Origin of the sequence: Amycolatopsis sp. NPDC004169, from assembly GCF_040610315.1 — a bacterium.
Lineage (GTDB): Bacteria > Actinomycetota > Actinomycetes > Mycobacteriales > Pseudonocardiaceae > Amycolatopsis.
The window spans coordinates 1-110,967 of sequence record NZ_JBEXMD010000006.1 but is presented as its reverse complement, the minus strand read 5'-3'; the positions used below and the strand labels follow the sequence as shown (position 1 = coordinate 110,967).

General features: G+C 72.5%; 111 protein-coding genes, 2 pseudogenes and 1 riboswitch (1 of these 114 only partly in view). Of the genes and pseudogenes, 55 read left to right on the top strand and 58 right to left on the bottom strand.

The window, feature by feature from the left end:
* Positions 1–187 carry the final stretch of an ATP-dependent sacrificial sulfur transferase LarE gene (gene larE, locus ABZX11_RS10340; protein ID WP_354911712.1) on the top strand. Its footprint begins 617 nt before the window's first position, so only the last 187 of its 804 coding nucleotides appear in the window; the start codon falls outside the window, past its left edge; its stop codon occupies positions 185–187.
* Between the two features lie 43 nt (positions 188–230).
* On the opposite strand, the gene ABZX11_RS10335 is transcribed toward larE, so the two are convergent.
* Positions 231–1,211 carry a WYL domain-containing protein gene (locus ABZX11_RS10335; protein ID WP_354911710.1) on the bottom strand — a complete coding sequence of 327 codons (981 nt, stop codon included), beginning with the start codon at positions 1,209–1,211 and terminating at the stop codon, positions 231–233.
* Positions 1,212–1,320: 109 nt separating this feature from the next.
* Here ABZX11_RS10335 and ABZX11_RS10330 point away from each other — a divergent pair, with 109 nt between their 5' ends.
* Positions 1,321–1,782 (top strand): VOC family protein, encoded by a 462-nt coding sequence (locus ABZX11_RS10330; protein WP_354911707.1) that lies wholly within the window; start codon positions 1,321–1,323, stop codon positions 1,780–1,782.
* 68 nt (positions 1,783–1,850) lie between these two features.
* On the top strand, positions 1,851–2,873 hold the full coding sequence (locus ABZX11_RS10325; protein WP_354911705.1) for an aldo/keto reductase: 1,023 nt from the start codon (positions 1,851–1,853) through the stop codon (positions 2,871–2,873).
* A gap of 160 nt (positions 2,874–3,033) precedes the next feature.
* Here the strand turns inward: ABZX11_RS10325 and ABZX11_RS10320 are convergent, their stop codons facing one another.
* The gene (locus tag ABZX11_RS10320; protein WP_354911702.1) at positions 3,034–3,975 is read right to left on the bottom strand and encodes a helix-turn-helix domain-containing protein; all 942 of its coding nucleotides are present in this window, start codon (positions 3,973–3,975) and stop codon (positions 3,034–3,036) included.
* 40 nt (positions 3,976–4,015) lie between these two features.
* Positions 4,016–4,999 carry a YbhB/YbcL family Raf kinase inhibitor-like protein gene (locus tag ABZX11_RS10315; protein ID WP_354911700.1) on the bottom strand — a complete coding sequence of 328 codons (984 nt, stop codon included), beginning with the start codon at positions 4,997–4,999 and terminating at the stop codon, positions 4,016–4,018.
* 114 nt (positions 5,000–5,113) lie between these two features.
* On the opposite strand from ABZX11_RS10315, the gene ABZX11_RS10310 reads away from it, so the two are divergent.
* Positions 5,114–5,749, top strand: coding sequence for a GntR family transcriptional regulator (locus ABZX11_RS10310; protein ID WP_176178310.1), 636 nt, complete (start codon positions 5,114–5,116; stop codon positions 5,747–5,749).
* A 43-nt stretch (positions 5,750–5,792) separates the two neighbouring features.
* On the opposite strand, the gene ABZX11_RS10305 is transcribed toward ABZX11_RS10310, so the two are convergent.
* Positions 5,793–6,680, bottom strand: a complete 888-nt coding sequence (locus ABZX11_RS10305; protein ID WP_354911698.1) for an aldo/keto reductase — start codon at positions 6,678–6,680, stop codon at positions 5,793–5,795.
* A gap of 87 nt (positions 6,681–6,767) precedes the next feature.
* Between ABZX11_RS10305 and ABZX11_RS10300 the strand changes: the two genes are divergently transcribed.
* Entirely contained in the window at positions 6,768–7,352 is a 585-nt protein-coding gene (locus ABZX11_RS10300; protein WP_354911695.1) for a helix-turn-helix domain-containing protein, read from the top strand.
* A gap of 2 nt (positions 7,353–7,354) precedes the next feature.
* Here the strand turns inward: ABZX11_RS10300 and ABZX11_RS10295 are convergent, their stop codons facing one another.
* From ABZX11_RS10295 to ABZX11_RS10275, 5 genes are all read right to left on the bottom strand, one after another.
* Entirely contained in the window at positions 7,355–8,047 is a 693-nt protein-coding gene (locus ABZX11_RS10295; RefSeq protein ID WP_354911692.1) for a hypothetical protein, read from the bottom strand.
* Positions 8,048–8,195: 148 nt separating this feature from the next.
* Positions 8,196–9,944: a trehalase family glycosidase gene (locus ABZX11_RS10290; RefSeq protein ID WP_354911689.1), complete on the bottom strand. Its 1,749-nt coding sequence runs from the start codon at positions 9,942–9,944 to the stop codon at positions 8,196–8,198.
* A 27-nt stretch (positions 9,945–9,971) separates the two neighbouring features.
* Complete coding sequence (locus ABZX11_RS10285) at positions 9,972–10,781, bottom strand: carbohydrate ABC transporter permease (RefSeq protein WP_176176494.1); 810 nt, start codon at positions 10,779–10,781, stop codon at positions 9,972–9,974.
* Positions 10,778–11,725: a sugar ABC transporter permease gene (locus ABZX11_RS10280; protein WP_354911686.1), complete on the bottom strand. Its 948-nt coding sequence runs from the start codon at positions 11,723–11,725 to the stop codon at positions 10,778–10,780. Before ABZX11_RS10280 ends, ABZX11_RS10285 begins: the two co-directional genes overlap by 4 nt.
* A gap of 8 nt (positions 11,726–11,733) precedes the next feature.
* The gene (locus ABZX11_RS10275) at positions 11,734–12,963 is read right to left on the bottom strand and encodes an ABC transporter substrate-binding protein (protein WP_176176492.1); all 1,230 of its coding nucleotides are present in this window, start codon (positions 12,961–12,963) and stop codon (positions 11,734–11,736) included.
* Between the two features lie 128 nt (positions 12,964–13,091).
* On the opposite strand from ABZX11_RS10275, the gene ABZX11_RS10270 reads away from it, so the two are divergent.
* Positions 13,092–14,102: a LacI family DNA-binding transcriptional regulator gene (locus tag ABZX11_RS10270; protein ID WP_354911683.1), complete on the top strand. Its 1,011-nt coding sequence runs from the start codon at positions 13,092–13,094 to the stop codon at positions 14,100–14,102.
* A gap of 518 nt (positions 14,103–14,620) precedes the next feature.
* Here the strand turns inward: ABZX11_RS10270 and ABZX11_RS10265 are convergent.
* Together ABZX11_RS10265 and ABZX11_RS10260 are read right to left on the bottom strand one after the other, a co-directional pair.
* Positions 14,621–16,177 (bottom strand): alpha-L-arabinofuranosidase B, encoded by a 1,557-nt coding sequence (locus tag ABZX11_RS10265; RefSeq protein WP_354911681.1) that lies wholly within the window; start codon positions 16,175–16,177, stop codon positions 14,621–14,623.
* 225 nt (positions 16,178–16,402) lie between these two features.
* Positions 16,403–16,804, bottom strand: coding sequence for a helix-turn-helix domain-containing protein (locus ABZX11_RS10260; RefSeq protein WP_354911679.1), 402 nt, complete (start codon positions 16,802–16,804; stop codon positions 16,403–16,405).
* Between the two features lie 118 nt (positions 16,805–16,922).
* Between ABZX11_RS10260 and ABZX11_RS10255 the strand changes: the two genes are divergently transcribed.
* A complete protein-coding gene (locus ABZX11_RS10255; RefSeq protein WP_354911677.1) occupies positions 16,923–17,780 on the top strand; it encodes an SDR family oxidoreductase in 858 nt (285 codons plus the stop codon).
* Positions 17,781–17,825: 45 nt separating this feature from the next.
* Here the strand turns inward: ABZX11_RS10255 and ABZX11_RS10250 are convergent, their stop codons facing one another.
* Entirely contained in the window at positions 17,826–18,047 is a 222-nt protein-coding gene (locus tag ABZX11_RS10250) for a hypothetical protein (protein ID WP_254897270.1), read from the bottom strand.
* Positions 18,048–18,252: 205 nt separating this feature from the next.
* Here ABZX11_RS10250 and ABZX11_RS10245 point away from each other — a divergent pair, with 205 nt between their 5' ends.
* Positions 18,253–19,119 carry a manganese catalase family protein gene (locus tag ABZX11_RS10245; protein ID WP_354911674.1) on the top strand — a complete coding sequence of 289 codons (867 nt, stop codon included), beginning with the start codon at positions 18,253–18,255 and terminating at the stop codon, positions 19,117–19,119.
* Between the two features lie 137 nt (positions 19,120–19,256).
* On the top strand, positions 19,257–21,437 hold the full coding sequence (glgX, locus tag ABZX11_RS10240) for a glycogen debranching protein GlgX (protein WP_354911671.1): 2,181 nt from the start codon (positions 19,257–19,259) through the stop codon (positions 21,435–21,437).
* An 8-nt stretch (positions 21,438–21,445) separates the two neighbouring features.
* On the opposite strand, the gene ABZX11_RS10235 is transcribed toward glgX, so the two are convergent.
* A complete protein-coding gene (locus tag ABZX11_RS10235; RefSeq protein WP_354911668.1) occupies positions 21,446–21,925 on the bottom strand; it encodes a DUF4383 domain-containing protein in 480 nt (159 codons plus the stop codon).
* A 234-nt stretch (positions 21,926–22,159) separates the two neighbouring features.
* On the opposite strand from ABZX11_RS10235, the gene ctaD reads away from it, so the two are divergent.
* Entirely contained in the window at positions 22,160–23,932 is a 1,773-nt protein-coding gene (ctaD, locus tag ABZX11_RS10230; RefSeq protein ID WP_354911665.1) for a cytochrome c oxidase subunit I, read from the top strand.
* 49 nt (positions 23,933–23,981) lie between these two features.
* Here the strand turns inward: ctaD and ABZX11_RS10225 are convergent, their stop codons facing one another.
* Positions 23,982–24,824: an SDR family oxidoreductase gene (locus ABZX11_RS10225; RefSeq protein ID WP_176176483.1), complete on the bottom strand. Its 843-nt coding sequence runs from the start codon at positions 24,822–24,824 to the stop codon at positions 23,982–23,984.
* An 82-nt stretch (positions 24,825–24,906) separates the two neighbouring features.
* Positions 24,907–26,124, bottom strand: a complete 1,218-nt coding sequence (locus ABZX11_RS10220; protein WP_354911659.1) for a PP2C family protein-serine/threonine phosphatase — start codon at positions 26,122–26,124, stop codon at positions 24,907–24,909.
* 176 nt (positions 26,125–26,300) lie between these two features.
* On the opposite strand from ABZX11_RS10220, the gene ABZX11_RS10215 reads away from it, so the two are divergent.
* The 6 genes from ABZX11_RS10215 (at position 26,301) to ABZX11_RS10190 (ending at position 30,653) form a co-directional block, all read left to right on the top strand.
* Positions 26,301–26,726, top strand: coding sequence for a MarR family transcriptional regulator (locus tag ABZX11_RS10215; RefSeq protein WP_354912017.1), 426 nt, complete (start codon positions 26,301–26,303; stop codon positions 26,724–26,726).
* A gap of 74 nt (positions 26,727–26,800) precedes the next feature.
* Positions 26,801–27,664 carry an STAS domain-containing protein gene (locus tag ABZX11_RS10210; RefSeq protein ID WP_176176481.1) on the top strand — a complete coding sequence of 288 codons (864 nt, stop codon included), beginning with the start codon at positions 26,801–26,803 and terminating at the stop codon, positions 27,662–27,664.
* Positions 27,661–28,041 (top strand): STAS domain-containing protein, encoded by a 381-nt coding sequence (locus ABZX11_RS10205; protein ID WP_354911656.1) that lies wholly within the window; start codon positions 27,661–27,663, stop codon positions 28,039–28,041. The genes ABZX11_RS10210 and ABZX11_RS10205 overlap by 4 nt, the downstream gene beginning before the upstream one ends.
* Positions 28,031–28,453, top strand: a complete 423-nt coding sequence (locus tag ABZX11_RS10200; protein WP_176176479.1) for an anti-sigma regulatory factor — start codon at positions 28,031–28,033, stop codon at positions 28,451–28,453. The genes ABZX11_RS10205 and ABZX11_RS10200 overlap by 11 nt, the downstream gene beginning before the upstream one ends.
* Positions 28,450–29,442 carry a SpoIIE family protein phosphatase gene (locus tag ABZX11_RS10195; protein WP_354911654.1) on the top strand — a complete coding sequence of 331 codons (993 nt, stop codon included), beginning with the start codon at positions 28,450–28,452 and terminating at the stop codon, positions 29,440–29,442. Before ABZX11_RS10200 ends, ABZX11_RS10195 begins: the two co-directional genes overlap by 4 nt.
* Positions 29,442–30,653 (top strand): PP2C family protein-serine/threonine phosphatase, encoded by a 1,212-nt coding sequence (locus tag ABZX11_RS10190; RefSeq protein WP_354911652.1) that lies wholly within the window; start codon positions 29,442–29,444, stop codon positions 30,651–30,653. The genes ABZX11_RS10195 and ABZX11_RS10190 overlap by 1 nt, the downstream gene beginning before the upstream one ends.
* On the opposite strand, the gene ABZX11_RS10185 is transcribed toward ABZX11_RS10190, so the two are convergent.
* A complete protein-coding gene (locus ABZX11_RS10185) occupies positions 30,622–31,398 on the bottom strand; it encodes a GntR family transcriptional regulator (protein ID WP_176176476.1) in 777 nt (258 codons plus the stop codon). The genes ABZX11_RS10190 and ABZX11_RS10185 overlap by 32 nt on opposite strands.
* A 137-nt stretch (positions 31,399–31,535) precedes the next feature.
* Between ABZX11_RS10185 and ABZX11_RS10180 the strand changes: the two genes are divergently transcribed.
* The 3 genes from ABZX11_RS10180 (at position 31,536) to ABZX11_RS10170 (ending at position 35,506) form a co-directional block, all read left to right on the top strand.
* Positions 31,536–32,405: an aldolase gene (locus ABZX11_RS10180; RefSeq protein ID WP_176176475.1), complete on the top strand. Its 870-nt coding sequence runs from the start codon at positions 31,536–31,538 to the stop codon at positions 32,403–32,405.
* A gap of 32 nt (positions 32,406–32,437) precedes the next feature.
* Entirely contained in the window at positions 32,438–33,922 is a 1,485-nt protein-coding gene (locus tag ABZX11_RS10175) for a CoA-acylating methylmalonate-semialdehyde dehydrogenase (RefSeq protein ID WP_354911649.1), read from the top strand.
* Positions 33,923–35,146: 1,224 nt separating this feature from the next.
* Positions 35,147–35,506, top strand: coding sequence for a hypothetical protein (locus tag ABZX11_RS10170; RefSeq protein WP_354911647.1), 360 nt, complete (start codon positions 35,147–35,149; stop codon positions 35,504–35,506).
* Here ABZX11_RS10170 and ABZX11_RS10165 read toward each other — a convergent pair.
* Positions 35,503–36,078: a TetR/AcrR family transcriptional regulator gene (locus ABZX11_RS10165; protein ID WP_354911644.1), complete on the bottom strand. Its 576-nt coding sequence runs from the start codon at positions 36,076–36,078 to the stop codon at positions 35,503–35,505. The genes ABZX11_RS10170 and ABZX11_RS10165 overlap by 4 nt on opposite strands.
* Before the next feature lie 194 nt (positions 36,079–36,272).
* Here ABZX11_RS10165 and ABZX11_RS10160 point away from each other — a divergent pair, with 194 nt between their 5' ends.
* The 6 genes from ABZX11_RS10160 to ABZX11_RS10135 all read left to right on the top strand — a co-directional run bounded on the left by ABZX11_RS10160 (position 36,273) and on the right by ABZX11_RS10135 (position 43,644).
* Positions 36,273–36,725, top strand: coding sequence for a (2Fe-2S)-binding protein (locus tag ABZX11_RS10160; RefSeq protein ID WP_091309052.1), 453 nt, complete (start codon positions 36,273–36,275; stop codon positions 36,723–36,725).
* Positions 36,712–37,674 carry a xanthine dehydrogenase family protein subunit M gene (locus ABZX11_RS10155; RefSeq protein ID WP_354911642.1) on the top strand — a complete coding sequence of 321 codons (963 nt, stop codon included), beginning with the start codon at positions 36,712–36,714 and terminating at the stop codon, positions 37,672–37,674. The genes ABZX11_RS10160 and ABZX11_RS10155 overlap by 14 nt, the downstream gene beginning before the upstream one ends.
* On the top strand, positions 37,671–39,845 hold the full coding sequence (locus tag ABZX11_RS10150) for a xanthine dehydrogenase family protein molybdopterin-binding subunit (protein ID WP_354911640.1): 2,175 nt from the start codon (positions 37,671–37,673) through the stop codon (positions 39,843–39,845). The genes ABZX11_RS10155 and ABZX11_RS10150 overlap by 4 nt, the downstream gene beginning before the upstream one ends.
* 194 nt (positions 39,846–40,039) lie before the next feature.
* Entirely contained in the window at positions 40,040–41,470 is a 1,431-nt protein-coding gene (locus ABZX11_RS10145) for a carboxylesterase family protein (RefSeq protein WP_354911637.1), read from the top strand.
* A gap of 269 nt (positions 41,471–41,739) precedes the next feature.
* Positions 41,740–43,017 (top strand): ATP-binding protein, encoded by a 1,278-nt coding sequence (locus tag ABZX11_RS10140; RefSeq protein ID WP_176176468.1) that lies wholly within the window; start codon positions 41,740–41,742, stop codon positions 43,015–43,017.
* 201 nt (positions 43,018–43,218) lie between these two features.
* Positions 43,219–43,644, top strand: coding sequence for a DUF2269 family protein (locus ABZX11_RS10135; protein ID WP_176176467.1), 426 nt, complete (start codon positions 43,219–43,221; stop codon positions 43,642–43,644).
* Here the strand turns inward: ABZX11_RS10135 and ABZX11_RS10130 are convergent.
* A complete protein-coding gene (locus tag ABZX11_RS10130; RefSeq protein WP_354911634.1) occupies positions 43,641–44,330 on the bottom strand; it encodes a GNAT family N-acetyltransferase in 690 nt (229 codons plus the stop codon). The two genes, ABZX11_RS10135 and ABZX11_RS10130, sit on opposite strands and share 4 nt — an antisense overlap.
* A gap of 66 nt (positions 44,331–44,396) precedes the next feature.
* Here ABZX11_RS10130 and ABZX11_RS10125 point away from each other — a divergent pair, with 66 nt between their 5' ends.
* Complete coding sequence (locus ABZX11_RS10125) at positions 44,397–45,026, top strand: hypothetical protein (RefSeq protein WP_354911632.1); 630 nt, start codon at positions 44,397–44,399, stop codon at positions 45,024–45,026.
* Here ABZX11_RS10125 and ABZX11_RS10120 read toward each other — a convergent pair.
* The 4 genes from ABZX11_RS10120 to ABZX11_RS10105 all read right to left on the bottom strand — a co-directional run bounded on the left by ABZX11_RS10120 (position 44,945) and on the right by ABZX11_RS10105 (position 47,913).
* Positions 44,945–45,574 (bottom strand): hypothetical protein, encoded by a 630-nt coding sequence (locus ABZX11_RS10120; protein ID WP_354911629.1) that lies wholly within the window; start codon positions 45,572–45,574, stop codon positions 44,945–44,947. The two genes, ABZX11_RS10125 and ABZX11_RS10120, sit on opposite strands and share 82 nt — an antisense overlap.
* Positions 45,575–45,657: 83 nt before the next feature.
* Positions 45,658–46,065: a VOC family protein gene (locus ABZX11_RS10115; RefSeq protein WP_176176464.1), complete on the bottom strand. Its 408-nt coding sequence runs from the start codon at positions 46,063–46,065 to the stop codon at positions 45,658–45,660.
* 81 nt (positions 46,066–46,146) lie between these two features.
* Positions 46,147–46,701, bottom strand: coding sequence for a hypothetical protein (locus ABZX11_RS10110; RefSeq protein WP_176176463.1), 555 nt, complete (start codon positions 46,699–46,701; stop codon positions 46,147–46,149).
* Positions 46,702–46,923: 222 nt separating this feature from the next.
* Positions 46,924–47,913, bottom strand: coding sequence for an NAD(P)-dependent alcohol dehydrogenase (locus ABZX11_RS10105; protein WP_354911626.1), 990 nt, complete (start codon positions 47,911–47,913; stop codon positions 46,924–46,926).
* Between the two features lie 81 nt (positions 47,914–47,994).
* Here ABZX11_RS10105 and ABZX11_RS10100 point away from each other — a divergent pair, with 81 nt between their 5' ends.
* The 5 genes from ABZX11_RS10100 to ABZX11_RS10080 all read left to right on the top strand — a co-directional run bounded on the left by ABZX11_RS10100 (position 47,995) and on the right by ABZX11_RS10080 (position 52,565).
* Positions 47,995–48,318, top strand: coding sequence for a helix-turn-helix domain-containing protein (locus tag ABZX11_RS10100; protein ID WP_354911624.1), 324 nt, complete (start codon positions 47,995–47,997; stop codon positions 48,316–48,318).
* 71 nt (positions 48,319–48,389) lie between these two features.
* Positions 48,390–48,830 (top strand): MarR family transcriptional regulator, encoded by a 441-nt coding sequence (locus ABZX11_RS10095; RefSeq protein WP_354911621.1) that lies wholly within the window; start codon positions 48,390–48,392, stop codon positions 48,828–48,830.
* Positions 48,827–49,633 carry an ATP-binding cassette domain-containing protein gene (locus ABZX11_RS10090; RefSeq protein ID WP_354911619.1) on the top strand — a complete coding sequence of 269 codons (807 nt, stop codon included), beginning with the start codon at positions 48,827–48,829 and terminating at the stop codon, positions 49,631–49,633. The genes ABZX11_RS10095 and ABZX11_RS10090 overlap by 4 nt, the downstream gene beginning before the upstream one ends.
* Positions 49,593–50,414, top strand: a complete 822-nt coding sequence (locus ABZX11_RS10085; RefSeq protein WP_354911616.1) for an ABC transporter permease — start codon at positions 49,593–49,595, stop codon at positions 50,412–50,414. The genes ABZX11_RS10090 and ABZX11_RS10085 overlap by 41 nt, the downstream gene beginning before the upstream one ends.
* 36 nt (positions 50,415–50,450) lie before the next feature.
* On the top strand, positions 50,451–52,565 hold the full coding sequence (locus ABZX11_RS10080; RefSeq protein WP_354911613.1) for a transglycosylase domain-containing protein: 2,115 nt from the start codon (positions 50,451–50,453) through the stop codon (positions 52,563–52,565).
* 1 nt (position 52,566) lies between these two features.
* On the opposite strand, the pseudogene ABZX11_RS10075 reads toward ABZX11_RS10080, so the two are convergent.
* Positions 52,567–52,844 (bottom strand): annotated as a pseudogene (locus ABZX11_RS10075) (IS481 family transposase); the annotation flags it as partial.
* 46 nt (positions 52,845–52,890) lie between these two features.
* Positions 52,891–53,316, bottom strand: a complete 426-nt coding sequence (locus ABZX11_RS10070; RefSeq protein ID WP_176176456.1) for a nitroreductase/quinone reductase family protein — start codon at positions 53,314–53,316, stop codon at positions 52,891–52,893.
* A gap of 156 nt (positions 53,317–53,472) precedes the next feature.
* Between ABZX11_RS10070 and ABZX11_RS10065 the strand changes: the two genes are divergently transcribed.
* A complete protein-coding gene (locus ABZX11_RS10065; protein ID WP_354911610.1) occupies positions 53,473–53,898 on the top strand; it encodes a zinc-ribbon domain-containing protein in 426 nt (141 codons plus the stop codon).
* A gap of 310 nt (positions 53,899–54,208) precedes the next feature.
* Here the strand turns inward: ABZX11_RS10065 and ABZX11_RS10060 are convergent, their stop codons facing one another.
* Together ABZX11_RS10060 and ABZX11_RS10055 are read right to left on the bottom strand one after the other, a co-directional pair.
* Positions 54,209–54,499, bottom strand: coding sequence for a hypothetical protein (locus ABZX11_RS10060; RefSeq protein ID WP_176176454.1), 291 nt, complete (start codon positions 54,497–54,499; stop codon positions 54,209–54,211).
* A gap of 169 nt (positions 54,500–54,668) precedes the next feature.
* Positions 54,669–55,103: a single-stranded DNA-binding protein gene (locus ABZX11_RS10055; RefSeq protein WP_354911607.1), complete on the bottom strand. Its 435-nt coding sequence runs from the start codon at positions 55,101–55,103 to the stop codon at positions 54,669–54,671.
* Between the two features lie 124 nt (positions 55,104–55,227).
* Here ABZX11_RS10055 and ABZX11_RS10050 point away from each other — a divergent pair, with 124 nt between their 5' ends.
* Positions 55,228–55,842 (top strand): PhoU domain-containing protein, encoded by a 615-nt coding sequence (locus tag ABZX11_RS10050; protein ID WP_354911604.1) that lies wholly within the window; start codon positions 55,228–55,230, stop codon positions 55,840–55,842.
* A gap of 50 nt (positions 55,843–55,892) precedes the next feature.
* Complete coding sequence (locus tag ABZX11_RS10045) at positions 55,893–56,897, top strand: pirin family protein (RefSeq protein ID WP_176176451.1); 1,005 nt, start codon at positions 55,893–55,895, stop codon at positions 56,895–56,897.
* Here ABZX11_RS10045 and ABZX11_RS10040 read toward each other — a convergent pair.
* The 3 genes from ABZX11_RS10040 to ABZX11_RS10030 all read right to left on the bottom strand — a co-directional run bounded on the left by ABZX11_RS10040 (position 56,871) and on the right by ABZX11_RS10030 (position 60,339).
* A complete protein-coding gene (locus ABZX11_RS10040; protein WP_354911601.1) occupies positions 56,871–57,716 on the bottom strand; it encodes an alpha/beta hydrolase in 846 nt (281 codons plus the stop codon). The genes ABZX11_RS10045 and ABZX11_RS10040 overlap by 27 nt on opposite strands.
* Positions 57,717–57,768: 52 nt before the next feature.
* Positions 57,769–59,157 (bottom strand): pyridoxal-dependent decarboxylase, encoded by a 1,389-nt coding sequence (locus ABZX11_RS10035; RefSeq protein WP_354911598.1) that lies wholly within the window; start codon positions 59,155–59,157, stop codon positions 57,769–57,771.
* A 285-nt stretch (positions 59,158–59,442) separates the two neighbouring features.
* A complete protein-coding gene (locus ABZX11_RS10030; RefSeq protein WP_354911596.1) occupies positions 59,443–60,339 on the bottom strand; it encodes a phosphatase PAP2 family protein in 897 nt (298 codons plus the stop codon).
* Between the two features lie 110 nt (positions 60,340–60,449).
* Here ABZX11_RS10030 and ABZX11_RS10025 point away from each other — a divergent pair, with 110 nt between their 5' ends.
* The 3 genes from ABZX11_RS10025 to ABZX11_RS10015 are packed head-to-tail and all read left to right on the top strand — an operon-like array spanning position 60,450 to position 63,030.
* On the top strand, positions 60,450–61,142 hold the full coding sequence (locus ABZX11_RS10025; RefSeq protein ID WP_354911593.1) for a response regulator transcription factor: 693 nt from the start codon (positions 60,450–60,452) through the stop codon (positions 61,140–61,142).
* Entirely contained in the window at positions 61,139–62,548 is a 1,410-nt protein-coding gene (locus tag ABZX11_RS10020) for a HAMP domain-containing sensor histidine kinase (RefSeq protein WP_354911590.1), read from the top strand. Before ABZX11_RS10025 ends, ABZX11_RS10020 begins: the two co-directional genes overlap by 4 nt.
* On the top strand, positions 62,545–63,030 hold the full coding sequence (locus tag ABZX11_RS10015) for a hypothetical protein (protein ID WP_354911588.1): 486 nt from the start codon (positions 62,545–62,547) through the stop codon (positions 63,028–63,030). The genes ABZX11_RS10020 and ABZX11_RS10015 overlap by 4 nt, the downstream gene beginning before the upstream one ends.
* A 30-nt stretch (positions 63,031–63,060) precedes the next feature.
* Here ABZX11_RS10015 and ABZX11_RS10010 read toward each other — a convergent pair whose 3' ends face one another.
* Entirely contained in the window at positions 63,061–63,651 is a 591-nt protein-coding gene (locus ABZX11_RS10010; protein ID WP_354911585.1) for an NAD(P)H-dependent oxidoreductase, read from the bottom strand.
* Positions 63,652–63,749: 98 nt separating this feature from the next.
* Between ABZX11_RS10010 and soxR the strand changes: the two genes are divergently transcribed.
* Positions 63,750–64,232 (top strand): redox-sensitive transcriptional activator SoxR, encoded by a 483-nt coding sequence (soxR, locus tag ABZX11_RS10005; protein ID WP_176176443.1) that lies wholly within the window; start codon positions 63,750–63,752, stop codon positions 64,230–64,232.
* 1 nt (position 64,233) lies between these two features.
* On the opposite strand, the gene ABZX11_RS10000 is transcribed toward soxR, so the two are convergent.
* The 3 genes from ABZX11_RS10000 to ABZX11_RS09990 form a co-directional block, all read right to left on the bottom strand.
* The gene (locus ABZX11_RS10000; RefSeq protein ID WP_354911582.1) at positions 64,234–64,743 is read right to left on the bottom strand and encodes a DUF664 domain-containing protein; all 510 of its coding nucleotides are present in this window, start codon (positions 64,741–64,743) and stop codon (positions 64,234–64,236) included.
* A gap of 74 nt (positions 64,744–64,817) precedes the next feature.
* Entirely contained in the window at positions 64,818–65,438 is a 621-nt protein-coding gene (locus ABZX11_RS09995) for a hypothetical protein (RefSeq protein ID WP_354911580.1), read from the bottom strand.
* Positions 65,439–65,440: 2 nt separating this feature from the next.
* A complete protein-coding gene (locus ABZX11_RS09990) occupies positions 65,441–66,124 on the bottom strand; it encodes a hypothetical protein (RefSeq protein ID WP_354911578.1) in 684 nt (227 codons plus the stop codon).
* A 245-nt stretch (positions 66,125–66,369) separates the two neighbouring features.
* Between ABZX11_RS09990 and ABZX11_RS09985 the strand changes: the two genes are divergently transcribed.
* Entirely contained in the window at positions 66,370–67,113 is a 744-nt protein-coding gene (locus tag ABZX11_RS09985) for an SDR family oxidoreductase (protein WP_176176439.1), read from the top strand.
* On the opposite strand, the gene ABZX11_RS09980 is transcribed toward ABZX11_RS09985, so the two are convergent.
* The gene (locus ABZX11_RS09980; protein ID WP_354911574.1) at positions 67,110–67,538 is read right to left on the bottom strand and encodes a DUF6314 family protein; all 429 of its coding nucleotides are present in this window, start codon (positions 67,536–67,538) and stop codon (positions 67,110–67,112) included. The genes ABZX11_RS09985 and ABZX11_RS09980 overlap by 4 nt on opposite strands.
* Before the next feature lie 68 nt (positions 67,539–67,606).
* On the opposite strand from ABZX11_RS09980, the gene recQ reads away from it, so the two are divergent.
* The gene (gene recQ / locus ABZX11_RS09975; RefSeq protein ID WP_354911572.1) at positions 67,607–69,445 is read left to right on the top strand and encodes a DNA helicase RecQ; all 1,839 of its coding nucleotides are present in this window, start codon (positions 67,607–67,609) and stop codon (positions 69,443–69,445) included.
* A gap of 1 nt (position 69,446) precedes the next feature.
* Here the strand turns inward: recQ and ABZX11_RS09970 are convergent, their stop codons facing one another.
* Positions 69,447–69,671 (bottom strand): antitoxin, encoded by a 225-nt coding sequence (locus ABZX11_RS09970; RefSeq protein WP_176176436.1) that lies wholly within the window; start codon positions 69,669–69,671, stop codon positions 69,447–69,449.
* A gap of 153 nt (positions 69,672–69,824) precedes the next feature.
* Between ABZX11_RS09970 and add the strand changes: the two genes are divergently transcribed.
* Complete coding sequence (gene add / locus ABZX11_RS09965) at positions 69,825–70,799, top strand: adenosine deaminase (RefSeq protein WP_354911570.1); 975 nt, start codon at positions 69,825–69,827, stop codon at positions 70,797–70,799.
* Here the strand turns inward: add and ABZX11_RS09960 are convergent.
* Positions 70,777–72,144, bottom strand: coding sequence for a VWA domain-containing protein (locus ABZX11_RS09960; protein ID WP_354911567.1), 1,368 nt, complete (start codon positions 72,142–72,144; stop codon positions 70,777–70,779). The genes add and ABZX11_RS09960 overlap by 23 nt on opposite strands.
* Positions 72,141–73,022 (bottom strand): MoxR family ATPase, encoded by an 882-nt coding sequence (locus tag ABZX11_RS09955; protein WP_176176433.1) that lies wholly within the window; start codon positions 73,020–73,022, stop codon positions 72,141–72,143. The genes ABZX11_RS09960 and ABZX11_RS09955 overlap by 4 nt, the downstream gene beginning before the upstream one ends.
* A 63-nt stretch (positions 73,023–73,085) precedes the next feature.
* Here ABZX11_RS09955 and mgrA point away from each other — a divergent pair, with 63 nt between their 5' ends.
* The gene (mgrA, locus tag ABZX11_RS09950) at positions 73,086–74,114 is read left to right on the top strand and encodes an L-glyceraldehyde 3-phosphate reductase (protein WP_176176432.1); all 1,029 of its coding nucleotides are present in this window, start codon (positions 73,086–73,088) and stop codon (positions 74,112–74,114) included.
* Positions 74,115–74,249: 135 nt separating this feature from the next.
* Here the strand turns inward: mgrA and ABZX11_RS09945 are convergent, their stop codons facing one another.
* A complete protein-coding gene (locus ABZX11_RS09945; RefSeq protein WP_354911564.1) occupies positions 74,250–75,104 on the bottom strand; it encodes an SDR family NAD(P)-dependent oxidoreductase in 855 nt (284 codons plus the stop codon).
* 141 nt (positions 75,105–75,245) lie between these two features.
* Here ABZX11_RS09945 and ABZX11_RS09940 point away from each other — a divergent pair, with 141 nt between their 5' ends.
* Together ABZX11_RS09940 and ABZX11_RS09935 are read left to right on the top strand one after the other, a co-directional pair.
* Positions 75,246–75,911: a helix-turn-helix domain-containing protein gene (locus ABZX11_RS09940; RefSeq protein WP_354911562.1), complete on the top strand. Its 666-nt coding sequence runs from the start codon at positions 75,246–75,248 to the stop codon at positions 75,909–75,911.
* A 14-nt stretch (positions 75,912–75,925) separates the two neighbouring features.
* Positions 75,926–76,795: a TIGR03564 family F420-dependent LLM class oxidoreductase gene (locus tag ABZX11_RS09935; RefSeq protein ID WP_354911559.1), complete on the top strand. Its 870-nt coding sequence runs from the start codon at positions 75,926–75,928 to the stop codon at positions 76,793–76,795.
* Between the two features lie 18 nt (positions 76,796–76,813).
* Here ABZX11_RS09935 and ABZX11_RS09930 read toward each other — a convergent pair whose 3' ends face one another.
* The 4 genes from ABZX11_RS09930 to sigC all read right to left on the bottom strand — a co-directional run bounded on the left by ABZX11_RS09930 (position 76,814) and on the right by sigC (position 81,596).
* Positions 76,814–78,037 carry a helix-turn-helix domain-containing protein gene (locus ABZX11_RS09930; protein WP_354911555.1) on the bottom strand — a complete coding sequence of 408 codons (1,224 nt, stop codon included), beginning with the start codon at positions 78,035–78,037 and terminating at the stop codon, positions 76,814–76,816.
* A gap of 135 nt (positions 78,038–78,172) precedes the next feature.
* Positions 78,173–78,631, bottom strand: coding sequence for a (2Fe-2S)-binding protein (locus ABZX11_RS09925; RefSeq protein ID WP_176176427.1), 459 nt, complete (start codon positions 78,629–78,631; stop codon positions 78,173–78,175).
* Between the two features lie 11 nt (positions 78,632–78,642).
* Entirely contained in the window at positions 78,643–80,880 is a 2,238-nt protein-coding gene (locus tag ABZX11_RS09920; RefSeq protein WP_354911552.1) for a molybdopterin cofactor-binding domain-containing protein, read from the bottom strand.
* A gap of 164 nt (positions 80,881–81,044) precedes the next feature.
* Positions 81,045–81,596 carry an RNA polymerase sigma factor SigC gene (gene sigC, locus ABZX11_RS09915; RefSeq protein WP_354911550.1) on the bottom strand — a complete coding sequence of 184 codons (552 nt, stop codon included), beginning with the start codon at positions 81,594–81,596 and terminating at the stop codon, positions 81,045–81,047.
* 58 nt (positions 81,597–81,654) lie between these two features.
* On the opposite strand from sigC, the gene ABZX11_RS09910 reads away from it, so the two are divergent.
* The gene (locus tag ABZX11_RS09910) at positions 81,655–82,341 is read left to right on the top strand and encodes a zf-HC2 domain-containing protein (RefSeq protein ID WP_354911547.1); all 687 of its coding nucleotides are present in this window, start codon (positions 81,655–81,657) and stop codon (positions 82,339–82,341) included.
* Positions 82,342–82,363: 22 nt separating this feature from the next.
* On the opposite strand, the gene ABZX11_RS09905 is transcribed toward ABZX11_RS09910, so the two are convergent.
* On the bottom strand, positions 82,364–83,104 hold the full coding sequence (locus ABZX11_RS09905; protein ID WP_176176424.1) for a DUF427 domain-containing protein: 741 nt from the start codon (positions 83,102–83,104) through the stop codon (positions 82,364–82,366).
* A gap of 100 nt (positions 83,105–83,204) precedes the next feature.
* On the opposite strand from ABZX11_RS09905, the gene ABZX11_RS09900 reads away from it, so the two are divergent.
* The 3 genes from ABZX11_RS09900 to ABZX11_RS09890 all read left to right on the top strand — a co-directional run bounded on the left by ABZX11_RS09900 (position 83,205) and on the right by ABZX11_RS09890 (position 86,118).
* On the top strand, positions 83,205–84,401 hold the full coding sequence (locus tag ABZX11_RS09900) for an ROK family protein (RefSeq protein WP_176176423.1): 1,197 nt from the start codon (positions 83,205–83,207) through the stop codon (positions 84,399–84,401).
* Positions 84,402–84,496: 95 nt separating this feature from the next.
* Complete coding sequence (locus tag ABZX11_RS09895) at positions 84,497–84,937, top strand: MarR family transcriptional regulator (protein ID WP_176176422.1); 441 nt, start codon at positions 84,497–84,499, stop codon at positions 84,935–84,937.
* Entirely contained in the window at positions 84,934–86,118 is a 1,185-nt protein-coding gene (locus ABZX11_RS09890) for a cytochrome P450 (RefSeq protein ID WP_354911542.1), read from the top strand. The genes ABZX11_RS09895 and ABZX11_RS09890 overlap by 4 nt, the downstream gene beginning before the upstream one ends.
* A 4-nt stretch (positions 86,119–86,122) precedes the next feature.
* Here ABZX11_RS09890 and ABZX11_RS09885 read toward each other — a convergent pair whose 3' ends face one another.
* Complete coding sequence (locus tag ABZX11_RS09885; RefSeq protein WP_354911539.1) at positions 86,123–86,584, bottom strand: pyridoxamine 5'-phosphate oxidase; 462 nt, start codon at positions 86,582–86,584, stop codon at positions 86,123–86,125.
* Here ABZX11_RS09885 and ABZX11_RS09880 point away from each other — a divergent pair.
* Together ABZX11_RS09880 and ABZX11_RS09875 are read left to right on the top strand one after the other, a co-directional pair.
* Positions 86,583–87,059 carry a MarR family transcriptional regulator gene (locus tag ABZX11_RS09880; RefSeq protein WP_354911536.1) on the top strand — a complete coding sequence of 159 codons (477 nt, stop codon included), beginning with the start codon at positions 86,583–86,585 and terminating at the stop codon, positions 87,057–87,059. The two genes, ABZX11_RS09885 and ABZX11_RS09880, sit on opposite strands and share 2 nt — an antisense overlap.
* 51 nt (positions 87,060–87,110) lie before the next feature.
* Positions 87,111–87,440 (top strand): nuclear transport factor 2 family protein, encoded by a 330-nt coding sequence (locus tag ABZX11_RS09875; RefSeq protein WP_176176417.1) that lies wholly within the window; start codon positions 87,111–87,113, stop codon positions 87,438–87,440.
* Here the strand turns inward: ABZX11_RS09875 and ABZX11_RS09870 are convergent.
* Positions 87,430–87,930 (bottom strand): PaaI family thioesterase, encoded by a 501-nt coding sequence (locus ABZX11_RS09870; RefSeq protein ID WP_176176416.1) that lies wholly within the window; start codon positions 87,928–87,930, stop codon positions 87,430–87,432. The genes ABZX11_RS09875 and ABZX11_RS09870 overlap by 11 nt on opposite strands.
* 118 nt (positions 87,931–88,048) lie before the next feature.
* Here ABZX11_RS09870 and ABZX11_RS09865 point away from each other — a divergent pair, with 118 nt between their 5' ends.
* Genes ABZX11_RS09865 through ABZX11_RS09855 form a run of 3 tightly spaced genes read left to right on the top strand, consistent with a single transcriptional unit; the run spans position 88,049 to position 91,564 of the window.
* Positions 88,049–88,417, top strand: a complete 369-nt coding sequence (locus ABZX11_RS09865) for a metalloregulator ArsR/SmtB family transcription factor (RefSeq protein WP_176176415.1) — start codon at positions 88,049–88,051, stop codon at positions 88,415–88,417.
* A gap of 10 nt (positions 88,418–88,427) precedes the next feature.
* Positions 88,428–89,159: a beta-phosphoglucomutase family hydrolase gene (locus tag ABZX11_RS09860; RefSeq protein WP_354911532.1), complete on the top strand. Its 732-nt coding sequence runs from the start codon at positions 88,428–88,430 to the stop codon at positions 89,157–89,159.
* A complete protein-coding gene (locus ABZX11_RS09855) occupies positions 89,159–91,564 on the top strand; it encodes a glycosyl hydrolase family 65 protein (protein WP_354911529.1) in 2,406 nt (801 codons plus the stop codon). Before ABZX11_RS09860 ends, ABZX11_RS09855 begins: the two co-directional genes overlap by 1 nt.
* On the opposite strand, the gene ABZX11_RS09850 is transcribed toward ABZX11_RS09855, so the two are convergent.
* Together ABZX11_RS09850 and ABZX11_RS09845 are read right to left on the bottom strand one after the other, a co-directional pair.
* On the bottom strand, positions 91,545–91,727 hold the full coding sequence (locus ABZX11_RS09850) for a hypothetical protein (RefSeq protein ID WP_176176412.1): 183 nt from the start codon (positions 91,725–91,727) through the stop codon (positions 91,545–91,547). The two genes, ABZX11_RS09855 and ABZX11_RS09850, sit on opposite strands and share 20 nt — an antisense overlap.
* A 41-nt stretch (positions 91,728–91,768) precedes the next feature.
* Positions 91,769–92,710 (bottom strand): exopolyphosphatase, encoded by a 942-nt coding sequence (locus tag ABZX11_RS09845; protein WP_176176411.1) that lies wholly within the window; start codon positions 92,708–92,710, stop codon positions 91,769–91,771.
* Between the two features lie 238 nt (positions 92,711–92,948).
* Here ABZX11_RS09845 and ABZX11_RS09840 point away from each other — a divergent pair, with 238 nt between their 5' ends.
* Positions 92,949–93,557, top strand: coding sequence for a class F sortase (locus ABZX11_RS09840; RefSeq protein WP_176176410.1), 609 nt, complete (start codon positions 92,949–92,951; stop codon positions 93,555–93,557).
* A gap of 44 nt (positions 93,558–93,601) precedes the next feature.
* Here ABZX11_RS09840 and ABZX11_RS09835 read toward each other — a convergent pair whose 3' ends face one another.
* The 3 genes from ABZX11_RS09835 to ABZX11_RS09825 form a co-directional block, all read right to left on the bottom strand.
* The gene (locus ABZX11_RS09835) at positions 93,602–94,642 is read right to left on the bottom strand and encodes an LLM class F420-dependent oxidoreductase (RefSeq protein WP_176176409.1); all 1,041 of its coding nucleotides are present in this window, start codon (positions 94,640–94,642) and stop codon (positions 93,602–93,604) included.
* 82 nt (positions 94,643–94,724) lie between these two features.
* Positions 94,725–95,939, bottom strand: a complete 1,215-nt coding sequence (gene fahA, locus ABZX11_RS09830) for a fumarylacetoacetase (protein WP_354911524.1) — start codon at positions 95,937–95,939, stop codon at positions 94,725–94,727.
* Between the two features lie 409 nt (positions 95,940–96,348).
* Positions 96,349–102,972: a DUF885 domain-containing protein gene (locus ABZX11_RS09825; RefSeq protein ID WP_354911521.1), complete on the bottom strand. Its 6,624-nt coding sequence runs from the start codon at positions 102,970–102,972 to the stop codon at positions 96,349–96,351.
* Positions 102,973–103,105: 133 nt separating this feature from the next.
* Between ABZX11_RS09825 and ABZX11_RS09820 the strand changes: the two genes are divergently transcribed.
* Entirely contained in the window at positions 103,106–104,125 is a 1,020-nt protein-coding gene (locus ABZX11_RS09820) for an AsnC family protein (protein ID WP_176176407.1), read from the top strand.
* An 89-nt stretch (positions 104,126–104,214) separates the two neighbouring features.
* Here the strand turns inward: ABZX11_RS09820 and ABZX11_RS09815 are convergent, their stop codons facing one another.
* From ABZX11_RS09815 to ABZX11_RS09780, 8 genes and pseudogenes are all read right to left on the bottom strand, one after another.
* Positions 104,215–105,144, bottom strand: a complete 930-nt coding sequence (locus tag ABZX11_RS09815; protein ID WP_354911518.1) for an RluA family pseudouridine synthase — start codon at positions 105,142–105,144, stop codon at positions 104,215–104,217.
* Positions 105,141–105,689: a signal peptidase II gene (gene lspA, locus ABZX11_RS09810; protein WP_217709802.1), complete on the bottom strand. Its 549-nt coding sequence runs from the start codon at positions 105,687–105,689 to the stop codon at positions 105,141–105,143. The genes ABZX11_RS09815 and lspA overlap by 4 nt, the downstream gene beginning before the upstream one ends.
* A gap of 131 nt (positions 105,690–105,820) precedes the next feature.
* On the bottom strand, positions 105,821–105,949 hold the full coding sequence (locus ABZX11_RS09805; RefSeq protein WP_354911515.1) for a hypothetical protein: 129 nt from the start codon (positions 105,947–105,949) through the stop codon (positions 105,821–105,823).
* 185 nt (positions 105,950–106,134) lie between these two features.
* Positions 106,135–106,731 carry a hypothetical protein gene (locus tag ABZX11_RS09800; RefSeq protein WP_354911512.1) on the bottom strand — a complete coding sequence of 199 codons (597 nt, stop codon included), beginning with the start codon at positions 106,729–106,731 and terminating at the stop codon, positions 106,135–106,137.
* 16 nt (positions 106,732–106,747) lie between these two features.
* Complete coding sequence (locus ABZX11_RS09795; RefSeq protein ID WP_354911509.1) at positions 106,748–108,082, bottom strand: aminotransferase class V-fold PLP-dependent enzyme; 1,335 nt, start codon at positions 108,080–108,082, stop codon at positions 106,748–106,750.
* 39 nt (positions 108,083–108,121) lie between these two features.
* A riboswitch (SAM riboswitch) is annotated at positions 108,122–108,236 on the bottom strand.
* Positions 108,237–108,313: 77 nt separating this feature from the next.
* Entirely contained in the window at positions 108,314–109,792 is a 1,479-nt protein-coding gene (locus ABZX11_RS09790; RefSeq protein WP_354911506.1) for a potassium/proton antiporter, read from the bottom strand.
* 97 nt (positions 109,793–109,889) lie between these two features.
* Positions 109,890–110,582, bottom strand: coding sequence for a metalloregulator ArsR/SmtB family transcription factor (locus ABZX11_RS09785; RefSeq protein ID WP_354911504.1), 693 nt, complete (start codon positions 110,580–110,582; stop codon positions 109,890–109,892).
* A 289-nt stretch (positions 110,583–110,871) separates the two neighbouring features.
* Positions 110,872–110,967 (bottom strand): annotated as a pseudogene (locus tag ABZX11_RS09780) (family 1 glycosylhydrolase); the annotation flags it as partial.

Below are 110,967 nucleotides of genomic sequence, written 5' to 3'. Positions count from 1 at the left end.
CGGGGTGCACTCACGCAACGTCCGGGTCCGCGACCTCGGCGGCACGGCCCGGGTGGAACTCGACCCCGAGGCGGCCACGGCCCTCCACGACGACGAGGAGCTGCCGGCGGCCGTACGGGCGGCGGGTTTCGCCGAGGCCACGGTGTCGCCCTTCCGCTCCGGCGCCCTCAACCACGAACCGGGCTGAACCGCCCGGCCGGGGGATCCCGCCGCGCCGGTGGTGGTCGCCTTCACCCGCCGGGATTCGCCGCACGGGTCGCGCGGGCCGCCAGCTCGGCAAAGGCCTCCCGCAACTGCCGCGGCCCCACCACCTCCACCTCGCAATCGAAACGCAGCAACCCCGCAGCAAGAGCTGCCCACGACCAGGACCCGATACTCAGCCGCGTCTTCCCCGGGGCCGCTTCCTCGACAACAGCGTCGCCGGCGAACGGTGCCACGTCGGCGACCGGCCGGTCGAGGACCACCTCGCCCCGGCACGGCCAGCGGTCACCCCCGTCCGATCCCTTGAAGCGGGCGGCAAGGAAGGCCGCGACGTCGCCGCCCGGCACCTCCCGCGGGGTGAACCGCGGCCCGTTCGGGACGCGCAGCCGCATCCGGTCGGCTCGGTAGGTCCGCCAATCCCCGCGGACGGTGTCCCAGCCGACCAGGTACCACCGTCCACTTCGGACCACCAGGTGGTGCGGCTGCACCCGCCGCGGCCGGTCGTCGTCCGGTCGTGACGGGGACTCGTAGTCGAACCGGACCTCTTCGGTGGCCCGGATCGCCGCGCTCAGCGCGAGCAGGGTGTCCGGGGCGACCTGGCCCGCGGCGGTCCCGGCCGCGGCGATCTCCAGCACGTCGACGCGCTGCCGCAGCCGGGCGGGCAGCAGCTGCCGCACCGTGGCCAGCGCCCGCGCGGCGGCCTCTTCGATGCCCGCGCCGGTCCCGACGGCGATCCGCAGCGCCACCGCCAGCGCGACCGCCTGCTCTTCGTCGAACAGCAACGGCGGCAGCTGCCCGCCCGCTTCGAGCCGGTAGCCGCCGTCGGGGCCCTTGACCGCCTGAACGGGGTAGCCGAGCTCCCGCAGCCGGTCGACGTCCCGGCGCACGGTCCGTTCGCTGACGCCCAGCCGGCCGGCGAGCAGCGCGCCCGGCCAGTCCCGGCGGGCCTGCAGCAGGGACAGCAGGGCGAGCAGGCGACCCGAGGTCGCCGTCGAAGAGGCGATCGGCACGAAGCCATGGTGCCACGAAAAGCGGACGTTCCCTGACCGCTACTCCTGCGAACGTGGCTCTCGCCACCGGAACCCACCGGTGGCGGAAACCCTCCAGAAGGACCGGAACATGTCGCTCACCGCTGTCGCCCACCTCAACTTCACCGGCCAGGCCCGCGAGGCCCTCGAGTTCTACCGGTCGGTCTTCGGCGGCCAGGTCACCATCGCCACCTACGGCGACTTCGGGATGCCCGCCGAGCTGCCGGGCGCGGCCAAGGTGGTGTTCGGCCAGGTCACCGCGGACAACGGCTTCAGCGTGATGGCCTACGACGTCCCCGGCACCGACGCCCCGGCCCCCACCACACCCACCACCCGCCGCGAGAACGGCACCACGATCACGCAGGAGCGGTTCTTCCTGTCCGTCCGCGGCGCGACGGTCGACGAGGTCTCCCCGGTGTGGAAGGGCCTCGCCGAGGGCGCGACGGTCATCGAAAAGTTCGGCCCGGCCCCGTGGGCGCCGGCGTTCGGGATGCTGACCGACCGCTTCGGCGTCACCTGGATCGTCGACGTCGCGGCCGCGTACCAGGGCTGACCACTTCCCCCGCGTGGCGGCGGGGTGCCCGCACCCCGCCGCCACGCCCGGCCACGGAGAGACCTCCTGTGCAGACCCGCCCCCTCGGCCGCACCGGCCTCCAGGTCAGCGTGTTCACCCTGGGCACGATGATGTTCGGCCCGTACGGCAACCCCGACGCGGACGCGTGCGTCCGGATCGTCCACCGCGGGCTCGACCACGGCATCACCACCATCGACACCGCCGACGTCTACGGCGACGGCGAGAGCGAGCGGATCCTCGGCAAGGCCCTGCGCGGCCGCCGCGACGACGTCGTTCTCGCCACCAAGGGCAACGGCCCGATGGGACCCGGCCCGAACCGGCGCGGCAACTCCCGCGGCTGGATCGTCTCCGCCGTCGAAGGGTCGCTGCGCCGCCTCGGCGTCGACCACCTCGACCTCTACCAGCTGCACCACCCCGAGCCCGGCACCGACATCGAGGAGCCGCTGAGCGCGCTGACCGACCTGCAGCGCGCGGGCAAGGTGCGGGTCATCGGGCACTCCAACCTGCCGGCGTCCGAGATCGTCGAGGCCCAGTGGGTGGCGCAGCGCCGCGGCCTGGCCCGGTTCCGCACCGAGCAGCTGCACTACTCGATCCTCAACCGCGGGGTCGAGCGCGAAATCCTGCCGGTGTGCCGTCGCCACGACCTCGGCGTGCTGGTGTGGAGCCCGTTGTCGATGGGACTGCTCACCGGCCACTACCGTCCGGAAGCGGCCGCGGCCGGGCGCCTGCACTGGGCCCCGCGGCACATGACCGACGCACGCAAGCTCGCCGCCGTCGACGCGCTCGTCCCGGTCGCCGAGGAGGCCGGAATCCCGTTGCGGCACTTGGCGTTGGCGTTCGTCACCAGCCACCCCGCGGTCTCCTCGGCGATCATCGGCCCCCGCACCGAGGACCAGCTGGCGGACCTGCTCGCCGGAGCCGGCACCCGGATCGGGGACGACCTCCTCGACCGGATCGACGAAATCGTCCCGCCCGGCACCGATCTCGGGCCGGTGGACGTGGCCTACGAACCACCGCACCTCGCGCAACCGCACCTGCGGCGCCGCGGGACCGGCTGCGCCGAGCCGTGAGACCGGAGGCGCGGCACGTTCAGCTGTACTGATCGGCGAGGTTGGGACGCGGCTGGCGGGTGGGTGGCCTGCGAGTGCGGTGTGTCCGCGGTGGTGGTTGTAGGTGTGCAGCCAGAGGGGCAGGCGCGGTGTCGTTCGATCTTCTCCCCGGGCAGTACAGCTAGCGCGACCGGAACGTCTTCCGGTACGCGCTCGGGCTCACCCCCACCGTCTGCGCGAACTGCACCCGGAAGTTGCTCGGCGACGGGAACCCGACCTGCCCGGCGATCCGGTCGATCGTGTACTCGGTCAGCTCCAGCAACTCCTGGGCGTGCCGGATCCGCACGCCGGCCAGCCAGTGGACCGGGCTCTGGCCGGTTTCGGCCTGGAAGTGCCGGGTCAGTGTGCGGGTGCTCATGCCGGCCGCGGTGGCGATGTCGGCCAGGGTGAGCGGGCGGTGGGCGTTCTCCTCGATCCACGCCAGCGCCTTCTCCAGGGTCGCGGTCTGGTAGGTCGGGCGGTTGCGCAGGATGTACTGGCCCTGGCCGCCGGTGCGCTGCAGCGGCGCGACCGCCAGCCGCGCGGTGTCGGCGGCGACCGCCGCTCCGTAGTCGCGCTCCACGATGTGCAGGCACATGTCCAGGCCCGCCGAGGCACCCGCGGACGTCAGGATCTGCCCGTTGTCGACGTAGAGCGCGTCCGGGTCGACCTCGACGGCGGGGTACCGCCGGGCCAGCTCGTCGGTGGCGAGCCAGTGCGTGGTCGCCCGCTGCCCGTCGAGCAGGCCGGCCTCGGCGAGGGTGAACGCGCCGACGCAGATCGAGGCGACCCGGGTGCCACGCGCCACCGCGGCACGCAGGAACCCGGCGACGCCGTCCGGAGTGGGCCGGTCTGGGTCGTTCCGGCCCGGGACGACGACGAGGTCGGCGTGCACCACCGCGTCGAGCCCGGCGTCGACGTGCAGCCGCACCGGGCCGGCGCCGACCACCGGCTCCGGCCCGGCGACGACGATCCGGTAGCCCCCGCGCCCGTCCGGCAGCCGGACGCGGCCGAGCGTCTCGATCGGCGTGGCCAGATCGAAGGCGATGACGTCGTCGAGAGCCAGCACGGCCACCGTGTACATGCTGCCAACGTACGCCGGGTGGCGTGATCCAGGCGGCCGGCTACCCGTTGGCCAGCCGGCGGCGGACGGTGCGTTCCAGGATGCCGAGGGTGGCCTTGAGCGCGGACTCGGGCACCACCGGGAAGGTGAGGCGCCGCTTCCACTCCTCGCCGATCTCCGACCAGTCGTAGTAGGACGTGACGAGGGTGCCGCCCTCGGCGGGCTCCAGCCGGTAGCCGTAGAGGTGGCGGACGTGCGTCCCGGTCCGGCCTTCGACGGTCCAGGCGATCTCCGCACCCGGGACGAACGTGGTGATGACGACCTCGACGTCGTACTTCCCGAGCGGGACGTCCCCGAGGGCGTCCCGGTCCATGTGCACCAGGAACCGGTCGCCCGCCTGGCGCACCGGTTGCCCCTCCGCGCCCATGAGCATGCCGGAGGCGTCGATGTCCACGTGGCCCTGCGGGTCGGTCAGGACCGCGAAGACGGCGTCGGCGGGCGCCGGGACGAGCCGGGAGACCTCGAGGCGTTCGGCGCCCGGCGTCTCCGCGGTGGCGGTCAGCACCGCGCGGCCGAGGACGTGCCCGGCCATCGTGAAGCCGAGCACGGCCGGGGTGGCGTCGGCCGGGACGCCGATCGCGGGGACGTCGAGGGCGTGCACGACGAAGAAGTAGCGGTGCGGGCCGTGGCCGGCGGGCGGGACCGCGCCGAGGAAGCGGGCTTCGCGGGTGTCGCCCGGGAGCTGGACGGCGCCGTCCGGGAGTCCGGAGCCGGTGGCGTCGCCCGCGCCTTCGGGCAGCTCGGTGACGGTGGCGGGGATGTCGGCGACCGCCCAGTGCCAGAAGCCGGAGCCGGTGGGGGCGTCGGGGTCGTAGACGGTCACGGCGTAGCTCTTCGTGCCCGCCGGGGCACCGCTCCAGGACAGCTGCGGGGAGAGGTCGGTCCCGGACCGGTGCTGCGGTGGCAGCGCGGCGCCCTCGGTGATCGTGGCGCTGGTGACGGTGAAGGAGGGAACCTCGGGAAGGCGGGCGAACGGGTCGTTCATCGGATCACTCTTCTGCAGGGGCGGATCGGTCTCCATCGACCATAGCACCAATAATCGATTATTGCTGCGATCGTCTACACTTGTGCGGTGACAGCTTCTTCTCCGGGCCGGCCCATGTTGTCCGAGCAGGCCTACGCACGCCTGCGGGACGCGATCATGCGCGGACAGTACGCGCCCGGCGAGGCCCTCAAGCCGCAGGACCTGGCCGAGGCGCAGGGCGTGAGCCTGGCCGTGGTGCGCGAGGCGCTCGTCCGGCTGGTCGGTGACGGGCTGGCCGATCGGCTGCCGAACCGGGGCTTTGCGGTTCCGGTGTTCTCCGACCGCCGGTGGCAGGAGGTCGCGGAGGCCCGCCGGACGGTCGAACCCGTCGTCCTGCGGCTGTCGGTCGAGCGGGGGGACCTCGCCTGGGAAGGGCGGGTGCGGGCCACGCACCACCGGCTGGCCCGGACACCGGCGTTCGCTCCCGACGAGGGGCACCACTACACCGAGGAGTGGGCCGAGGCGCATCGGGTCTTCCACCGGACACTGCTGGAGGGGTGCGGCAACGCGGTGCTGCTGGAGACGTTCGACCGGATGTGGACGGCGAGCGAACTGGCCCGGCGGTGGTCGGCGCACCGGACGCCCGAGCGTGACTACCTGGCCGAGCACGCCCGGCTGGAGGAGGCGGCCTTGGCCCGGGACGCCGAGGCCGCGGCCGCAGCGCTGACCGAGCACCTCACGCTGACCGCGGCGGCACTGGCGGAGGAGTGAGCCGCGGCGCCCGTCCGCGCGAGACTCCCCCGCCTGCCCGCCCTCAGCGCAGGCTGAGGTCCATCGGCCGGGTCGGGATCGCGCCCAGCTCGGCCAGCGCCTCGTCGTCCAGCTCGATCTCCGCCACCGCGAGGTTGGCCTCCAGGTGCTCCGCGCTGGCCGTTCCGGGGATCAGGTGCACGTTCGGCGCGCGGTGCAGCAGCCACGCCAGGCCGACCTGCGCCGGCGTCCGGCCCAGCTCCTGCGCCGCCTTCTGCACCGGCGGCTCGTCCGTCACCTTCGGCAGGCCGGGGAAGGCGCCTCCCAGCGGGAAGAACGGGACCCAGGCGATGCCCTCCGCGAGGCACAGCTCCAGCATCTCCTCGTCGTCCCGGCTGACGAGGCTGTAGGCGTTCTGCACGCAGGCGATGCCCGCCGGGAGCGCCCGGCGCAGCGTCTCCGGGGTCACCGCGCTGAGGCCGATGGCGCCGATCTTGCCCTCGGCCCGCAGCTGGGTCATCACTTCCAGCTGGTCGTCGAGGTCCACCCGCTGGTCTCCCTCGGCGAGCACGCCCGGGAGGCGTTCGGCCCGGCGCAGGTTCACCAGGGGGATGCTGTCGACGCCCAGCGCCCGGAGGTTGTCCTCGACGCTGGCGCGCAGTTCCTCCGGCTTCTGCGCGAGGCGGAGCGGGGTCGGGGCTCCCGGGTCGGGGTCCGCTCCCACCTTCGTGGCGATCAGGGCGCCGGTCCGCACCTCGCGGATCACGTCGTTCACGAAGCCGTTGCCGTAGAACTGGGCTGTGTCCAGGTGGTCGACGCCCAGCTCGAGGGCGTGACGCAGGAGGGCAACCGCTGCCGGGCGGTCGCCGCTCAGGCGTTCCAGCTGCATGGCTCCGTAGCCGACGCGGAAGACGGTTCGGCCGGCGAGGGTGGCTTGTTCGGTCGGCGGCATGAGGGGGTCCTGTCCTTGTGCGATGATGGGCTAAGCGGAGGTGCCTCCGCTCTTGCCGACCGTAGCACAAACGGAGGTGCCTCCGCTTTGCCTTCCTCTCCGTCTTCGCCTTCACCTGCCCGGCCCGTGCGGTCGGATGCGCGGAGGAACCGGGACAAGCTCGTCGCCGTGGCCCGGTCCGCGTTCGCCGGTGCCGAGGGGCCCGTGGCCCTCGAAGCTGTCGCCCGCGAGGCCGGGGTGGGGATCGGCACGCTCTACCGGCACTTCCCGACCCGGGAGGCGCTCGTCGAAGCCGTCTACGCCGCGGAACTCGACGACGTGACCGGGAGCGCCGCGCTCCTCCTCGAGCGGCTGGCCCCCGAGGAGGCTCTTCGGGCCTGGATGGATCGGTATGCGGCCTTCGTGGCCACCAAGCGGGGAATGGCCGATGTCCTCCGGGCCAGTGTCGCCTCCGGGCGGATCGCCACGCCCGCCACCCGGGCTCGGATCACCGGGGCCATCGGGCTGATTCTCGAAGCCGGCGTGAAAGCCGGGACCCTGCGGGCCGGTGTTCAGGCCGAGGACGTGACGCTGCTCGTGCTGGGAGTTTTTCTTTCCACCGCCGACGAGCTCGATTCCGAGCGGACGCGCCGGATGCTCGATCTCGTCGCCGACGGGCTTCGCGCGGGTTAGGTTCAGGATGCGGTCACCGAATACGTGTTCGCCGCGAAGTTCATCCCGCCGGCCGATGACGTGATTTCGAATCCGAACTGCACTTCGCCGAGGGTGACGTCCCCGAACCAGCCCCGGGACCTTATCCAGTTCATCACCGCGAGGATGTCCACCGTTCCCGTGTTCGTGTCGGACGTACGGAGGAAGGAGAACACTTCGTTCGATCCGTTCGATCCCCGGTAGACGTCCCAGGTGTGACCGCCCACCGTGACCGTCGTCTGCTTGGTCCCCAGTGGACCCACGGGACCCTGCTTGTTGACCCACAGCATGATCTCGTACGCGTTGTTGTTCGCCCAGATGTCGTACGCCGTCTCGTACGCCCCGCTTCCCGGCCTGGTCACGGCGAACGTGCTCGACACCTGGTGCAGCGAACCGATCGTGCGGCCGACGTTCTTCGCCGAGTGGGGGTACGACTTGATCCCGCCCGTGTTCGGGTGGTCGGCCCACACTCCCCAGTTGCCGTAGGAATTCGCCCAGATGGTCTGCGGGCCCACTCCGCTCCCCCAGACGTCGTTGCGGACCGTGTAACCCCCGTCGGACCACGTTGCCCATTTGTCCGAGGATGACCAGGTCGCGGCTTCGGCCGCGCTCGCGGTGGCCGCCACCGCCGCGGCCGCCGTCAGGGAAACCAGCAGGGTACGCACGACGTTGTGCATGGCTTTCGTCCTTTCCCGGATATTCGAACGGGCGGCCGCCAAAGCGGGCCGTTCGGTCGAGGGGCTGGGACGAACTATTGCAGGGCCGTTGTGCACGGTCAAGATTCGGTGCGTGATTTTCGCACCGGAAACAATGGCATCGATGATTTCAATGGGGGGCCGTCGTCGATTCGGTCGAATACGCGGTGAGGCGCCGCCCTTCCGGCGTGCGGCGCTCGGCTTCGGCGGAAAGGAGCAGGTAGGCCGCCGCCGTCCACGTGTAGGCGCGGTCTCGCAGGCCGTCGCCGCTCAAGGCGTCGAAGTTCTCCGCGAACCCCGACTTTTCGCACACCGCACGGAAGCGGGCGCTGACGCGGTCCGCCAGGTCCGTCGCGCCCGCCCGGCGGAGGCCGTCCTCGATCAGGACCGTGGCCGGGGCCCACACCGGACCCCGCCAGTAGCCGTCCGGCTCGTAGTGCGGCGATTCCGGGCGCTCGGTGGCCAGGCCGATCGCCGTCAGGTGTGCTTCCAGTCCGGTCACGAGCCGGTCCCGGACCGCCGGGGGCAGGTGTTCTCCGAGCACGATCGGCATCAGTTCCAGGAGGCTCGCCCCGGATTGTGCCTCCCCGGTGGCCGCCACCCGGCTGACGAACTTCGTGCCGTCCCACAGCCCGTCCAGCAATGCCGCCAGCATGCGGTCCGCTTCGGCGGCCCACTTCGCCGCCGCCACGGAGCCTCCCTGAGCTGCGGCCATCGCCGCCAGTTCCTTCAGCTGCAGCACCAGGAACGCGGCGAGGTCGGGCGTCTGCACCAGCCGCCGGTGCGCGAACGGCGTCGCGTTGTCCCAGCCGCTGTCGTTGCCGTGCTCGTAGTGGGCGAACGGCGCTCCGGGCACCCGGCGGTGCTCGAGCCAGAACGTCGTCCACGCCGCCAGCTGCCGGTACGCCCGCCCGGGGTCCGGCAGGCCTCCGGGGAGGCGGTCGCGCAGGCGGCTCAGCGCCCAGCCGTGGATCGGCGGCTTGACGAAGTTGCGCAGCACCTCCGCGTGGGTGACCGAATCGGGCAGCGCGCCCCGGTCGTCCTGGTGGTCGAAGACGACCTGGATCTGGTGCCAGGCCAGCTCCGGCTGCCCGGCGGCCAGCGCGAGCGCGGTGAAACAGTGGTCCCAGCTCCACACCTTGTCCATCCAGTGCTTCGACATCAGCACCGCCGGACGGCCGACGAACCCGGCGGACGCCACGATGGCCGACCAGAGCACGTAACAGGCCAGCTCGGCCGCGGGCGTGCGCTCGCCGCGCCACGGCGCCACCGCGTCGGCGAAAGCGGTGAACTCCGTCCGGGCGGCGGCGACCACGTCGTCGAACGCCGATGCCGGCGCGTACGGCTCACGAGCGCCGGGGAGCTCCTCGATCGCCACCTCCCACGCGTCGCCGCTCACGACGACAGCGCGCTCGGCCGTCCCGAGCGCTTCGGCGCCGATGTACCGCACCTGTCCGGAAAGGACGGTGACGCGGTAGCGCTGACCCGTTTCGTACGACGTGAACACCGCCGCGCCGGTGACCGGGTCGGCGAAGAAGTAGGTGCCGGTGAACGGGGTCAGCGTGACCTCCGCCGCGCGGATCCGCAGGGCCAGGCCGCGCCCGGCGATCCGGAGCGTGTCCGGGCCCGCGAACGCCGCGGTGATCCGCCGGTCGCCGGTCCCCCAGGTCAGCGCGGCCGGGGTGGCCGCCACCGGGACGTCGGCCCGCTCGCCGCCGCTCTCCGGGACCAGCGCCAGGACGGCGTGCAGGCCGTGGCGGTGGGACACCAGGTGCAGGTCGTCGGCGTAGGTGGCCTCGGCCACCACCGGGGAGACGCCGAACCACGATCCCGGGTGGCTGAACGGGATCTCCCGCAGCGAGAATTCGCCCGTGGGCACAGGGGCCGTCCTTTCGAAAGAGGGGGCTCAGTCCTTGACGGCGCCCGCGGTGACGCCGGCGGCGACGAACCGCTGGGCCAGCACGAGCAGCACCGCGGCGGGCACGGAGGCGACCACCGCCGTCGCCATGATGGAGTTCCACTCCTGGTTGTTGTTGCCGATGTAGCGGTAGATCCCCAGGGTCAGCGGCCGCAGCGAGCCGCCGCCGTCGAGCGTGGCCGCGAAGACGAAGTCCGACCAGGCCCACAGGAACGAGAACAGCCCGGCGGTGACCACCCCGTTGCGGCTCGCCGGCAGCACCACCGACCAGAACACGCGCACCGCGCCCGCGCCGTCGATCGTGGCCGCCTGGACGAGCTCGTCCGGCACCGAAGCCATGAACGAGGTCAGGATGAGCACGGCGAACGGCACCGCGATCGTGGAATCCGCGAGCACAAGCCCCCAGGCGGTGTTGGTGATGCCGAGTGAGACGTAGATGCCGTAGAAGCCCAGCGCCATGATGATGCCGGGGATCATCTGCGCGACCAGCAGCACGAAACCCAGCGCCCGCCGCCCGCGCGGGCGGAGCTTGGCCAGCGCGTACGCCGACGGCGCGGCCAGCGCCAGTGTCAGCACCACGGTGCCCAGCGCGACGGCCAGGCTGGTGGCGAAGTACGGCAGCTGCTCGCGCAGGACCCGCTCGTAGCCTTCGAACGTCGGCGCGGCCGGGAACCAGTCGGGCGGCGACTTGCGCATCCGCCCGGCCGGCGTCAGCGACACGTTGACCATCCAGTAGACCGGGAACAGCATCACGGCGGTGAGGACCAGCCCCACCGCGGTGCGCCAGCGGCGGATCACGCTTCCTCCAGCCTGCGCTGCGTGCGGATGTAGAGCAGCCCGGCCGCCAGTGCCAGCAGGATGAGCACGTTGCCCACGGCCGCGCTGGGCCCGAACCGCGGCAGCAGGCTGCCGAACCCGAGCTGGTAGGACCAGGTGGCCAGGGTGGTCGAAGACCCGCCGGGCCCGCCCTTGGTCATGATCCAGATGACGTCGAACACCTTGAGCGTGTAGACCAGCCCCAGCAGCAGGGTGATCGCCGACACCGGCCGCAGCAGCGGGAAGGTGACGTGGCGGAACCGCTGCCATGCGCCGGCGCCGTCGAGCGACGCCGCCTCGTACACCTCGCCCGGGATGTTCTGCAGGCCGCTGTGCAGCACGACGAGGTTGAACGGCACGCCGATCCAGATGTTGGCGATGATCACCGAGGCCAGCGACCAGGTCGGCGACGTCAGCCAGTCGACCCGGCCGGCCCCGAACCAGCCCAGCACCGCGTTCACCACGCCGGATTCGCTGTTGAGCAGCCACGCCCAGGTCGACCCCGAGACGATCAGCGGCAGCAGCCACGGCACGAGGAACAGCGCGCGCAGGGTCGGGCCCAGCCGGAAGTGACGGGCGAAGAACACCGCCAGCGCCAGGCCGATGCCGTACTGGAACAGCAGCGACACGGCGGTGAAGACGAGCGTGTCGAGCAGCGCGGTGCGGAAGGTCGGGTCGGTGAACACGGCCGCGTAGTTGTCGAACCAGACCAGCGGGGCGCCGCCGTGCACGAAGGTGCGGACCGTGTAGTCACGCAGGCTCAGGTCGACGTTCGTCACCAGCGGGTAGCCGTAGCAGAGCACGAGGTAGGCCACGAGCGGCGTCAGGAACGCCCACGCGAGCAGCTGCGGCCGTCGGCGCCGGCCGGCCCGTCCGGGCGCCGGCGCGTCCGGGCGGGCGGTGACCGGACGGCGGGTGTCGAGCACGAGCCGGCCTACTTCGCGGACGCGGCGGTCGCCTGCGCGGCCGCGAGCGCGACGTCGGGGGCTTTCGCGCCGCTGAGCGCGGCCTGCACGCCACCCCAGAGCGGTTCGGAGATTCGCGGGTACCGGGTGCCGAGGTTGTCGCCGGTGCGGCCCTTGGCGACCTTCACCGCGTCGACCCACACCTTCAGCTCCGGCTGGGCGGCGACCTGCTTCTCCTGCACCGACGGCACGGCGGAGACGTAGGTGAGCGCGGTGTCGGAGTCGAGCACGTTGGCCGGGCTGGTCAGGCAGGAGGCGATCCTGCCCGCGGTCTTCTCGGCGTCCGGGCTGCTCTGGACCGGCACGGTGACGAACTCGCCGCCGGTGGGCGCCGGGGCCGCTCCCCCGGTGCGCGCGGGGATCGGCAGGACGCCGTAGTCGAAGCCGGCCTTCTTCGCGTTCTGCAGCTGCCAGGTGCCGTTCTCGGCGAAGGCGTAGTCACCCGTGGCGAACTCCTGCCAGCTGGTGGTCTGCGTGTTGCCGACCACCGAGTTCGGCGCGTACCCCTTGTCCAGCCAGGACTTCCACTGCGCGAGCGCGGCGACGGCGTCGGCCGAGGCCAGGTCGGTCAGGTTCGCGCCCGCGCCCCAGAACCACGGCAGGAACTGGAAACTGCCTTCTTCGGTGCCGATCGCGGAGAACGTGATGCCCTTCTTGCCCGCGGCGTGCACCTTGGCCAGGCCTGCGTCGAGACTCGCCCAGTCCTTCACCGAAGCCGGGTCGACGCCGGCCGCGGTCAGCACGGCCTTGTTGTAGTAGAGGGCGAGCGTGTTCGCCCCGATCGGGACGCCGTACACCTGGCCCTTGACGTCGGCGGCGGCGAGCAGGTTCGGAGCGACCTGCGAGGCGTCCAGCCCGGTGTCCGCATTGGACTTGAGCACCCCGCCCTCGGCCAGCGTGGAGACGACCGGGTTGTCGACGACCAGGACGTTCGGCGCGGTGTTCTGCTGGGCGGCGAGCAGCACCTTGTTGGTGAGGTCGGTCGTGTCGAACGCCTGCCGCGCGATCTTGACACCGGCGTCGGCACCGCACTTGTCGATCACCTTCGCCCACGCGGAGGTCGCGTCGAACTGCGGGTAGGGGTCCCAGACGGTGAAGGTGCCACCGGAAGACGAGGGGGCCGTCCCGGAGGAGCAGGCGGCCAGCGCGGTCGCGGCGACGGCCACCGACAGCAGCCGGATGAGGGGGTGACGCTTCATGGGAGGTCCTTCCCGTCGTCGAACCGGTTCGATGATCGAGGCCGCGTCACCGTAAACCTCGTGGACACTTCAGCGCAATACCGCATGCACTACGATCGAACCGGTTCTGGACAACGGTCGGGAGTGGCATGAACATCGGGGAGATCGCGCGGCGGGCCGGGGTTTCGCGCAGCACCGTGTCGTACGCGCTCAGCGGCAAGCGGCCGGTGTCCGCGGCCACCGTGCAGCGCATCAACGACGTCATCGCCGAGCTCGACTACCGGCCCAACGCCAGCGCCCGCGCACTCGCCGAAGGCCGCACGCGCACCCTCGGCCTGGTCGTCCCGCCGGCCAGCAGGCGGCTGACCGACGTCCAGCTGGGGTTCGTCGGCAGCGTCGTCGACGCCGCGGCGGCCCACGACCTCGACGTCCTGCTCTCCCCCAGCGGCGGTGACCACGACCGCTCGTTCGAGCGCATCGTGACCGGACGGCGCGTCGACGGCGTGATCCTGATGGAAATCCTCCTCGAAGACCCGCGGGTCGAGCGGCTGAGTCAGGCGAGCCTGCCGTTCGTCACGATCGGCCACGTCGAGCACCCCGGGGCGTCCTGGTGGGTCGACGTCGACTACGGCGGGCTGATCACGCGCTGCGTGCACCACCTCGCCGACCTCGGCCACGAGGAGGTCGTGCTGATCAACCGCTCGGCCGAGCTCGTCGCGGCGGGTTACGGCCCGGCCCTCCGCTCGGCGACGGGCTTCCTCGAGGCCACCGCGGCACGGGGCCTGACCGCGCGCACGGTGTGCTGCGCCGACGAAGCCGCGGCCGGGCTGGCCTGTTTCGAGCAGATCCGGACGCAGTGGCCGTCGGTGACCGCGGCGGTGACGATCAACGAGGCGGCCCTGCCGGGTGTGCAGCGCGCGCTCCACCGGGCCGGGCTCGAGGTCCCCCGCGACTTCTCGCTGACGGGCGTGATCGCCGAGCGCCTGGCCGAGGACTTCCACCCCCCGCTGACGGCGGCGAACGTCCCGGCCACCGAGCTGGGCCGGCTGGCCGTGGACCTGCTCCTGGCGCAGATCGCGGACACCGGCGCCCAGCCGCGCCACGCCTTGCTGCAGCCGCCGATCTCCCTGCGCTCCAGCACCGGCGCCCGCCTCCGCTGACCAGCGGGAACCGGAGTCGAACCGGTTCGACTGCGGTTCGGCGGGCGAACACCCCCAGGTCGATCGACTCGCCGAGCGAGCCGGGCCTGTTCCTTCTCACTGCCGGCCGCGTGGCACATCGGCAGGACGGTCGCGCCGACGATCCGGCGGCCCGCAGCGTGCACCCGCCCCGGGCCCGGCCGAGGTGAACGACCCCGGCGTGGAGGTCTCCGGCGGCGGGAAGGTGTGGTCGCCGACCGGTGCTCCCGGCGCGTACACGCTCACCGCCACGTGGTCGCCGCGCCGGACGAGCAGCGGCAGCGGCCCTGGAGCGCGGACTCCGTCAGCGTCACCCACCCCGGTCGCGCTCCGTCCGGCGGCGCGGCTTCCGCCGTCACCGGGCTCAGCAGGGAGGCGGAAACGGCCAGGACCACAGCGGTTCGACGCCAGACGCATCCGGGAATCCTTTCCGGTGCGCGGGCGGGGAAAGCGCTGTCACGCGCCCGGGCCGGGCGCGTGACAGCGGTTCGGACCGGGGATCAGGACGCCCAGGGCGAACTGACGAGCCAGCTCACGTCGTCGTTGTAGGAGCTGCTGCTGTCGAAGGTGTTCGGACCGCCGTTGGCCGCGATGTAGCCGACGTTGGCGTAGTGGCGGACGTACCGGTCCGGGAAGTTGAGCGATCTCAGCGAGACGCCCTGGCCGTTGCGGCCGGCCTCCGGGCAGAAGGTCGCGTCCTGGGCGAACAGCGAGCTGCCGTCGTTGGCCTGCAGGTACAGCCGGTAGTTCTGGTGCCGCAGGTACTGCCCGGCCACGTTCTTCGACTCGAACGACACGCACGAACCGCTGCCGAGCCCGGTTCGGACGGTCCAGGAGGCGTTGCCCTTCTCCGTGGCGGAGCTGCCGTTGCCGATCACCGCGGTGTCCACAGTGGACCCGGTGTGGTGGACGTACCGGTCGGTGCAGCACGCGGTGGTGGCCCGCAGCGACACGGACGTCCCCGGCGTCAGGCCGGTGCCGGCGGAGCTGGTGGTGTAACCGGCCGCGGTGATGTTGGCCTGCACCGCGTTCTCCGTCGCGTCCGAGGGATAGCCGGACGTCATCACGCCTTCGTAGAAGGTGCCGCGGGCGCCGATGCTGTTGTCACCGCCGATGCCCAGGATGATCGCCCCTTCCTTCTTCATCGGGTTGTAGCCTGACACGTTCGGGCGCACGCCGTCGTAGAACGTCGACACGCCACCGGACTGGGCGTTGCCGCCGCGGATCGCCCAGTGGTTGGGGCCACCCTTGACGATCGCGGTCAGGAAGCGGTGGCTGATGCTGGGGTCGTTGGCGTTGTAGTGCTGGTTGACGCCGGAGAACAGGCCGTTCTCCAGGTCGGCCATGATCCACGGCCCGTTCCCGGCGCCGTAGCCCCAGACCTTGATGTTGCCGAAGTAGATCGCTTCCATCGTGCCGTTGCCGTTGTCCCGGCTGTTGCGCTCGGCGTTGCCGTAGTCGAAGCAGCAACCACCGTTGTAGTGCGTGCCGTCGAAGATCGCGTACATACCCTCGGGCTGGTCGCCGGTCGCGGTCCCAGTGGCGTTGTTGTTGCGGTAGCCCGTTCCGGGTGCGACGTAGACGCCGTAGGCCTTGTGGCCGCCGATGGTGATCGGGGCGGCGGTGGCGTTGGCGAGGTTGTCGTAGCCGCCCGCGGCCGGGCCGGAGAACCCGCCCGGCGGGGCCTGGGTGAGCCGGTTGTTGCGGCCGGACTGGTCGTAGATGACCGTGATCAGGCAGGTGGTCCCGGCGCAGAACGCGTCCTGCGCGGCCGCGTCGGCCACGCCTCCGGCGGCCAAGGGGGCGATGTCGCGGGTGGCGCTGTCGGACGCGCGCCGGACCTGGTACAACGGCCCGGCGTAGGCGCCGTAGAGCGCGCGGGTGGTGGAATGTGCGGCCACACAAGGAGTTCCGCCGGACGCGTAGATGTCGCACGGGCCCTGGGTGGCCGCCTGGGACGTCCCGCCGGCGGCCAGCAGGCCGGCGACGAGCGCGCCGGCGGCGGCGAGGGCCCGGACGAGGGGGCGGGGACGGGCGTATCTCGGCTGTCGTGCCATGGGTGATCTCCCGCTGGGGTACGGAAATCGTCGATTCGACAGGGACGCGGGCCGGCGACGGTGCCAACCTCCTCCTCGATCACCGACACGCAGGAACGGCACAAGCGGAGCGATTGTGAGCGCTAACATAACTCCCGCGACACGTGAGCGCAATGGCCGGTCAACCGGCCATCGATTTCAACTGTTTCGAGACCGCCTTGTCCCGCAACGGGTTTCGGCGGGTCGTCAGGCGCTCGCGGTCTTCGCCTCGTCGTACCGCGCCTGGGCCGCCACCACGCCGGGCACGCTCGCCTCGATGACCTCGATGAGCGCCACCAGCCGCTGCGCGACTTCCCGCCCGCTGGGCGTGAGGCTGTACTCGACGTGCGGGGGGATCGTCGGCCGCGCTTCCCGGTGCACGAAGCCGTCGCGCTCGAGCGCCTGCAGCGTCTGGGCGAGCATCTTCTCGCTGACCCCCTGCACCCGGCGGCGCAGGGCGTTGAACCGGAACACCCCGTCGTTCAGCGCGGCGAGTGCCAGCACTCCCCACCGGCCGGTCACGTGTTCCAGCACGGCCCGGGAGGTGCACGCGGTGCTGAACACGTCGGCGACGAGGGCCTCGTGCTCGGCGTCAGCTTGTCGATCCACGGCTCGATGCTACCTGAGAGTTTGCACAATGGATGTGACAGCGCTAACAATGAGTTGGTACTTTCGAAAAGTTAGTACATCCTCCAGGGACAGATACTTGAACATTCAAGGAGTCCTCATGATCGTCGTCACCGGCGCCACCGGCCACCTCGGCAAGCTCGTCGTCGAAGGCCTGCTCGAGAAGCTGCCCTCCGACCAGGTCGTCGCCGCGGTCCGCACCCCGGAGAAGGCCGCGGACCTGGCCGAACGCGGCGTCGAGGTGCGGCGCGCGGACTACACCGACCCCGCCAGCCTGGACACCGCGCTCAAGGGGGCCGACAAGGTGCTGCTGGTGTCCGGCAGCGAAGTCGGTCAGCGCGTCGCGCAGCACCAGGCGGTCATCGAAGCGGCGAAGCAGGCCGGCGTCCGCCATTTCGTCTACACCAGCGCCTCGAAGGCGACGACGTCGAAGCTCGCGGTGGCCCCGGAGCACAAGGCGACCGAGGAACTGATCGAGGCGTCCGGCCTGACCGCCACGATCCTGCGCAACAACTGGTACAACGAAAACTACGTCGAAACGATCAAGCAGGCCGCCCGGACCGGCAGCTTCGTCGGCAGCGCCGGTGACGGCCGCGTCGCCAGCGCCACGCGGGCCGACTACGCCGCCGCCGCGGTCGCGGTGCTGACCGGCGAAGGCCACGAAGGCAAGATCTACGAGCTCGCCGGCGACGTCGCCTGGTCGAACGCGGAGCTCGCCGCCGAGATCGGCAAGGCCACCGGCCGCGAGATCAGCTACGTCGACCTGCCGGGCGACGAGCACGCCAAAGTCCTCACCCAGGCCGGCCTGCCGGAGCCGCTCATCGGCTTCCTCGTGGCGATCGACGGCGACATCAAGGACGGCCTGCTCGCCGAGACCACGCCCGACCTGCGCACCCTGATCGGCCGCCCGACCACGCCGATCGGCGTCACCGTGGCCGAGCTCACCGCCACCCGCTGAGCCACCGCACGGTGGGGAGTCCCCGGGCGGGGCTCCCCACCGGCGTCACAGCGCCCGGCCGGGCTTCCGCTGCGAAACGCTGGTCTCCCGCAACGGCGGCTGCCAGACCCGGGGTTCCGGGGACTCGCCGTCGTCGCCCGGCTGGTCCAGCGGGTCGGTCCCGTTCTGCCAGCGAGCCCAGTGAGCCGCGCACATCCTCCGCCAGAGGGCCGGCTCGTCGCACTGGTACCGCCGGCAGGACGGCACCCGCTCCTGGTGATCGCTCACGTATCGCTCCACTCGCCATAAGACATTCCGCGTTCAACTATCACAGCGACGCTGACGTTGTCGATGCTCACCCGCCGTGCGTTACCGCGCCGCGGCGCCGGAGCAGAGTCGCCGGGATTGCCGCGCTTAACCCTCCGCTAACCGGGAAAGCCCCCCGGACCGCCGACCTCGCGGCGGTACCACCCCGGACGACGGAGGAATTCTCGTGTTCCGTCACACGAAGCTGCTGCAGTTCGAAGCCAAACCCGAAAAGCCCGACGCCGTGTACGCCCGCAAGCTCCAAGAGCTCATCGGCGGCGCCTTCGGCGAGATGACCGTGACCATGCAATACCTCTTCCAAGGCTGGAACTGCCGCATCGAAGGCAAGTACAAAGACCTCATCATGGACACCGCCACCGAAGAAATCGGCCACGTCGAAATGCTCGCCACCATGGTCGCCCGCCTCCTCGAAGGCGCCCCCGCCACCGCCACCGCCGAAGCCGTCAAAGACCCCGTCATGGCCGCCACCCTCGGCGGCATGGACGTCCAGCAAGCCATCGTCGCCGGCGGCGGCGCCCTCCCCGCCGACAGCAACGGCTACCCCTGGAACGGCAGGTACATCATCGCCTCCGGCAACCTGCTCGCCGACTTCCGCGCCAACGCCGCCGCCGAAGCCCAAGGCCGCCTCCAAACCGCCCGGTTGTACAACATGACCGACGACCCCGGCGTCAAAGCCATGCTCCAGTTCAACCTCGCCCGCGACACCGTCCACCAGAAACAGTGGCTCGCCGCGATCGAAGAACTCCAAGCCGACGGCCTCGAAGGCGACATCGCCCCCGGCGCCCTGCTCGACGAAGAAGACCAAACCCACAACCACACCATCTGGCACCTCTCCGACGGCCCCGACGGCGCCAAAGGCACCAGCTGGACCACCGACGCCGGCATCGAATACCTCATGGACCCCGAACCCCTCGGCGGCCCCGGCACCGCACCCAAACCCGACCCCGCCCTCTTCGGCACCTACGCCCCGCTGCAGGACGCCAAGGGCACGGCGAAGGGCAAGGCCAAGGAAGTCAAGAACAAGCTGACCTGACCCGGCCCGGTGCGGGACCGCGTCCCCGGCGGTCCCGCACCGGCTGCTGCGTCCGGGTGAGGAGGCCGACGTCACGGTGTCCGAACTGCACCGGCTGGGTATCCCCGGCGGAGATCACTCGCACCCGTGGAGGCCCAGTGCAGCCTTGGCCCGGTTCCCCCTACCCGCTCGGGGCCGATTACGACGGCGTCGGCACCAACTTCGCCCTCTTCTCCGAGGTCGCCGACCGCGTCGACCTCTGCCTGTTCGCCCCGGACGGAACCGAGACCCGGGTCCGGCTGCCGGAGGTCGACGGCTTCGTCCACCACGGCTACCTGACCGGCGTCGGCCCCGGCCAGGAGTACGGCTTCCGCGTCCACGGACCGTACGACCCCGCCCGCGGGCTGCGCTGCAACCCCGCGAAGCTCCTGCTCGACCCGTACGCCAAGGCCGTCACCGGCAAGGTGGACTGGGACGAGTCGGTGTTCGGCTACCGGTTCGGCAACCCCGGAGAACGCAACGACGACGACTCGGCGGCGCACACCGTCCGCGCGGTCGTCGTCAACCCGTACTTCGACTGGGCCAACGACCGGCCGCCGAAGGTGCCGTACAACGAGACCGTCGTCTACGAAGCCCACGTCCGGGGGCTGACTAAGCTCCACCCGGACATCCCGGAGGAGTTGCGGGGCACCTACTCCGGCCTCGCGCACCCGGTGATGATCGAGTACCTCCAGACCCTCGGCGTCACGGCCGTCGAGCTGATGCCGGTCCACCAGTTCCTGCACGACCACGCCCTCACCGAGCGCGGCCTGGCGAACTACTGGGGCTACAACACCATCGCCTTCTTCGCGCCGCACAACGAGTACGCCGCGTCGATCATGTCCGCCACGCCGGGCAGCGAGGTGCACGAGTTCAAGGCGATGGTGCGGACGCTGCACGAGGCGGGCATCGAGGTCATCCTCGACGTCGTCTACAACCACACCGCCGAGGGCAACCACCTCGGGCCGACGCTGTCCATGCGCGGCATCGACAACCAGGCCTACTACCGGCTGGTCGAGAACGACCCGCAGTACTACATGGACTACACCGGCACCGGCAACTCGCTGAACGTGCGCCAGCCGCACACCCTGCAGCTCATCATGGACTCGCTGCGGTACTGGGTCACCGAGATGCACGTCGACGGCTTCCGGTTCGACCTCGCCGCCACCCTCGCCCGCGAGTTCTACGACGTCGACCGGCTGGCCACCTTCTTCGACCTGGTGCAGCAGGACCCGGTGGTGAGCCAGGTCAAGCTGATCGCCGAGCCGTGGGACGTCGGCCCCGGCGGCTACCAGGTCGGCAACTTCCCGCCGCTGTGGACCGAGTGGAACGGCGCCTACCGGGACACCGTCCGCGACTTCTGGCGCGGTGAGCCGGCGACGCTGGGCGAGTTCGCCTCGCGGATCACCGGCTCGTCGGACCTCTACCAGAGCGACGGCCGCCGCCCGTACGCGTCGATCAACTTCGTCACCGCCCACGACGGCTTCACGCTGAACGACCTGGTGTCGTACAACGAGAAACACAACGAGGCCAACGGTGAGGACGGCCGCGACGGCGCCGACGACAACCGGTCGTGGAACAGCGGCGCGGAGGGCCCGACCGAGGACGAAAAGGTCCTCGACCTGCGGGCCCGCCAGCGCCGGAACCTGATCGCCACCCTGCTGCTGTCCCAGGGCGTGCCGATGCTCCTGCACGGCGACGAGCTCGGCCGCACCCAGCAGGGCAACAACAACGCCTACTGCCAGGACAACGAACTGTCCTGGGTGGACTGGTCACTGCTGGAGCACAACCGCGAGCTGTTCGAGTTCACCTCGGCGGTGGTCGACCTGCGGCGACGGCACCCGGTGTTCCGCCGCCGCCGGTTCTTCGCCGGCCGCCCGATCCGCCGCGGCGACGAACTGCGCGACATCGCCTGGTTCACCCCGGCCGGCGAGGAGATGACCGACCAGGACTGGGAGGCCGGCTTCGGCCGCAGCATCATGGTCTTCCTCAACGGGACCGCGATCCCCGACCTCGACGCCCGCGGGGAGCGCGTCCTCGACGACTCGTTCCTGCTCTGCTTCAACGCCCACGACGACGACCTGACGATGACGATCCCCGACGGCTACGGCGAGGAGTGGGCGATCGTGCTGGACTCGGCGGCGGGCGAGGTGTTCCACCGGTCCGTCGGCGGCGTCCTGGTCGGCAGCGTGTCGGGCGACCGGCTCTCCACCCCGCGCACCGTCGAGGGGCACGGCGAGCTGGTGGTCGGCGGCCGGTCGCTGACGGTGCTGATGCGCACCAAGGAGCCGCACGCCTGACCCGGCGGTCAGCCGAGGCTCGGGCCCCGCGCCGCGTGCGGGCCCGGGCCGTCCGCGCGGCCGGCGCGGGCGGTCAGCAGGCCCAGGGCGATCATGCCGACGCCCAGGCCCAGGTGCAGCCAGTTGTCCGCGGTGTTGACCGGCACGAAGTTCGCGTCGCTGCCGTGGTCGATGAGCAGCCCGTACAGCCAGAGGACGAGGTAGACGGCACCACCGGCGACGAGGAACAGCCGGGCACCGCGCGGGGTGCGGGCCGAGGCGAGCCCGACGACGCCGAACAGCAGGTGGACCAGGTTGTGCAGGACCGAGACCATGAACAGGCCGAGCAGCATGGCCATCGAGTCGTGGCCGGCGAAGCTCAGCTGGTCGTGGTGGGTGGTGATCCCCGGGACGAAGCCGAGCACGCCGACCAGCAGGAAGACGACCGCGACGACCGCGGCGGCGACCTGGACGGGTGTCCGGCTGCGGGTGTTGGTGGCGGTGGACATGGCGGTTCCCTTCGACGGTCCGCGCCGTGGCCGGGCCCCGGTGGCCCGGCCGGTCACCGGCGCGACGCGGGAGGGCATACCCGGCCGGACCGCCACCAATCGCCCGCCGGCGTCACGCTCCGGTCGCGCACGGCGGTGGCCGGGCGGCTGATTCCCCCGGAAGACACGTGTAGCCGCGCCCCGGCGGGGTACGCGCGCCGGAACAGTTCGTTCCCGGCACCAGGTGGGAGTCCGATGACCGACACGGTGGCACGCCCGGCTCCGATCCCCCACCGGCCGGTGTGGCGGGGTCCGCGCGGCGCGACGCTCCTCAAGACCATCCGGACCACCGACCACAAGACGATCGGTGTGCTCTACCTGACGACGTCCTTCGGGTTCTTCCTGATCGGCGGCCTGACGGCGTTGCTGATGCGGGGCGAGCTGGCCCGGCCCGGCCTGCAGTTCCTGTCACCGGAGCAGTACAACCAGCTGTTCACCATGCACGGCACGATCATGCTGCTGCTCTACGCCACCCCGAACCTGTTCGGCTTCGCCAACTTCGTCCTGCCGCTGCAGATCGGCTCACCGGACGTGGCCTTCCCGCGGCTCAACGCGTTCTCCTACTGGCTGTACCTGTTCGGCGGCCTGGTCGTCCTCTCCGGGTACCTCACCCCCGGTGGCCCACCCGACTTCGGCTGGACCGCCTACACGCCGCTGTCCAACGCCATCCACTCCCCCGGCGTCGGCGGCGACCTGTGGATCGCGGGCCTGATCGTCACCGGCCTCGGCACCATCCTCGGCGCGGTCAACATGGTCACCACCATCGTGTGCCTGCGCTGCCCCGGGATGCTCATGTGGCGGATGCCGATCTTCACCTGGAACATCCTGTTCACGTCGGTGCTGATCCTGCTCGCGTTCCCGATCCTCACCGCGGTCCTCTTCGGACTCATGGCCGACCGGCACCTCGGCGCCCACGTGTTCGACCCCGAAAACGGCGGCGCGATCCTCTGGCAGCACCTGTTCTGGTTCTTCGGCCACCCCGAGGTCTACGTGGTCGCGCTGCCCTACTTCGGGATCGTCACCGAGATCATCCCGGTGTTCAGCCGCAAGCCCCTCTTCGGCTACAAGACGATGGTGTTCGCCACCATCGGCATCACCGCACTCTCGGTGGCCGTGTGGGCCCACCACATGTTCGCCACCGGGGCGGTGCTGCTGCCCTTCTTCTCCTTCATGACCTTCCTCATCGCCGTGCCGACCGGGATCAAGTTCTTCAACTGGATCGGCACCATGTGGAAGGGACAGCTGACCTTCGAATCACCGATGCTGTGGTCGGTCGGCTTCCTGGTCACCTTCCTCCTCGGCGGGCTGACCGGGATCATCCTCGCCTCGCCACCGCTGGACTTCCACGTCCACGACACCTACTTCGTGGTCGCCCACTTCCACTACGTCCTCTTCGGCACGATCGTCTTCGCCACCTTCGCCGGCATCTACTTCTGGTTCCCCAAGATCACCGGCCGGATGCTCGACGAACGGCTGGCCAAGTGGCACTTCTGGACGACGTTCATCGGCTTCCACACGACGTTCCTCATCCAGCACTGGCTCGGCGACGCCGGCATGCCCCGCCGCTACGCCGACTATCTCTCCAGCGACGGCTTCACCTGGATGCACACGGTGTCCACCATCGGCGCGTTCATCCTCGGGCTTTCGGTGCTGCCGTTCATCTGGAACGTGTTCAAGAGCTACCGCTACGGCGAGCCCGTCGGCGTCGACGATCCGTGGGGTTACGGCAATTCCCTCGAATGGGCCACCACGAGCCCGCCGCCCCGGCACAACTTCCTGGAGCTGCCGAGGATCCGGTCGGAGCGCCCGGCGTTCGAGCTGCACTACCCGCACATGATCGAACGGATGCGCGCGGAAGGCCACATCACCCGCGGGCACCCCGAGGGCAAGCCGTCCCCGTTCGAGGTGGCGGCCGGCGCCACCCAGCCCGACGAGCAGGGGGACAGCGACGACCCCCGCGGCCGCTGAGCACGCGAAAGCCGCCGGAGCCCCGGGCCCCGGCGGCTTTCCCGGCGGATCAGAGGATCGGCACGCCGCCCGTCACCGCGACCCGCGCGCCGGAGACGTAACTGCCGTCGTCGGAGGCCAGCAGCACATACACCGGCGCCAGCTCGGCCGGCTGCCCGGCCCGCCCCAGCGGCACCTGCTCACCGAAGGACTTCACCGCCTCCTCCGGCATGGTCGACGGGATCAACGGCGTCCAGATCGGCCCCGGCGCGACACTGTTCGCCCGGATCCCCCTCGACCCCAGCAGCTGAGCCAGTGCACCGGTCATGTTCGCGATACCGGCCTTCGTCACGTCATACGGCAGCAACTGCGGGGTCGGGTTGTCGGAGTTCACCGACGAACTCCCGATGATCGACGCCCCCGGCTTCAAATGCGGCAAGGCCGCCTTGACCAGGTAGAAGAACGCACTCAGGTTGATCGCCAGCGTCCGGTCCCACTCCTCGTCACTGATCTCCTCCAGCGTTTCGTGGCTCATCTGGAAGGCCGCGTTGTTCACCAGCACGTCGAGCCGGCCGAACTCCTCGACCGCACGGGCGACCAAGGCCCGGCAGTGCGCCGGGTCGGCGACGTCACCGGGCACGACGACGGCCTTGCGCCCGGCCTCCTCGACCCAGCGCCGCGTCTCCTCCGCGTCCTCGTGCTCGTCGAGGTAGGAGATCAGCACGTCGGCGCCCTCACGGGCGTAGGCGATCGCCACCGCACGGCCGATGCCGCTGTCGGCCCCGGTGATCAGCGCCGCCTTGCCGGTCAGCTTGCCCGACCCGCGGTAGCTGTGCTCGCCGTGATCGGGCCGCGGCGTCATCGCGGCGGTGGTCCCGGGCGGGGTCTGCTGCTGGGCGGGCTGCTCGGACACGGTGGCTCCTCGGGTGCGGGGGTGGTTCTCCCCGTCCGTGTTCCCGGCCGCCGCCGGTTCACACACCCACCGCCGGTCCGGGCTACGGCGCCTCGTCGATCCGCCGCACGGTCATCGCCGGTTCCTTCCCGGTCCCGGACAAGGGCGTCGAGCCGAACCAGTCCAGGCACACCACCATGGCGTCGTCCTCGGCCTGGCTGCCGTGGCGGCGGGTGGACAGCTCCCGCAGCATCGCGCCCGGCACGTGCGCCGCCGGCAGGTCCGCCGTCGCCGTCACCGCTTCGGCCAGCTCGCGGTCCCCGTAGCGCTCGCCGTGCGGGCCCATCGCGTTGTAGACGCCGTCGCTGACGAAGACGAACCGGTCGCCGTCGGCCGCGTGGAAGCCCTCGACCGTGTAGATCGTGCCGTCGAACGTGCCGAGCGGGAGCTGCTCGTCGAACAGGATCCGCTCGGCCTTGCCGTCACGCAGCCGCCACAGCCGCGGCGAACCGGCGTCGACCACCGCCACCTCGCCGGTGCCGAGGTCGAACTCCAGCAGCAGCGCGGCCACGTGCTCGGCGCCGCGGTAGTGCGCGTAGACCGCCTGGTCGGCGAGCTCGGCCTGGGCGTCGAGCGGGATCCCGGCGCGCCGGGCGTTGCGCAGGGCGTTGACCGCGAGGTTCGTCAGCAACGCCGCTTCGCTGCCCTCGCCCATGCCGTTGATCAGGGTGACGGCGAGCGTCCGCGCGGACGCCGACCAGTCGAAGCAGTCGCCGTAGATGGCGTAGGCGGGCTCCAGCTGCCCGCCGAGCGCGAACTCGGCGCGGGTGCAGGCGCGCCCGGGCAGCAGCTGCCACTGCATCTCCGCGGCGAGCGTCAGCCGCGAAGACCGGCGCGCCTGGATGTAGAGGTCGGTGTCCCGGTCGGCGACGAACAGCTCGTGCGCCACCGCTTCGGCGATCCGCTGCAGCTCGGCCCACACCGGCGGCTCGGGTTCGTCGGGCAAGGTGACGGCCAGCACGCCGAGCCGGTCGCCGCGGACGCTGACCGGCAGGTAGCCGGTGATGCGGTCGCCGTCGCGGGCGAACGTCGCCGCCTGCGCGACGAACGCCGCTCCCGGCGTCGTGCCCTCGACCGGGATCGGTTCCGTCGTGTACGGCCGGTCGCTCACCCGGCACAGCTCGGTCAGGGCGTAGTCGGCCATCAGCAGCTCGACCGCCTCGGCACCGAAGTGCTCACCCAGCCCGGACCGCAGCGCACCGGGCAGGTCGTGCGGTGGCACGTCCCGCAGGAGACGCTCCACCGCCAGGGATCTGTCCAACGCCTGCCTCCTGCTCACGCACCCGTGCCGGGATCGGTTCTGTCGAGTCTGCGCCGCTCCGGCGCGCCGGTCCACGGCGAGTCGCGCGAGCTGTGCTGCCGGTTCAGCATAGGGATGCCAGAGTGGACGCCGTGGATCCATCCCGCGAGCAGGCCGTCCCGGAGGGGACGGCTGCCGTGTCGGACCTCGCCCGCCTCTTCGAGTCGGTGGTCGAGGGCGAGCGGGACGTGTCGCCGCGGCCGCTGTCGGTTTCCCAGTTGCGCGCGGTCGTCGCACTGGACCGCCACGACGGGGTCAACCTGCGGCAGCTGGCCGAGCAGCTCGGCTCGACGCCGCCGCTGGTCAGCAGGCTGTGCGACCGGCTGGAGGCGGTCGGGTTCCTCGAGCGGCTGCCCAGTGCGCGCAGCCGGCGCGAGCTGACGCTGCGGCTGTCCGACCGCGGGCGCGCGTACCTGCAGGACCTGCGGGCCCGGCGCCGGGACCGCGTCCAGGCGCTGCTGGCGAAGATGACGCCGGCGGGCCGGGACGCGCTGGCCGCCGGGCTGCGGGAGTACCGGGCCCTTGCGGAGGCGGCCGGGGACCTCCCCGATTTGCGTTCGTGATACAACTGTTGTTGTATGACAATCACTCAGTCGGCGTACAGCAGAGCGCGCCTCGATGATCCGAGGAGGGGTCGGTGCTGGGCACGGACGACAGCCAGGTCCGCACGGTCCTGGCGCGCATGCTGGAAGAGGACCGGACCGCGCTGGCCCGCGACTGGGCGGGCCAGGAGCCGGGCGGCAGCGACCGGAACGGCCAGGACCTGCGGCGCGAAGCCGTCGAGCTGCTGGAGGCCCTCCGGACCGCGCTCGGCGGCACGCTCCCGGTGTCCCGGATCGTCGAGCAGGACCCCGCGGTCCGCGACGCGCTGACGTCGCTGTCGGAACGCCGGGCCCGCGCGGGCGCCCAGCCGTCGGCCACCGCGATGGCGATCCTCGCGCTCAAGCGCACGATGCTGAGCTCGATCGAGCGGCACACCGACGACTCCGCCCTCCGCTACCGGGCCGCACTGCTGGTCAACGAGCTGCTCGACAGCGCGGGCGTGCTGACCTTCGAGGTCTACTCGGCCGGCCGCGAGCAGATCATCCGCGAGCAGCACAGCCAGGTGCTCGAACTGTCCACGCCCGTCGTGCGGCTGTGGCGCCACGTCCTCGCCGTGCCGCTGATCGGCACGCTCGACAGCGCCCGCACCCAGGTCGTGATGAACAGCCTGCTGGAGTCGATCCAGGCCAACGAGGCGCGGGTGGCGATCATCGACATCACCGGCGTCCCGACCGTCGACACCGCGGTCGCGCACCACCTGCTGCAGACCGTCAGCGCCGTCCGGCTGATGGGCGCGGAGTGCGTGATCAGCGGCATCCGCCCCTCGATCGCGCAGACCATCACGCAGCTGGGCATCGACCTCTCGCACATCGTCACCCGCGGTTCGCTGGCCGACGCGCTGGCGACCGCGATGCAGCTGCTCGGCGACGGCGCCCACCCGGGCGCGGTGACCGGGTGAACGCCGGCCTGCCGATCCTGCGACTGGGCGACATCCTGCTCACCGGGCTGCTGAGCGACCTGGACGACAAGACAGCCCTCGCCTTCACCGAGGAGCTGACCACCCGGATCGCGAACGAGGGCATCCGCGGCGTCATCATCGACATCTCCCGGCTGGAGATCATCGACTCGTTCGTCGCCCGCGTGCTCATGCAGCTGGCCGGCACCGGGCGGCTGCTCGGCACCCGGATGGTCGTGGCGGGGATGCGCCCGGCCGTCGCGCTCACCCTGACCGAGCTCGGGCTCCAGCTCACCGGCGTCCGGACCGCGCTCAACGCGGAGCAGGCGATGGAGCTGCTGGGCTGGCGCCGTCCCGCCGAGGCGCCCCATGCTCCCTGACGAACGGACCGTCCCGTCCGGCGAGCACCCGGTCCGGGTGGAGGGCGACCTCCTCTCCGCCCGGCACGCCGTGCGGGCGGCCGCGGTCGCCGCGGGGTTCTCGATCGTCGACCAGACGAAGATCGTGACCGCGGCCAGCGAACTGGTCCGCAACGCCTACATCCACGGCGGGGGCGGCGCGATGACCGTCGAAGCGGTCCGCGATCCGGCCGGGCGGATCGGGATCCGGCTCCGGGTCCGCGACGAGGGCCCCGGGATCGCCGACGTCGAGCAGGCCATGACCGACGGCTTCAGCACCGGCGCCGGGCTCGGGCACGGCCTCGGCGGCACCCGGCGGCTGGTCGACGAGTTCGACCTCGACACCGCACCGGGCCGCGGCACCACCGTCACGGTCGTGCGCTGGAAGCCATGACCGCGACCGCCGCCGGCCTGACCCGCCGGATCCGCGTCGACCACCCCAGTGCCGGGTACGCCGCCGCCCGCGTCGCCCGCGAAACCGCCCACGAGGCCGGGCTCGCGGGCGTGCTGGCCGACCGCGCCGCGGTGGTGGCGGCCGAGCTCGCCGGCAACATCGACAAGCACACCGACGGCGGCTCGGTGTTCGTGCAGGCGTCGCTCACCGGGCGCGGCGTCGACGTGCTGGCCGCCGACGACGGTCCCGGCATGGCCGACCTCGACCACTGGCTGGTCGACGGCAACACGACCACCGCCACCCTGGGCACCGGCCTCGGCGCGGTGAAGCGGATGGCGGCCGAGTTCCGGATCACGTCCTCGCCCGCGGCCGGGACGCTCGCCGCCGCCCGCCTGCTCGACCCGGCCACGCCGGTGCCCCGCCGGGCGATCGGGCACTTCCGCCTGCCCCGCGACGGCGAGCAGTTCTGCGGTGACGCCGTCGCGCTGGCCGACGTCACCGGCAGCCGGACCGCCGTCGTCGCCGACGGGCTCGGGCACGGCCCGGACGCCGCCGAAGCCGCGGAGGCCGCGCTGCGCGTGTTCACCGAGAACCCCGACCGCCCGCTGCCCCACCAGCTGACGAACATGCACCGCGCGCTGCGCACGACCCGCGGCGCGGCGGTCGCGCTCGTGCGGATCGCGCCCCGGCGGCTCGAGTTCTGCGGCGTCGGCAACGTCAGCGGCGCGAGCCTCGGCGACGGGCCGTCCCGGCTGCTGCTCAGCACGCCCGGCGTCGTCGGGTTCACCCTGCCGTCGGCGCCGGTCCGGCACCTGGCGCTGGCCGACGACGACGTCGTCGTGCTGCACACCGACGGCGTCGGCACCGGCTGGCGCGTCCCCGGCCGGGCGCCGGACCTGCTGCTGCTCGCCGCGGACCTCGCGCACCGGCACCGGAACGCCCGCGACGACGCGGCAATGCTCGCACTGAGCGCGGAGAGGCCCGCCTGATGCGTCCCGACCTGGCCCGGATCCGGCGGCGCCTCCGCACGGCCTGCACCCGGGCCGGCGTGCCCGCCGACGACCGCGGGCGGCTGGTGCTCGCGGTCACGCTGCTCGCCGAACCGGCGCTCACCGCCGGCGAGAACGTGGACGTGGCGATGGCGGCCTCGGACCGGCGGCTCGCCGTCACGGTGCGGCTGGACCACCCCGTCAGCCAGGGCAGCCGCAACGCCCTGCCGCTGCTGCCCGAGCGCGGCGACGGCGACACGCTGACCTGGCACCTCACCGGCGGCAGGCCCACGGCCACCGCCGACCTCGACGACGACCGGGCGACCCGCGAGGAGATGCTCGCGCTGGTCGCCCGCGCCGACACCCTCGCCAACGAGCAGCGGGACCTCAAGCACGAGCTCGCCGAGACCAACAGCGGCGTGCTGGCGATGTACGTCGAGCTGGAGCAGCGGGACGAGCAGCTCCGCCGCGCGCACGCGGCGATCTTCCGCGAACTGGAGGACGCGCTGCGCCCGCGGCCGCCGCTGGTGCCGGGCCTGGAGCTGGCCGTCCACTATTCGCCGACCGACCAGGACTCCCCCACCGGCGGCGACCTCTACGACTGGTTCGTCCTGCCCGACGGCCAGGTCCACGTGACACTGGTCGACGCGGTCGGCCACGGGGTGACCTCGACCCGGCACGCGCTGACGACCACGCACGCGATCCGGACCCTCGCGCTGGAGGGGCACCCGTTCCCGGACCTGATCGCCCACGCGTCGCACACCCTCGCCGCGATCGAGCCGGGCCTGATGGCCACCGTCCTGCTGGCCCGGATCGACCCGTCGACCGGCCGGACCCGCTTCGCGCACGGCGGCCACCCGGAGCCGGTGCTGGTCACCGCGGGCGAGCCGGCCCGCCTGCTGCCGGCAACGGAGCCCGGCCGCGGGGTCGGCTTCCCCGATCCGGGCAGCCGCGAGCTGGTCGAGGTGGTCCTGGCCCCGGGCGACACGGTGCTGCTCTACACCGACGGCCTGGTGGAGAGCCGCAAGGACATCGACGAAGGCCAGGCCCGGCTGCTGGCGCTGGCGGCGGCCCACCGCACGTGGCCGACCGCGGACCTGCCGCGCGAGCTGGTGACCCGGATGCACGACGTGGTGCAGCACGCCGACGACACGGTGGTGCTGGCGGTGCGCCGGAGCCCTACTGCGGCCCGTTCGTCAGCGACAGGTTGAACGTGTACCGGGACGCCCGGTACACGTGCCACCCGTATTCGACGACCCGCCCGGCGTCGTCGTAGGTGGTGCGCTGCATGGTCAGCAGCGCGGCGCCCGGGGTCTCCCCGAGCAGTTCCGCGTCCTCTTCGGTGGCCAGCCGGGCGCCGATGTTCTGCTCGGCCGCGTGCAGCCGCACGCCGGCCGAGCGCAGGAGCTGGTAGAGCCCGCGCTCGCGCAGCTCGTCGTCGGCGGGGTCGACGAGCCCGTCCGGGAGGTAGTTGTTCATCAGCGCGAGCGGCTCGCCGTCGGTCGAGCGGAGCCGCTTCAGCCGCCGGACGTGCGTCAGCCCGGGCGCCTCCAGCAGCTCGGCCACCTCGGCCCCGGCCTCTTCGACCCGGTTGACCAGCACCGCCGACTCCGGCTTGCCGCCCAGGCCGGCGAGGTCGTCGAACAGGCTGCTCAGCCGCAGCGGCCGGCTCACCTTCGTGCGGACGACCTGCGTGCCGACCCCGCGCCGCCGCACGAGCAGGCCCTGGTTGACCAGCGTCTGGATCGCCTGCCGGATCGTCGGCCGCGAGAGGCGCAGGCTCGCGGCGAGGTCGACCTCGTTGTCCAGCCGCGCGCCCGCCGGCAGCCTGCCGTCCTCGATCGCGGCGTGCAGCTGCCGGGACACCTGGAAGTACAGCGGCTCGGGGCTGCCCGGGTCGAGGACGATCTCGCGCCCCGCGTCCCAGGCCGGGAAGGTGGCGTCCAGCTTGCTCATCGGGGCAGCGTACCGCCTCGACGCCACCTGTTGGGATGACGTGTTGTCCATATGTCTTGACAAAGTTCCGGGCCGCTGGAATCGTCGGCAGCGTCATCGACAGGCGCGAAGGGCGCGCCTCGGGCTGGGAGGGAACCGTGACCGACGTGCTGCGGCGCATCGTCGCCCAACGCGTGCACGATCCGGGCGCGATCGCCGAGGCGGCCGCGAACCGCACGCGGGCGGCGTCACCCTTCAACCACTCCGGCCGCATGATGATCATCGCGGCGGACCACCCGGCCCGCGGCGCGAACGCCGTGGGCGGCAACCCGACGGCGATGGCCGACCGCGGCGAGCTGCTGGAGCGGCTGTGCCTGGCGTTGGAGCGCCCCGGCGTCACCGGCGTCCTGGCCACCCCGGACGTCATCGACGACCTGCTGCTGCTCGGCGTGCTGGACGGCAAGACGGTGCTCGGCTCGATGAACCGCACCGGGCTGGCCGGGTCGAGCTTCGAGATCGACGACCGGTTCGCCTGCTACGACGCGGAAACGATCCAGCGGATGCGGTTCGACGGCGGCAAGACCCTGACCCGGATCTGCCTGGAGGACCCGGCCACGCCCGGCGTCCTGGAGAACACCGCGAAGGCGGTCAACGAGCTGGCCGACCGGAAGCTGATCGCGCTGGTCGAGCCGTTCCTGTCGCGCTGGGTCGAGGGGCGCGTGCAAAACGACCTCTCCCCCGACGCGGTGATCAAGTCGATCACCATCGCCGCCGCCCTCGGCCGGTCGTCGGCCTACACCTGGCTCAAGCTCCCGGTGGTCGAGGAGATGGAGCGCGTGCTGGCGTCCTCGACCCTGCCGGCCGTGCTGCTCGGCGGCGAAGTCAAGGACCCGGACGCGGCCTTCGCCGCCTGGCAGCGGGCCCTGGCCCAGCCGACGGTGCAGGGCCTGGTGGTCGGCCGCTCGCTGCTCTACCCCCACGACGGCGACGTCGCCAAGGCCGTCGACACCGCGGTCGGACTGCTGTGATTTCGCACCGGCGCCACTACCCGGAGGACACCGTGAACACCATCGAGCACTGGATCGACGGCACCGCCACCCCGGCGGGTTCGACCCGCACGGCGCCGGTCTACGACCCGGCCACCGGGCAGCGGCAGGCCCGGGTGCTGCTGGCCGAGCCGTCCGATGTGGACACCGCAGTCTCGGCCGCGGCCAAGGCGTTCGAGTCGTGGGGCAACTCGTCGCTGTCCCAGCGCACGAAGGTGATGTTCGCCTTCCGCGAGCTGCTGGTGCGCCACGAAGACGAGCTCGCCGGGATCATCTCGGCCGAGCACGGCAAGGTGATCGAGGACGCCCGCGGCGAGATCGTCCGCGGCCGCGAGGTCGTCGAGTACGCCTGCGGCATCGCCGACGCGCTCAAGGGCAGCTTCTCCGACCAGGTGTCGCGGGACGTCGACGTGCACGACTTCCGCCAGCCCCTGGGCGTGGTCGCCGGGATCACGCCGTTCAACTTCCCGATCATGGTGCCGCTGTGGATGCACCCGATCGCCATCGCCACCGGCAACACGTTCGTCCTCAAGCCCAGCGAGCGCGACCCGTCGGCCTCGAACTTCGTCGCCCGGCTGTATTCCGAAGCCGGCCTGCCCGACGGCGTCTTCAACGTCGTGCACGGAGACAAGGTGGCGGTCGACGCGATCCTGGACCACCCGCAGATCGCGGCGGTGTCGTTCGTGGGTTCGACGCCGATCGCCAAGTACGTCCACGAGCGCGGCACGGCGGCGGGCAAGCGCGTCCAGGCACTGGGAGGCGCGAAAAACCACGCGGTCGTCCTCCCCGACGCGGACCTCGAGTTCGCCGCGGACCACCTGACGGCGGCCGCATTCGGTTCGGCGGGCCAACGCTGCATGGCCATCTCGGTCGGCGTGGCAGTGGGTTCGGCGGGCGACAGGCTGGTGGAGATCCTGCAGCGCAAGGCCGCGGAGGTGAAGGTAGGCCCCGGCACGGACCCGGCAAGCGACATGGGCCCCCTGGTCACGGAGGCGGCCCGCGAGCGCGTGGAGCAATCGGTGGCCCGCGGCGCGGAACAGGGAGCAAAGGTCGTCGTGGACGGGCGAGGCTTGAAGGTGGAGGGCCACGAGGAGGGCTTCTTCGTCGGCCCGTCCCTGCTGGACGAGGTAACCCCGGAGATGGACGCCTACCGCGACGAGATCTTCGGCCCGGTGCTGTCGATCATCCGAGCGGCAACGCTGGACGAGGCAATAGAGGTGATCAACACCAACCCGTACGGCAACGGAACGGCGGTCTTCACAGCAAGCGGCGAGGCGGCCCGCAAGTTCCAGCGAGAGGTCAAGGTGGGCATGATCGGCGTGAACGTCCCGATCCCGGTCCCGATGTCGTACTACTCATTCGGAGGCTGGAAGGACTCCCTGATAGGAGAAAGCCCCATCCACGGCCCGGCGGGCACCCGTTTCTACACCCGCGCAAAGGTGGTAACAACCCGCTGGCCCCACACCGAAGCGGCGTTCAACTTCCCGACAGCCACCTGACCCGCTTCCACCGGCTCCCCGCCCCCGGCGAGGGGCAGGCCGCAGCCGCGGGAGGGGCAGTCCAAGGCAGTCGAAGCCGCACGAACCGGCAGCACCGCCTGAGCCACCCGAGCAGCCTGGGAGCCGGAGGGCCCGGGGGGCCGGGAGGCCGGAGGGCCCGGGGGTCGGGAGGCCCGGGGGCCCCGGAGGCCCGGGGGCCGGAGGGCCCGGGGGCCGGAGGGCCCGGGGGCCGGAGGGCCCGGGGGCCGGAGGGGCCGGAGGGCCCGGGGGCCGGAGGGGCCGGGGGGCCGGGGGGCCGGGGGGCCGGGGGGCCGGGGGGCGACGTAACCCGCCGGAACCACTCCGAGCCACACAACCGCCTCAGCCACCCGAGCCGCCGGGGAGCCGGGGCCGGGGAGCCACCCAACCCGCCGGAGCCACCCCGAGCCACACAACCGCCTCAGCCACCCGAGCCGCCGAGCCGCCGGGGAGCCGAGGCCAGGTCCGGGACCGGGGCCGGGGCCGGGGCCGGGGCCGGGGCCGGGGCCGGGGAGCCACGCAACCCGCCGGGACCACCCCGAGCCACATAACCGCCAAAGTCCCCAGAACTGCCCGAGCCACGAAGAGCCACGCGAACCGCCAGGGCTCCCCCACACCCGGCTGTATCAATCGCCCAAGCCGCCGAGCCACGGGAGCCGCGCAAATCTCCTGAGCTACCGGGCAACGAGGAGCCGCGCGGGCCGCCCGAGGCGCCCCGAGCCGCCAAAGGCGCCCGGGCCGGGCCGGCCCGGCGGGCCGCATCCGCCCCGGCGGGCCGGCCCGGCGGGCCGCATCCGCAAAAGACGAGTCACCCCAAGGCAAGCCGCGGATTCGGCGGGAGTCGCCGGAGCCAGCCGAGCCACGCAACCGACCGGGCCGCCCGCTCCCCAAGCCAGCAGCCCGTCCGCCCCCGCGAGCCGCAGCCGCAAAAGGGCGCGCCGGCAGCGGCCCGATTTTCACCTCGAGCCCCGTCGCCTGCGATACCTCGGTCGCCCGCCGGTCGGCCACCACAGAATCCGGGTCGCTCCGGGCCGCGCCGCCGCGGGCCGCCACCCGCGCCGGGCTCGCAAACCTTGCCGTCCCACGGCCCTCCCAGCAAGACCCCTCCCGGCGGCGGCCTCGAGCCCCCAGCCGCCCAGCCGGCAACCGGAACACCTCTCTCCGTTTTCCGGTACGGTGGCAACACCACCCCCGAAGGAGGCTCCCGTGGGATACCGAGGCCCGCTCCCGAAAACCGCGATCGCCCGGTACAACACCTGCGTAGCCGCGCTCCGGACGTCACCGCGGTGGGGGCCGCTCGTCCGGCGGCGCCTCACCCAGATCACCTACACCGGCCGCCGGTCGGGGCGGACCTTCAGCACTCCCGTCGGCTACCGGCGGGATGGCGAGGTCGTCACCATCGGCGTGATGATGCCCGATGCGAAGTCGTGGTGGCGCAACTTCACCGGCGACGGCGGCCCCATCACCCTCGACCTCGATGACACCGGCCGCACCGGTCACGCCGTTGCGCGGCGCGATGCACGCGGGCGGGTCACCGTCACCGTGCGGCTCGACGGCGAAGCCTAGTCCGGGTGCGCGGCCATCCCGTGCCACAACAAGTCCGCGAGCTCCGCCGCGTCGCGCTGCCAGTCGCCGTTCGGGTCCAGCCACAAGAGGCCGCCCAGACCGCGCATCACCAGGACCGGGGTCAGACCCGGGCGGACCGTTCCGGCCGCCGCGTTGGCTTCGAGCATCGCCGCCACCGCGCCGAGCATGTCCTCGAACGCGTCGCCCGGCAGCTCGCCGCGAGCCGCCGTTGCCGTGCGGAGGGCGTCGGCCAGGCCCTTCTTCGTCATCATGTAGTGGGCCACGTGGTCGGTCACCCACAGGCGCATCGCCTCGTCCGGGGGGTGCTTCTCCAGCAGCACCGGCACGATCTCCACGATGTGCCGGACCTCCCGCCGGTAGACCGCCAGGATCAGCGCCTCCGGGGTCGGGAAGTGCCGGTACACCGTGCCGACGCCGACGCCGGCCTGCTTGGCGATCGCGTTGAACGAGACCTCGCCCGCGTCGGCCAGGGACGCCGCCGCCGCGACGAGGATGCGCTCGTGGTTGCGCCGGGTATCCGCTCGGCGCGGGCTGACCGATCCGGTCGACATGGTTCCTCCCGGTGGTCGTGCCGTCCCGCTGAATCTAGCCCAGACCTGGAGCTGCTCCAGGACGACAGGCTCGTTGCCAAGCGGATTGTAATCCGCTAGCCTCGCGACCGAGTGAAGCGGATGACTATCCGCTCCCGCCTTCACCGCCCCACCACACCGTCGGGCAACCCGCCCGGCTCCGCGGAAAGAGACCAGTGGACATCTCACTCGAAGTCAACGGCACCACCGAACACCTGGACGTCGATCCCGGCGTCACGCTCCTGGACGCGCTGCGCGAGCGCCTCGCCGTCACGGGCCCGAAGAAGGGCTGCGACCGCGGGCAGTGCGGCGCCTGCACGGTGCACGTCGGCGGCAAGCCCGTGCTCTCGTGCCTCACCCTGGCCGCCACCGTCAAGCAGCCGGTGACGACCGTCGAAGGACTGTCCACAGAGGACGGGCTGCACCCGGTGCAGCAGGCGTTCGTCGACCAGGACGCCCTGCAGTGCGGGTTCTGCACCGCCGGGCAGATCATGTCGGCGGTCGCCGCCGTCGAGCAGGACGTCGAGGACGTGCGGGAGTTCATGTCCGGCAACCTCTGCCGGTGCGCGGCCTACCCGAACATCGTCAAGGCCGTCGAGCAGGCGAGGCGGGCCGATGCGTCCCTTTGAGCTGACCGCACCCACCACCGTCGAAGCGGCGGTCGCCACGCCCGGCACCTACCTGGCCGGCGGGACGACCCTGGTCGACCTGATGAAGCTCGACGTCCTGACGCCGGAGCACGTCCTCGACATCAACGCCGTGCCGTTGCGCGGCATCGACACCACCGACGGCCTGCGCTTCGGCGCGCTCGAGCGGATGGGCGCGATCGCCGCGCACCCCGGCGTCTACCCGGCGATCTCGCGCGCCCTGCTGCTGAGCGCGTCCCAGCAGCTGCGGAACATGGCCAGCATCGGCGGGAACCTGCTGCAGCGCACGCGCTGCTCGTACTTCCGCGACGTCGCCATGCCGTGCAACAAGCGCGTCCCCGGCAGCGGCTGCTCCGCGCTCACCGGCGCCAACCGGATGCACGCGATCCTCGGCACGAGCGAGGCGTGCGTGGCCACGCACGCCAGTGACGTCGCCGTCGCCCTGGTCGCGCTCGACGCCCGGCTGCGGCTGGCGGACGCGTCCGGCACCCGCGAGGTCGCGTTGGCCGACTTCTACGAGCTGCCCGGCGACACCCCCGCCGTCGAGAACGACCTGCGCCCCGGCGAACTGATCACCGAGGTGGTCGTGCCGCGGCTGGACTGGGCCGCGAACTCGACCTACGTCAAGGTGCGCGACCGGCAGTCCTACGAGTTCGCGCTGTGCTCGGCCGCCGTCGCGCTGGACGTCCGGGACGGGGTCGTCGCCGACGCCCGGGTCGCGGCCGGCGGCGTCGGGACGGTGCCGTGGCGGCTGCCGTCCGTCGAGGCGGCCCTGCGTGGCGCCCCGGCGACCGAGGCGAGCTTCGAAGCGGCCGCCGCGGCGGCCGTCGACGGCGCGCAACCGTTGTCCGACAACGCGTTCAAGGTGCCGCTGCTGCAGCGCACCATCGTCCGGGCGCTGCTCGAACTGACCGAGGGGAGCTCCCGATGATCACCCGGCTCGACGCGCCGCTGAAGGTCACCGGCGGCGCCAAGTACGGCGCCGACCACACCTTCCCCGGCATGGTCTACGGCTACACCGTGCTCAGCACGATCGCCAACGGCGAGATCGAAGCCGTGGACGCCACCGCGGCGAAGAGCGCGCCCGGCGTGCTCGAGGTGTACACCCCGTTCGACCCGCTGCCCCTGAACACCCCGAGCCTGCCGGTGTTCGGCGAGACGTGGGTTCCGTTGCAGGACAAGGAAGTCTCCTACTACGGCCAGCCGATCGGCTTCGTCGTCGCGGAGACGTTCGAGCAGGCCAGGGACGCCGCGGCCCTCGTCAAGGTCGCTTACCGCGAGCGGCCCGCCCGCACCTCGCTCACCGAGTTCCTCGACGAGGCCGAGATGGCGCCGCCGACGTTCAACGGCGCTCCCCCGGAAATCGAAGTGCTCGAAGACGGCGTCGAATCCATCGATGCCGCGCTGGCCGCGAGCCCGGTGGTCCTCGAGGCGACCTACTCGACCGCGACGCAGAACCACGCCGCGATGGAGCCGCACTCCGCGGTCGCGGTGTGGGACGACGGCGAGCTGACCGTCTACAGCGGCAACCAGGCTTCCGACATGCAGGCGACCGAACTGGCCGTCGCGCTCGGCGTGCCGCGGGAGGCCGTCCACGCGCTCAACCCGTTCGTCGGCGGCGCGTTCGGCGGCAAGGGACGGACGTCCACGCCGGCGTTCCTGGCCGCGGCGGCCGCCCGTGCACTGGGCCGCCCGGTGAAGGCCGCGCTGACCCGCGAACAGGTCTTCACCGCCACCGCCGGCCGGGCCTCGACGATCCAGAAGCTCGCGATCGGTGCCGAGCCGGACGGCACCCTGGTCGCCCTGCGGCACGATTCGTGGTGCCACACCGACACCGCGCGGTCGTTCGTCGAACCGACGTCGCACGGCACCTCGCGCGAGTGGTACGCCACGAAGAACCTGTCGATCACGCAGCGGATGGTGCCGCTGAACGTCCCGCCGACCACGTTCATGCGGGCCCCCGGCGAGGCACCCGGCTCGTTCGCGCTGGAGAGCGCGATCGACGAGCTCGCCGAAAAGCTCGGCATGGACCCGATCGAGCTGCGCGTGCGCAACAACTCGACCGCTCCGCCCGGCCACGACCTGCAGTGGTCGAGCAAGCACCTCGACGAGTGCTTCCGGATCGGCGCCGACCGGTTCGGCTGGGCGCACCGCCCGGCGGGCACGCGCACCGACGGCGACTGGCTCGTCGGCCAGGGTGTCGCCACCGCGGTGTTCCCGGCCCTGCGGTTCCCGGCCACCGTCGGGATCACGCTGCGGGCGGACGACACCGCCGACGTCGCCACGAGCGGCGCGGACCCGGGCACCGGCCTGCTGACCGTGCTCTCCCTGGTGGGCGCCGAATCGCTGGACATCCCGGCGGACCGGATCACCCCGCGCCTCGGCGACTCCGCCCTCCCGCCCGGCGGGATGTCCGGTGGTTCGACGGCGACGGCGAGCGCGGGCACGGCGATCATGCTCGCCGCCACCAAGGCGATCGACGAGCTGACGGCGCTCGCCGCCGAGCCCGGCGCGCCGTTCGCCGGGCGCCAGGTCACCTACGCCGACGGCCGCGTCTTCGCCGACGGCGAGTCGATGACGTTCGGTGAGCTGCTGCGCGCGGTGGGCCGCGAAACGCTCGAGGTGACCGGGACGTCGGCCCCCGGCGAGGAGATGACCAAGCACTCCTTCGCCTCGTGGGGCGCCCAGTTCTGCGAGGTCCGGGTGCACAAGTGGACGCGCGAAGCACGGGTGTCCCGGATGCTCGGGGTCTTCGACGCGGGCCGGATCATCAACGACAAGGCGGCCCGCAGCCAGATCATGGGCGGCATGATCTGGGGTGTCTCGGCCGCGCTGCACGAGGGCCTGGAGATCGAGGCGAACGGACGGCTCGCCAACGGCGACTTCGCGAGCTACCTGCTGCCGGTCAACGCCGACATCCCGGAGGTGGGCGTCCACTTCGTCGAATACCCGGACACCCTGCACAACGCGGTGGGCGCGCGGGGCCTCGGCGAAATCGGCACCGTCGGCATGGCGGCGGCGGTGGCCAACGCCGTCTACAACGCCACCGGCATCCGGGTGCGGCACATCCCGATCACCATCGAGGACCTCCTCGAAGGCTGACGGTGTGGGCAGGGCGTCCCCAGCGCCCTGCCCACACCGCACCGGGAATGCGCGGCGGCGTCCTTTCGGCCGAACGGACCCGCCGCCGTTATCCATCCGCGACAACCCCGGAGGCGGAACGCCCATGACGGCGGCCCGTCCGCGGTCCTAGGCTGACGGGCAATTCCCCCGACAGTCCACGAAGGGACCCGCGCATGACCGACCCCGTCGTCCCCACCACGTCCGGCGCGGTCCGCGGTCAGGTCACCCCCGCCGGCGTGGTGCTCTTCCGCGGCATCCCGTACGCGGCCGCGCCCGAAGGCGAGCTGCGCTTCGCCGAACCCGTCCCCGCACCACCGTGGGAGGGCGTCCGCGACACGCGGAGACCGGGGCCGACGGCGCCGCAACGCCGTCACGACGTACCCGGCCTCGACCTGACCCCGCTCACCGGCACCGGCTGGCGCCCGGGACCGGAGTACCTGACGGTCGACGTCTGGACCCCGCAGCCGGGCGCCGCTTCCCTGCCGGTGCTGGTGTTCGTGCACGGCGGCGCGTTCCTCGGCGGCGCCGCGTCGGCCGCGGTCCACGACGGCACGGCGTTCGCCCGCGCCGGCGCGGTCGTGGTGACCGTCCAGTACCGCCTCGGCATCGACGGCTTCCTCCCCGTGGACGGCGGGGCGACCAACCTCGGCCTGCGCGACCAGCTCGCGGCTCTGCACTGGGTGCGGGAGAACATCACGGCGTTCGGCGGCGACCCGGCCAACGTCACCCTCTTCGGCGCCGCGTCGGGCGCGGTCAGCGTCGCGTGCCTGCTCGGCTCGCCCCTCTCGACCGGGCTCTTCCGCCGCGCGATCGTCCAAAGCGGACACCCGGACATGGTCCGCGACGGCGTGCAGGCCCGGCGCCTGGCCAAGGTCGTCGCCGACGAGCTGAAGGTGGAGCCGACGGCGGAGGCGTTCCGCAAGGTGTCGACCGAGCAGCTGCTCGACGCCCAGGACGCGGTGCTGCGCCCGGGCGGCGCCCCCGACCTGCGCGACGCACTGGGCTACGACCGCGGCTACGGGCTCAGCCCCTTCCTCCCGGTCATCGGCGACGACGTCCTGCCGCACCACCCGGCCAAGGCGATCAAGGCGGGCGCGGGCCGCGATGTCGACCTGATCGTGGGCAGCTGCAGCGAAGAGATGCGGCTCTACCTGGTGCCGACGGGCGCGCTGGAGGCGGTCACGGACGACCAGGCGGTGGCCTCCCTGGCGGTGTCCCACCCGGACCCCGCGGGAGTGCTCTACGCGTACGGCCTGGGCTCGGGGCGCACGGCGGGCGAGATCCTGGTGGAGGCCCTGACGGACCTGGTCTTCCGCGACGGCGTGCGCGACCTGGCCGCCAACCACACCGGCCGGACGTTCCGCTACGAGTTCGAATGGGGCTCGCCGCTGCTCGAGGGCAGGCTGGGAGCGTGCCACGGGCTGGAGCTGCCGTTCGTGTTCGGAGCGCTGGACGCGCTCTCGGGGCCGAGGGGCCTGCTCGGCGAGAACCCGCCGATCGAGCTGGCGGCCGAGCTGAACGGCGCCTGGCACCGCTTCGCGACGACGGGCTCGCCGGGCTGGGCAGAGTACACGGGCGAGGACACGATGTTCCACGCGTACTGAGGCAGCTGCCCGCGCACCACACCCGCCGACCGGGACCGTCCACCTGCGCCACGCCGTTCGCCGTCGACGAGTCCGAGAGCGACGCTGCGTTCGGCGACGCGGCCACCGCACCCCTCGACGCCCATCGCTCCTCTCGCCCGCCGTCGGATCACGAATCGGTCGAGGCGCTTTGCTCCAGCGGGCTGGCTCCGGGCCGGGACGGTTGACTATTCCCCCGCCGCGCTGCCAGGCTCAGGCCGCCCGGACGGCCGGATGAATGGGGACCACCGATGCCCGAGGCGGGCTCTGCCGCACCGCCACGCGCCTTCGTCCGCGATCTGCTGCGCAGCGGCACACCCGCGGAACCCACCGAGCCCGTGCCCGACAGCAGTGACCTCACCGCCGTCGGGGACGCGACGCTGGCCCGTGCCTCCCGCTACTGGGTCGCCGTGCCGCTGGCCTACCGGGCCGCCGCGTTCGTCAAGGTCTTCATCGGGTTCACCGCCGCGAACGGTGTGCTCGGGCTCGGCCCGGTGCTCGGCGCCACCGTCTTCGCCGTCGCGGCCAACGTCGCCGCCGTCGTCTGGGTGCTACGGTCGGGTGGCCTGCGGGCCCGGTTCACCGGGCGCGCGCTCGGGCTGGACCTGTCCCTCGGCGTGGTCCTCAACCTCGTGGTCGCCATGACCGCGCCGGCCGCGATCCAGCCGTTCGCCGTCGACGTGTCCTGGACCTGGCTGGTCGGCTCGGTCGCCATGTGGGCGGGCACGTCCGGGCTGCCTGCCGCGCTGTGGCTGTTCGCCGCGGCCGTTCCGTTCCGGGCCCTGCTCACCGTGGCCGGTGGGCTGCCGCTGGACAACCAGCTCGCCGTGACGCGGTCGATCGGCTGCATGGTGGCGCTCGCGGTCGCGATCGTGCTCGCCGTCGCGATCCTCATCATGCTCGGCGTCGGCACGCGGTTCGCGGTGGACATCGGGCTGCGCCGCGGGCGCGAGGCCGAGCGCCGCCGGACCCGGCGCATCATGCACGACAGCGTCCTGCAGACCCTCGAAGCGCTGGCCATCTCCGCACCGGGCGACGACGCCGAGGCCGTCACGCGGCTGGCGGAGCTGCGTTCGGTCGCCAAGGCCGAGGCGGCCGAGCTGCGCCGCCGGATCACCGAGCCGGTGCCGACCGGGCCGACGCGCGGGTTCGCGGTCGAACTCGCCGACGTCGCCACCGAACTCGCCCGCGACGGCCTGCGCACCCAGCTCGTCGCCGCCGACTTCGCCGACGACCACAAGGTGTCGCAGGACCGGCGCACCGCGTTGTGCGAAGCGGTCCGGGAAGCGTTGCGCAACACGGTGAAGCACTCGGGGACGAAGCAGGTCGTGCTGCGCGTGGAGGAACGCGACGGCGGGATCGCCGTGGTGGCCCGCGACCAGGGCCAGGGTTTCGACGTCCGCGACCGGCCGCCGGGCTTCGGCATCAGCCAGTCCATCGTGGCCCGGCTGGCCGAGGTCGGCGGGCACGGCACGGTGGACTCGCAGCCGGGCCGCGGCACCCGCGTCACGATGTGGGTGCCGGGCTAGACCGCGCGGGCGGCGTGGCCGCAGCGCGGGCAGGGCATCGCCACGGCCGGGGCCGCTCGGTCCGGCGGGGCTGACGTACGCGGGCGAGGCGACGCACGGGCGGGTCCCCGGCCGAGTCAGGGCCACCCGGTGGCCGGATCCAGGCGATTCGTGGCGATCCAGCCACTCCTCCGGCCCGGCGAAGATCGCTAGCTTCGGTGCGTGTCGAAAATCCTGCTTTCGGTCCACGTCCTGGCGGCGATCCTCGCCGTGGGCCCGGTCGCGGTCGCGGCCAGCATGTTCCCCGCCGCGGTCCGCCGGGACGACGTCAAGGCGGCCACCCTGCTGCACCGGATCTGCCGCGTGTACGCCTACGCGGCCATCGCCGTCCCGGTGTTCGGGTTCGGCGTCGCGGGCACGATGCACGTCATGGGCGACCCGTGGCTGCTCGTCTCGATCGGCCTGACCGCGGTCGCGGCCGCGGTGCTCGCACTGCTGATCCTGCCGCGCCAGCGGCGGCTGCTGGCCGCGGAGTCCACAACGGACACCCTCGGCCGGCTGGCCATGCTGACCGGCGTGTTCAACCTGCTCTGGGCCGTGGTGACGGTGCTGATGATCGTCCGGCCCGGGTCGTCGACGGGTGCCTAGGCCGCGACCGCGAGCGGCACGCGCACCGCCACGAAGTCGGGCCGGTGCCGCAGCGCGAACCCCAGCGACAGGTAGAGGCGGATCGCCGAGGTGTTGCTCGCCGCCGCGTGCATCATCGGGATCTCGCCGCGCTCGCGGATGCCCGCCGCCACCGCGAGCACCAACCGGGTCGCGAGACCCTGCCCGCGGAACGCCGGGTCCGTGCAGACCGCGCTGATCTCGGTGTAGCCGGGCGGGTGCAGCCGCTCCCCGGCCATCGCGACGAGGGCGCCGCCGCGCCGGATGCCGAGGTAGGTGCCGAGCTCGACGGTCCGCGTGCGGAACGGTCCCGGCCGCGTCCGCTCGACGAGGTCCAGCATCTCCGGCACGTCCGCCGCGCCGAGCCGCACGGCCTCCGGGTCGGGCGCGGCCGCGACCCCTTCGTCGACCAGCTGCACGCCGGGGATCTCGTCGAGCACCTCCCAGCCGGACGGCGGCCGGGCCGCGGACGCGGCGAGCACGACGGTCGCGCCCGGCCCGGCGAGCCCGGCGACGTCCCGCCAGTCCTGCTCGTCCGGGTCGTCGGGCAGGGCCAGGAACGGCGCGACGTCCTCGGGGTAGCGCACCACGCGCCCCTGCCGTTCCGCGAAGCGGGCGTGCGGGCCGGTCAGCGACGCCCAGGTCGGGTTGTCCAGCGGAGAGACCATGGCTCCAGCATGCGGACGCGGGCCGGGTGGCCGCCGCCGCTCCCACATGCTGGGTAGGGTGCGCACGTGGGTTCCCAGGTCCCGGTGTGGATTCCGATCGTCGTCGCACTCCTCGGCCTCGCCGGGGTGATCCTGACCCAGGTCCTTTCGGGCCGGCGGGAGACCCGCCGGATGACCGAGGAGGCCGCTCGCGAGGAGCGCCGGTGGCAGCGCGAACGCGAGGCCCGGACCCACGAGACCCGTGCCGAGGCCTACGCCCGGCTGATGGGTGCGCTGGAGGCGTTCGACGGCGTGCTGTTCCAGGCCCGCGCCCTCCGCGAAGCGGGCAAGCAGCTCGACGAACACCAGCTCGCCGAGGTGCGCGAGGTGCGCAGCGAGGCCCAGCACGCGCTCGGGCCCGTCGTGCTGCACGCACCGGAGGCGGTCCGGCAGCTGGTCAGCGCCGCCACGCTGCCCCGGATGCGGCTGGCCGCGATGCTGCTGGACCCGGACGACGAGGGCACCAGGATGCGGCCGGCCTGGGACGCCGGCCAGCGCGGCTACCGCGTCATGCGCGCCCGGATGCGGGCCGACCTCGGGTTCGACGCGGAGCCGGTCGAGGAGCTGTCCGGCGGTCAGCCGACCGTGGTCAGCTCCTCGTCGGAGAGCACGTCGGACCCGGCGGACACGACCAGCCTGCCGCCGTCGACCTTGTAGCTGTACTCGCCGTTCACCGCGACGAAGCCGTCACCCTGGGCCTGGGCCGGCAGCATGATGTGGGTCTGGTCGGAGGCCGCCTGGCCGCGGGCCTGGCCGTCGTAGAAGATCCGGCCGTCGGGGGTCCGGCAGATCGTGACGAGCGACTTCGCGGTCTGCCCCACGAGCAGCGCCGTCCCGGTGCCGCCGGGCAGGTACCGCGCCGCGTCGGCCGGGCACGGCTTGCCGTCCGAGGTCGACGTGGTGGTGGCCGGGGTGGCGGGCGGGGTGACGCCGTTCGCGGTGGTGACCACGGTCTTGGTGGTCGGCAGTGCGGGTGTCGTGTACTCCGGGAACGGCCCCGACGCGGCCGGCGAGGGCCGCGAGCGCCCGGCGTACAGCAGGACCCCGCCCACCGCGACGGCAGCGACCACCATCAGGGTCAGCAGCACCCACAGCGCCCGCGCGCGAGCCCGGCCCGGCGCCAGGCCCGCGCAGGTGCGGCAGCGCCGGGCGGCGGGGTCGTTGACCGCGCCGCACTGCGCACACGTCCAGGGAAAACCCGCCATCGGGCCTCCTTCGGCCCGGCGCGTCACGCCACGCCGGCTCCCCCATCGTCACCGACGAGGCCACCGGCTGCAACGGCTCGGGGCTAGCCCTGCACGACGTTGACCATCCACGGGATGCCGAACCGGTCGACGCAGGCACCGAATTCGTCGCCCCACATCTGCTTTTCGAACGGAACCGTCACGGTGCCGCCTTCGCTCAGCTTGTCCCAGTAGCCGCGGAGGTCGTCGGCGTCGTCCCCGCTGAGGCTCACCGAAATGTTCGTGCCCGGGTTGTGCTCCATGCCGGCCGGGGTGTCCGACGCCATCAGCGTGAAGCCGTTTTCGGCCTCGAGCTGCGCGTGCATGACCTTGTTCGCGTCCGCTCCTTCGGGTGATCCGAATTCCCCGAACGTGTTCAGGGTGAGCGTGCCGCCGAAGACACCCTTGTAGAACTCCATGGCCTGCCGCGCGTCGTCGCGGAAGCTCAGGTACGGGTTGAGGCGAGAAGCCACGGCCATCTCCTTCGATCGGACGAGAGCAGCATCCTCGCAGAACGGTCCGCCTGCGCCAATCGAAGGATTTTCAGGGCCGCGTCAGAGCACGAACCGCCGCTGCGCGACCGGTTCCAGCGGCAACGCGCCGTGCAACGCGGCCCGGGCCCGCAGCTCCAGCGCCCTGTCCAGCTGCCGCGCCCCGGGTGCCGCGGGGTGGAAGGTGCCGCGGTCGAACAGGTACACCAGCGCCAGCTTGCCCTCGCGGCGCCCGCCCGGCTCGCCGAACTCGACGGTCGCGAACCGCAGCGAGCCGCCGTACCCCGCCCTGGCCAGCCGGTCCGCGACGTCCACCAGGTCGCCGGTCAGCACGCGCAGGTCGCGGTTGCGCCGCCAGCACCGGACCGTGGAACGGCCGTGCAGGTCCTGCGTCACCAGCGGGTGCACCGGTAGCCGTGCCGACGTCGCGGCGATCAGCTCCGCTTCGGTGCGGGCCAGCGCGTCCCCGGTCACCTTGAAGTCGACGGTGCCGCCGCCGGTGGGCGCCAGGCCGAGCGCGGCGCGCACCCGCGGGGCGGCCGCGGCGAGGGAGTAGAGGGACTGCAGGTGCGGGCGGGAGGTCCAGCACCGGACGAGCTTGCTGTCCAGCAGGGTCACGACGAACGTTCCTATCCTCATTTCGGAGGCCGCCGGACCGGGCGCACTGGCAATGTCCACTGTGGACGTCAGGCGCGGGGACGCGGGGCCGGAGAGGACAGCATGCTCCCGCGGCGCGGGTTCCGGACCGCAACTCCCGCCGCGGCGCGGCGAACGGCAGCGGCCCGCCGCCGAACGGTCACACCCGGTCAGGTTGCGCCGATCAGCGGTATTCCTCTCGCCTCAGCCGACAGCGATCACGACCTTGCCGAAGTTCTCCCGGCTCTCGAAGCGCCGGAAGGCCGCCTCGGCGTCCTCGAAGGAGTGAACGCCGTCGATGACCGGCTCGATCGGCCACACGTCGAGCCACCGGAGCAGGTCTTCGGTGTCCTCGCGGCTGCCGACCCAGATCTTCCGCAGGGTCGCGCCGCTGCGGAACAGGTCCATGAAGTCGACCGCGGGCCCGCTCCGGCCGACGAACCCGACGAGCGCGATCTCGGCGTGGTGCGTCCCGGCGGCGACCACCGACTGCGCGAACGTGCCGGGCCCGCCCACCTCGACGATCCGGTCCGCACCCCGCCCACCCGTGGTGTCGAGCACCGCCTGGCCCCAGTCCGGCACCGCGGCGTAGTCGATCACCGTGTCCGCGCCGAGTCCGGTCAGCTTCGCCGCCTTGTCCGCGCTCGACGTCGTCGAGACGACCCGGGCTCCCCGCGCCTTCGCCAGCTGCACGGCGAACAGCGAGACACCGCCGGTGCCGAGGGTCAGCACGACGTCACCCGGGCGCACGCCGTCGAGCGACGTCCACGCGGTGACGGCAGCACACGGCAGCGTGGCACCCTGCTCGAAGCTCAGCGAATCCGGCAGTGCGACGAGCGCGTGCTCCGGGACGGCCCGGTACTCGGCGAGCCAGCCGTCCCGGCCGTTGCCGTAGCCCACCGCGGTGTCGGGCATCCGGCCGGCGATCCAGTCCGGGTGGAAGGTGTTGATCACCCGGTCCCCCGCGCCGAAGCGCGTGACGCCCTCGCCGACGGCCGCGACCTCACCCGCGGCGTCCGAGACCGGGATCAGGGCCCCGCTTCCGGGGGCGAAGTGGTCGCCGTTCAGGATCAGCAGATCGCGGTAGTTCAGCGACACCGCCCGCACCCGGACGAGCACCTCGCCGGGCCGCGGCTCGGGCATCGGCTCTTCCTGCTGGACCAGGCGGCCGGATCGAGGACGGTAAGCGCGCACCACAGCTCCTCATGTTAACGAGATGACTAACATCGACCATGACACAGCGGCGTACGCCCGGGCAACCGGGATACTCGGGACATGGCCAGCCGCACCGCGACCCCCTTGGAGCACCCGGCGCTCGAAGACGTCTCCTTCGCCGCAGCCCTGGAGGCCCTGCGCGACCCGTACCGGCTGGCCATGGTCGCCGCGCTCGCCAGGAAACCCGGCCAGTCCTGCGGCGCGCTCATGCCACCGGTCAGCAAACCCGCCGCCTCCCGGCACTTCAAGATCCTCCGCGCCGCCGGCCTGCTCCGGCAGTGGGACAGCGGCACGCAACGGCTGAACGCCCTGCGCCGCGAAGAGTTCGACGCCCGCTTCCCCGGCCTGCTCGACCTGGCCCTCGCCGAAGCGGCTCGCGGCTGATTCTTCACTTTCGTCATCAACCGGACATTTAGCGTTGCTAATAGTTCTGGGTCAGAGCTACCTTCGGAAGCATGACCGAACTCGCCGACCGGCTGCTGGGTGCCGTCCTGGGGGTACGCCGGGTGGTGCGCCGCCGGATCCGGGCCGACGTACCGGGCGCCCCGCTGCCCGGCGCCCAGGTCGAGCTGCTGCGGGTCGTGGCCGATCACCCCGGCATCGGGGTCGCCGCCGCCGCTCGTGAGCTGCACCTGGCGAACAACTCCGTCAGCACGCTGGTCAACCAGCTCGCCGAAGCGGGCTTGGTGCGCCGCGAAGCCGATCCCGCCGACCGGCGCGCGGTCCGGCTGGAGATCACCGCCGCGGCCGCCGACCGGATGACGGCCTGGCGCCGCGCCCGCACCGGGCTCGTCGCCGACGCCCTCACCCGGCTGTCCGAAGAGGACACCGCAGCGATCGAGCAGGCGTTGCCCGCCCTCGAAAAACTCATGGGCATCCTGAAGGAGCAGCCATGACCGAACCCGCGGCGGTGCGCTGCACCGGCCTGAGCCACTCGTTCGGCGCGACCCGCGCGGTGGACGGCGTAGACCTGGAAATCCACCCCGGCGAGGTGTTCGGCCTGCTCGGCCCGAACGGCGCCGGCAAGACCACGACGTTGCGGATGATCACCACCCTGCTGCCGGCCGGCCCCGACCGCATCGCCGTCTTCGGCGTCGACGTCGCCCGCCGCCGGATGGCCGTGCGGCGGCTCATCGGGTACGTCCCGCAGCAGCTGTCCGCCGACGGCGCGCTGACCGGCCGCGAGAACGTCGCGCTGTTCGCGCGGCTGTTCGACGTGCCCCGCCGCGGCCGGGCCGAGCAGGTGCGGCTGGCCCTGGAACTCGTCGGGCTGGCCGACGACGCCGATCGCACGGCCAAGACCTACTCCGGGGGCATGATCCGCCGGCTCGAGCTCGCCCAGGCGTTGGTCAGCTCGCCCCGGCTGCTCATCCTCGACGAGCCGACGATCGGGCTCGACCCGGTCGCGCGGTCGTCGGTGTGGGACCGGATCGGCTCGATCCGCGAAGCGACCGGCATGACCGTGCTCGTCACCACCCACTACATGGACGAGGCCGAGCAGTACTGCGACCGCGTCGCCCTGATGCACAGCGGCCGCATCCGCGCGCTCGGCACGCCGGCCGAACTGGAGGCCGGCCTCGGCCCCGAGTCCACTTTGGACGACGTGTTCCGGTCGGTCACCGGGAACCGCCTCGACCACGAAGAAGGAGGGATCCGCGGTGTCCGTGCCACTCGCCGTACCGCCCGCCGCCTCGGCTGATCCGGGCCCGCTGGGCCGGCTGCGCGTACTGGGCGCCCGCGTCGGCGCGATGTGCCTGGTGGAGCTGCAGAAACTGCGCCGCGACCAGACCGAGCTGCTCACCCGGGCGATCCAGCCCGCGCTGTGGCTGCTGATCTTCGGCGAGACGTTCACCCGGCTGCGCGCGATCCCGACCGGCTCGACGCCGTACCTCGACTTCCTGGCGCCGGGCATCCTCGCCCAGTCGGCCCTGTTCATCGCGATCTTCTACGGCATCCAGATCATCTGGGAGCGCGACGCGGGCGTGCTCGCCAAGCTCCTGGTCACCCCCACCCCGCGCGCCGCGCTCGTCGCCGGAAAGGCCTTCGCGGCCGGGGTCCGCGCGCTCGTCCAGGCGCTGATGGTGCTGGTACTGGCCGCGGTCCTCGGCGTCGGGCTGACCGTGAACCCGCTGAAGCTGCTCGCGATGGCCGCCGTCCTCGTGCTCGGTTCGGCGTTCTTCTGCTGCCTGTCCATCGTGATCGCCGGGATCGTGCTGTCGCGGGAACGGCTGATGGGGATCGGGCAGGCGATCACCATGCCGCTGTTCTTCGGCTCGAACGCGCTGTACCCGGTGGACCTGATGCCGTCGTGGCTGAAGGTGCTCAGCCACGTCAACCCGCTGAGCTACCAGGTCGACGCGCTGCGCGGCCTGCTCATCGGGACACCCGCCCACCTCGGGACCGACTTCGCCGTGCTGGTGGTGGCGACGGCGGTGGCCGTTGCGGTCGCTTCGGCCCTGCTCGGCAGGTTGGCCCGGTGAGGCACATGTCTCACCGAACGGAACCTTTATCGCGCGATGCCTAATCTCGAATTCGTGAAACGTCGCCGGGGCGTGGTCCCTTTTACCGGTTTGTGTCTGCTCGCCGGGATTCTGGTGGCCGGGACGGTCGCGCCCGCCGCCATCGGGGCCGGCCTGTTGTCGAATCAGGTGAGCGATTCGGTGGACGCCATTTCCGCCCAGCTCGCCGCCGCCGATCCGCCGCTGGTGACCACGGTCACCGACCGCGACGGCACGCCGATCGCGACGCTCTACGCGCAGTACCGCCTGCCCGTCACCGCGGCCGGGATCGCGACCACGATGAAGGCCGCCATCATCGCCGTCGAGGATCGCCGGTTCTACACCGAAGGCGGCGTCGACATGCAGGGAATGCTGCGCGCGGCGGTCAACGACAGCACCGGCGGGGCACTGCAGGGCGCCTCGACGATCACGCAGCAGGAGGTCAAGAACTACCTGATCAACGTGGTCGACCGGAACGACCCGGCGGCCCAGCAGGCCGATCGCGAGGACTCGCTCGCCCGCAAGCTGCGCGAGGCGAAAATGGCCGTGCAGCTCAACGCGACCATGAGCAAGGACGACATTCTGGCGAACTACCTCAACGTGGTCGAATTCAGCGGAACCGTGTACGGGGTCGGCGCGGCCGCGAAGGCGTATTTCGGGACGACGCCGGACAAATTGACCGTTCCGCAGGCCGCGCTGCTCGCCGGAATGGTGAACAACCCCAGCGTCTACAACCCGTACACCCACCCGGACAAGGCGCTGCAGCGCCGCAACCTCGTCATCGACGACATGGTCACCAACGGCTCCATCCCGGCCTCCTACGCGGCGACGGCGAAGGCGACCCCGCTCGGGGTCCTGCCGAACGGCCCGGTCACGCCGTCCGGGACCTGCATGGGTGCGACCCCCGACGCGGGCTTCTTCTGCGCCTACGCCGAAAGCTACCTGGTGCACGCCGGGTTCACCGCCGACCGGCTGGCCACCGGCGGGTACACGATCAAGACCACCCTCGACCCGCGCGTCTCGCAGGTGACCAAGGACGCCGTCGACGCGAACGTGCCGACCACCCAGGACGGCGTGGCCAACACCTTCGCCGTCGTCCAGCCGGGCCAGGACGGGCACCAGGTGCTCGCCATGGTCGCGAACCGCAACTACGGCACCGATCCGGCGCGGGGCGAGACGTCGACCGACATCGTCGCCGACGCGAGCAACGAGTTCGGCGCGGGCTCGTCGTTCAAGATCTTCACCTCGGCCGCGGCGCTCGTCACCGGCAAGGCCGGCCTCGACACCCCGCTGCCCAACCCGGACAGCCAGTGCTTCCCGGCGCCGGACGCGCACGGATCGTGCTACACCGTCCACAACGACGGCCACTACGCCGACCCGATCACCCTCGCCGACGGGCTGGCGACGTCGCCGAACGTCGCGTTCGTCGGGCTGGAGAGCCAGGTCGGGATGCCCGCCGTGCTCGACATGGCGGCCAAGCTCGGGCTGCGCACCACCCTCGCGACCAACGACGCCGGCCGCACGCCGGATCCGAAGTCGGGCAACCCGCAGTTCAGCCAGCCGCAGTCGCAGTACTTCCGGAACCTGCTGTCGTTCACCCTCGGCAACAGCCCGGTCAGCCCGCTGGAGATGGCCAACGTGTCGGCGACGCTGATGAGCGGCGGCGTGTGGTGCCCGCCGAACCCGATCCTGTCGGTGACCGACCGGAACGGCAACGCCGTGCCGGTCGCGCAGCAGGCGTGCGAACGGGTGCTCCCCCAGGGCGTGGCGGACACCCTGGAAGCGGGGCTGAGCAAGGACACCACGAGCGGCACGTCCGCCGAGGCGGCCCGCGCGGCCGGCTGGAGCAGGCCCGACATCGGCAAGACGGGCACGACCCAGCTCAGCGAATCCGTGGCCTTCGTCGGTGGTGTCGACGACTACGCGGTGTCGTCCATGGTGTTCGCCGACGGGCCGCACCCGCGCGAGATCTGCCCGGGCACCCCGGTGCACCTCGGCGACTGCGGCCACGGCGCGTTCGGCGGCACGGTCGCCGCGCCGCCGTACTTCCACGCCATGAGCCAGCTGCTTGCGGGGGTGCCCGACAAGCCGATCCCCGCCGCCGACCCGGCCTACCTGACGGCGCGGTCGTGACCTAGCTGTGGTGTCCAGGGAGGTTGGTCAGTCGGGTGACTGGCGGTTTGCCGCCGGTTGAGCTGTGGGGTCGGTGATGGTTGGAGAAGTGGAGCCAGCCGGTAGCGCGGCCCGCCGCGAGGTTTCCGATGGGTAGAGGGCGCGTTCGATGGTGACGCCGCGGGCGGCGAACCAGGCCACGGCCCGGCGCAGCACGGCGGCGGCGGTTTCGTCGGTGTGGATTTCGGCGTAGGCGATGCGGGAGTGGTCGTCGATGACGGTGTGGACGAACGCGGTGCCCGCCACCGGTCACCTCACCTCGGGACAACGTCCCCGGACATCACACCTAGCGCGGTTCGAGGAAGACGAGCGGGATCTCGCGCTCGGTCTTCGTCTGGTACTGCGCGTAGTTCTTGAAGTCGGCGGTGATCTTCGGCCACAGCCGCGCCCGCTCTTCGGCGTCGGCGATCCGGGCCCGCATCGGCTGCTTCGGCCCGCCCTTGAGCGAGACCTCGACCTCGGGGTTGTCACGCAGGTTGAGGAACCACGCCGGGTGCGTGTCGTCGCCGCCGCGCGAGGCCACGACGACCCATGTGTCGCCCTCCTGGTGGGGCGAGGTCAGCAGCACCGACCGTGGCTGCCCGCTCTTGCGGCCGGTGGTGGTGAGCTCCAGGACGGGCATGGCGACCTGCCAGCCCACCCGCCCGCCGGTCAGCTTGATCAGGCCGCGGTGGACGGCGTTCATCGTCTTCAGGGCGAAGTCGCTCGGCATGATCCCAATCTAGTCCCGTGACCACCGGTGGCGCGGTACGGGCCGGATGTCCGGTTCGCCGGGTATTGGCCGGACAGGATCGCCGAAACCGCCCCGCCGGGCGGCGGCCGTGTGCGAGGCTGCGCGGCGAACGAAGAACCGGAAGAGAGAAGACCGATGCTGATCTGGGGCTGGCGTACCCGCATCTACGTGCTGGCGATGACGACGTTCCTGTGCGGCCGGTGCGGCAATCCTGCGTCGCACGCGGTGCGCAAGGCCGTCACGAAGTTCACGCTGTTCTTCATCCCGCTGTTCCCGATCAGCGTCAAGTACACGGCGCAGTGCACGTTCTGCGGGATCGAGAACCGCATCCCGAAGGAGGACGCGCTGCGGCTGCAAGCCCAGGAGGAGCAGGGTCAGGCGCAGGCCGCGACGGGGTACCCGCCGCACCCTTCGCAGCCGCAGGGGTTTCCGCAGCAGGGGTATCCGGTGCACCCGTCCCAGGCGCAGGGGATGCCGCAGCAGGGCAGTTCCCGGCGCCGGGCCAGCAGGGGCAGTTCCCGCAGCAGGGGCAGTAGGCAGACCGCCGCTGGCTCGTTTTAAGGCCGGGTCGGCCTTCCGGCCGAGCCGGACTGCGGCGGCCTTCGGGCACTGTGTGGCGGCCTCGCCGGACCAGGCACCGCCCGGCCGCCGCATCGCTCGCGCCGCCGCCAAGCCGGACCGGCTTTCGGCCACGACATCTTTCGCGGGTGCGCGGGCCAAAGCAAGCGCCCCTGAGCCGCCGCGCCTCTCATGCCGCCCGGCAGGATGGGCTTTCGGTCACCCGGCCGGCCGGAAGGCAGCCGAGTGGCGACCCCGGTTCCTTTTCTCTCAAGGCTTCTCTGTGGAGTTGTCAAACATCCCGGTCGCCGGGTCAGGCGGCCGATTTGTGCTCGGGGGTGATGAGCGCCCAGCCTTCGGGGGTCAGGATCGCCGGGACCAGCTCGCCCGGGCGGCCGGGGCGGGTCGCGCGGACCAGGCCCTGGTGGGCCAGTGCGTGGGCCGCGAACTGGTCGCCGCAGGAGAGGCCGTCGATGAACAGGTCCGGCTCGCTGCTGCACGACACCCGGGCGCGGCCCGCGCCGACCGCTCGGAGCATCGCCCGCATCCGGTGGTTGACCACGGGGTGCGCCGCCGGTGAGCCGGTCTTCTCGTTCCCGTTCATGTCGGTCCCTCCCGCTCGTGGTTCGGCCTCTGTCCCTGCGTCGAATCGAACGGTGCGATTTCGACAGCAGGTCCGGCCGGAGCGTCACCCTCATCGTCGCCGCAGGCGATCCAGCACGGGTCGAGGCCCCGTCGACCGGCGTTCGGAGGCCGGCCGCGAACGGATGGGCTCAGAAGGGCGGGTCGCCCACCGCCACCGGTTCCGGGGTCCAGGAACTGCTCCCCTCGACGCCCGTCGCGCGGCTGGCCTTGGTCACCTTGGCCGTCGCGTACCGCAGGGCCGGCCCGATCTCCTCGACCCCCAGCTCCACCACAGTGCGGCGCTCGCCCTCCTTCGTGTCGTACGACCGCTGTCTCAGCCGGCCCTGGACGATCACGCGGCTGCCGCGCACCAGCGACTCGGCGACGTTTTCCGCGTACTCCCGCCACAGGCTGCAGCGCAGGAACAGCGGGTCGCCGTCGCGCCAGGCGCCGGACTCGCGGTCGAACAGGCGTGGCGTGCTCGCGACCGTGAAGTTCGCGACCGCCGAGCCGGCCGGGGTGAAGCGCAGCTCGGGGTCGCCGGTGAGGTTGCCGACCACCGTGACCGTCGTTTCGCCTGCCATCGGTCTCTCCTTGTCCTCCGGGTGCGGGGTGCACCGCTCTTGCCGACGAGGAGAGCACGGGGGTCCGACAATTCCGGGGCGGTGACGAGATGCCGACACCCGTCCGGGCTGGTTTCCTGCCGCCATGCCGACCGCCTTCCAGAAGGAGCTCGTGACGCTCGCCCACCGGCTGGCGGACCTGAGCGACCTCGTCGCGAGTGCGCTCGAGGAAGCCACGCGCTCGATCCTGGAAAGTGACCACACGCTGGGCGGACGTGCGCGGGAGCAAGCCGGTGCGGCGGCCGCGCTCGGGGTCGCGTGCGAGGACCAGGCGTGCGCGCTGCTGGCCCTGCACGCACCGCCGGAGGCGGACGTGAAGACGGTCGTGGCGGCCGTGCACATCGCCGCGGATCTCACTCGGATGGGTGGACTTGCGGAAGAGGTCGCCGAGGCGCCCGTGCCGCTGGAGGTGCGACCCGCGCTGGAACGCCTCGGCAGGCACGCGGTCGCGGCCGCGCGGGCGCTGCGGGACGTCCTGCTCGGCCGGGACGGGACGGCGCTCGGTGCCGCGGTCGCGGCCGCCGGCGCGGCCGAGCGGGAGGTGCGGCAGTGGGTGGACGGCCGTGCGTGGCCGTCCGGGGCCGGTGTGGCCGTCGATCTCGGGCTGCTCGCCGCGAGCTACGGCCGGTTCGCCGCGACGGCGGCCTGGGCCGGGCGCCAGGCCACCGGGTTCGTCCCGGCGGGTCCGCAGTACGCCTGAGTGACCGCGCCCACCCACGGTTCCCCTCCACCACGACTACCGTGGCGGACATGAGCAACACCGAGGCCGCCCCGGCCGAACTCGCCTGCGGCGACCGGCCGGCGGCCGCCGATCCCGAGCGGCCCGCCGTCGAGATCCTCACCCCGCGGGACGTCCCGCTCGGCGGTCCGCGCGCGATGCGCGTCCGGCGGACCCTGCCCCAGCGGTCGCGGTCGCTGATCGGCGCGTGGTGCTTTGCCGACCACTACGGCCCGGACGAAGTCGCCGGGGCCGGCGCGATGGACGTCGCGCCGCATCCGCACACCGGGCTGCAGACCGTCAGCTGGCTGTTCGCCGGCGAGATCGAGCACCGCGACAGCCTCGGCACGCACGCGATGGTGCGCCCCGGCGAGCTGAACCTGATGACCGGCGGGAACGGCATCTGCCACTCCGAGGTCTCGACCGCCGCCACGAAGACGCTGCACGGCGTCCAGCTCTGGGTGGCCCTGCCCGAACGGCACCGGCACACGGCACGCGCGTTCGACCACTACGTCCCTTCGGTGAACCGGATCGAAGGCGCGGAGATCCGCGTGTTCCTCGGCTCGCTGGCCGGCCGGACGTCGCCGATCCCGACGTTCACCCCGCTGCTCGGCGCGGAAATCGTGCTCGGGCCGGACGCGCACATGTCCCTCGGCGTCGACCCCGGCTTCGAACACGGTGTCCTGGTCGACAGCGGGGACGTCGAGGTGGCCGGCACCCGCGTCCGGGCCGCCGAGCTGGGTTACGTCGGCACCGGCGTGCGCTCGCTGACCCTCAGCAACCGCGGCACCGGGCCGGCCCGGTTCCTGCTGCTGGGCGGGACGCCGTTCGACGAAGAGATCCTGATGTGGTGGAACTTCGTCGGCCGCACCCACGAGGAGATCGCCGCGTTCCGCGCAGCGTGGGAAGCCGAGTCGGACCAGTTCGGTGCGGTGACGGGCTATGCGGGCGACCGCCTGCCGGCTCCCGCGCTGCCGGCCGTGCGCATCAAACCCCGCCGCAATCCGGCCTCAGGCCAGGAATCCGCCCACGGCTGACCCGAAAGCCGCCGGGTCGTCCAGCCACGGGTAGTGCGCGGTGCCGGGCAGCACGACCGCCCGGCCTTCGGGGAACAGCCCGGCGAACCGGTCCGCGATCGCCGGGCTGGCGATCCAGTCAAGCTCGCCGGCCAGCACCAGCACGGGCGCGGTGACCGCGCCGAGCGCGGCCCGGGTCGTCTCGGGCTCGAAGGCGCCCGGAGCGTTGTAGACCCGGGCGGCCGCGCCGTTGCGTTGGCCGGCTTCCCCGGACTGGTGCCGGCGGGCCGCCGCGTCCCAGTTCCCGTAGTAGAACGGGGCGAACGCGGCCCAGTCGGCGCGGGTCGCCGTCTTCGCGGCGATCGACTCGTAGGCGGCGGCCGCGGTGGCGTACCACGGCTCGCCGGTGCGGCGGGCCATGATCCGGCGGCGTTCGGCGGGCGGCACGTCGAAGCCGACGGCGCGCGGGCTGGGCGTGATCAGGGCGAGCCGGCTCAGGCGGTGGGGGTACCGCGCCGCGTACCGGACGGCCAGGCTCGCCCCGGCCGAGTGCCCGAGGAGGGCGAAGCGGTCGAGACCGAGGTGCTTGCGCAACGCCTCGACGTCCTCGATCTGGCGGTCGCACCGGTAGGTGGCGGGGTCGGCGGGTTCCGCCGAATCGCCGGTGCCGCGCAGGTCCAGCACGGCGACGCGGCGCCGGGCGGTCAGGCCGCCGAGGTCGCCGAGGTAGCTGCCGGCGCGCATCGGACCGCCGGGCAGGCAGACCACCGGCGGCTCGGCTCCGGAACCGGCGAGGTGGACGGCGAGCGCGGTTCCGTCCGGCGCGGAAAAGATCGGCACGCCGTGACCTTGGCATTCCCGGGCCGGTGGGACAAGCGAGCCGGCCGTGCACTCACGACCGGGACGCCAGGCGCTCCAGCACGGCGAACACCCGCTCGACGTCGGCCGCGGTCGTGCGCCAGTTGCTGAAGGCGGCGCGCAACGCGGGCCTGCCGTCGTACACCGTCGGCGTCAGGAAGGTGGTGCCGTCTTCGGCGATGGCGCGGACCAGGGCGTCGATGCGGTCCTGCGTGACGTCCCCGGCCGGGGTGAAGCAGACGACGTTGAGCCGCACCGGCGCCAGCAGGTGCCAGTGCGGCGAGCCGTCGAGGCGCGCGCCCAGGTCGCGGGCCAGTGCGACGCAGCGCTCGACGATCTCGCGGTGGCCGGCGCGGCCGTACGCCACGAGCGAGAACCACGCCGGGAGCGCGCGCAGCCGCCGGGAGTTCTCCGGCGTGAGGTGCAGGAAGTCCGGCGTCTCCCCGATTTCGCCGAGGTAGGCCGCGTTGTTGCTGAAGACGCGCAGCTGCAGGTCGCGGCGGCGGGTGAACTGGACGGCCGAGTCGTACGGCACGTTGAGCCACTTGTGCAGGTCGACGACCACCGAATCGGCCTGGTCGAGGCCGGCCGTGAGGGCCGCGTGCTCCGGGGACAGCGCGGCGAACCCGCCGAACGCGGCGTCGACGTGCAGCCAGAAGCGGTGGCGCTGCTTGAGCTCGGCGATCGCTCGCAGGTCGTCGAAGTCGACGGTGTTCACGGTCCCGGCGTTCGCGACGACGACGGCGGGGCCGTCGAGCGTCTCGAGTGCTTCGGCCAGTTTCGCGACGTCCACGGCTTCGCGGCCCGGGAGCACCGGCACCTTCCGCAGTGCGGACCGGCCCATCCCGAGGAACGACAACGCCTTCAGGACGCTCGAGTGCGGCGAGCCGGACAGCACGGTGACGGGACCGAGCGCGGCGGCACCTTCGGTGGAGACGGTCACGCCGGCCTGTTCCCCGAGCCACTCGCGCGCGATGGCGAGTCCGGTGACCGTGGACATCGTGGCACCGGTGACGAAGGCGCCGGAGAACTCCGGGCCCAGGCCGAACAGCTCCGCGAGCCAGCCGACGGTTTCGCGTTCCAGGTCCTGCGCCGAGGAGTCCATGCCGCTGGCGGGATTCTGGTCGTAGGCGGCGGTGAGCCAGTCGCCGGCCAGCGCGGCCGGGGTCGCGCCGCCGGTGACGAAGCCGAGGTAGCGCGGGCCGGCGCTGGCGGCGAAACCGGGCTCCCAGCGTCGCGCGAACTCGTCCAGGGCACCGCGGGCGCCGGTGCCTTCGCGCGGCAAAGGCGCCGGTGCGGCGGTCACGGGCGGGACGGCGGCCGCCCGCTCGCCGAGCCCGGCGAGGGCCTCGGCCGCGAGTTTGCCGGCGGCGTCGAGGAGATCGGGCAGGGCGGTCAGGTCATCGGCGAGCCTCGGGTCCATCTCACCGACGCTAGGCGCGGTGACGTCCCGGTGTCGCGGGCCAATCCCGCGAAACTGGCCCGCTCCGGCTCGGTCGCACGGGGTGCCGGAAGGGTCGGTTCGCGTACCCGGACGGTCGGATCGCGTACCGGGACGGTCGGATCGCGTATCTGGAGGGTCGGTTCGCGTGATTGGGGACGGGACTCGCGTGATTGGGGACGGGACTCGCGTGATTGGGACGGGACTCGTGTGATTGGCGGGGGTTCTCGCGTGATTGGGGAGGCATCACGTGTGATTGGCGGGGCATCACGGTCGGCGGAGGAGGCGGCGGACCCGGGTTTCGGCCGGGTCGAACGCGACCCGGCGCAGCGGGCCGGTGAGCAGCAGCACCACGGCTACCGACGACAGGGCCGCCAGGACCAGCGCTGCCACGAACTGGGCCGCGCCCGAAGTGGCCGTCGAGAGGACCGCGTAGCCGGTCAGGACCAAAGCGAGTGGGGCCAGGAAGCCGGTGAGGGCCGGGAGCAGGGGGATGCGGTCACCGTCGGGGCGGCGGGCGGACACCACCGCCGCCCCGGCGCAGGTGACCGCGGCGACCAGCAGGCAGCCGCCGACGGTGTCGCTCAACCGGTGCCAGCCCAGCGCCACCGCCGCCGCCGAGACCCAGGCGACGCCGAAGCCGCCGAGCACCAGTGCCGGCCGCCGGAACCGGCGGGGCAGGACGATCGCGAGCGCCACCAGCACGGCCATCGCCGCGCTGACGTGCCCGCTCGGGAAGCTGTTGTGGCTCGCCACGCCGAACCGGTCGCCGGTGCTCGGGCGGTCCAGGACGTAGAGCTTGAGCAGCTGGGCCACCACCAGCGGCGCGGCCAGCAGGACCAGCGCCGGCACCGCGAGGGCCACCCGCCGTCGCACCACGGAGAGCACCACGATCAGCACCGCGACGCCGCCGAGCACCACCACCAGGTCGACCTCGCGCAGCGGGGCCGCCCAGTCCACTGTGGTCCCCGCGGACTGGGCACTGCGGACGACGCCGTTCTCGACGCCGCGGCCGGCCTCCGTGCGGACGAAGAGCAGGTAGGCCGCGACGAACGCGAGGGCGAACCCGGCCGCGCTCGCCGCCAGTACCGCGGTGCGGGACGCGGCCCGCGAAACAGGTGCGGGCCGGGCTGCGGAAGGGGCGTCGGTGAGGATCACTGCCATGTCCCCGAGTCTGGAACGCGCTTTTCGGGATCCCGTCAGGGCGATGTCATGGTTTTGCAACAAGATCCGCCCGGGTCGCCATGACGTGCGCTTTTCCGAATAATGGCGCCGTGGCCGAGGTACTGGTGGTAGAGGACGACGCGGCGGTGCGGGAGGGCCTGCAGCTGGCCCTGCGCAGGCAGGGGCACGTGGTGCGGACCGCGGAATCCGGCGAGCTCGGCATCGAGGTGCTCGTGCACCACCGGCCCGACATCGTCGTGCTCGACCTGATGCTGCCCGGCATGGACGGCTTCGAGACCTGCCGCCGGATGCGGGCGGCCGGTCCGGTCCCGATCATCATGCTCACCGCGCGCAGCGACGACTTCGACATCGTCGCCGGGCTCGAGGCGGGCGCGGACGACTACGTCGCCAAGCCGGTCGAGCCGCGGGTGCTGGACGCGCGGATCCGGGCGGTCCTGCGCCGCTCGGCCGCCGACCGGCCGGGCGGGACGGCGACGGCGGCCGAGGAACGGCACGGCGACCTGGTCATCGACCGGGCCGGGCTCGAGGTGACCAAGCGCGGCGCGCCGGTGTCGCTGACCCCGACCGAGCTCAAGCTGCTGCTGGAGCTCTCGCGCACGCCCGGGCAGGTGTACAGCCGCCAGCAGATCCTGTCCGCCGTGTGGGACCACGACTACCTCGGGGACTCCCGGCTCGTCGACGCCTGCGTGCAGCGGCTGCGCTCGAAGATCGAGGACGTCCCGGCCAAGCCCGAGTACGTGCAGACGGTCCGGGGGTTCGGCTACCGGTTCGGCCGCTCGTGACGGCACCGCGGATCCGGTCCTGGCTCGCCGGGCTGCGGCCCCGGCTGGTCGCCGCCTTCGCGGTCATCATGATCCTCGGCGCCACGACCGCGGCGGGCACGAGCTACGTCTACGCGCGCCGGGCCATCCTGGAGGGCATCCAGGACCAGACCATGCTGAAGCTGCGCGACCAGATCGTGGCGTACCTGCCCACCCTGTCGCTGCCGCCGTCCCAGGCCACGCTCGACGCCTTCGCGACGGCGCTCAAGTCCAGCAACGCCCTCGTCGTCTACCGCGACCTGCACTCGACGTCCAGCCTTTCGCTCGACGACGTGCCCGCCGACCTGCGGCAGGCGGTGGGCGCCAGCACGAACATCCAGTTCCAGCGCGTCGACGTCCAGGGCTTCGCGCTCTTCTTCGTCGGCATCCCGGTGCAGACCCCCGGCGGCAAGCCGAGCGGCCTCGAGGTCTACGCGATGGCGCGGCTGACCGACCAGCAGGAGGCGATCGACGACCTGGCCCGCTACGCCTGGCTGTTCTCCGCGCTCGCCCTGCCGATCGCGGTCGGGGTCGCGCTGCTCGCGGCCCGGCAGGTGCTGCGGCCGGTGCGCGCGCTGAACACCGCGGCCAGCCAGCTCGGCCGCGGCCGGCTGGACGTGCGCCTGCGCGCGAAGGGTTCCGACGAGCTCGCCCAGCTGGTCACGACGTTCAACCACACGGCAGCGGAGCTGGAGCGCACGGTCGGCACCCTGCGCGCGATGGAGGCCGACGCGCGGCGGTTCGTCGCCGACGTCTCCCACGAGCTGCGCACGCCGCTGGCGGCGATGAACGCGGTCACCGACGTCCTCGACGAGGACGCCGAGCAGCTGCCGCCGGACACCGCGGTGGCGGCCCGGCTGGTGTCGGCCGAGACGCGGCGGCTGACCCGGCTGGTGCAGGACCTGATCGAGATCTCCCGGTTCGACGCCGGCCGGGCCGAGCTGCGCCGGGAGAGCCTCGACGTCGCCGCGGCGGTCACCGACAGCCTCGCCGCGCGCGGCTGGGAGCCGGGGACCGAACTGGCCGCCGACCTGCCGCCGGGGATCACCGCGCAGCTCGACCGGCGGCGGCTCGACATCGTCGTGGCGAACCTGGTCGGCAACGCGCTGCGGCACGGCGCGCCGCCGGTCGAGGTGGTGCTGCGGCAGGAGGCCGGTGCCGTCGTGCTGACCGTCACCGACCACGGGCCGGGGATCCCCGCCGACGTGCTGCCGCGGGTCTTCGACCGCTTCACCAAGGCCGACACCGCACGGGCCCGGTCCGAGGGCAGCGGCCTCGGGCTGTCGATCGCGCGGGAGAACGCGCGCCTGCACGGCGGCGACATCGTCGCGGTCAGCACCGGGACCGGCGCCCGGTTCGAGCTGCGCCTGCCCCGGGAGCCGTGGTGAAGAAACTCCTCGTCCTCGCGGTGCTGCTGCTGGTGAGCGCGTGCGGCGTCAAGCCGACGCCGGTGGTCGCGGCCGGCCCGGCGCCCACGCTGCGCAACCCGGCGGACGACGGCAGCGGCACCGACGTGGTCCTCTACTACGTCCTGAACGGCAGGCTGACCCCCGTGACGCGGCCGCGCAGCCTGCCGGTCAGCGTCGAGTCCACCCTGGCGATGCTGATGGACGGCCCGTCCGCCGACGAGCGGGCGAGCGGCTACACGACCGAGCTGCCCCGCCGGACCGGCGCGATCACCCTGACGCACGGCGCGCCGCCGACGATCACCGTGCCGTTCCCGGTGCAGCCGCTCAGCGGCACCGGGATCAACCAGCTGGTCTGCACCGCCTTCGCGGCGCTGGTCGCCACGGGCGGGTACACGACCGACGGCACCCTCGCCGTCGTCGCCCCGGACGTCCGGCTGCCGTACCAGACGTGCCAGGCGTGAGCACCGTGTCGACTTGACGACCTCGGCGCCTCAGCCGGGGTACGGCCGCGCCGCCCGCGCCTCGGTGAGCGACCGCGCCCACCAGGCCAGCTGGTCGAGCAGCGCCTTCGCGGCGACTTCCGCGCCGGCGTCGTCCGGCCGTCCGTCGGCGCCGAAGCGGGTGTGGGCGCCGTGGAAGCTGACCGTCTCGCGGATGGTCACCGCGTGCAGCTCCGCGAAGACCGCGCGCAGGTGCTCCACCGCGCGCAACCCGCCCGAAATCCCGCCGTAGGACACGAAAGCGACCGGCTTGGCCCGCCATTCGGGTCCGTGCCAGTCGATCGCGTTCTTGAGGGAAGCCGGGTAGCTGTGGTTGTACTCCGGCGTGACGACGATGAAGGCGTCGGCGGCTTCCAGCCGCGGAGCCACCTTCGCGACTTCGGCGACGACCGTCGCGGACGGCGTGGCGCCGAAGGCAGGCATCGCGAGCGGGAGGTCGGGCTCGGCGAGGTCGACGAGGTCGACCGCGAACCCGCCGTGCGCCTCCGCGACGTCCGCGAGCCAGTCCGCCACCACCGGCCCGAACCGTCCTTCCCGGACACTTCCGACGATCACCGCGACGCGGATCGGCGCTTCCGACACACTTCCTCCTTGACACGCAGGCGTTCTCGCTCTCGTGCCCAGGATGGGACTTCAAGTTCACTTGAAGTCAAGGGTGCCGCTGTGGTTGGGTGTGCACCATGGTGAACGCCCCGGCCCGGCCGCTGCCCGACCTGACGGTCGGCGAACTCTCCCGGCGCAGCGGAGTCCCCGCCTCGGCCCTGCGCTTCTACGAGGACGAAGGTCTCATCCGCAGCCGCCGCACCGCGGGCAACCAGCGGCGCTACTGCCGGGACACGCTGCGGCGGGTGACGTTCGTCCGGATGTCCCAGCGGGTCGGGATGCCGCTGTCGAAGATCCGCGAGGTGCTGGCGCTGCTGCCGGACGACCGCACGCCGACCCGCACCGACTGGGCGCGCATCTCCCGCTGCTGGCAGGACGACCTCAACGCGCGGATCCGGCAGCTGGAACAGCTGCGGGACCAACTGGACGACTGCATCGGCTGCGGCTGCATGTCGATGGCCAAGTGCCGGCTCGCCAACCCCGGCGACCGGCTCGGCGCCGGCGGCCCGGGGCCGCAGCGCCTCGCCGACCACCGCGAGGACGGCTGGGAAAACTGCTGAGCTAGCCGCGTTCCAGCAGGCCGCGGACGTACATCGCCTGCCCGGCGTGCTGGGTGTCGTCGTCGAGGACGCTGATCAGGCGCACGCCCAGTGACACCGGCGGGTCCCACGCCTCGTCGACGATCCGGTCGAGGTCCTTCTCGCCGAGGCCGGCCACGAACCGGACGGTCTGCTCGTGCACGGCGTCGTAGTAGCCGGTGAGCAGGTCCGGGTCGTCGACGCGGACCGCTTCCACGTCGGCCGGGCGGTGGCCGTAGCCGGTGTCGCCCGCCGGGAACGGGAGGCCGAACCGGGACAGCCAGTCCTGGCCGGTCCACACCTGTTCCGCGCCGGCGACGTCGGCGACGTGGTCGTCCTGCACCCGGGTCAGGTGCCACACCAGCCAGGCGATCGAGTTGGCCTCGTCGTCCGGCCGGGTCCCGAGCTGCTTCGCGGTCAGTCCCCCGACCGCCGCGTGCACCGTGCCCTGGACCCGGCTGAACCCCTCGATGAGCAGATCGGCCACGTTCATCCGGCTGCCTTTCCTTCGCCGACTCCGTTTCCCGGCCGGACTACCCGATCATGCCCGCCGGGAAACGGCGTCCGCTACCGCGGCAGCAGCTGGTCGAAGAACGAGCGGTAGCGGCGCAGCGCGATGCGCAGCTCCTCGGTGGCCGGTTCACCCTGCCGCCACTGGGCTTCCAGCTCGCTCTTGTGCTCGGCGAAGGTGGTGGCCAGCGCGCTGATCACGGCGGCGACGAGCTCGTCGGCCTGCTGGACCGCCTGCTTCGGGTCGTCGACGAAGCCGGTCTGGACGTTCTGCCAGCGGTCGCGGAACCCGGTGACCTTCTCCTGGTCGATCAGCTCCGGCGTCTCCACGTCGTCGTGCGAGGCGGCGGGCCTCTCGACGTCCCCACCCGAGGCGGCGGGCGTCTCCACGTCCCCGCCCGACGCGGCGGGCGTCTCCACGTCGCCACCCGATTCCGCGGGCGTTTCGACGTCTCCACCGGATTCGGCGGGCGCGTCGCCGGCGTCGTGCCGCCCGGCCGAGGCCAGGTCGGCGGTGCTCAGGTTCTGGTCGTCGCCGGAGCCCGGCTCGCGGAAGCCGGCGTGGTCGTGCCCGGGTACTTCGGTGGCGCTGTCACCGGTGTAGGCCTCGCGGTCGTCCTCACGCCCGGTCAGGTCCCGGTCGTCCTCGGTGTCGTGGCGCGTCAGGTGATCGGTCATGGTCAGCGTCCTCCGTTCGACTCGGTCCGCGGGGTCGCGGACGCCTGGCGCTCGGTCACGTGCCGGTCGGGCTCGTGCCGGTCGGTGTCCCGCCGTCCGTCGCGGTCGTGGTCGTGGCCGTTCCGGCGGTCGTGGTGGTCGTGGTGCTGCTCGTCGTCGGCACCGTCGGTCAGCAGGTCCTCGAACACGGTGCGGTAGCGCACCATCGCGTCGCGCAGGTCCTCAGTGGACGCTTCGTCGCGCTTCTGCCGGGTGGTGTGCGCGGCCCGGTAGTGCTCGAGGGTCTTGGCGTGCCGCACGGAAAGGTCGGCCACCTGCTGCTCGTAGCCCTCGGTCGGGTAGCCGCGTTCGGCCATCAGCGCGTTCAGCAGCTGCTCGGCCTCGGCGACCGCCGCGGGCGGCTGGTCGACGAACTTTTCCTGCACCTGGGCCCATTCCCGGGCGTAGCGCTCGCGCGCCGACGCCGAAAGCGGCCGGATGTCGAGCTCCTTGTGCCGGCGTTCCCGCTCGGCCAGTTCGCGTTGCGCGGCACGAGGGCTGTCCTTCTCCGCGACCGTCCGGTCGTACTCCGGACCGAACCGCTGCTGCAGCCGTTTTCGCTGCATTTCCTGTGTCACCAGCCAGATCACGGCGCCGAGCACCGCGACGGCCACGACGACGATCAAGACGATCAGCCATGTGGGCATCGCTCAAACTCCTTCAAGGATGTCAAGCCCCCGATGCGAGCGGTGTTCCCGGATTACCGGCGCGGAAAACGGGCAGAGGCCGCCCTACCCTGCGGATTCGGCCGTCCGGCGGCGTCGGTACGGCCGGATGCCCTGCCCCGTCGCGGGGAGGGTGACGCCGGTGACAGTGCGCGGCTAGCAGCGTTACCAGGATAGTAGTATCGTCGATAACAGACCGAGCAGAACGGAACCGGAAGAAGGCACCGATGAGCACCCCCACCGAACCCCGCGTCGCGATCGTCACCGGCGGCTCCCGCGGCATCGGCCGCCAGGTCGCCGAGCGCCTGGCGGCCGACGGCATGGCGGTCGTCGTCAACTACGCGGGCAACGAGAAGGAGGCCGAGGCGGCCGTCGACGCCATCACCACGCGTGGCGGCCGGGCGATCGCAGTCCGCGCCGACGTCGCCGACCCGGCCGCGGTCGCGGCGCTGTTCGACACCGCGGAACGCACGTACGGCGGCGTCGACGTCGTCGCCCACCTAGCCGGCGTGATGAACCCGCCGACCCCGATCGCCGACATCGACTTCGACGTCCTCGACCGCGTGCACCGCACCAACATCCGCGGCACGTTCGCGGTGGCCCAGCAGGCCGCGCGGCGAGTGCGCGACGGCGGCGCGGTGATCACCACCTCGACGTCGGTGCTCGGGCTGAACCTGCCCGGCTACGGCGTCTACAACGCGACGAAGGGCGCGGTCGAAGCCATCACCATGATCCTCGCGCGCGAGCTGCGCGGCCGCGACATCACCGTGAACACCGTCGCGCCCGGGCCGACCGCGACCGCGCTGTTCCTCGACGGCAAGGACGAGGAGACGATCACCCGGATGGCCAAGCAGCCGCCGCTGGAGCGGCTCGGGCAGCCGGAGGACATCGCCGAGGTCGTCGCGTTCCTCGCCGGCCCGGCGCGCTGGGTGAACGGCCAGGTGCTGCGCGCCAACGGCGGCATCGTCTAGCGGGTGAACCGGCTGACGATGACGTGGTCCTTCGACGGCCCGCGCACGGCCCACTCCTGCCGCCAGCGCGCGGCGCCGGTCACCCGGTACTCGCCGCGGTAGAGGTCGGCGCGGCAGGGGTGGTCCGCCGTCCAGTGGCCGTCGCGCAGGTCGAGGTCGTGGAAGAAGCCGCCGTGGTCGAAGTGGACCGCCGCGCGGCCGGGGCCTGCCGGGCGGTAGTGCAGGGTCCGCGTGACCGGCCCGACGTGGCCGCCGAGGCGCAGCTCGCCCTCTTCGTGGTAGACGAGGACGCCGGCGGTTTCGGTGAACGTGGCCGTGCCGGTGACCTCGCCCGCCGGCTCGCCGTCGGCGGTGCGGATTTCCCGGTCGAGGCGCCAGGCGCCGCCGAAATACGCGGTGAGATCGGGAACCGGCCAGTACTGCACCCGCCCCATTCTGCCACCCGCGGCGGGGCGGGCCGGAACTGTCGGACCCCCGCTCTATAGTCGGGCGGGTGGCAGAGACCGACCTCGCACCCGCGTCCGACGCGCTGGAGACCCTCCGGCGCGTGTTCGGCTACGACAGCTTCCGCGGCGACCAGGCGGCGATCGTCGAGCACGTGATCGCCGGCGGCGACGCGCTCGTGCTGATGCCCACCGGCGGCGGGAAATCGCTGTGCTACCAGATTCCCGCGCTCGTGCGGCCCGGCGTCGGCGTCGTCGTCTCGCCCCTGATCGCGCTGATGCAGGACCAGGTCGACGCGCTGCGCAACGCCGGTGTCCGCGCCGGTTTCCTCAACTCCACCCAGGACTACACGGCGCGGCAGGAGGTGGAGTCGGCGTTCCTGAACGGCGACCTCGACCTGCTGTACCTGGCGCCGGAACGGCTTTCGGTGGAATCCACCGTGCGGCTGCTCGACCGCGGCAAGATCTCCCTGTTCGCGATCGACGAGGCGCACTGCGTCGCCCAGTGGGGCCACGACTTCCGGCCCGACTACCTCCAGCTCTCCGCCCTGCACGAGCGGTGGCCGGAGGTGCCGCGGATCGCGCTGACGGCGACGGCGACCGAGGCCACGCACAAGGAGATCTCCGCCCGGCTGCAGCTGGACGAGGCCCGGCACTTCGTCGCGAGCTTCGACCGGCCGAACATCCAGTACCGGATCGTCGGCAAGAACTCGCCGCAGCGGCAGCTGCTGGAGCTGCTGCAGACCGAGCACAAGGGTGACGCGGGGATCGTCTACTGCCTGTCGCGGAACTCGGTGGAGAAGACCGCGGAGTTCCTGGTGCAGAACGGGATTCCGGCGGTGCCCTACCACGCGGGACTCGACGCGCGCACCCGCGCGAAGCACCAGTCGCGGTTCCTGCGCGAAGACGGGCTGATCGTCGTCGCGACGATCGCGTTCGGCATGGGCATCGACAAACCGGACGTCCGGTTCGTCGCGCACCTCGACCTGCCGAAGTCGGTCGAGGGCTACTACCAGGAAACCGGACGGGCGGGCCGCGACGGCCTGCCCTCGACCGCCTGGCTCGCGTACGGGCTGCAGGACGTCGTCCAGCAGCGCAAGATGATCGACACGTCCGAAGGCGACGATGCCCACCGGCGGCGGCTGGGCGCGCACCTGAACGCGATGCTCGCGCTGTGCGAGACGGTCGAGTGCCGCCGGGTGCAGATCCTCAACTACTTCGGGCAGGCGGCCGGGCCCTGCGGCAACTGCGACACGTGCCTGAACCCGCCGGAGAAGTGGGACGGCACGATCCCGGCGCAGAAGCTGCTCTCGACCGTGGTGCGGCTGCGCAACGAGCGGCGCCAGAAGTTCGGCGCCGGCCAGATCATCGACATCCTGCTGGGCAAGTCCACACCCAAGGTCACGCAGTTCCAGCACGACACGCTCAAGACGTTCGGCATCGGCACCGAGCTGCGCGAGCCCGAATGGCGGGCGGTCGTCCGCCAGCTGCTCGCCCAAGGTCTGCTCGCCGTCGAAGGCGACTACGGCTCGCTCGTGCTCACCGAAGCCAGTGCCGAGGTGCTGGGCGGCGATCGCCAGGTGCTGCTGCGCCGCGAACCCGAGCGGGCGGCCGCCGCCGCGAAGGTCCGCAGCACGCGGAAGGCCGCCGCGGCGGTGGAGATGCCCGCGGAGGCGGCGCCGCTGTTCGAACGCCTGCGGGCCTGGCGGGCCGGCGTCGCGAAGGAACAGGGCGTGCCCGCCTACGTCGTCTTCCACGACGCGACCCTGCGCCAGATCGCCACGCAACGGCCGGCGTCGCTGGCGGATCTGGGCACGGTCAGCGGCGTGGGCGAGAACAAGCTCGCCAAGTACGGCGAGGGATTGCTGGAGGTCCTGACCGCCGGGTGACCTACCGGCCGGTGGCCGTCCCCGGGTGGCCCGGCTGCCCGGTCACCGAGTTGACCTTGCGCACCGCGCCGGCGATCTGGTGGTGGTACTTGCCCTTGGTCTTGTCGTCGACGAACTTCGCCGCCTTGCCGACGACCTGGTTCACCTTTTCGGGGTTCTTCTTCGCGTAGGCACGAGCCGCGCCGGCAGCGCCGGCCAGCATGGTCAGCTTCTTCATCAAAGGCACGGTGGCCCTCCCTTGTCGGTTGCGGTCATCCTGACAACGCGGACGAACCACCCGGAGGTTCCCCGTGTGACGGGGCCCAAAACCTGAGCCCGCCGCGGCCGGCCCCGGAAATTGCCGCGCGGATCGCCTCCGGAGGGCCCTAGGCTCGCGCTCATGCGCGACCTGGCCGCCCTGCCCAAGGCCCACCTGCACGTCCACCTGGAAAGCACGATCCGCCCGGACACGCTCCGTGAGCTCGGCGAGGCGAACGGCGTCGCCGTACCGGGTGAACCTCCGGTGTTCGACGGCTTCCGCGCCTTCGCCGACCACAACGCGCTGATCCGGTCGTGCCTCCGGCGTCCCGAAGACTTCGAACGCATCGCGCGCGAGTACTGCGAGGACGAAGCCGCCCAGGGCACGCGCTACGCCGAGGTCACCTTCACCGCGGCCTCGCACGGGGAACGCCTGGGAGACCTCGAAATGCCGCTGCAGTCCGTCCTCAAAGGACTGGCAGACAGCGGGGACCTCGAGTGGCGGCTGCTGCTCGACCACTCCCGGCGGCGATCGGTCGAACGCGCCGAGCGCACCCTCGACCTCGCCCTGAAGTACGACGAAGTCTTCGCGATCGGCATGGCGGGCGAGGAAAACCACTCACTGCGTCCGTTCGCGACGCTCTTCGAGAAGGCCCGCGCGGCGGGGATCCACCTCCTGCACCACACGGGCGAGGACGCCGGGCCGGACAGCATCCGCGAAGCCCTCGAAGTGGGCCGCACCGAACGGCTCGGGCACGGCATCCGCGTCCTGGACGACCCTTCGCTGGTCGCCGAGGTGCGCGAGCGGGGCCTGGCCCTGGAGGTGTGCCCGTCGTCGAACGTGACGCTGGGGCTGGTGCCGTCCCTGCCCGAGCACCCGCTCCCCCGCCTGCTCGACGCGGGCCTGACGGTCACGCTCAACACCGACGTCCCGTCGGTCACCGGCGCCGCGCTGGCCGAGGAGTACGCCAGGGTGCGGGAAGCCTTCGGCTACGACGACGCGGCGATGGCGGACTTCGCCCGCGCGAGCGTCACGGCGTCCTTCGCGCCCGAAGCGACCAAAAAAGCCATCCAGCGCGACATCGACGCCTGGCTCACACCGGCAGCAGGCGGGTGACCAGCGTGCCGAGCTGGTGCACCGTGCGGCACTCGTGCATCTCGACGACCTCGGCGTACTCCAGCGCCGCCGAGTCCCCCGTGGACCACAGCGACCGCCGCTCGGGGTTCAGCCAGTAGACGTGCCGGGCGCGGGCCTTGATCTCGCGGACGGCGGCGAGGTTCGGGTCGCCGCCGTTGGTGCGGGCGTCGCCGAGGATCAGCACCGACGTCCGCGGGCCGATCGCCTCCAGCCAGTTCTCGGTGAACTGGCGCAGGGAGCCGCCGTAGTCGCTGTGGCCGTCCCAGCGCACCAGCGCGGCTTCGGACAGCATGCGCGCGCCCAGCTGCTCGGGGTCGGCCGCGCCGGTGGTGACCAGGTGGGTGACCTCGTCGGCGCTGTCGACGAAGGCGAACACCCGGATCTTGCTGAACTGGTCGCGCAGCGCCTGCACCAGCAGCATGGTGAAGTTCGCGAACCCGGCCACCGAGCCGGAAAGATCGCACAGCAGCACGATTTCCGGCCGTCCGGGCCGCCGGTGGCGGTAGGCCGGGCGCAGCGGGACGCCGCCGGTCGAAAGCGACCGCCGGAGCGTGCGCCGCAGGTCGATCCGGCCGCGCGTCCGGCGGCGGCGCCGCGCGGCCAGGCGCGTCGCCAGCTTGCGGGACAACGGCTGGATCGCGCGGCGCAGCTCGGCGAGCTGGGCGCGGCTGGCGATGAGGAAGTCGACGCGGTCGGCCGCGGGGGCGATGGCGTGCTTGGCGACGCGTTCGCGGCCGCGGACCTCGGCCGCGCGGCGGCGCGCCTCCGTGCGGACCTGCCCGCGGAAGCCCTCGACGCGGCGGCGGATCTCGTCGCGGTCGAGCCGGTCGGTGAACTCGCCGCGCGCGCCGCCGCCGCGGACCGCGGCCAGCACCCGCGCGATCAGCGTCTGCGGCTGGAGCCGCTCCAGGGTCTGGTGGGCGGAGAAGCCGCCGCCGGGTCCGGACGCCGAGCCGTACTGGCCCAGCATGTCGACCGCGAGCCCGGCCAGCTGCGACAACGCCTGCTGGTCGCCGTCGGCGAGCGCGGCGGCGAGCTCTTCGCGCAGCTCCTCCAGCGTTGTCGGCTGGTCTTCGCGGGCCCGTTCGGGCGCGCCGACACCCGCCGGGAAGTAGAGGTCGAACGCGGCATCGAAGACCGCGCGCTGCCCGCCGCGGCGGACCAGTGCCGCGGCCAGGCCCTCGCGGACCAGTTCCCGGTCGTCGAGGCCGAGCACCTCCAGCGCGGCGGCGGCGTCGACCGTCTCGCTCGGCCCCGCCGGGATGCCCTGGGCGCGCAGCGCCTTGACGAACGCGGCGAGCCGCTCCGGCACGCCGCCGGTCACGACGCGTCCAGGACCTGTTCGAGCTGCAGGCCGGCGCTCGCCTTCGCGATGTCGTCCTGGTGCTTGAGCACGACGCCGAGGCTCTCCCGCACGACCCGCTCGTCCAGCGTGGCCGCCCCGAGCGCGAGCAGGGTGCGCGCCCAGTCGATCGTCTCCGCGACCGACGGCAGCTTGCGCAGGTCCATCGCCCGCAGCGCGGCGACCACCCGGACGACGGAATCGGCGAGGGCGGCGTCGATCCCGGGCACCTTGAGCCGCACGATGTCGCGCTCGAGGTCCTCGTCGGGGAAGTCGATGTGCAGGAACAGGCACCGGCGGCGCAGCGCCTCGGACAGCTCGCGCGTGGCGTTGGACGTCAGCACGGCGAACGGCGCGCGGGTGGCGGTGATCGTGCCGAGCTCGGGCACGGTGACCTGGAAGTCGCCGAGCACCTCCAGCAGGAGACCCTCGACCTCCATGTCGGCTTTGTCGGTCTCGTCGATCAGCAGCACGGTCGGCTCGTCGGAGGAGATCGCGGTGAGCAGCGGGCGGCGGAGCAGGAACTCCTCACCGAAGATGTCGGTACGGGCCTGCTCCCACGTCTCGTCGCGGCCGGCGGTGATGCGCAGCAGCTGCTTCGCGTGGTTCCACTCGTACAGCGCGCGGGCCTCGTCGATGCCCTCGTAGCACTGCAGGCGCACCAGCCGCGAGCCGCTGACCTGGGCGACGGCCTTGGCGAGCTCGGTCTTGCCGACGCCGGCCGGGCCTTCGACCAGCAGCGGCTTGCCGAGCCGGTCGGCCAGGAACACGGTGGTCGCCACCGCCGTCGAGGCGAGGTAGCCGGCCTCGGCCAGCTTCGCCGACACGTCGTCGACGGAAGTGAAGAATCCGGTGCCCACCACTGACCTCCTAAGCGGTCGCTCACCAGGAGCGTACCCGACCGGCGGGTTAGCATCGGCCGCGTGACCTACGTTGCCGCTGACGGCCGATACGACTCGATCCCCTACCGGCGCTGCGGGCGCTCCGGACTGAAACTGCCCGCGATCTCGCTCGGGCTGTGGCACAACTTCGGCCACGACAAGCCACTGGAGACCCAGCGCGCGATCACCCGCCGCGCGTTCGACCTGGGCATCACCCACTTCGACCTGGCCAACAACTACGGCCCGCCGTACGGCTCGGCCGAGGAGAACTTCGGGCGGCTGCTGGCCACCGACTTCAAGCCCTACCGCGACGAGCTGGTGATCTCCACGAAGGCCGGTTACGACATGTGGCCCGGCCCGTACGGCGAGTGGGGCTCCCGCAAGTACCTGCTGTCCTCCCTGGACCAGTCGCTGGGCCGGCTGGGCCTGGACTACGTCGACATCTTCTATTCGCACCGCTTCGACCCCGAGACGCCGCTGGAGGAGACGGTCGGGGCGCTGGACGCGGCGGTCCGCGCCGGGAAGGCGCTGTACGTCGGGATCTCGTCCTACAGCTCGGAGCGGACGGCCGAGGCCGCGCGGCTCCTGCGCGAACTCGGCACGCCGCTGCTGATCCACCAGCCGTCGTACTCGATGCTCAACCGCTGGATCGAAGAGGACGGCCTGCTCGACACGCTAGAACAGGTGGGTGCGGGCTGCATCGCGTTCTCGCCGCTCGCGCAGGGCCTGCTGACGGACCGGTACCTGAAGGGCGTCCCGTCGGACTCGCGCGCGGCGCAGGGCAAGTCACTCGACCCGGACACGCTCGACGAGAACCGGCTGGGCCGCGTCCGCGCGCTCAACGAGGTCGCCGGGCGGCGCGGGCAGACGCTGGCGCAGCTCGCGCTGGCCTGGGCGCTGCGCGACCACCGGGTGACGTCGGTGCTGATCGGGGCGAGCAGCGTCGAGCAGCTGGAGGACAACGTCGGTGCGCTTGGCAACCTGGAGTTCTCGTCGGAGGAGCTGACCGAGATCGACGGCCACGCGACGGACGCGGACATCAACCTCTGGAAGCGTTCGTCGGACTCCTGAACCCGGCCCGCGCTCTTGCTGTGGTCCTGACTCCGATGCCCGGCATCGGAGTCAGGACCGCAGCCCGATCCTGCTCGCGGTGGGCGACGGCGCCCGATTCGCCTGGCCCCGCGGGGGCGCCCCCCGTTTTCCACGCTACCGGACAGCACCGACATTTTCGGCGCCCTGAGCCTCCGCCGACAGGTCCTGCCACTGCTCCCAGGTCGCGAGGCGGTCCTTGTAGGCCTGCTTGATCATCGGGTGGAAGCCCTGGCCGAAAAGGACGCGCAGAGGCGGGTTGGGCAGGTCGACGACCTTGAGGAGGGCCTGGGCGGCGGCGGCCGGGTCGCCGGCGGGCTGCCGCCCCGCCATCTCCGCGAGGCGGCGGCGGAGCCCGTCGTAGACCGGGCTGGTCTCGCTGACGTGGCCGTTGGCGAGGGGGTCCGGGTTCTTGCCCTCGCGGGTGGCGAAGCCGCCCGGCTCGACGATCGTGACCTTGACGCCGAAGTCGGCGACCTCCTTGGCCAGGGTTTCGCCCAGGGCTTCGATCGCCCACCGGGACGCCTGGTACGCCCCGCCGAGCGGCATCGCGATGAGCCCCGCGGCCGAGGACAGCTGGATGATGTGACCCGAGCGCTGGTCGCGCAGGAAGGGCAGCACGGCCTGGACGACCCACAACGGGCCGAACAGGTTGGTCTCCAGCTGGGCGCGCAGTTCGGCCTCGGTCAGCTCCTCGATGGCGCCGATCTGCGCGTAGCCGGCGTTGTTCACGACGACGTCCAGCCGTCCGAAGTGCTCGGCCGCCCGCTTCACGGTCTCGAAGACGGCCGCCTTGTCGGTCACGTCCAGTTCCAGCGGGAGCACCGCGTCGCCGTAGGTGGCGACCAGCGCGTCGAGGCTCGCCGTGGACCGCGCCGTGGCCGCCACCCGGTCGCCCCGGCCGAGGGCGGCCTCGACGAAACGGCGGCCCAGGCCGCGCGACGAACCCGTGACGAACCAGACCTTGCTCATGGGGTTTTCCCTTCTCCGCATCGGCATCCGATCGCCAACAGGACACCGGCAGCCCGGTACCCGTGACAGCACGGCGAGGTGACGCCAGTCACCCCGTCTCGACGTTTGACCAAATTAGAAAATTGGTCATACGATGGCCGCATGCCTCCTGCCGAAGACCGCGCCGAACGGGCCGAGCGGATCCTCGACGCGGCCGCCGAGCTCCTCCTCCGCGCCGGGTACCGGCGGACCACGATCGAGGACGTCGCCGACCGGGCCGCGGTCGGCAAGGGGACCGTCTACCTGCACTGGAAGAACCGCGAGGAGCTGTTCCTCGCGGTTCTGCTCCGGGAGTCCGTCCGGGCGCTCGAAGACCTCGTCGCCGCCCTCGCGGCCGATCCGCTCGTCACGCGGCTCTCGCGGCTGACCGAAATCCAGTACGCCAACACCCTGCGGCGCCCGTTGCTGCGGGCCGGCTACGCCGACGACACCGAAACGCTCGGCAAGCTGCTGCCGAAACTGCACACCAAGCTCGACCCGCGGCACGCGGAAGCCTTCGTCGAATACCTGGAACTGCTGGCGGCGCACGACCTGCTGCGCACCGACCGGCCGGTCCGCGAACTCGTCGTCGCCTTCCAGGCCGTCCTCCACGGCTTCCTCGGCCGCACTCCCCCGCCCGAACCCGCTTTGATCGCCGACACCGTCGCGCACGCTTTCGAGCCGCTGGCCGTGTCGACGAGGCAGCTGCGCGCGGTGGCCCCGCGGGCGCTGGAGCTGTTCACCGAAGCCGTTGCCCTCGACCGCAAGCAGCTCGAACGCGCTTACTGACCCCGGGAGGTCCCATGCGCACCGGAATCCTGATCGACGAACTCGGCGTCGGCTTCGACGCCATGACGACCCAAGCCCGCGAAGCCGCGAAGCTCGGCTACGAAACGCTTTGGGTGGCCCAGCGCGGCGGCTGGGACGCGCTCACGGCCCTGCCCGCGCTCGCCGCGGCCGCGCCCGGCGCCGGGCTGGGCACCTGTGTCGTGCCGACCTACTCGCGGCACCCGATCACCATGGCCGCGCAGGCGCTGACGGTCCAGGCGGCGGCCGGGGTGCCCGTCCACCTCGGCCTCGGGCTGAGCCACCGGCACGTCGTCGAAGGCGAGTTCGGGTACTCGTACGACCGCCCGCTCCGGCACCTGCGCGAGTACCTCCAGGCGCTGGAACCGTTGCTGCGCGGGGAAAAGGCGGACGTCCACGGCGAGTCGCTGACCGCGGCGGCCGGGCTGGCCACCCCCGGCGCGCAGCGGCCCGCGGTGCTGCTCGGCTCGGTGAGCCCGCAGACGACGCGGCTGGCGGGCGAGCTGGCCGACGGCGTGATCACGACGTTCGCCGGCCCGCGGGCGATCGGCGAGTTCGTGGTGCCGACGCTCGGCGAGGAGTCCCGTGTGGTCTCCGGCCAGCTGATCTGCGTGACGTCCGAAGCGGACGAACGCCGGGCGGCGCTCGAGGAGCTGTACGGCGGGGCGGCGAACATCCCGGCCTACCGCGCGGTCCTGGACCGCGACGGCTTCGAGCGGGTCTCCGACAGCGCCATCGTCGGTGACGAGGAAACCGTGCGCCGCCAGGTGCAATCCCTCGAAGACGCGGGCGCGACCGAGCTGCTGGTGATGCCGTTCGGCTCGCCCGGGGAGCAGGCTCGTACGCGGGAGCTGCTGGCTTCCTGAGCCGGCTCCGGACCGCCCCTAGCGCGGTGCCGGCAAGTGGGTCGCCTCCGGGAACAGGTTCAACGCCCGCAGCGCCGCCCCCAGCTCGGCGATGTCCGCCGGGTTCGTCAGCGAGCGGCCCAGCTCCTCCGTGATCCGCTTCAGGCGGTGGCGGATCGTGTTGGGGTGGCAGAACATCCGCTCCGACGTCAGCTTCGTCGACCCCTGGCAGTCGAACCACGCGCGCAGCGTCAGCAGCAGCACGTTGCGGTCGTCGCCCGGGAGGTCCAGGAGGGGCTGGAGCACGTGGTGGGCCAGCTGGACCGAGGCCTCCGGCGCACTCGCCACCAGCCCGGCCAGCGGGGACTCGGTGAACTGCACCAGCCCCGGCGTCCCCGGCGCCATGCTCGACAACGCCACCCGCGCCAGGTGCAGCGCGCGGGCGGTGTTGCCGAGGCCGGTGAACACCGGGCTCATCCCGACCCGGCCCACCGGGTGCTCGCGGACCAGGCCGACGATCGCCGAAGCCGCAGCCGGGTCGCGCAGGGACACTACGCCCACCTGGAGATCCGGGGTGAGCCGCCACGCCGACGCGTGCTGGGCCGCGCGCAGGCGGGCCTCGATCTGCGGGAGCGGCTCGTCGCCCAGGCGCGGGGTTTCCGCCGCGACGACCACGAACGTGCCGTCCAGGGACAGGTCGAGCACGCGGGCGATGTCCCAGAGCGTCCCCTCGGTCGCGGCACCGCCCGCGAACAGGGCCTCCACCAGCGCCGAACGCCGGTTCTGGTGCGCCACCATCACTTCCGCCGTCGTGTCGCGGTAGGCCGTGGTGAGGGCTTCCGCGAGGTCGTCGATCAGCGCCCAGATCGCCGTGGTCGCCGCGACCAGGCCGGCCAGGTCCTGCGTGCCTGCGGTCAGCTCGACGAACAGGTGCCAGACCTCGGTGAGCCCGATCCGGTAGGCCCGCAGCAGCTCCGGCAGCGGCGCGCCCTGCAGCGCACGGGCCCGGCCGGTCGCGCGGGCCTGGGACAGGTCCGGCACGTCGGAGCCGCGCAGCGTGCGCATCACGTGCTCGAGGTTGGCGCGCACCGAGTTCCGCAGCTCGGCGTGCGTGACGAACCGGGCGTCGGCGTAGACCGGCATCTCGGCGCGGATCTGCCGCACCGTGCTCTCGACGAGGTCCGGCAGCTTCCGCTCGACCTCGGCGGCGAGCACGGCCACGCGAGGGGCGAGCCCGTCGGACAGAAGCGCCTGGTAGTGCATGGTGGCCTCCGGTCCCCGGCCTCTTCGTTGAGGTCCGAGACCGACATCTAACCCGAACGAGGCCACCACGTTCGGGTGAACTTTCTACAAGAACCGCGGATGCGGAGGTTCTTTTGTGGAACCTCCGCATCCGCGTCAGGCCATCTTCGCGGCCGCGCTCTTGATCGCCTCCCGGATCCGGAAGTAGGTGCCGCAGCGGCAGACGTTCTCGATCGCGTCGATCTCGGCGTCCGTCGGGTTCTTCGTCTTCTTCAGCAGCGCGACGGCCGCCATGATCTGCCCCGGCTGGCAGTAGCCGCACTGCGCGACGTCCTGCTCGAGCCAGGCCTCCTGGACCGGGTGCAGCTCGTCGCCGTCGGCCAGGCCCTCGATCGTCGTGACCTCGCGCCCCGCGCACGCCGAGACCGGCGTGACGCAGGGGTTGAACGCCTCGCCGTCGAGGTGGCTGGTGCAGGCCTTGCAGACGTTGATGCCGCAGCCGTACTTCGGCCCGCGGACCTTGAGCTTGTCGCGCAGCGCCCACAGCATCGGCAGGTCGGCGGGCGCGTCGACGGTGACGGTCTTCCCGTTCACCACGAAGGTGTAGTTCGGCACGGTGGCTCTCCTCAGCGCGGGAACGGGTCGAAGTCGACCGGGAAGGTGATCGGGAAGCTGCGGGGCTTGATCCCGGTCGCCCGGGCGTAGGCGTTGGCGATCGCGCCGACCGGGGCAGGCAGGCCGAGCTCGCCCGCGCCGCCGATGTCGTCGCCGGTCGCCGGCATGACGTGCACGGTGACGTCCTTCGGCGAGTTCTTCTGCCGCGCGTAGTGGAACTGCGAGTAGCTGCCCTCCAGCGGCAGGCCCCGGTCGATGTGCAGGCCGGCGGTGAGCGTCGTGGAGATCGCGTCGGTCAGGCCGCCGAGCATCTGCGCCTGGATCCCGCGCGGGTTCACCGGCTTGCCGACGTCGACCGCGATGGTCGCCTTCGTGACGCGCGGGTGCTTCGGGTCGCGCGCGTCCAGTTCGACCAGGCAGGCGGTGTAGGACTTGTACTCGCCGTGCACCGCGATGCCCTGCGCGAACCCGGCGGGCATCTTCTTGCCCCACTCGCCGAGCTCGGCGACCTTGTCGAGCACCGCGCGCTGCCGCTCCTCCTTGATGAATTCGCGGCGGAAGGCCACCGGGTCCTTCCCCAGCTTGGCCGCGATCTCGTCGACCATGATCTCTTCGGCGCCCCGGGTGTTCGCCGAGTAGACCGACCGCCACGCCGAGGTGTGGAACTTCAGCGGCACCTCGTTGAGCAGCTGCGTGGTGACGCCGAAGTTGTACGGCGACTTGACGGTCAGCAGGAACACCGTCTGCGCGAAGCTGAGGTTGCCGCCGACGGGCAGCTTCGCCGCGAACGCGGTGAGGATCTCGCCGAGGCCGTGGCTCCAGTCGGTTTCGACGCTCGCGACGCGGTGTTCGAACGTCAGCACCTGCCCGAGCGCGAAGGTCGCGCGGATCCGGTGGTAGCTCGCCGCGCGCGCCCGGCCGTGGCGCATGTCGTCGATCCGGCTCCACATCAGCCGGACGGGCTTCTTCATCGCCTTCGAGATGTGCGCGGCTTCCAGTGCCGCGTCGAAGAACAGCCGCCGCCCGAAGGACCCGCCGCCCTGCTGGACGTGCACGGTGACCTTGTTCTCCGGCAGCCCCAGCTCCTGCGCGATGGTCTGCTTCGCCACGATCGGCGACTTCAGCCCGGCCCAGATGGTCGCGCTGTCCTCGCGGACGTCGGCCACCGCGGAGTTCGACTCCATCGGCGCGTGGCTGGCGAAGGCGAAGTCGAACTCGCCGTCGACGTACTGGGTCAGCAGCGGCGGCACCACGAACGGCAGCGCGGCGGCCCGCAGCTTCTTCTTGACGCTCTCGTTGTCCTCGGCGTCGACCGTGCCCGGCCCCCAGCTGACGTCGAGGGCGTTCTTGCCGTCGAGGGCCTGGCCGAACGTCTCGGCCATCACCGCGACCCCGGTCGGCACGACGGCGATGTCGATGATCCCCGGCATGGCGCGGACGGCGGCCTCGTTGTTGACCTTCCGCACCGTGCCGTTGATCGTCGGCGGCCGGCGCACCATCACCGGGTTGGCGCCGGGGATGTCGAGGTCGAGCGTGTAGACCTGCTTGCCGGTGACCATCGCGCGGGCGTCCTTGCGCGAGGTCGGGGTCCCGACGAGCGTGTGTGCCGACTCGGCTTTCGGCGCGATGGCGCCGGTGGTCAGGTCCGTGCGGGAAGCCGGGCCGGCGAGGGTGCCGTAGGAGGCGCTGCGGCCATCGGGCGCCCACACCGCACCGTCGCGTGTGGACAGCCGGGAGGTGCCGGTCCCCCACTGCGCCGCCGCCGCGGCGATCATCCGGGCGCGCGCGGTCGCCGCGGTGGCGCGGACCGGGTCGTAGAGCGAGCGCATCGTGTTGGACCCGCCGGTGAGCTGGTTGAACAGCAGCTCGGTGCGGGCGTCGGAGAGCACGACGTCGACCCGGTCGAGCGGCAGGTCCAGCTCTTCGGCGACGAGCATCGCGGTCGCGGTCGTGATGCCCTGGCCGACCTCGGCGCGCGGCAGCTGCAGCCGCACGCGGCCGTCGGACGTCATCTCGAGCACGAGCATCCCGGCGGTCGGCGCGCACGAGAGCGTCAGCACGTCGCCGAGGTCGAGGATCTCCGCCGGCTGCGGCAGGGTCGGGACGACGGCCTCGGCGCGGGCCGGGGCGAGGCCGTCGGCGGTGAACCCGGTGGCGACGGTGAGCGTGGGTGCGGCGACGAGGTAGGTCAGGAAGCGGCGGCGGCCGACCTGCCCCGGCTCGGGCTGTTCGGTGGTGGGACTGGCCATCGGGAATCCCTTGCTGGGTGGTGGCGGGGTGCGCGCCACGCTAAGGACCCCTTGACACGGCGTCAACGCGGAGTAGTCGAGTTCGCCCATCTCTGTGACGAGATGACAGCGGAAGCCCCCGAATGTGTGCGCCGCCACAGCGCCGGACGGCGCAGCGGGCTGGTTCAGCCGGCCCCGCGGGCGCGCCGGGCCTCGATCAGGTCCTCCCGGGCGCGGGCCACGCGGGAGCGGACGGTGCCGACCGGGCAGCCGCAGACGTCGGCCGCCTCGGCGTAGGACAGCCCGAGCACCTGGGTCAGGACGAGCACCTCGCGCCGGTCCGGGTCCAGCCCGTCGAGCAGGAGGCGCAGTTCGACGAGGTCTTCGAAGCCGGCGCTCGCGTCGCGGGTGCGCTCGGCGGCTGCTTCCCAGTCGGTGTCGGCGATCTTGGGCCGCGACCCGGCCGCCCGGATCTGGTCGACGACGACCCGGCGGGCGATCGAGAGCAGCCACGTCCGCGAAGACGAGCGCCCGGCGAAGCGGCGAAGGCTGCCGAAGGCGCGGAGGTAGGTCTCCTGGGTGAGGTCGTCGGCCGCGCCGACGTCGGTGAGGTGGGCGAGGAAGCGCCAGACGTCGGCCTGGGTGGCGCGGACCCAGGCCTCCAGCGCCCGCCGGTCGCCGCGGCCGGCGGACAGGGCCAGGTCCGTGACGCGGTCGTCGTCCTCACGGTGGGTCATGGTCCGGAACTTAGCAGTGACCGGGAACTTTCCGGATCCGCCGTCCGACTAGTGGACCATGAGGTGCGAGGACTGCCGCGAAGCTCTGTCGGCGCGACTGGACGGCGAGGCCGAGCCGGTCTCGCCCGACGCGCACCTGGCGTCCTGCGCGGACTGCCAGGCGTGGTTCGCGGGCGCGGAACGGCTGCGGCGCGCGATGCTGCTGCGCCCGGCGCCGCCGGTCCCGGACCTGACGGCGGCGATCCTCGAACGCACGCCGGCCCCCTCGGGCGAGCGCTGGGGACGGCGGATCGCCTTGGCGGTGGTGGCGATCGCGCAGCTCGGGCTGGCGTTCGCCGAGCTGCTCGGGACGGGCCACGGCGGCGTCCACCTCGGGCACGAAAGCAGCGCGTGGAACCTGGCGGTGGGCATCGGCCTGCTGACGGCGGCCCTGCTCCCCAAGACCGCGGGCGGCCAGCTGCCGCTGCTGACGGGGTTCGTCGGGGTGCTGCTGGCGCTCTCGGCGGGCGACCTCGCGGCGGGCCAGGTGACGCTGTCACGGCTGTCGACGCACCTGCTCGTGGTGCTCGGGCTGGCGCTGCTGTTCGCGGTGCACCGGGAGCACCGGAACACCGGCACTCCGCTCCCGGCGGCCACGGCCGACGGCGGAACGTCGGCTCCGGGGTCCACTGTGGATGCTCCGGCGCCGGGACGGCCGCGGCCCCGCCCGTTCCGGCGGCAGGCGCACGGCCGCCACGCGGCCTGACGTGTAGAGCGTTATACGCGCGTCAGGCGAATTTCGTCTTCGGGCGGTCCTGCCGCACCCCGTCGACGTACACGTCCACCTTCTCGTCGAGGAACGCCACCAGCCCCGCGGCCCGGATGCTCTCGGGCAGCGGTGTCGGGTAGCTCCAGGCGAGGTCCTCGTGGCCGGCGACGTCGAAGTGCTCGGCCGCGCCCTTGTACGGGCAGTGCGTCACCGTGTCGATCCGGGTCAGCAGGTCCATCCGGACGTCCACGCGGGGGAGGTAGTAGCGGGTCGGCAGGCCGGTCTCGAACAGCAGGTGCGGGCGCACCGAGTCCGCCACCGTGACGCCGTCGACCTCGATCCGCACGTGCCGCGAGCTCGGGAGGACGTCGACGCGGACGCCGGGGTCGCGCGGGTGGGTGAAGATCTGCTCGTCCTCTTCGAACCAGTCGAACGCGCCGAACTCGAACCGGACGTGTCCCCGGAGCTCCTCGATGGGCGAATCCGGGTACTCCAGCGCGCCGTCCACCGCCTCGGCTGCGGCACCCTTTATCGTCGACAGAACAGCTTCTCCGCGGCTCGGCGAGTGCGCCGTCCGGCCGGAGGGGGTGAGAACACCGCTCACGACGTCCGCGCGCGGGATGTAGTACGTGGGGTAGTACGGAACTTCCCACACCAGGAGGGGGTGCACCGTGTCCGCGACGACCTGCCCGCCGAGGAACACCCGTACCCGCTTCGCGCCCTGTGCCACGCGGACCCGGCCGCGTCCCGGAGTGCTCATGCTCCGCTCAACGGGCCGTGAAGTGCGGGTATTCCGGCGCGCCCGCGAGCGGGACGGCTAGCGTGGCAGGGAGCACGAGGACGACAGGAGGCGGGCACGGGTGGCCGGCGTAGAAATCCCCACGGTCGGTACCCCCGCCGGGATGCGCAAGATCAACCAGCGGGCGGTGCTGGACCTGCTGCGCCGCGGCGGGCCGGCGACCCGGCCGCAGGTCGCGAAGGACACCGGGCTGTCGAAGCCGACGGTCAGCCAGGCGCTGCTGGCGCTCGAGGCCGCCGGGCTGGCCCGCCCGACCGGGCAGACGTCCACCGGCACCGGACGCTCGGCCGTGCTGTACGAGGCCGACCCGACCGCGGGGTACGTGCTCGGCGTCGACATCGGCCGCGAGCACCTGCGGGTCGCGGTGTCCGACCTCGGCCGCACCCTGGTGGCGCGCCGCGACGAGCGCAACACGGCCCGGTCCGGGGCCGCGCTGGTGACGGCGGTCGGGAAGATCGCGGCCGCGGCGGTCGCGGAGGCCGGTCTTTCGGCGGACGACATCGTTGTCCGCGTGGTCGGCTCCCCCGGTGTCGCCGATCCGGAGAAGCGGTGCTTCCGGCACGCGCCGAACCTGCCGGGCTGGGGCCGCGCGGGGCTGATCGACGACCTCGAAGCGGCACTGGGCCCGGACCTGATGGTGGAGAACGACGCGAACCTCACCGCGGTCGGCGAGGGCGAAAGCGGTGCCGCGCGCGGAGCTTCGGTGTTCGGCTGCATCACGATCGGCACCGGCGTCGGCATGGGCCTGATGGTCGACGGCCGGGTCTTCCGCGGCGCGACCGGCGCGGCGGGCGAGATCGGCTACCTCCCCTACGGCCGCACGCGCGCGGCCGACGAGCCGGGCACCCCGCCGGCCCGCGGCCACCTCGAAGAGGCGACGGCGGCCCAGTCGGTGGTCCAGGGCGCCCGCGAACTCGGCTTGGGCACGGCGAAATCGGCCCGCGAGGTGTTCCGGATGGCCCGCGAAGGCGACGAGCTGGCCCGCCAGGCCCTGGCGGCGGAGGCCGACCGCCTGGCGTACACGGTGGCCTCGGTGGCGGCGGTGATCGACCCGGAGCTGATCGTCCTGGGCGGCGGCATCGGCACGGCGGCGGACCTGCTGCTGGAACCGATCGACCGGGCCCTGCGCGCGTTCACGCCGCTGGTGCCGAAGGTGGTCCAGGGCGAGCTGGGCGAGGACGCGGTGCTGACCGGGGCGATCAGCGTGGGTCTGCGGGCGGCGGAGGGTCTGGTCTTCGACCGCCGCGTCGGCGCCTGAGCCGCCGTGCCACCACAGAAGTAATAACAAGCTGACTATATTTCGCTGGATAGTCGTTTGCGTCCACGAGTTAGTACTGAATATAGTACTAACTCGTGGACGATGAAGAAACCGTGCAGGCGGTGCGCCGGAGCGTGCTCCGGCTCGCGCGGCGCTTGCGCGGCAGCCGCTCCGCGGGAGCGTTGAGCCCCGCCAAGGTGGGCGTGCTGGGTTACCTCTCCCGGCACGGTGCCAGCAGCCCGGGCGAGATCGCCGCCGCCGACGCGCAGCGGCCGCAGGCGCTGACGAAGGTGTTCACCGAACTGGAAGCCGAAGGGCTGATCAGCCGGTCACCCAACGAAGACGACGGGCGCAGCGTCGTCCTCGACCTCACCGGGCCGGGAGCGGCCGCCCTGGAAGCCGACATGCGCGAGCGCGACGCGTGGCTGGCCGCCGCGTTCGGCGCGCTCGGCGAAACCGAGCGCGGGGTGCTCCGGCTGGCCGCTCCCCTGCTCGAGCGCCTCGCGGACCAGCCCGCCGCGAAGGAGAAGGCATGACCGACGCTTTCCCGCTGCCCCGCACGTGCCCGTACACGCCGCCGCCCCGGCTGGCCGAGCTGCAACGCGACGCCCCGATCACCCGCGTCCGGATCTGGGACGGCAGCACGCCGTGGCTGCTCACCCGGTACGCGGACGTCCGCGCGGTGCTCGCCGATCGCCGGTTCAGCGTCGACCCCACCCGGCCCGGCTACCCCGCGCGCGGCCCGGCGAGCCGGGGACGGCGGAGCGGCCGCGGCTCGTTCATCTCCATGGACGGCCCCGAGCACACCCGGCTGCGGCGGATGCTCATCGGCGAATTCACCGTGCGCCGCGTCGAGGCGCTGCGGCCGGCGATCGAGCGCACCGCCGCCATCCTGCTGGACGAGCTGGCCGCCGGACCCCGGCCCGCCGACCTCGTCGGCCGGTTCGCGCTGCCGCTGCCGTCCATCGTCATCAGCGAACTGCTCGGCGTGCCCTACGAAGACCACACCTTCTTCGAAGACCGCGCCCGCGCGATGCTGGACGACTCGGCCGGCGGCGAGGCCAACCGGGCCGCGACCGCGGAACTCGCCCGCTACCTCGGCACCCTGCTGCACCGGCGAAGCACGCACCCCGCCGACGACCTACTGGGCAGGCTGAGCGCCGAGCAGATCGCCACCGGCGCCCTCTCTCGGTCCGACGCGGTGGCCACGGCGATCCTGCTGCTGGTCGCCGGCCACGAAACGACGGCGAACCAGATCGCCCTCGCCACCGCGTTCCTGCTCGACAACCCCGAGCACGCCGAGGTCTTCCGCAGCGGCGCCCCGGCAGCCGCGGTCGACGAACTGCTGCGGCTGCTCACGATCACCCACCTCGGCCGCCGCCGCGTCGCCACCGCCGACGTGGAAATCGGCGGCGTCACCATCCGCGCCGGCGAAGGCGTCATCGCCGCCGCCGACATCGCCAACCGCGACGCCGGCGAGTTCGCCGATCCCGACGGGGTGGACCTCGCCCGCAGCCCCAACCACCACCTCGCCTTCGGGCACGGCGAACACCTGTGCCTCGGCCACCACCTCGCCCGCCTGGAACTCCGGGTCGCGCTGAGCGCGTTGCTGCAGCGCCTGCCCGGGCTGCGGCTCGCGGTTCCCACGGGCGAACTGCCGTTCCGGCACGCGCACCCGATCTACGGCATCGACCGGCTCCCGGTCACCTGGGACTGAGCCGCTAGGCGGCCCGCCAGGCCTCGCCGCCGGCCGACAGGCGCCAAGGGGTCAGGCGCAGCACGGTGATCTTCGGGTCGCGGTGGTCCTCGCCGCCGAGGATCTTCGGGTCGTAACCCAGCGGTTCCGGCGTCGAGGCGAACAGGTCCCACAGGCGCTTCCGCGTTCCTTCGTCGTCCTCGAACTCCGCACGGCACTCCGCCACCGCCACCTCGTGCTGCGGGTCCCAGTACGAGCACGACACGTACGGCGAGGCCGCCAGGTGCGCCAGTTTCAGCGGGGTCGGCCGGGTGAACAGCCGGCCGGCCAGGCCGTCCGGGGTGTGCTCCCAGATCGGGTGGACGACCCGGGAACGCGGCCGGCCCCGCCGGTCGACGGTCACCAGCGTGCACCAGACGATCCGGTGCGCGACGCGCACGAACGCTTCCGCCAGCTCGGGCGGCACCCTGCTAGATTCCACAACCATGGTTGTGCATCCTAGCACCCTCGACCTCTCGCTGACGGCCCTCTTCGCGGGCTGGGCGATGACGGACGAGGTCCAGCGGCGGCTCGCCACCCGGGGCTTCGGCGACCTGCGCTTCAACGACGGCGTCGTGATCCAGCACGTCCTGGCCGCACCGCTGTCCATCACCGCGCTGGCCGAGCGGATGGGCGTGACCCAGCAGGCCGCATCAAAGGCCGTGGCCGACCTCGAACGCCGGGGCCTGCTGCGCCGCGAACCCGATCCGGCCGACGCACGCACGAAACTGCTGCACCTGACCGAGCACGCACTGGCCGCCGTGGAAGCAACCCGGGTGCTGCGGCGGGAACTCCAGGAGGAAATCGAGACGGAGTACGGCGCCGAGCGGGCCGAAGACGCGCGAAACCTCCTGGCGGCGGTCATCGGCCGCTACGGCGGCGACGACGCGATCCGCGCCCGCCGCGTCCGGCCGCCGCGCTGATTACCTCCGGCGTAATCGACGGCGCCGCCCGGACGGCCGAGGATCGGCGGCATGAGCGAATCCGCGAAGAACCGCACGATCGTCGTCGAGTGCCTGGAGAACCTGTTCGTGCACAAGGACTTCGACGCCGCCAAGGCCGCGCTGCACCCCGATTTCGTCACCCACAGCCCCGGGCTGCCCTCCGGCCGCGAAGCGTTCACCGAAGCCGTGAAGAACTCGCCGCTCGCCGGCGCGGCCGCGGTGATCAAGCACGTCGTCGCCGAGGACGACCTCGTCGTCGCGCACCTGCACGTGGCCGGGACGGCCGTCGTCGACATCCTGCGTGTCGAGGACGGCCTGCTCGTCGAGCACTGGGACGTCAAGCAGCCGGTCAGCGGGTGATGACGCAGGTCCCCGAGGCCGTGGCCAGCAGCCTGCCCTCGGCGTCGCGGATCTCCCCCTCCGCGAACGCGATCCGGGAACCCTCCTTCACCACGCGGCCGGTCGCGCGGATTTCGCCGCGGCCCGCGTGGATCGCACGCAGGTAGCTCACCTTCAGCTCCACCGACGCGTAGCCGACACCCGCCGGCAGGGTCGTGTGGACCGCGCAGCCGACCACCGAGTCGAGCATCGTCGCCGCCACGCCGCCGTGGACCATGCCGATCGGGTTGTACAGCGACTCGTCCGGCTCGGCGACCGCGACGACCTCGCCGGGTTCGACGCTCTCCCAGCGCAGGCCGAAGTGCGCGGCGATCGGCGCCGGCGGGACGCGGCCCTCGGCGATCGCCCGCATGTACTCCAGGCCGGACATCGTGGCGCCGAGCCGCGCGCTCTCCAGGGGGTCCTGCCAGGTGATGGTCTTCGAACGGACCTGTGCTTCGACGTCGGTCATCCCGGCTCCTCGATTATGACAACTGTCTTAAGCCTCGCCCCCGGGCGGGCGAGCGTCAAGCACCGCGTGACCCAGACCACCGGTGGTCCGCCCGCGCCGCGGGTGGAATCATCCGGGGGTGAGCACCGACCGCAAGCCGATCGACCCGGAACGCGTCGCGGCGGCGGTCGACGGGCTGGGCGACCGCGCCGTCATCGACGAATGGGCCCGCCGCTTCTCCGTGGTCGCCGACCCGTCGCGGCTGGCGCTGCTGGTCTCCATCCACTACGCCCGCGAGATCAGCGTCACCGACCTCGCCGCGGCCACCGGCATGACCGACACCGCGGTGTCGCAGGCCCTGCGGCTGCTGCGGGCGCACGGGCTGGTCACGCCCCAACGCACCGGCCGCGTGGTGCGGTACCGGCTGGCGGACGCCACCGTGCACGAACTCATCCATCACGTGCGTCCCCACCCCGAACAGCACGCGGGCAACCCCGAGGACCGGTAGCGTGCCGGGCATGACGACGGGACTGCCGGAGACCATCACCGCCTGCCTGTTCGACCTCGACGGAGTGCTGACCGGGACGGCGATTCTCCACCGCGAAGCGTGGAAACGGACATTCGACGAATTCCTGCGCGCCCGCGACGGCGCCGGGTTCGCGGAGTTCACCGACCACGACTACGCGGCCTTTGTGGACGGCCGCCCGCGTGCCGACGGCGTGCGGGAGTTCCTGCGGTCACGGGGGATCACGCTGCCCGAGGGCGAACCGGACGACCCGGTGGACGCCCCGACCGTCAACGGCGTCGGCAACCGCAAGAACGAACTGGTCCTCAAGATCATCGACGAGCGCGGCGTGAACCCGTACCCGGGGTCGGTGCGCTACCTCGAAGCGGTCAAGGCCGCCGGGCTGCGGATCGCCGTCGTGACGTCGTCGGCCAACGGCGCCAAGGTGCTCGACGGCGCCGGCCTGAGCAAGTACGTCGAGGCGCGCATCGACGGCATCGTGATCCGGGAACGCCACCTGCGCGGCAAGCCCGCGCCGGACTCGTTCCTGGCCGGTGCCGCCGCGCTCGGTGTCGAACCCGCGCACGCCGCCGTCTTCGAGGACGCCCAGTCCGGCGTCCAGGCCGGCAAGGCAGGCGGCTTCGGCTACGTCGTCGGCGTGAACCGGGCCGACCAGGCCGCCGAGCTCAGGGCCCACGGGGCCGACATCGTCGTCGACGACCTCGCCGACCTGCTGGAGGATTGATGATCGAGGAAGAACCCCGCGGCTACGAATGCTCGCCGTGGGAGCTGCGCTGGCGCGGGATGGACGTCGACGCCCTGCAGCGCACCGAGTCGGCGTTCGCCGTGTCGAACGGGCACATCGGGCTGCGCGGCACCCTCGAGGAGGCCGAGCCGCGCGGCCTGCCCGGCACCTACCTCAACGGCTTCTACGAGCAGCACGAACTCCCCTACGCCGAGGCGGGCTACGGCTACCCCGAAGAGGGCCAGACCGTCGTCAACGTGACCGACGGCAAGATCATCCGGCTGCTCGTCGAAGACGAGCCGCTCGACATGCGCTACGGCGCGGCCACCGCGCACGACCGCGTGCTCGACTTCCGCAAGGGCACACTGTGCCGCAGCACCGAGTGGTCGTCGCCCACCGGGCGGCGGGTCCGCGTGCGCACCGAGCGGCTGGTGTCGTTCACCCAGCGCGCGATCGCCGCCATCCGGTACGAGGTCGAGCCGCTCGACGAGGACCTGCAACTGGTCGTGCAGTCCGACCTGCTGGCCAACGAGCCGATCGAATCCGACACCAGCGACCCGCGGGTGGCCGCCGCACTGGAGTCGCCGCTGGTCGGCGAGTTCCACCGCGCGTCGGACTACAACGCCGTGCTGGTGCACCAGACCCGCCGCTCCGGGCTGCGGATGGCCGCGGCGATGGACCACAAGATCGAGGTGGACGACGGGATCCGGGCCCGCATCCACTCCGAGGAGGACCTCGCGCGGCTCACCGTCGCGGTCGACGTGCCCAAGGGCGGGCGGCTGCGGATCACCAAGTTCCTCGCCTACGGCTGGTCGGCGCAGCGTTCGGTGCCCGCACTGCGCTCGCAGGTCGAGGCGGCGCTCGCCGGCGCCCGCCAGACCGGCTGGAAGGGCCTGCTCACCGAGCAACGCGAATTCCTCGACGACTACTGGCGGACGTCGGACATCGAGATCGAGGGCGACCCCGAGCTGCAGCAGGCCGTCCGGTTCGCGCTGTTCCACATCCTGCAGGCCGGGGCCCGCGGCGAAAGCCGCGCGATCGCCGGCAAGGGGCTGACCGGGCCCGGCTACGACGGGCACGCCTTCTGGGACACCGAATCCTTCGTCCTGCCGGTGCTGACCTACACCATCCCGGACGCGGCGCGCGACGCGCTGCGCTGGCGGCACTCCACAATGGACAAAGCGCGGGAACGCGCGCACCAGCTGGGGTTGCGCGGCGCGGCGTTCCCCTGGCGGTCGATCAACGGCGCCGAGTGCTCGGCGTACTGGCCGGCGGGCACGGCGGCGTTCCACGTCAGCGCGGACATCGCCGACGCCGTCGTGCGCTACCTCAACGCGACCGGCGACGAGGAGTTCGAGCGCGACTACGGCACCGAGCTGCTGCTGGAAACCGCGCGGCTGTGGGCTTCGCTGGGCCACCACGACCGGCACGGCACCTTCCGCATCGACGGCGTCACCGGCCCCGACGAGTACTCGGCGGTGGCGGACAACAACGTCTACACGAACCTGATGGCGCGGCGGAACCTGCAGGCGGCGGCGGAGTCGTGCGAGCGGCACCCGGAGGTGGCGGCCCGGTTCGGCGTCGACACCGTCGAGCTGGACACCTGGCGGGCGGCCGCCGCGGCGATGTTCCTGCCCTACGACGAAGAACTCGGCGTGCACCCGCAGTCGGAGGGGTTCCTCGACCACGACGAGTGGGACTACGCGAACACCGATCAGTCGCACTACCCGCTGCTGCTGCACTACCCGTACTTCGACCTGTACCGCAAGCAGGTCGTCAAGCAGGCGGACCTGGTGCTGGCGCTGCACCTGTGCGGCGACTCCTTCAGCCAGGAGGAGAAAGCCCGCAACTTCGCCTACTACGAAGCGCGAACCGTGCGCGACTCCTCCCTTTCGGCGGGCACGCAGGCGGTCATCGCGGCCGAAGTGGGCCACCTGGAGCTGGCCTACGACTACCTCGCCGAAGCCGCGCTGACCGACCTGCACGACGTCCACAACAACGTGCGCAACGGCCTGCACATGGCGTCGCTGGCCGGTGCGTGGCAGGGCGCGGTGGCCGGGTTCGGCGGCCTGCGCGACCACGGCGGGACGCTGGCGTTCTCCCCCCGGCTGCCCCCGCAGCTGGGGCGGATCACCTTCCGCCTGATGTTCCGCGGCACCCGGTTCCAGGTCGAGATCGACCCGGACCAGGCCACCTACCACGTCGTCGCCGGGGAGCCGCTGGAAGTGCTGCACCACGGCGAGCGCATCACGATCACGGCGGAGCCGCAGCGGTACGCGATCCCGAAGATCGACGCCGGGCCGCCGCCGCAGCAGCCTCCGGGACGCGCGCCGATGCGCCGTGACTCGGAAGCCGTGCGTCAGTACGCGGAACCGGCCAACCCCATCACTGTGGAAGGTCGCTAGCGGCTTCGCGGCCGGGTGGGGCCGGGACCTCCTCGGTCCCGCCCGGGTTCACGTCGGGGTCCGGCGCGGTCGGCACGTCGTGCGTCAGCTTGCCGGGGGTCGGGAGCTTCGGGAGCTCTTCGTCTTCGTCGTCACGGCCGTGGAGGCGCTGCTGCTCGCTCATGCTTTCCGGAATACCCGGTTTTGCCGGTGACGGCCAGCGGTTCAGGCCGCGCGCTTGCCCGCCGCGGCCCGCGCCTTGTCCTGCAGGGTGAGCAGCAGGCCGTCGCGCGTCGACCACGGGCAGATCAGCACCTTGCCGCCGGCGACCGTCAGCAGCGCTTCCGCCACGATCGCGCCGGCCAGGGCCTGGTGGGCGCGGCTGCGGGAAATGCCCGGCAGCTCCGCGCGCCTCGACGGCGGCAGCGCGGCGAGCCGCGGGATCCACGCGCGCAGGTCGTCGAGCCGCAGTTCCCGGCACTTGCCGGGGCGGGCGCCGGCCAGCCGCGCGAGCTGCTGCAGCACCTTCGAGCAGCCGACGACCATCGGGTCGTCGACGTCGGCGGCACCCAGCGTGGTGGTCACGACGTCGAGTGCGTGCGACCGCAGGGCCCTGACCTGCTTTTTCGACACGCGCTCGGACGGCAGCCAGTCCCGCGTCATCGAGCGGGCGCCCAGCGGCAGCGAGCGCGCGAAGGTGGCCTTTTCACCGGTACCGGCGGCCAGCTCGACCGTCCCGCCGCCGATGTCGAGCACGAGCATCGCCCCGGGCTCGGCGGCGTACCAGCGGCGGACCGCGAGGTAGGTCAGCTCGGCCTCGCAGCGGCCGGAGAGGAAGCGCAGCTCGACGCCGGTCTCGCCGGCGACGTGCCGGACGATCTCGGCGGAGTTGGCGGCGTCGCGGATCGAGGACGTCGCGAGCGGGTAGACGTCGGGGACGCCGTGGCGGTAGGCCGTGGTCATGCCGGCCGCGACGGCGGCCGTGACGGCTTCGACGCCCCGGTCGGAGAGCCGGCCGTGGACGTCGAGCTCGCGGTCCAGGCGCAGCCGCGTCTGGTGGTTGACCACCGGCTCCCGTGGCGAGCCGTCGACCGGCACCACCACGAGCCGGGCGCTGAACGAACCGACGTCCAGCACACCCACCGCGGGCTTCTCGCTTTTTCGCACTGCTCGGCGCACCTCGCTTCCGCCTGGTGAATATCCCCAGTTCAAGGGCTCGAAACCAGCAATGATGTCCGATCTCACGTCGCGCCGCCGCGCATTTCCGCGAATGAGGCCCTCCGGCGGTGTGTTTCTTACGCGAAGGCCTGCAGGAGATAACCCGATCGAGTGAACCGACCGGGAGCCGGACACGATTCGGTAACGCCCGGGGCCGCTGCGCGATTAATCGGACATCGGAAGCAGCGTGGAGCAGGGTGAACAACGCAACCGGCCGGAGCGGCGAGCCGAGCTCGTGCGGCCGGCCGCCGTCGTGCTCGCGGTCGTGGCCGGGCTCGGCTGCGTCCTGCTCGGCGTGACGTCGGTGCTCGAGCCGTCCCCGGCGGTCACCCCGGCCGCGGACCGGCCCGCGGCGGCCGGCGCGCCGCCGGTGGCGCTGCTCGTCCCGGCCCTGGACCTGACGCTGGACCACGTGGTCGCGCTCGGCCACGTCGGCGGCCGCCGCGAACAGCCCGGCACCGCCGGGGGTGTGGGCTGGTTCGCCGACGGGCCGGTGCCGGGCGCGCCCGGCGTGGCGGTGCTGTCCGCCCACTCCGGGTTCGGCTACTCCTGGGGCGCGTTCGCCCGCTTGGACAAGCTGGCGCCGGGAGCGGCGATCATCGTCCGCGACGCGCGGGAGCACGAAACGCGGTTCACGGTCCGCCGGACCGCCGTGTTCCCGGCGAGCGAGCCGGACAGCACGCTGGTGGCGCCCGAAGGGACGGGCCCGGAGCTGCGGCTGATCACCAGCGACGGGACCTACGACGGCGCGGGCTTCGCCGGCCAGCGGGTCGCGGTCTACGCGACGCCGAGCTGAGCCGCGGCGTCGCGAACGGCTCGTCCGCGACGCCGCGGCCGCGGTCAGCCGATCAGCTCGCGCAGCTGCGAAACCGCCGCCACACGGCCCTCACGGCCGGGCTGCAGCGGGTTGACCACCAGCGTGGTCGCGCCCGCCTCGGCGAAGGCCGCCACGCGCTCCTTCACGTAGCCGGCCGGGCCGACCAGGGAGATGGCCCGCAGCAGCTCGAGCGGGACCGCCGCGGCCGCTTCCTCCTTCTTGCCGTCCAGGTACAGGTCCTGGATCAGCTTCGCCTCGGCCTCGTAGCCGTAGCGGCAGGCCAGGTCGTTGTAGAAGTTCTTGCCGCGCGCGCCCATCCCGCCGATGTAGAGGGCCAGCACCGGCCGTACGTGGTCCAGCAGCGGCTCGACGTCGTCGCCGATGGCCAGTGCCACCGTGACGAACGTGTCCAGCTCCCCCAGCGCGGCGTCGCGCTTGGCCTTGCCTTCGGCCAAAGACGCGCCCCAGACGTCGGCCGCCCTCTCCGGGTGGAAGAAGATCGGCTGCCAGCCTTCGGCGATCTCGGCGGTCAGCGCGACGTTCTTCGGCCCGATCGAGGCCAGCAGCACCGGGATCCGCTCCCGCACCGGGTGGTTGATCAGCTTCAGCGGCTTGCCGAGGCCGGTGCCCTGCTCCGGCGGCAGCGGGATCGTGTAGTGCTTGCCCTCGTGGACGACGCGCTCGCGGCGCCAGACCTGGCGGCAGACCTCGACGATCTCGCGCGTGCGGCCCAGCGGCGCGTCGTACTTCACGCCGTGGAAGCCCTCGATGACCTGCGGGCCGGACGCCCCGAGCCCGAGGATGAACCGCCCGTCGGAGACGAAGTCGAGACCGGCCGCGGTCATCGCGGTCAGCGTCGGCGTGCGGGTGTAGATCTGGAAGATGCCGGACGCCAGCTGGACGCGCTCGGTCTTCGCGGCCAGGTAGCCGAGCTGGCTGACCGCGTCGAACGAGTACGCCTCCGGCACGAAGACGACGTCGAGGCCGGCCTTCTCCAGTTCGACGACGTCGGCCACGCTTTCGGCGAAGCCTCCGGAGTAGCTGATCCCGGTCCCGATCTTCATGGGCGTCCTTCCGCGGTGAGCGAGCGCTTAGTCGCTGGTCATTATGCGCGCTGCCCGGCCCGCGCCGGTGTGGGTAGCGCCACTATCCGCCCGCGACCACCGTCCCCCGCACCTCGCCGAAGCCGATGCGCGTGCCGCCCGGGCCGGGGGCGGTCGCGCTGATCACCACCTCGTCGCCGTCCTCGAGGAACGTCCTCGTCACGCCGCCGGGCAGTTCCAGGGGCTCCTGGCCGCCCCAGGACAGCTCCAGGAACGAGCCGCGCTGGTCGCGCTCCGGGCCGGTCACCGTGCCCGAGGCGAAGAGGTCGCCGGTGCGCAGGCTCGCGCCGTTGACGGTCATGTGCGCCAGCTGCTGCGGCGCCGTCCAGTACTGCGTCGCGAACGGCGGGCTCGACACCAGGTGGCCGTTGAGGCGGATCTCCATGGCCAGGTCCAGGCCCCAGGGTTCGCTGGTCCGGAGGTAGGCGAACGGCTCCGGGTCCTGCGGCGGGCCGTCGACGCGCGCGTGGTCCAGCGCGGCCAGCGGCACGATCCACGGCGACACCGACGTCGCGAACGACTTGCCGAGGAACGGGCCGAGCGGCTGGTACTCCCAGGCCTGGATGTCACGGGCCGACCAGTCGTTGACCAGGCAGACACCGAAGACGTGCTCGGCGAAGTCCGCCGTGGACACCCGGCTGCCGGGCGCGGACGGGGTGCCGACGACGAACCCGACCTCCGCCTCGATGTCCAGCCGCTGCGACAGTCCGAAGGAGGGCACATCGGCGTTGCGCGGCTTGCGCTGCCCGTGCGGCCGGACGACCGGAGTGCCCGACGCGACGACGGTGCCGGCCCGGCCGTGGTAGCCGATCGGCAGGTGCTTCCAGTTGGGCAGCAGTTCGGTGGCGTCCGGGCGGAAGATCCGGCCGGCGTTGAGGGCGTGCTGCTCGCTGGAGTAGAAGTCGACGTAGTCGGCGACCTCGAAGGCGAGGTGGGTGGTGACCTCGGCCAGCGGCACGAGGTGCGGCCGGAGCTGGTCGGCGTAGCGGGGTTCGGTCAGCCACTCGGTGAGGCTTTCGCGGACCTCGCGCCAGGTGCCGGCCCCGGCGGCGAGCAGCGGGTTGAGCACGCCGGCGGTGAGCAGCGGCGCGAAGGGGGCAGCGGTCTCGGCGGCCGCGGCGGTCAGGTCGAGAACGTGCTCGCCGACGGGCACGCCGACCCGCCGTTCGGGCGCCCCGCCGACGGAGAAGACCCCGTAGGGCAGGTTGCCCAGGCCGAAGGGGGTGTCTTCGGGGAGCTCAAGCCAGGTCAAGTGCACTCCTCAGCCAAGGCGGCTCGTGCCGCCGGGTGGTCGGTCAGGACGAATCGGGCGCCGGTTCGGGCGGGTGGGCGGGTGATCGAACACGGAACTCGCGTGATTCCCGCCGTACCGGCTCCAAGCACGCGAGTTCCGGCTCCAAGCACGCGAGGCCCGGCTCCAAACACGCGACTTCCGGCTTCGAGCACGCGAGTTCCCGCTTCGGGCACGCGAGTTCCGGCTTCGGGCACGTGAGCCGGCGGTGCGTTCCGCCGCACCCGGGCCGCACCGGCCGACCGCACGCTCACCCGCCGCAGCCCGCGGCTGCCGCGCGTCGCTCGGGGCAGTGCACGCCGCCCGCCCGGCACCGTCGCGGCCCGGTCGCACCGCGGACCGGGTCGGCCTCCCGCGGCCACCCCGGCGGCCCTCCTCACTCGGTTTCCCTTGCGGCCCGGCTCGTCACCCACTCCGCCACCACGTCCGCCAGCACCGGGAGCGGCAGGGTTCCGCTGCCCAGCACCACGTCGTGGAACTCGCGGATGTCGAACGCCTCGCCCAGCTCGCGCTCGGCCTCCGCGCGCAGGCGCTCGATCTCCAAGCGGCCCACCATGTAGCTCAGGGCCTGGCCCGGGTGGCCCGCGTACCGGTCGATCTCCGCCTCGATCTCGATGCGGGCCATCGGGGTGTTCTCGACCAGGTAGTCCACCGCCTGCTGGCGGCTCCAGCCCAGTGCGTGCAGGCCCGTGTCCACCACCAGGCGCGCCGCGCGCATCGAATCCTGGGTCAGCAGGCCGAGCCTCGACGTGCTGTCCGAGTACAGCCCCATCTCGTCCGCGAGGCGCTCGGCGTACAGGCCCCAGCCCTCGCAGAAGGCGTTGAACATGGCGACCCTGCGCAGCAGCGGCACGTCGGTCAGCTGCTGGGCGAGCGTCAGCTGGAAGTGGTGGCCCGGCACGGCTTCGTGGAACGCCACCGACTCGCTCAGCGTCCGCTGCCGCTGGTCCGCGTCGCGCGTGTTCGCGTAGTAGGTCCCCGGGCGGGAACCGTCGAGCGACGGATCGATGTAGTAGGCGATCGACCCGCTTTCGGCCTCCGCGTCGGGCACCGGGGCGACCTGGCAACGCTGCTCCGGCACCCGCAGGAACCACTGGGGCGCCACGGCTTCCGCACGGGTGATCGCCGCGCGGGCCGACTCCAGCAGCTCGTCGCCGTCGCGCCAGCGCAGGGCCGGGTCGGTGCGCACGCGCTCGAAGATCTCCGGCAGCTCGGTCGTGCCGAACACCTCGGCGCCCAGCTCGCGGTACTCCGCCGCCAGCTGCTCGATGATCGCCAGGCCCGTTTCGTGCAGTTCCTGCGGGGTGCGCTCGGTCGTCGTCTCCGCCCGGATCAGCGCCGCGTAGCGCTCCGGGCCGCCCGGCAGGTCGCCGATGCCCGGCGACGTCTCGGGCCGGGCCACCGGGACCACTTCGTCGGCCAGGAAGTCCCGGTAGCGCCGGTACGCCGGCCACACCACTTCGGCCAGCAACCGGTCGCGCTCGGCTTCGAGGCCCCGGACCGGCACCTTCAGCGGGTCGTCGTCCGGAGCGGCGAGGTACCGGTCGACGTAGCCGACGCCGATGCGCGCCAGGAACTCCGGCGGCGTCAGGCCCTCGGCGAGCGCCGCCCGCTGCCGCTCGATCAGCTGGTCCAGGTACGTGCCGATCGCGGCGAGCCTGCTCAAGTAGCCGCGTGCCTTGGCATCGTCGTCGAGGACCGTCTGCGGCAGCGCCATCAGCAGCTCGAGGGCCGGCGCGGCCAGCCCGTCGCTCACCGCGATGTCGGCCCGGCCCGAGTCGAGCACGTCGATCTGGGTGCGCGCCTGCCAGATCACCACGTCCCGGGTGACGCGCTCGGCCGGCGTAAGCGTGGCCGCGTCGATCGCCTCCGCGCGCTCGACGAGACCGGCGAGCCCGGCGCGGAACCGGGCGGCGGCTTCGGCGGACTGGTCGGCCAGCTTGTCGTGCGTGCCCGGCAGGCCGTACAGCGACGGGAACAGCGGCTGCGCCTCGAACATCAGCTCCAGGCATTCGTCGGCCAGCTTCCCGGGCGTGTCCCGGTGCCCGGCCACCCACTCCGCGACCACGCCGGACAGCACCGGCAGCGGCAGGGTTCCGCTGCCCAGCACCACGTCGTGGAACTCGCGGACGTCGAACGCCTCGCCCAGCGCCTGCTCGGCCTCCGCGCGCAGCCGCTCGATCTCCAGCCGCCCCACCATGTAGCCCAGCGCCTGGCCCGGGTCGGCGGCGTAGCGGTCGATCTCCGCTTCGATTTCCAGCCGCGCCATCGGCGTGTTTTCGGCGAGGTAGTCGACGGCCTGCTGCCGGCTCCACCCGAGCGCGTGCAGCCCGGTGTCGACGACCAGCCGGCCCGCCCGCATCGAATCCTGGGTCAGCATGCCCAGCCGCGAGACGTCGTCGGAGTACAGGCCCATCTCGTCGGCCAGCCGCTCGGCGTACAGTCCCCAGCCCTCGCCGTACGCGTTGACGTGCAGGATCCGGCGCAGCAGCGGCAATCCGGTGAGGCCCTGGGCGAGACACAGCTGGAAGTGGTGCCCCGGAACGGCTTCGTGGAACGCGATCGCCTCGCTGGTGAACCGCGGCCGCTTCTCCGCCTCGAACGTGTTCGCGTAGTACGTGCCCGGGCGCGTGCCGTCGAGCGACGGCCGCAGGTAGTAGGCGATCGTGCCGCTCGCCGCGTCGGCCTCCGGCACCGGCGCGACCTGGCACTGCTGCTCCGGTACCCGCGAAAACCACTGCCCCGCCACGGCTTCCGCACGGGCGATGGCGGCCCGGGCCCCGGCCAGCAGCTCCTCGCCGTCCCGCCAGCGCAGCGCCGGGTCGGTCCGGATCCGGTCGAAGATCTCCCCGAGATCCGTGGTGCCGAACAGCTTCCCGCCCAGCTCGCGGTACTCCCCCGCCAGCTTCTCGATCAGCGCGAGGCCGGTTTCGTGCAGTTCCTGTGCCGTGCGCTCGGTGGTCGTTTCGAGGCGGATCAGCGCGGCGTACCGCTCCGGCCCGCCCGGCAGGTCGCCGATCCCCGGGGACGTCTCGGGCCGGGCCACCGGCGCGAGCTCCTCGGCCAGGAAGGCGCGGTAGCGCGCGTACGCGGGCCGGACGACTTCGGCGAGCAGGCGATCGCGCTCGGCTTCGAAGCCTTCGAGCGCGTACGCCGGTGTCACCCGCAGCGGGTCATTATCGGGCGCGCCGAGGTAGCGGTCGACGTACTCGATGCCGATGCGCACCAGGAAGCCCGGCGGCACCCGCCCTTCAGCCGCCGCCCCACGCTGCCGCTCGACCAGCGCGTCGAGGTAGCCCGCGAAACCGGCGAGCCTGCTCAGGTAGCCGCGGGCCTTCGGCTCGTCGTCCAGCACCGTCTGCGGCAGGTAGAGCAGCAGCTGCAACGCGGGAGCGGCGATCCCGTCGCTGACCGAGATGTCGGCACGCCCGGAATCGATCTCGTCGATGGCCGCCTTCGCCTGCGACAGCACGACTTCCCGGGTGACGCGCTCCTCGGCGGGCAGCCCGGCGGTGTCGAAGGCTTCGGCGCGCGCGGCGATCGCCGCGTAACCCGCGCGCAGGCGGGCTGCGGCCTCCGCGCTCGGGTCGGGCAGCCGGCTGTGGTCGCCGGGCAGGCCGTACAGCGACGGCAACAGCGGCTGCCGTTCGAAGTCCAGCGCGAGCAGCTCGTCGGCCAGCTTCCCGGGCGTGTCGAGCTGCCCGGCCACCCAGTCCTCGACCACCTTGGCCAGCGCCGAGAGCGGCAGCATGCCGTGGCCCAGCACGACTTCGTGGAACCCGCGGATGTCGAAGCGCTCGCCCAGCGCCTGCTCGGCTTCGGCGCGCAGCCGCTGGATCTCCAGCCGCCCCACCATGTAGCCGAGCGCCTGGCCCGGCCAGCCGATGTACCGGTCGATCTCCGCCTCGATCTCCAGCCGCGCCATCGGCGTGTTTTCGACCAGGAAGTCGATCGCCCGCTGCCGGCTCCAGCCCAGCGCGTGCAGGCCCGTGTCGACGACCAGCCGGCCGGCCCGCATCGAGTCCTGCGTGAGCATGCCCAGCCGCGAGACGTCGTCGGAGTACAGGCCCATCTCGTCGGCGAGGCGCTCGGCGTAGAGCCCCCAGCCTTCGGCGTAGGCGTTGAACATGCCGATCCGCCGCAGCAGCGGCAGGTCACGCAGTTCCTGGGCCAGGCTCAGCTGGAAGTGGTGCCCCGGAACGGCTTCGTGGAACGCGATCGCCTCGCTGGTGAACCGCGGCCGCTTCTCCGCCTCGTGGGTGTTCGCGTAGTACGTGCCGGGCCGCGTGCCGTCGAGCGACGGCTGGAGGTAGTAGGCGATCGTGCCGCTCGCCGCGTCGGCCTCCGGCACCGGCGCGACCTCGCACTTTTCAGCCGGGATGCGGGAGAACCACCGCGGGGCGACGGCTTCGGCGCGGGCGATGGCGTCCCGCGCCGCGGACAGCAGCTCCTCGCCGTCCCGCCAGCGCAGCGCCGGGTCCGTGCGCAGGCGCTCGAAGATTTCGGCGAGCTCGGTGGTGCCGAACACCTTCGCGCCCAGCTCGCGGTACTCCCCCGCGAGCTTTTCGATCAGCGCCAGCCCGGTTTCGTGCAGCTCCTGCGCGGTGCGCTCGGTGGTGGTCTCCGCGCGGATCAGCGCGGCGTACCGCTCGGCCCCGCCCGGCACGTGCGAGATGCCCGGGGCGGTGTCGGGCCTGCCGGCCGGCTCGACCTCGTCACGCAGGAAGTCGCGGTACCGCGCGTACGCGGGCCGGACGACGTCGGCGAGCAGCCGGTCTCGCTCGGCTTCGAAGCCTTCGACGGCCGCCGTCGTGCCGACCTTCAGCGGGTCGGTTTCCGGCGCGCCGAGGTAGCGCTCGACGTACTCGATGCCGACGCGGGCCAGGTACGCCGGCGGCACCAGCCCTTCGGCCAGGCTCTCGCGCTGCCGCTCGGTCAGCTGGGCGAGGAACGGCTCGATCGCGGCGAGCCGGGCCAGGTAGCCGCGCGCCTTCTTCTCGTCGTCCAGCCGGTAGTACGGCAGGTACATCAGCAGGCCGAGCGCGGGCGCGGTGAGCCCGTCGCTGACCGCGAGATCGGCGGTCAGCGCGCCCAGCCGATCGGCCTCCACCTCGGCGGAGGCGATCACGACCTCGCGGGTGACGGCTTCCTCCGGCGTCAGTCCGCCGGTGGCCAGGGCCCGGGCGCGGGCCGCGATCGCCGTGTACGCCTCGCGGTAGTGCTCCTGCGCGGCCCGCGTCTGGTCGGCGAGCCGGTCGTGGTCGCCGGGCAACCCGAGCACCGACGGGTTCAGCGGCTCCTGTGCGAAGGACAGCTCGACGAGCTCGCTCGCCAGGCCGTCGACGGTGTCACCGTGCCCGGCCACCCATTCGTCGACGACCGAGTCGAGCACCGAAAGCGGCAGCTGGCCGCCGGCCAGCACGAGGTCGTGGAAGGCGCGGACGTCGAACCGCGAGCCGAGCCGCTGCTCGGCGCGGGTCCGGGCGCGCTGGATCTCCCGCCGCCCCACCATGTACCCGAGCGCCTGGCCCGGCCAGGCGATGTAGCGGTCGACCTCGGACTCGATCTCCAGGAGCGCGCCCGGCGTGTGCTCGGCGAGGTAGTCGACGGCCTGCTGCCTGCTCCAGCCCAGCGCGTGCAGCCCGGTATCGACGACCAGCCTGCCCGCCCGCACCGAGTCACCGGCCAGCATGCCGAGCCGGGCGATGTCGTCGGAGTAGAGCCCCATCTCGTCGGCCAGGCGCTCGCTGTAGAGCCCCCAGCCCTCGACGTAGGCGTTGAACACCCCGATCCGGCGCAGCAGCGGCAGCTCGGTGCGCCCCTGGGCGATGCTGAGCTGGAAGTGGTGCCCCGGCACGGCTTCGTGGAACGCGACCGACTCGGCCATGTGCCGGAGCCGCTCGGTGGCCTCGTGGGTGTTCGCGAAGTAGATGCCCGGCCGGGAGCCGTCGGCGGCCGCGCGCAGGTAGTAGGCCGCCGGCGCGCCGGGCGCGACCTCCGCCGGCACGGCTTCGACCGTGCACTGCTGTTCGGGGATCCGGCCGAACCACTTCGGGGCTTCGGCGGCGGCACGGGCGACGGCCGTGCGGGCGGTCTCCAGCAGCTCGTCCGCACTGCGCCAGCGCAGCGCCGGGTCGGTGCGCAGGCGCTCGAAGATCGCGGCCAGGTCGTCGGTCCCGAACACCTTCAGCCCCAGCTCGCGGTACTCGGCAGCGAGCGCCTCGATGGTGTCGAGGCCGATCCGGTGCAGCTCGGCGGGGGTGAGCTCGGTGGTCGTGTGCAGCCGCGCCAGCCGGGCGTAGGTCTCCTCGCCGCCGGGCAGCCACGACACGCCGGGCCGGTCCGCGGGCCGCCCGTGCGGCTTGACCTCGGTGACCAGGAACTCGCGGTACTCCGCGAAGGCCGGGCGGACGACATCGGCGAGCAGTTCCTCCCGCCGCCGCTCGAACTCCTCGTCCGGCGCCGGCTGGCGGCGCAGCGGGTCGGCAGCGGGTTCGGCGAGGTAGCGGTCGAGGTGGGCGACCGCGGCGTCGACCAGGTGGGCCACCGGCAGCAGGCCGCCCGCGATGCCCTCGGCGTGCCGCTGCGCGGCCTGGCGCAGGTAGCCGGGGATCGCGGCGAGCCTGCCGAGCTGGGCCTCCGCGGCTTCACCCGCCGTCACCGTCGTCATCGGCAGCGCCATGAGCAGTCCGGCCGCCGGACCGGTGGACAGGTCGGTGACGGTGAACTCGGCCAGCCGGCTGTCTATCGAGGCGATGCGGTTCTCGGCCGTGGTGATCAGCACCTCGCGGGTGATCCGGTCTTCGGCGTCCTCGGCGGGCAGGGCTCGGGCGCGATCGAGGAACGCCACGAGCCGAGCGCGGAACGCCTGCTCGGCTTCGGCGGACAGGTCCGGCAGGCCGGGCTCCGCCGGGCGGATGCCCAGCAGCGCCGGCGTCAGCGGATCGGCGGCGAACATCGCTTCGACGAACTCGTCGGCGAGTTCGGTGACCGCGGTCATGGCAGGACCCCCAGCTTCGGCTGATGTGCTCAAGGCCGACCCTAACGGAGATCACCGACAGAAACGCCGCGCCGTTCGCCCGGGGCGGACGGCCTGCGGCGTCGCGGATCGGCCAGGCGGTAGCGTTCTTCAGGTGGCCGTGACCGATCCCGTGGATACCCGCCTGCTCGCCGCGCTCGCCGAACTCGGCAAGGCGGCCGTGCACGAGCTGGCGGCCAAGGTCGGCATGGACCCCCGCGAGGTCGCCTACCGGCTGGTCGCCCTCTCCGGCAGCGGGCTGCCCCTACTCGTCGGCGTCGAAAGCGACCCGAACGGCCTGCGCGCGGCCATCGCCGGCGCGCCGCCGTCGTGGGCGAACCGGCCGCCGCAGTTCCCGCCCCCCTCGCAGCCGGTGCCGCAGCAGCCGGCCCCGCCGATGCCGCCGCCGGTCCAGGGGACGCCGTCGGGGCCGTACACCGTCCAGGGCGTCCCGTCCGGGCCGTACACCGTGCAGGGCGCGCCCTCCGGGCCCTACACCGTCCAGGGCACGCCGTCGGGGCCGCACCCCGTCCAGGGGACGCCGTCCGGCCGCTACCCGGGCCCGCCGCCCCAGGCACAGCCGCCGCGCCCGCCCCGGCCGTTCACGCCGCCGCCGGTCCCGCTCGACCCCGCCGTGAGCACCTGGGGCGTGCCGCAGACGGCGTCGTGGGCCCGCGGCGACGAGCCCGCCCGGCCGTCCGGTCCCGCGGCAGGCAGGAAGGGCAGGCTCGGCGAGGTCATGGAGACACAGGGCCTGGAGGGCGAGCAGCTGTCGGTGCAGCTGCTCGAGGTCCAGGACCCGGCCGACTACCTGTTCAGCGCGGCCGGCTACCGGCTGGAGGACGGCGAGCGCGCAGTGGTCGTGCACACCGAGATCACCAACCGCGGGGCGATCCCGTTCGCGTCGCTGCCGGACAACTACCTCGAGCTGCTCGCCGCCGACGGCCAGGCGATCGGCAAGGCGCCGGTGTCGCTGACCTCGCGGCCGCCGCACAAGATCGGCGTCAAGCCGGGCGAGACGCTGGGCGGGCACACGGTCTACGTGCTGCCGGACGCCACCCGCGTCGTCTCGGTGCGCTGGAGCCCGCGGCCGGAGCCGGACGAGCGCACGCTGACCTGGTCGATCGAGGATTGAGGCTTGTTCTGGTCAGCCCGCCGCGGCCCACGCGGAGACCGGCGGCCGCTCGAGGAGTTCTGCGGCGGGCGACGGCAGAACAAGCCTCACTAGTAGCTTTCCTCGCGCAGGATCTCGAGGGCCTTCGCGAGGTCGTCCGGGTACTCCGACTCGAACTCGACCCAGCGGCCGTCGGCCGGGTGCGCGAACGCCAGGGTCTTCGCGTGCAGCCACTGACGGCTCAGGCCGAGGTGGCGGGCCAGTACCGGGTCGGCGCCGTAGGTCAGGTCACCGACGCAGGGGTGCCGCAGCGCCGAGAAGTGGACGCGGATCTGGTGCGTCCGCCCGGTTTCCAGCTTGATGTGCGCCAGCGACGCCGCCCGGAACGCCTCGACGACCTCGTAGTGCGTCACGCTGGGCCGGCCGCCCTGGACGACGGCGAACTTGTAGTCGTGGCGCGGGTGGCGGTCGATCGGGGCGTCGATGGTGCCGCGCATCGGGTCCGGGTGGCCCTGGACGATCGCGTGGTAGCCCTTGTCGACCGTGCGCTCCTTGAAGGCGCGCTTCAGCACGGTGTAGGCGTGCTCGCTCTTGGCCACCACCATCACGCCGGTGGTGCCCGCGTCGAGCCGGTGGACGACGCCCTGGCGCTCGGCCGCGCCGGAGGTGGCGATCCGCAGGCCCGCCGCCGCGAGGCCGCCGACGACGGTCGGGCCGGTCCAGCCCGGGCTCGGGTGCACCGCGACGCCGACCGGCTTGGAGATCACCACGATGTCGTCGTCGTCGTGCAGGATCTGCATGCCTTCGACCGGCTGCGCGACGACCTCGACCGGGTTCGACGGCTCCGGCAGGGTGATCTCCAGCAGGCCGCCGCCGGAGAGGCGGTCGGACTTGCCCGCGGGACGGCCGTCGAGCAGCACGTCCCCGGACTCGGCGAGCTCGGCGACGACCGTGCGGGACAGCCCGAGCAGCTTGGCGAGGCCGGCGTCGACCCGCATCCCGTCGAGCCCGTCGGGGACCGGGAGCATCCGCGAGCTCACGCCTGCTCCTCCTGCGTCTCCTGGGCCTGTTCCTTCTTCTTGTCCTTGGTCGAGGTGCCGTCGTAGTCCTTGCCCAGCAGGGACAGCAGCACGATCAGGGCGCCGCCGACGCAGATCGCGGAGTCGGCGATGTTGAAGATCGCGAAGCCCTTGCCGTTGGGGGCGAAGGCCGAGATGAAGTCGACGACGTGGCCCTGCAGGCCGCCGGGCGCGCGGAAGATGCGGTCGGTCAGGTTGCCGGTGGCCCCGGCGAGCACCAGGCCGAGGCCGATCGCCCAGCCGATCGAGCGCAGCCGCCGCGACAGCCAGATGATCGCGATGACCACGGCGAGCGCGACCAGGGCGAGCACCCACGTCATCCCGGTGGCCATCGAGAAGGCGGCACCGGGGTTGCGGATCACCTGCAGGTAGATCAGCCCGCCGAGGACCTTGACCGGCTCCTTGCCCTCCAGGTTGGCCACGACCAGGTTCTTCGTCACCAGGTCGATCGCCCAGAACACGACGGCGACGGCGAAGACCCAGCCGACCCGCCGCTTCGGCAGCAGCGGCTTCGCCGGGACCTCCGGGTTCTCGGGCGCGTCGGCGGCCGGATCGGGACCGGCTTCGGCGGCCGCGGCGGTGTCGGGTTCGGAGTGGCTGGGCTCGGTGCTCACCGGTCCATTGTCCACGGCGCTGGTCAGGCCGTGGCGGGCCCGTCCGGGCGCGGCCGCAGGAGCACGGCGAAGGCGCCCGCGAACAGCACGCCCACGGCCGCGAGCGCGCCGGGGACCGGGGGCAGGAACACGGTCGCGACCAGCGCGAACACCCCGGCGCCCCGAGCACGAACCGGCCCGGACGCCGGGGCCGCAGCTGCCAGGCGGCCACGGCGAGCGCGCTCGCGTAGGTCGTGCGGCTGGGCTCGGCGGTGGGGAGGCCGGGCGGCCACGTCACCAGCAGGGCGAGCCCGGCGCGGCCAACGGGAACCAGGCCCTCCGCGGACTCCCCATCGGGTCAGGGCATCGAGCTCGGGTTTCCCCGCAGCAGGGCGACGAGCGCGGCGGCGAGCAGGATCATCGCCGAGGCCAGCATGCCGGCCATGTCCGCCGAGAGCACCACGGCGACCAGGGCGAACGCCGCCGCCGTCAGCAGGACGAACCGGCTGCGCTCGTACGCGGCGAGCAGCAGCAGGCCGAGCGTGGCCAGGAGCGGGCCGCGCAGGCCGTCGCCGAGCCGGAACTGCCAGGACCCGACCAGGTCGAGCAGCGGGACGGCGAGCAGCGCGGCGATCGTGCCGAGGGCGAACCACCCCACCCGGCCCGGTCGCCGGGCGAACGCGTACCAGACGGCCGTGCCGAGGACCGCCACGCCGAGCGTGACCAGCCACACCGGCCCGGCCGGGAGGCTGCTGTCCCCGACGTGGAAGTCCAGCGGCCACTGCAGTGCGCGGCTGTACTCGGTCGCACCGGGTGGGACCGCCGGTGACAGGAGGAGGTTCGCGGACTCGCTTTCGGCCGGGCTCCGGCGCCACAGCAGCTGCACGGTGACCGCGCCGATCTGCGCGAAACCCAGCAGTGCCAGCGGAAACCAGTAACGCGGCCCTCTCCCCATCGGCCCAGGCTAGCGCTCAGCAGAACGGCGGCAGCTCCCGCGGGTCGCCCACCGGGGCCCAGCGGCCGTCCACCTTCGCGTACTCCCAGCGGGCCCCGCGGGCGACGATCTGCCGCAGTGCCAGCAGCACGCGGTCGACGTGTTCCTCGGTGCTGCCGAGGCCGAGGCTGACGCGGACCGCCTGCTGCCCGTCGCCGCCGGTGACGGCGATCAGCCGCTTGGCCGCGATGTGGGCGCAGAAGGCGCCGTCGCGGACGCCGATGCCGTACTCGGCGGACAGCACCGCGGCGAGCCAGCCCGGGTCGAAGCCGTCGACGACGAAGCTGACCGTGCCGACCCGGTCGACCGGCGCGTCGAACAGCCGCAGCTCGGCGCAGCCGGGGATGCTCTCGAGCCCCTTGCGCAGCCGGGTGAGCAGGGCCTGCTCGTGCTCGACGACGGCGTCCCAGTTCGCGCTGAGCGTCTCGCACGCGACGCCGAGGGCGTACACGCCGACGGTGTTGGGCGAACCGGCTTCGTGGCGCTCCGGCCCGCTGTTCCAGACGACGGCGTCCTCGGTGACGAGCTTGGTCGCGCCGCCGCCGGCGAGGTACGGGCGGGCCGCGCGCAGCCAGTCCGCGCGGCCGATCAGGGCACCGGCGCCGAAGGGCGCGTACAGCTTGTGGCCGGACAGGGCGACGTAGTCGACGTCCAGTTCCTTGAGCGAGATCCGGCGGTGCGGGGCCAACTGGGCGGCGTCGAGGGCGACCCGGGCGCCGTGTTTCCGCGCCACGGCGGCGATTTCCGCCACCGGGAGCAGCTCGCCGGTCACGTTGGAGGCGCCGGTGACGACGACCAGCCGCGGTCCCTGCGGAGCGCCGGCCAGCGCCTCGTCCACAGCGGACACCGCGGCGAGGCGGGTGCGCGGGGTGGGGATCCGCCGGACGTTCGGCCCGTGCCAGGGCAGCAGCGCGGCGTGGTGCTCGGTGTCGAAGACGACCACCGTGGTGTGCCGCGGCAGGCTGCGGGCGAGCAGGTTGAAGGAGTCGGTGGTGTTGCGGGTGAAGACGACGGTGTCGGTCCGCCGCGCGTCGACGAAGCGGCGCAGGACGTCACGGGTGCGCTCGTAGAGCTTGGTGGAGACCTGCGAGGCGAAGCCGGCGCCGCGGTGGACACTGGCGTACCAGGGCAGGAACTCGTCGACCTTCGCGCGGACGGCGTCGAGACAGGGTGCGCTCGCGGCGTGGTCGAGGTTGGCGTAACCGATGTCGCCGCCGGTCACCAGCGGCACCCGCAGCGACGCCCCGGCGACGGTGGGGATGGCGGGGGCTTCGCGGGTTTCGGGCTGGGTGCGGTCGATGGCGAGAGTCATCGGGGTGCCTCCTCGGCGATCCGGGGGACCCCGGCGAGGGGCCCGCGCTTGCCCGTCGCACGGCGCGACCGGCCCGGTCTTCACCCGGGGCACCCCACCGCGGTAGGAGGGTTGCCGGCCAGCAAGCCGGGGCTTCGCGCTGGCACTCATGACCTGAGCCCGAAGGTACCGAGAACGCGCCGGGCCGCCAACCCCCGCCTCACATTCTGAGACGGCGGTCACAGAGCGTGCTCAGCGGCCGGACTCGCCCTTCCAGCGCGCGAGGCGGCCGGCCCGGTCCACCGCGCGCAGCCGGCGTTCGACCGCGTCCCGGACCGCGCTCGTGGTGACGACCAGCAGCTGGTCGTTCTCCTGCAGCCGGCTGGTCTTCTGCGGCGTGAACCCGGCGCCGTCGCGGACGACCAGGCTGATCGTCGCCCCGACCGGCAGCCGCAGCTCGGACAGGTACACGCCGTGCATCTTGGACCCCACCTGGATGCGGACCTGCAGGAGTTCGGCGCCCAGCTCGTCCAGCGGCGCGGAGTCGACCTCGATCTCGTGCGCCTCGGACTTCTTCGCCAGCCCGAGCCGGTGCGCGAGCGGGCCGAGCGTCGCCCCCTGCACCAGCGTCAGCACGATGACCAGCACGAACACCGCGTCGACCAGCCGCTGCGCGCCCGGCAGGCCGCGCGAGAGCGGGATCATGGCGAGCACGATCGGCACCGCGCCGCGCAGCCCGGCCCACGACAGGAACACCTGTTCCCGCCACGGCAGCCGGAACGGCAGCATCGACAGCACGACCGAGAGCGGCCGCGCCAGCAGCAGCACGACGGCGCCCGCGACCAGGCCCGGAACGACCGCGTCGAGCAGCCTCTCCGGCGAGGCGAACAGCCCCAGCAGCACGAACAGCCCGATCTGCGCCAGCCAGCCCAGTCCCTCGGCGAACGACAGCGTGTCCGACCGGTGCGGCAGCCGCGAATTGCCGAGCACCAGCGCGGCGACGTAGGTGGCGAGCAGGCCGGACGCGTGCAGCAGCTGGCCCGAGGAGTACGCCACGACGCACACCGCGACCGTGGCCAGCGGGTAGAGACCGGTCGCCGGCAGCGCGGCCCGGCGCAGCGCGAGCCCGCCGAGCCAGCCGAAGGCCAGGCCGATGACCAGGCCCGCGGTCAGCTCGTAGACCACCAGCAGCGGCAGCGTCCAGTCCACAGTGGTGCCTTCGGCCAGCACCACGACGGCGATGTAGGCCGGCGCGTCGTTGATGCCCGACTCGAGTTCGAGCGCGCCGGTGAGCCGTTTGCCGATGCCCGCCGTGCGCAGCACCGAGAACACCGCAGCCGCGTCGGTCGAGGCGAGCACCGCGCCCCACAGCAGCGCCAGCCGCCAGTCCAGGCCCAGCAGCCAGTGCAGGGCGGCGCCGGTGACCGCGACGCTGACCACGACGGCCACTGTGGACAGTGCGATCCCGCGGCCCAGCGCGGGTTTCACCGCCGACCACCGGGTGGTCAGGCCACCTTCGGCGAGGATCATGACGAGCGCGGCGAGGCCGAGCGACTGGGTCAGCTCGGGGCTGTCGAACCGGATGCCGAAGCCGGCTTCGCCCAGCAGGACGCCGATCCCCAGGTACAGCAGCAGCGAGGGCAGGCCGAGCCGGATCGACACGCGCACGGCCAGCACGGAGGCGAGGAGGACGACACCGCCGACGCCGAGCAGCACGGGGAGCTGGTCCATGCCGCCTCCCTCCCGAGTGCCGTGGGGCACTCAGAATAGTGAAGCGGCCGGATTAACTCGTTCGTGTACCGCTGCCCAGTAGCGCACACCCGGTGTGTTAAGGCGCGGCGACGCCACCGAGCGCGTCGAGATCGACACCGAGCGCGGCGAACGGCGCCCCCGCCGCGGGCAGCACCTTGACCGCGCGGTGGCCGTCCCTGGCCACCCAGCCCTGCTCGACCGCCCGGTCGAGCAGGGCCGCGGGCAGCGCCCCGGCGAGGTGGTCGCGGCGCTCCGTCCAATCCAGACAGTCACGCAGCAGCGGCCGCCGCCCGGCGGCGACCGGCACGCCGAGGTCGGCCAGCACGGTCCGCCCGCGCGGGGTGAGGGCGAGCCCGTCGGCGGTGCCGACCAGGCCGGCGGCGAGCATGCCGTCACGCAGGGCGACGCCGAGCTCGCCGGCGAGGTGGTCGTAGCAGGTCCGCGCGAACCCGAGCCGCTTTGCCCGCAACGACGGCTTCAGGCCGGTGACGGGCCGGTGCTCGGCGTGCTGGGCCAGGTGTTCGATCAGCTCGGCGACGCGCGGGTCGGCGATCCGGACGTAGCTGGCCCGCCCCTGCTTGACCCGGGCGACGAACCCGGCCCCGGCCAGCCGGCTGACGTGCTCGCTGGCGGTCGAGAGGGCGATCCCGGCCGCCTTTGCGAGCTCGCCGACGGTCCAGGCCCGCCCGTCGAGCAGCACGAGGCACATGGTCGCCCGGCTCGGATCGGCGAGCACCGCGGCCACCTCGGCCAGCGCGATCGTCTCCATGCCCCCACGCTACGGCCCGCACCCTTCGGCCCCGCCCGAACCATCGCCCCTGCCCGGACGACACGCGCACCTGAAGGGTCCGCCCGCGTACCTGGGCGGTCGGGTCGCGTACCTGGAGGGTCGGGTCGCGTACCTGGGCGGTCGGGTTGCGCACCCAGAGGGTCGGGTCGCGTACCTGGGCGGTCGGGTTGCGCACCCGAAGGGTCGGCCCGCGCACCCAGAGGGTCGGGTTGCGTACCCGGAGGGTCGGGTCGCGTACCTGGAGGGTCGGGTTGCCGTCCGACCCTCCAGTCTCGAAGTCGACGTGCACCAGGCCGAACCGCTGCGTGTAGCCCATCGCCCACTCGAAGTTGTCCAGCAGCGACCAGGCGAAGTACCCGCGGAC

Coding starts and splice junctions, on each gene's coding strand:
- ABZX11_RS10330 (WP_354911707.1), top strand. CDS start 1,321: ATGTCGCTCACCGCTGTCGCCCACCTCAACTTCACCGGCCAGGCCCGC.
- ABZX11_RS10320 (WP_354911702.1), bottom strand. CDS start 3,975: ATGTACACGGTGGCCGTGCTGGCTCTCGACGACGTCATCGCCTTCGAT.
- ABZX11_RS10315 (WP_354911700.1), bottom strand. CDS start 4,999: ATGAACGACCCGTTCGCCCGCCTTCCCGAGGTTCCCTCCTTCACCGTC.
- ABZX11_RS10310 (WP_176178310.1), top strand. CDS start 5,114: ATGTTGTCCGAGCAGGCCTACGCACGCCTGCGGGACGCGATCATGCGC.
- ABZX11_RS10305 (WP_354911698.1), bottom strand. CDS start 6,680: ATGCCGCCGACCGAACAAGCCACCCTCGCCGGCCGAACCGTCTTCCGC.
- ABZX11_RS10295 (WP_354911692.1), bottom strand. CDS start 8,047: ATGCACAACGTCGTGCGTACCCTGCTGGTTTCCCTGACGGCGGCCGCG.
- ABZX11_RS10275 (WP_176176492.1), bottom strand. CDS start 12,963: ATGAAGCGTCACCCCCTCATCCGGCTGCTGTCGGTGGCCGTCGCCGCG.
- ABZX11_RS10270 (WP_354911683.1), top strand. CDS start 13,092: ATGAACATCGGGGAGATCGCGCGGCGGGCCGGGGTTTCGCGCAGCACC.
- ABZX11_RS10265 (WP_354911681.1), bottom strand. CDS start 16,177: ATGGCACGACAGCCGAGATACGCCCGTCCCCGCCCCCTCGTCCGGGCC.
- ABZX11_RS10255 (WP_354911677.1), top strand. CDS start 16,923: ATGATCGTCGTCACCGGCGCCACCGGCCACCTCGGCAAGCTCGTCGTC.
- ABZX11_RS10235 (WP_354911668.1), bottom strand. CDS start 21,925: ATGTCCACCGCCACCAACACCCGCAGCCGGACACCCGTCCAGGTCGCC.
- ctaD (WP_354911665.1), top strand. CDS start 22,160: ATGACCGACACGGTGGCACGCCCGGCTCCGATCCCCCACCGGCCGGTG.
- ABZX11_RS10200 (WP_176176479.1), top strand. CDS start 28,031: ATGCTCCCTGACGAACGGACCGTCCCGTCCGGCGAGCACCCGGTCCGG.
- ABZX11_RS10195 (WP_354911654.1), top strand. CDS start 28,450: ATGACCGCGACCGCCGCCGGCCTGACCCGCCGGATCCGCGTCGACCAC.
- ABZX11_RS10190 (WP_354911652.1), top strand. CDS start 29,442: ATGCGTCCCGACCTGGCCCGGATCCGGCGGCGCCTCCGCACGGCCTGC.
- ABZX11_RS10185 (WP_176176476.1), bottom strand. CDS start 31,398: ATGAGCAAGCTGGACGCCACCTTCCCGGCCTGGGACGCGGGGCGCGAG.
- ABZX11_RS10165 (WP_354911644.1), bottom strand. CDS start 36,078: ATGTCGACCGGATCGGTCAGCCCGCGCCGAGCGGATACCCGGCGCAAC.
- ABZX11_RS10155 (WP_354911642.1), top strand. CDS start 36,712: ATGCGTCCCTTTGAGCTGACCGCACCCACCACCGTCGAAGCGGCGGTC.
- ABZX11_RS10150 (WP_354911640.1), top strand. CDS start 37,671: ATGATCACCCGGCTCGACGCGCCGCTGAAGGTCACCGGCGGCGCCAAG.
- ABZX11_RS10145 (WP_354911637.1), top strand. CDS start 40,040: ATGACCGACCCCGTCGTCCCCACCACGTCCGGCGCGGTCCGCGGTCAG.
- ABZX11_RS10140 (WP_176176468.1), top strand. CDS start 41,740: ATGCCCGAGGCGGGCTCTGCCGCACCGCCACGCGCCTTCGTCCGCGAT.
- ABZX11_RS10130 (WP_354911634.1), bottom strand. CDS start 44,330: ATGGTCTCTCCGCTGGACAACCCGACCTGGGCGTCGCTGACCGGCCCG.
- ABZX11_RS10120 (WP_354911629.1), bottom strand. CDS start 45,574: ATGGCGGGTTTTCCCTGGACGTGTGCGCAGTGCGGCGCGGTCAACGAC.
- ABZX11_RS10100 (WP_354911624.1), top strand. CDS start 47,995: ATGGCCAGCCGCACCGCGACCCCCTTGGAGCACCCGGCGCTCGAAGAC.
- ABZX11_RS10095 (WP_354911621.1), top strand. CDS start 48,390: ATGACCGAACTCGCCGACCGGCTGCTGGGTGCCGTCCTGGGGGTACGC.
- ABZX11_RS10090 (WP_354911619.1), top strand. CDS start 48,827: ATGACCGAACCCGCGGCGGTGCGCTGCACCGGCCTGAGCCACTCGTTC.
- ABZX11_RS10080 (WP_354911613.1), top strand. CDS start 50,451: ATGCCTAATCTCGAATTCGTGAAACGTCGCCGGGGCGTGGTCCCTTTT.
- ABZX11_RS10070 (WP_176176456.1), bottom strand. CDS start 53,316: ATGCCGAGCGACTTCGCCCTGAAGACGATGAACGCCGTCCACCGCGGC.
- ABZX11_RS10065 (WP_354911610.1), top strand. CDS start 53,473: ATGCTGATCTGGGGCTGGCGTACCCGCATCTACGTGCTGGCGATGACG.
- ABZX11_RS10060 (WP_176176454.1), bottom strand. CDS start 54,499: ATGAACGGGAACGAGAAGACCGGCTCACCGGCGGCGCACCCCGTGGTC.
- ABZX11_RS10055 (WP_354911607.1), bottom strand. CDS start 55,103: ATGGCAGGCGAAACGACGGTCACGGTGGTCGGCAACCTCACCGGCGAC.
- ABZX11_RS10050 (WP_354911604.1), top strand. CDS start 55,228: ATGCCGACCGCCTTCCAGAAGGAGCTCGTGACGCTCGCCCACCGGCTG.
- ABZX11_RS10045 (WP_176176451.1), top strand. CDS start 55,893: ATGAGCAACACCGAGGCCGCCCCGGCCGAACTCGCCTGCGGCGACCGG.
- ABZX11_RS10035 (WP_354911598.1), bottom strand. CDS start 59,157: ATGGACCCGAGGCTCGCCGATGACCTGACCGCCCTGCCCGATCTCCTC.
- ABZX11_RS10030 (WP_354911596.1), bottom strand. CDS start 60,339: ATGGCAGTGATCCTCACCGACGCCCCTTCCGCAGCCCGGCCCGCACCT.
- soxR (WP_176176443.1), top strand. CDS start 63,750: ATGGTGAACGCCCCGGCCCGGCCGCTGCCCGACCTGACGGTCGGCGAA.
- ABZX11_RS10000 (WP_354911582.1), bottom strand. CDS start 64,743: ATGAACGTGGCCGATCTGCTCATCGAGGGGTTCAGCCGGGTCCAGGGC.
- ABZX11_RS09995 (WP_354911580.1), bottom strand. CDS start 65,438: ATGACCGATCACCTGACGCGCCACGACACCGAGGACGACCGGGACCTG.
- ABZX11_RS09990 (WP_354911578.1), bottom strand. CDS start 66,124: ATGCCCACATGGCTGATCGTCTTGATCGTCGTCGTGGCCGTCGCGGTG.
- ABZX11_RS09985 (WP_176176439.1), top strand. CDS start 66,370: ATGAGCACCCCCACCGAACCCCGCGTCGCGATCGTCACCGGCGGCTCC.
- add (WP_354911570.1), top strand. CDS start 69,825: ATGCGCGACCTGGCCGCCCTGCCCAAGGCCCACCTGCACGTCCACCTG.
- ABZX11_RS09945 (WP_354911564.1), bottom strand. CDS start 75,104: ATGAGCAAGGTCTGGTTCGTCACGGGTTCGTCGCGCGGCCTGGGCCGC.
- ABZX11_RS09940 (WP_354911562.1), top strand. CDS start 75,246: ATGCCTCCTGCCGAAGACCGCGCCGAACGGGCCGAGCGGATCCTCGAC.
- ABZX11_RS09935 (WP_354911559.1), top strand. CDS start 75,926: ATGCGCACCGGAATCCTGATCGACGAACTCGGCGTCGGCTTCGACGCC.
- ABZX11_RS09930 (WP_354911555.1), bottom strand. CDS start 78,037: ATGCACTACCAGGCGCTTCTGTCCGACGGGCTCGCCCCTCGCGTGGCC.
- ABZX11_RS09920 (WP_354911552.1), bottom strand. CDS start 80,880: ATGGCCAGTCCCACCACCGAACAGCCCGAGCCGGGGCAGGTCGGCCGC.
- sigC (WP_354911550.1), bottom strand. CDS start 81,596: ATGACCCACCGTGAGGACGACGACCGCGTCACGGACCTGGCCCTGTCC.
- ABZX11_RS09910 (WP_354911547.1), top strand. CDS start 81,655: ATGAGGTGCGAGGACTGCCGCGAAGCTCTGTCGGCGCGACTGGACGGC.
- ABZX11_RS09905 (WP_176176424.1), bottom strand. CDS start 83,104: ATGAGCACTCCGGGACGCGGCCGGGTCCGCGTGGCACAGGGCGCGAAG.
- ABZX11_RS09890 (WP_354911542.1), top strand. CDS start 84,934: ATGACCGACGCTTTCCCGCTGCCCCGCACGTGCCCGTACACGCCGCCG.
- ABZX11_RS09880 (WP_354911536.1), top strand. CDS start 86,583: ATGGTTGTGCATCCTAGCACCCTCGACCTCTCGCTGACGGCCCTCTTC.
- ABZX11_RS09885 (WP_354911539.1), bottom strand. CDS start 86,584: ATGGTTGTGGAATCTAGCAGGGTGCCGCCCGAGCTGGCGGAAGCGTTC.
- ABZX11_RS09875 (WP_176176417.1), top strand. CDS start 87,111: ATGAGCGAATCCGCGAAGAACCGCACGATCGTCGTCGAGTGCCTGGAG.
- ABZX11_RS09870 (WP_176176416.1), bottom strand. CDS start 87,930: ATGACCGACGTCGAAGCACAGGTCCGTTCGAAGACCATCACCTGGCAG.
- ABZX11_RS09860 (WP_354911532.1), top strand. CDS start 88,428: ATGACGACGGGACTGCCGGAGACCATCACCGCCTGCCTGTTCGACCTC.
- ABZX11_RS09855 (WP_354911529.1), top strand. CDS start 89,159: ATGATCGAGGAAGAACCCCGCGGCTACGAATGCTCGCCGTGGGAGCTG.
- ABZX11_RS09850 (WP_176176412.1), bottom strand. CDS start 91,727: ATGAGCGAGCAGCAGCGCCTCCACGGCCGTGACGACGAAGACGAAGAG.
- ABZX11_RS09835 (WP_176176409.1), bottom strand. CDS start 94,642: ATGAAGATCGGGACCGGGATCAGCTACTCCGGAGGCTTCGCCGAAAGC.
- ABZX11_RS09825 (WP_354911521.1), bottom strand. CDS start 102,972: ATGACCGCGGTCACCGAACTCGCCGACGAGTTCGTCGAAGCGATGTTC.
- ABZX11_RS09800 (WP_354911512.1), bottom strand. CDS start 106,731: ATGGGGAGAGGGCCGCGTTACTGGTTTCCGCTGGCACTGCTGGGTTTC.
- ABZX11_RS09795 (WP_354911509.1), bottom strand. CDS start 108,082: ATGACTCTCGCCATCGACCGCACCCAGCCCGAAACCCGCGAAGCCCCC.
- ABZX11_RS09790 (WP_354911506.1), bottom strand. CDS start 109,792: ATGGACCAGCTCCCCGTGCTGCTCGGCGTCGGCGGTGTCGTCCTCCTC.
- ABZX11_RS09785 (WP_354911504.1), bottom strand. CDS start 110,582: ATGGAGACGATCGCGCTGGCCGAGGTGGCCGCGGTGCTCGCCGATCCG.